This is a genomic window from Enterovibrio calviensis DSM 14347 (assembly GCF_000621165.1).
GTDB lineage: Bacteria > Pseudomonadota > Gammaproteobacteria > Enterobacterales > Vibrionaceae > Enterovibrio > Enterovibrio calviensis.
Genome location: NZ_KK211219.1, coordinates 63,727 through 179,069, shown reverse-complemented (window position 1 = coordinate 179,069; position 115,343 = coordinate 63,727). Strand labels below are relative to the sequence as shown.

Here is a 115,343-nt window from a genome sequence, read left to right as displayed (position 1 = left end):
TCTGTTCTGGATCTTCCATCACAGCCAGCTTGATTTCGTTGAGCGCTAGCTCTAAACGCTGTTGCTCCTGCTCTGTCAGAACACCGACAGAGCGCAACGCTTTAGACCAAGCGATAGAACCCACGATGTCCTGCTCTGCGAGGCGATAGTCAAAACGCAACGAATCATTAAACTGCTTAAAACGTGTGTCGGCTGCCTGACTAAACCTTCCGCCCCATAACGCCATAGTTACTTCTCCTTAAACTCTTTATTGCTTCCAGCTATCTATTTTTGTTTTTTTTCGTTTAGCGCACGGATACGGCTTGATAGAGAGTAGAGACGGATGAAGCCACCAGCATGGCTGTGATCGTAAACATCATCTTCACCAAACGTCGCAAATTCTTCTGAATACAAGCTATTGATCGAGCGCTTTTGCACTACTGTAGCCTGTCCTTTGTACAGTTTCACCACAACTTCGCCTGTTACAGGTTCTGCCAGCTTATCTGATGCTGCCAAAATCGACTCACAAAGTGGTGTAAACCAACGACCATCATAAATCAGGTGAGACGCTTTCAAGCCCAACTCTTCACGGAACTCGAAGCAATCTTTGTCCAGTACCAGTTGCTCAACACCACGCAGTGCTTCCATCATGATGGTGCCACCCGGCGTTTCATAACAACCGCGAGACTTCATGCCCACCAAACGGTTTTCAACGATATCGATACGGCCTACACCGTGGCGAGCGCCTTTTTCGTTCAAGGTTGTCAGCACTTGGTATGGCGACATGGCTTGGCCATCAACCGCAACCACTTCACCTTTCTCGACGAGCAGAGAAACGGTTTCGGCTTGGTCTGGTGCTTGCTCTGGATCAACTGTCCATACCCAACAAAGATCATTTGGCTGGTTCCACGTATCTTCTAGTACGCCACCTTCTGTCGAGATGTGCCATGCGTTTGCATCACGGCTATAGATTTTTTCAAGACTCGCGGTACAAGGGATATTGCGCTCTGCAAGGTAATCCAGCAGCGCTTCACGGCTACGCAGATCCCATTCACGCCAAGGCGCAATCACTTTCAGGTGCGGTGCTAGTGCTGCAAAAGCACTTTCAAAACGAACCTGATCGTTACCTTTACCCGTACAACCATGACACAGTGCATCCGCACCCACTTCCAATGCGCACTCAACTTGCGCTTTTGCAATGATTGGACGCGCCATTGACGTACCTAGCAGGTATTTACCTTCGTACACTGCACCCGTTTTCAAACTTGGGTAGATGTAGTCAGCAACCATTTCTTCTTTCAGGTCAGCGATGTAACACGCTGATGCACCTGACGCGATTGCTTTCTCTTCGATGCCAACCAGCTCTTCTTCACCCTGGCCTACATCCGCAACAAACGCGATAACTTCACAGTCATAGTTTTCTTTCAACCATGGAATGATCGCCGACGTGTCGAGACCGCCAGAATACGCAAGTACAACCTTCTTAATAGTGCTCATAGTAACTTCTCCTTGTTACCGCTCTGACGGTCAGTACAGGCGGTGAATGACATTAGTAAATTATAAATTCAGTTAAACAGTGAAACGGGTACCGATATTGCCGCCGCTGAACAAGTCAGCCAACTTTTCGGGATAACGCCAGCTCGCCACTTCAATTGGACGACCCAACGCCGTTGCCGCTTCAAACGCCGCTTTCACTTTGACTATCATGCCGTCAGTGATCACGCCGCTTTCAATCAATTCATCCGCCAATTTTGCATCCAGTGCAGGCATTAGCTTGCCTTTACCATTTAGCACACCGCTCACGTCCGAAAGCAGTACCAATTCAGCATCGAGTGCCGCAGCCACGGCAACTGCCGCTTGATCGGCATTCACATTCATCAACTCACCCTCGGCATCAATACCGATTGAGCTAATGATAGGCACACAACCTGTCGCCAAAATGGCTTGTAACAGCGCAGAGTCACCGGGCGCAGCTTTTCCAACATGGCCCAACTCTGGGTCCATTTGCGTCATTTGGCACAAGCCACCATCGGCCAAACTCAAGCCGACAGAATTAATGCCGCTTCTTACCGCTTGTCCTTGCAGCAACTTGTTCGCTGTACCCGCAAGCGCACCTGCGACCACATTGATTTGGTCGCTCGGCGTCACACGTAAGCCTTGTTTCTTCTCGACCTTTAGGTTCAATGCCTTCATCAGGTCATCGACTAGATAACCACCACCGTGAACAATCACGATGTCACGATGGGCCGATGCTTTATAAGCTGCAATCGCGTCGAACAGTTTCTCTAATGTTTCAGCACAAGACAGTGCTGCACCACCTAATTTCACGACAAGAGGACGTAAACTCATTGTGAATCTCCTACACAATCGCCGTTAAAGGCGCAAAACCAAAACGAATGTTTATGCACTGCATGGCTTGGCTTGCCGCGCCTTTTAGCAAGTTATCAATGGCAGAAGTCAGGATCACATGCTGACCATTCACCGACCAGCCAATGTCACAAAAGCCCGTATTTTGGACCGATTGCAGCTTGGCACTTTGGTTGGCTCCCAATGGGCGCACCAATGGCATATCTTGATAAGCTGACTCGAGTGCTGAAGACACTGCGGATTCTGTCACACCATCGGCAAGCTTTGCTGTCATGGTTGCGAGAATTCCGCGTTTGAAATTGCCAAGATGCGGCGTGAAGATAACATCACAACCAAGATGGGTTGAGATTTCAGGCTGGTGACGGTGACTGAATATACCGTAAGCATGAAGGCTGACTTCGCAAAAGCTGTTCGCCATGGATGCTTTACGTCCTGCGCCCGATGCACCGCTCACGGCGTTGATAACTGGCCACTGTTCTAAGTTCAACAGCCCATTATCAATCAAAGGTTTAAGTGCAAGTTGCGCGGCGGTAGGGTAACACCCAGGCACCGCAACTAAATCTGCGTTCGCAATCGCTTCGTGGTTCCACTCGGCTAAACCATAAACCGCTTTATCTAGCCAATCAGAGTGTTGATGTTCGAACCCATAAAAGGTTGTGTAAAAGCTGTCTGATTGAACACGAAACGCCCCAGATAAATCGAAAACCCTACATCCTTGCGCAAGAAAGGCAGGTGCAATGTCATGGCTCACTTCATGCGCGGTTGCCAACAACACCACATCCGCGGTTTTCGCCACACTGTCGACATCGCTTAGCGGCGACAAAGGCATATCAATCAAGCCTTTTAATGTACCGTGAAGGTCGCTGATTGGCTTGCCGGCATCTGCACTGTTTTCAGACACATAGAGGCCGTTCAATTCAAGTTGAGGGTGTAGGTGAACCATTTTGGTTAGCTCGGCACCGGTATAACCGCTGGCACCGACGATCACTGTCTTTAACATAAAAATCCGTTTAACTGTCTAGTCATGACTGATGAAACAATCAGCTCGCTCAGCTGTGGGAGGGGCACACGCGCCCAACGTCTTTAATTAACGTCGGCGTCGTCGCTGGAGAAGGGGGGTTGAGAACTTATCCATTTCGTATCGTACCTTTCGCTACATCCAATGAGCTTTATAATTGTTTATTCATTTAAAATGAATTTATATGTGCTTTTTAGCGTGATAAGTGACTAATGTCAACAGTATACATAAAATAAAAGCACCAAGTTTATTAGTCGCTCGCACATACGCGATGAGCCCTTCATTCAATGTAATTTTGTTACACATGCCCGCACACCCCATGAGCAAAGGGGTGTGAAGGAAAAAGTATCAATTTCGATACGTATAAGATTGACCTTAGGGGCACTCATTGGCTAGATTGAGCCATTAAGATTGCAATTTGGATGTAACAAAGTTACGAAATGGATGACTTATGAATGACAAGTATGACGCGTTAAAAAGCAACGTCAGCATGCTAGGACACTTGTTGGGTAACACCATCAAGGGTGCGCATGGTGATGAATTGTTGGCCAAGGTAGAAGAGATTCGCAAGCTCTCAAAATCTGCATCCGCAGGCAATAAAGATGACCACGCCAAGCTCATTGACGTACTTCAAAGTCTGCCTAACGACCAATTGCTGCCAGTCGCGCGAGCGTTTAGCCAGTTCCTTAACCTCACCAATATCGCTGAACAATATCACTCTATCTCTCGCAATTGCGAAGAGCTGATCTGCAGCCCAGATGCATTAGACGACCTCTTTCAACGCCTTAAAGGCAATGATGTCTCCAGCAACGATGCCGAAAAAGCCGTTGATGATCTGAAGATAGAGCTGGTCTTGACCGCGCACCCGACTGAAATCGCACGTCGCACCACAATTCATAAGCTCGTTCAAATCAACAAATGCTTATCGCAGCTAGAGCTGAACGATCTGTCCAGCACTGAGCGTGGTAAAGCCGAGTTACGTTTAGAACAATTGATTGCACAAGCATGGCATTCAGACGTTATCCGCCAGCAACGCCCTACACCGCTAGACGAAGCGAAATGGGGCTATGCGGTCATCGAGAACAGCTTGTGGCAAGCAGTTCCTGAATTCTTACGCCAGTTTGATCAGAAACTCAAAGGTCATCTCGGCAAGCGCCTACCTGTTGATGCTGCGCCAATTCAAATCTCAAGCTGGATGGGTGGAGACCGTGACGGCAACCCATTCGTAACAGCAGAAGTGACACACGAAGTCCTGTTGCTTTCACGCTGGAAAGCCGCCGACCTTTATCTTGGTGATATTCAAGAACTGGTCAGCGAGCTGTCGATGACGCGTTGTAACGATGTTGTTCGCGCCATGGCGGGCGATGAGCACGAACCGTACCGTGCGATTTTGAAATCTCTTCGTAAAACACTCACCAATACGCTCGATTACCTTGATGCAAAGATCAAAGGTCAGCACATTGATGAGAAAGATATCCTGACTCATGTCGATCAGCTGTGGACCCCACTACATGCGTGCTACCAATCGCTGCACGATTGCGGCATGGGCATCATTGCTGACGGCTTGCTGCTCGACACCTTGCGTCGTATTCGCTGCTTCGGCGTCAACCTCATCAAGCTCGACATTCGCCAAGAAAGCACCCGTCATGCCGATGCTTTGTCTGAAATCACTCGTTGCCTTGGCATGGGTGACTACAGCCAATGGAGTGAGCAAGACAAACAAGCGTTCTTGATCCGTGAATTGAGCTCCAAGCGCCCTCTCCTGCCTCGTGATTGGGAGCCGTCTGATGATGTTCAAGAAGTACTGGATACTTGCCGAATCGTCGCACAGCAGCCACGAGAAGCATTAGGTGCTTACGTTATCTCCATGGCGCGTACGGCTTCTGATGTACTCGCCGTTCACCTACTTCTTAAAGAAGCAGGTTGTCCGTTTAGAATGGACGTGTGCCCGCTGTTCGAAACCCTCGAAGATTTGAACAACGCTGAATTGGTGATCAGCCAGCTGCTGAATATCGATTGGTATCGCGGCTTCATCCAAAACTTCCAGATGGTCATGATTGGCTATTCCGACTCAGCCAAAGATGCAGGTGTCATGGCGGCGGGTTGGGCACAATACAAGGCGATGGAATCACTCGTCACCCTGTGTGAAAAATCCGGCGTAGACTTGGTCTTGTTCCACGGTCGTGGCGGCTCGATTGGTCGTGGCGGTGCACCTGCACACGCAGCCCTACTTTCTCAGCCACCACGCAGCCTAAAAGGCGGCTTACGTGTGACAGAGCAAGGTGAGATGATCCGCTTCAAGCTCGGTCTACCAGACGTCGCAACCAACAGCCTTAACCTTTACGCCAGCGCTATCCTAGAAGCGAATTTGCTACCACCACCAGAGCCGAAACAAGAGTGGCGTGATCTGATGGAGGCATTGAGTGATGTGTCTTGCGAAGCGTACCGCGATGTGGTGCGTGGCAGTAAAGATTTCGTCCCATACTTCCGCTCGACCACACCTGAATTAGAGCTTGGCAAATTGCCACTGGGTTCACGACCTGCCAAACGTAACCCGAATGGCGGCGTAGAAAGCCTACGAGCGATTCCATGGATCTTTGCATGGAGCCAGAACCGTTTGCTACTTCCAGCTTGGTTGGGTGCGGGACAAGCAATTCAATACTCCATCGACAATGGTCACTTGAAGCAGTTGGAAGAGATGTGTCGTGAATGGCCGTTTTTCTCTACCCGCCTCGGCATGCTAGAAATGGTGTTCACCAAGACCAGTCCGTCGATTTCTCAATACTATGATGAGAAGTTGGTTGATGAAGCGCTTTGGCCTCTGGGTGAACAACTTCGTGCCCGTCTGGCACAAGACATCAAAGCCGTACTAATGGTCGAGAACAGTGATCACCTCATGGAGCAAAACCCATGGGGTGCAGAAGCCATCCGCTTGCGTAATATCTACGTTGAGCCGCTTAACATGCTTCAAGCGGAACTGCTCAGTCGAACACGCGCCTGTGACGATGAAAGCGTCGAGCTTGATGAAGCTTTGATGGTGACCATCGCGGGTATCGCTGCAGGTATGCGCAACACCGGATAAGTGAGAAAGCGAATCAAAAATAAGAAAGGCTGCCAAGTTGCAGCCTTTTTCTTTTTCTAAAAGTCATTTTCGATTGTCGTCGGATTGATAATGTTATTAATATGTTTCGGTGAATGTGACGAGGATAACTAGCACTCTGAGCACGACACAACACCGACGTAAAATTAACCGTTTTAATGCCTTGATCTATTGCCTTTTTTACCTCGTAACTTTAGGGGCACTTATGTTGGCTTGGTGATAGACGAGACCATTACTAACGAATCGATCCACCCGTGTTGCGGAAATAAAAATTCGCCATAGAGCGACATCCCAGGGCTAAGGATCGCCTTTTATGATTTTGGATAGAAGAGATGTCATTACCGCATGTAATTCTCACGGTGTTAAACCATCGTGACGCAACTGGTTACGATATAACCAAAGAGTTTTCTCACGCCATCGGCCACTTCTGGAAAGCCAGCCATCAGCAGGTTTACCGTGAACTCAACAAACTCGCCGATATGGGTGCAGTAAGTTGTCGGCTAGAACCACAAGATGGAAAACCAGATAGAAAAGTCTACACCATCACCGAGATTGGCAGACAAAGTCTCTATGAGTGGTTTTTGCTTCCTGCAAAACACCCGACTGATCGCGACGAAGTCTCCGCTAAGCTCCTCACCTGTAGCATCTTCGAACCGACACCCATGATTGAACACATGCATGCCTTGATTGATGAATCTCGTATGCAGCTCAGCCAATACCGTGATCTAGAACGTAGCAAGTATTCAGATTCATCCTTGCTGACGACAGAAAGCCGTTTGGAACGTTTAACATTGCGTCGCAATATTTTACGTAAAGAAGCATGGTTAACATGGGCAGATGAAGTGCTTCTTGAGCTATCAGCAATGGAAGTGGCAACATCGCATCAAAGAGCTGTTGCCTCTCGCTAAGTGAAGGGCTTTACGCTGCTGAAAGATAAAAGCCGTCGCAGTTGCGACGGCTTTTGTTTGTTCTTCTTAGCGACACTAGGCTCGCCGCACCACTAAACGCCTGGGCGCACACCTAGCGTGTGGCACATTGCGTAAGTCAGTTCTGCACGATTAAGTGTGTAGAAGTGAAAATCTTTCACGCCTTCGCGGCTGAGTACACGAACCATGTCAATGGCTTGACTTGCTCCCACCATTTGACGTGTCACCGGATCATCATCCAACCCTGCGAATTGATTGTGCATCCAGTTAGGAATACGCACATTGGTCATTTTGGCGAATTTTGAAGCCTGCTTAAAGTTCGACACGGGCAAAATGCCAGGGATAATTTCGACATCAATGCCTGCCGCCACACAGCGGTCGCGAAAACGCAAATAGCTTTCCACATCAAAGAAGAACTGAGTAATGGCACGATTTGCCCCAGCATCCACTTTGCGTTTCAGGTTAATCAAATCCGCTTGCGCACTTTTGGCTTCAGGGTGAACTTCAGGGTAAGCCGCGACAGAAATATCAAAGTCCGCTTCTGCTTTTAGTAGCTCAACCAAATCCGATGCATACATCTCCGGCTTTTTGCCTTTCTCTGGCAAATCACCACGCAATGCAACGATATGGCGAATACCACTGTTCCAATAGTCACGAGCAATGGTTTTGAGTTCTTCACGGGAGGCATCAATGCACGTTAAATGCGGAGCGGCTTCAATGCCGGTTTCTTGCTTGATACTTTTCACGATGGAGTGGGTACGATCACGCTCACCCGAGTTTGCGCCATACGTGACAGACATAAATTTAGGTTGAAGAGCTTTCAGACGCTGAACCGATGCCCAGAGCGTTTGCTCCATTGCTTCTGAACTGGGTGGAAAAAATTCGAACGATACATTGATATCGCCATTTAAATCAGAAAGGTTCTGATTCAGTGAGTCCAGATGGCTGGCATGTGAATAACCCATAACGTCTCCCTACTTCGGTGTAAGTTCACCGATAAATCCTTAATGACGACATCCGTTTAGCCGTCTATATGTCTAGATATTGAATTGCGAGCAACTCAATGTCAACTTGCTTATCGTGAAATTTATTCATGATCAATATGCATCATACTCACATAAAAAAAGCAGAGGTTAACCCTCCGCTTTTTTGTCTCGCTTTTCTTGTTATTTGAGCAAGGATGCGATGCGATTCAAATCCGACAATAACGCACCCGCAGTAACATCCCTTCCCGCACCGGGCCCGCGTATCACTAGGGGGTTTTCACGATACCATTGGCTTTCAACAGCGAAGATATTGTCACAAGGAAGCAAGTTCGCCAGTGGATGCTCATCAGACACCACTTCTAAGCCGACGCGCGCTTTTCCATTCCGTGTTAAACGAGCAACGTAACGCAGCACACCATTTTCCGCTTTAGCTTGCTCTAACCAGTCTTCCAGCGCTTCATCAAGTAAGGCACTTTGATCAAGGAAGCCATCGAGAGACAATGACGCTATGGCCTCTGGCACCAAGGATTGCACTTGCACCTGTTCTGGCTCTACATCCAGACCAGACTCGCGCGCCAGTATCACCAGCTTACGCATGACATCCGCACCGCTGAGATCTTCACGCGGATCGGGTTCCGTTAACCCTTGTTGCCACGCTTGCTCAAGCAGCTCACTAAATTTGACATCGCCATTAAATTGCTGGAAAAGCCAAGATAGGGTGCCAGAGAAGATGCCTGACAAGGCGAGAATCTGATCGCCACTTTCGCGCAAATCTCGCACCGTATGGTTAACCGGCAAGCCAGCACCTACCGTGGCATTGTAAAGCCAGTAGCGACCTGTCTTAGCAAACGCATCTTGTACTTGGTGATAATGCTCGCCGCTAGCAGAACCCGCCACTTTGTTGGCTGAAATCAGGTGATAACCATGTTCTGCCAGATCGGGATACTGACCCGCCAGTGGTGCGCTCGCCGTCACATCCAGCACGACAATGTCGTCGTAAGGATGGTTAAGCAAGTTCTGTATCCAGTCCGCCGCTTCGTAAGGCGTTGCCCGCTCACTAAAGTGTTCCATCACCGCATCAGCATCAATACCCGAAAAATCGACCCATTGATGGTGGCTGTCTTGAACTGAAATCAGCTCAAAGTTCATGCCATGGCGTTTTTCTAGTGCACTTTTTTGTTCACTGAATAGGGACAACCAGCGACTACCAATGTTGCCTTTACCGAGCAACACCAGACCAATGCGACGCTGTGCTTGGAACAAGGCACAATGAATGTCTGCAACTAATGAGGACGTGTTGGTTTTGCGCAGCAGTGCGGCAATGCTCAGGCCACTGCTTGATTCGCTGATAAACTCAATCGGCTGACCACGCAGTTGCTGATAGAAACCGTGGCAATGAACTGGGTTCGCCGTGACGCCAGCACCTACTGCCGCCACAAGGCTAAAGCCTTCACGCAATCGAATATCCGCAGGGATGCCTGCATCTTGCAGTTGCTCAAGCACACTGTTAACGACTTCAGCAGTGTAAGCCAATTGAATACGATATTGATCGGCACTGGCAGACAATGCCAGTGGTTGAATTTGATTGCGTGTGAGCAATCGCTCGATGTCACGTCGCGCCACCTGAAAATCATGCCCACGCGGCACATCAAGTTGCAGTAAACACACGTCATTAAGCGAGGTGATAATTTTGGCGCCGCGTCCCGATGCTAATACACGTTCAATACGGGTCGAGCCGGATTCAGGGTCGTAGCTACAACGTAAATTCAGGTCGATGCAGCTTTGCGCTACCGGTTGTAAGGTACGCGTATGCAATACGGGCGCAGCCAGACGAGCAAGCTCTGCCGCTTCATCAAGGCGTAATAGCGGCAAAAGGCAAGCGTCATCAACAAGACGAGGGTCGGCACTGTAAACCCCTGCTACATCACTCCAAATCGTCACACGGCTGACATCGGCAAGTGCACCAATAATGGTGGCGGAATAGTCAGAGCCATTGCGTCCTAGCAGCACAGTTTCGCCCGATGTGTTTTGCGCCATAAACCCAGTGATCACGATGCGACGCTGGGTGTGTTGTACCAGCTGTTCTTTGAGCAATGGCCAAGAGCTGGCGCGATCCACTTCCGGTTGAACCGAGCGCTCTGCACGCAAGAAGCTGCGTGAATCAAGCTTCACAGCAGGCATCTCTTGTTGCGTTAATAACGCAGACAACAAACGCGCTGACCACACTTCACCAAACCCTTGCGCCCATGAACGCTGAGCGATGTTCAGTGGGTTTTCGGCGGCCTGCGCCATCCTGCTGAAATCCTCATACAAGGCATCAACCAAGGACTGCTTGATCTCGCCTTCAATCAGGTTTTCGATCAAATCTTGCTGATACTTACGCAAGCTTTGCAGGGTTTCGTGTGCCAAGCGTCCATCTTTATCCAACAATCCTAGCCATTCGATAAGGCGATTGGTGGTTTTACCGGCGGCTGAAACGACAATAATGTCTGTCGCACCACTATATTGCGCCAGAATTCTCGCCACTCGGCGAAAACAGTCTGGGTCGGCAAGGCTGCTTCCACCAAATTTATGCAATTGGCGGGACGGCGACTGCTGAGGGGATACGACTTCAACCGCGCTCATTACTGATTCTCTCTCACTTTATCGAATGCTTGTTTCAGGTCAGCGACCAAATCCGTATGATCCTCCAGACCGATAGATAAACGCAAGAGGGTTGCAGCAATACCTGCTTCTGCTTGCGCCTCATCAGACATGGCACGATGTGTCATTGAGCCTGGATGTGTGACTAAGCTTTCCACCCCACCAAGGGATTCGGCCAGTGAAAACAGTTCTAGTGCTTTAAGGAACTGCTTCAACGCGTTTTCATCCCCTTCAAGCTCAAAACTCAGCATGCCACCGAAGCCTTTTTGCTGCTTCTTGGCAATGTCATGGCCTGGATGGTCTGGCAGCGCCGGATGGTAAATAACACGCACCAACGGCTCTGTCTGCAAGAACGCTAAGACTTCTGCGCTGTTCTCTTCGTGCTGGCGCATTCTCGCACTCAAGGTGCGTAGGCCTCGTAACGTCATGTAACTATCAAACGCGTTACCCGTCGCGCCGATACAGTTACCCCACCATTTAAGCTCATCAGCTAAGGCTTGCTCTTTAGCAACCACCACACCACCGACGGTATCAGAATGGCCGTTGATGAATTTCGTCGTCGAGTGAACAACGAAATCTGCACCGAGATTCAACGGCTTCTGCAATACAGGAGATAAGAATGTGTTATCCACCCCAACCCACGCACCCACAGCATGGGCTTGTTGGCTAATCGCTTCGATGTCGACAACGCGCAATAGCGGGTTTGATGGCGTTTCAATCCAAACCAGTTTAGGATTTTTTGCCAACGCTGATGCCAATGCGGCTTCATCAGATTGATCAACAAACTCAATCTTAAACGCACCTTTGCGTGCACGGGAATCAAACAAACGGTAAGTACCGCCATAGCAATCATGCGGGGCAACAATCAGGTCATCCGGCCCAACCAAAGAAAGCAGCAGATTGATGGCAGACATGCCACAGTTTGTCACCACGGCACCAGCGCCGTTTTCAAGCTCGGTAAGCGCCGTCTCTAAAAGGTTACGAGTTGGGTTACCACCACGCGCATAGTCATAAGTTGGCACTTCGCCAAACTCAGGGAATTCATAGTTGGTAGAAAGGTAAATAGGAGGAACCACAGCATTGTGCTGAGAATCTGTGGTAATGCCAGTGCGTACGGCAATCGTGGCTGACTTCTTGTCGCTCATGGTGTCTTTCCCTGTCAAAATGCGATCATAATACGAGCAGATAGCGTCAACCTTAACCACTCAGAATCAAGACGTCAATACTTCTGGACGTCTATATGTCTTTACATGTAGCGGTTAATATCGCTAAAATTCGAAATTCATCCAACCTGGGCATCATGCTTCCGGTGTTGACAGCGATTTATCAATGAAACTGCTTAGAAGGTGCACGATGGCAGAGTGGAATGGCGAATATATTAACCCTTACGCCGAGCACGGTAAAAAGAAAGAACAAGTAAAGAAGATCACCGTCTCTATCCCACTGAAAGTGCTTAAAATCCTGACAGATGAGCGTACGCGTCGACAGGTCAATAATTTACGTCATGCCACCAACAGTGAATTGCTGTGTGAAGCGTTTTTGCATGCCTACACAGGCCAACCGCTTCCAACGGATGACGACATTCGCAAAGATAAAGCGGATAGCGTGCCTGCCGAAGTGAAACGCATCATGAAAGAGTTAGGTATCGAGTTTAACGACGAAGAGTATTGATTTCGTCGTCGTAATGACAGAGTAATGAAAAAAACCAGCCAATTAGCTGGTTTTTTTTCGTCAGAAGAAAAACAGTACTATTTTCCTTTCAAGGTACGACAGAAGAATGAAGCGCCTCCGAAACCGCGACATATCTTCCGTGTTTCGTGCTGTTACCTATCTGTCAGCTGTAATTTATCTTCCAGCCGTTATTTGTCTTCCATATAGTTTTCTGGCATTTCAATTCGTGCAACCCCTGACTCTACCGCAGCAACGGCAACAGCTTTTGCTACGCGAGGCAATAGACGTGGGTCCATCGGTTTAGGAATGATGTAATCAATACCAAAGCTGAGCGCATCAACACGGGCCGCTTTTAACACTTCCGCTGGAACTGGCTCTTTCGCCAGTGAACGAATGGCTTCAACCGCCGCTAACTTCATTTCATCATTGATGCGGCTTGCACGTACGTCGAGTGCGCCACGGAAGATGAACGGGAAGCAAAGCACATTGTTTACTTGGTTCGGGTAATCAGAACGACCCGTTCCCATGATCAAATCATCACGCACTTGGTGTGCTAGTTCAGGTTTGATTTCTGGATCTGGGTTTGAGCAAGCAAACACGATAGGTTTATCTGCCATCAACTTAAGCGCATCTGCTGGCAACAAATCTGGGCCAGAAACACCCAAGAAAATGTCTGCACCTTCGATCACATCTTCCAATGTGCGTTTGTCCGTGTTGTTGGCAAACAGCTGCTTGTATTCATTGATGTCATCACGGCGCGTGTGGATCACGCCTTTGCGGTCAAGCATGTAGATCTTTTCACGCTGTGCGCCACATTTGATCAGCAGTTCCATACACGCAACGGCCGCAGCACCCGCACCTAAACAGACAACGACGGCGTCTTCGATGTTTTTGCCTTGCAGTTCCAACGCGTTCAGCATACCTGCCGCCGTGACAATCGCAGTGCCGTGTTGATCGTCGTGGAAAACAGGGACATTACAGCGCTCAATCAATTGCTTTTCGATCTCAAAACAATCCGGTGCTTTGATATCTTCAAGGTTGATGCCACCGAATGTGTCAGAGATATTCGCTACTGTGTCGACAAATTCTTCGATTGTGCGGTGTTTGACTTCGATATCAATCGAATCTAGACCAGCAAAACGTTTGAACAGAAGGGCTTTACCTTCCATAACAGGTTTAGAGGCTAGCGGGCCTAAGTTACCCAAACCAAGAATAGCGGTGCCGTTAGAGATAACCGCAACCATATTGCCTTTTGCGGTATATTTATAAACGTTATCAGCATCTTGTGCGATTTCACGAACGGGTTCGGCCACACCTGGGCTGTACGCCAACGCTAAATCTTCCACGGTATCAGCAGGCTTGGTCACTTCTACCGAGATTTTGCCTGGCACTGGATAGGCGTGATAATCCAGTGCCTGTTGGCGTTTGTCTTCAGACATGTTGTTATTTCCTGATTTTATTCATCGTTATTGGTTAGTTTAAAACCTTGCCACGTTAACGATCTCGCAAGCGAGCAGATCAATGCGTAACAAGTTAAGGGTGAGAACATCCTTACCCTAAATATAATCATAAAATGTTAACGCAGTGAGAATGTGAGAACCACCCCAAACCACGGTTATTCTTCATTAGTATCTTTACTGATTTATGTGACAGGTCGTATATGCAAATTCAAGCATAAAAAAAGGGAGGTGCTTTCGCACCTCCCTTTTTTTTCGAAATCTGCAATATTACTTGCTAGACAACGCACCGAAACGCTTGTTGAAGCGATCAACACGGCCGCCAGTGTCAACAACACGTTGCTTACCAGTGTAGAATGGGTGGCATTTGTCACACACGTCTAGGTTAATGTCTTTACCCATAGTTGTGTTGAATTCAAAAGTGTTGCCGCAAGAACATTTTGCTGTTACTGCTTTGTACTCTGGATGGATACCAGCTTTCATAGGGATAACCTCTAATATAAGGCCGTGTCGCTCTCCCGAGCCTATCGGGCACCACACGTCGTTGACAAAAATTTGTAAGGCGCGAAATTCTAATCAAGGAGACCTGTGATAGCAACTTTTTTGTTCAATTCATTTATTGACTCCCGCCAAGCCCTTTGGTTGCGCCGCGCAAAAGAAAACGCATTGCAGGCTTTGCGCACTTCTTTACCATAGGTACACTGTCGCGATGACTTGTCTCAACCACCTAGACGCTAGGACCTCATGATCCCAACCATCGCTCAAGTGGCATTGCCCGTCCCTCTTCATAAGACCTTTGATTATCTGATTGGCAATGACATGCCAGTGGTCGGTGGACGAGTTCGCGTGCCATTTGGTAAGCAATTCAAAATCGGTATCGTGACGGCACTGACCGACCAATCAGACTTCCCGCTCACACAACTCAAGCCCGTTAATGCTGTTCTCGACGACGCGCCGCTTTGGCCTTCTTCTTTATATAAGGTATTAAACTGGGCGAGTCGCTACTACCAATACCCTTTAGGCGATGCACTGGCGACGGTGATGCCGGGCAGCTTAAGAAAAGGTAAACCTGCGCAGCGAGAACGCGAGCGTGTGTGGCAACTCACTGAGTCGGGACAGAACCATCCGCTCACCGCATTAAGCCGCGCGCCAAAACAAGCGCGAGTGATTACTATGCTTCGCCAAGGCTCCATGGCGCATAGTGATTTATTGGAAAGCGACCTTAGTGCCACTGTCATTAAAGGTGTGGAAGAGAAAGGATGGATTGAAGCCGTTCAGAACGTGCGCCCCAAGCCTTGGACCACGGACTATCGCATCGTTGAAGACAAACCCACCTTGAATCATGAGCAAGCCATGACGGTTGCGACGATTAACGCGAGCCAAGAATTCGGTTGTTATTTGATTGAAGGGGTCACGGGTTCCGGCAAAACCGAAGTGTATCTTAATGCACTGGAACCGGTACTGGCGCGTGGTCAGCAAGCCCTGATTTTGGTGCCTGAAATCGGCTTAACCCCCCAAACCATTAATCGGTTTAAGCGCCGTTTTAACGTGCCCGTTGAAGTCATGCACTCCGCGCTAAACGACACCGAGCGCTTGAATGCATGGCTAGCCGCCAGAGACAATGAAGCGGCCATTATCATTGGTACACGCTCAGCGTTGTTCGCTCCGTTTAAATCGCTCGGCATTATTATTGTCGATGAAGAACATGATGCCTCCTATAAACAGCAGGACTCTTTCCGATACCACGCCCGCGATCTTGCAGTAATGCGTGCACATGAAGAGAACGTGCCTGTTTTACTGGGTTCCGCCACACCATGTTTAGAAAGCCTTCATAACGCCAAGACTGGAAAATATCACCATCTGACGTTATCCAAACGCGCGGGTAACGCCATCAAAGCGAAACATGGCGTGCTCGATATTCGTGGGCTGTATTTAGAAGCGGGGCTATCTGCACCTTTAATTGCCGAGATGCGAAAGCACTTGTCTGAAGGCAATCAGGTGATGTTGTTTTTAAATCGTCGCGGCTACGCACCAGCACTGATGTGCCATGAGTGTGGCTGGCTGGCGGAATGCAAACGCTGCGACGCCTATTACACCTTACACCAACAAAGCCACGAACTGCGTTGTCACCATTGCGGCACGCAACGCCCTATCCCACATCAATGCGGCGGCTGTGGCTCAACACAATTAATCAGCGTCGGTGTCGGCACTGAGCAATTGGAAGCGCAACTCGAAACACTGTTTCCTGAGTTCAAAACCATCCGGATTGACCGTGATAACACGCGCCGCAAAGGCTCGTTAGAAGCCTACCTTGAGGCTATTCATAACAAAGAATATCAAATCCTGATTGGCACACAGATGCTTGCCAAAGGGCACCATTTCCCTGATGTCACCCTCGTGGCACTGGTGGATGTTGACAGCGCCTTGTTCAGCAATGACTTTCGCGCGCCAGAACGCCTAGCCCAACTTTTTGTGCAAGTGGCTGGACGTGCAGGACGTGCTAGCAAGCCTGGTTTTGTCCTACTGCAAACACACCACCCAGAACATGCTTTACTGCAATCCCTTATTAACAAAGGGTATGACAGCTTTGCCACCGAAGCACTGACTGAGCGACAACAGGCCAACTTGCCCCCTTACAGCTTCTTCGCATTGTTTCGTGCAGAAGCCAACCAAAATGAACATGTAGAGCAATTTCTACAGCAAGTCAGAACCATACTTGACGCCTCGCCAATACCAAACGACGAATGCGCAGCCATGGGGCCAGCTCCCGCACCACTTCCTCGTCGTGCTGGTCGCTATCGCTGGCAATTGATTTTTCAAGCACCTAATCGTCGGATTTTGCAACAAAGATTGTCAGTTGCATTGTCTGCCATTCGTCAGCTTCCCCTGTCAAAAAAGGTACGTTGGTCTTTAGATATCGAGCCTCAAGATATGAGCTGAACAAGTTTCATTCCCTTAAACCGACTAAGATCACAGTATTCTTGTAATAACTGTTAACATGACCATGTTTAATACATCGCCATCAGATTAAGATATGAGCTGTTAACAAAAAGTCTTATTGCTGAAGGTCCCTAATCGGGAAGCATTGCCATACATTACGAGCAAGAGGAAAAGCACTATGGCGACAATGAAGGATGTTGCCCATCTGGCTGGCGTCTCTACGGCGACAGTATCGCGTGCGTTGATGAACCCGGAGAAGGTATCAGCGTCGACCCGCAAAAAAGTCGAGCAGGCGGTGATGGAATCAGGGTACAGCCCTAACTCGCTCGCAAGAAATCTTCGTCGCAATGAGTCAAAAACCATTGTGGTGATCGTTCCCGATATTTGTGATCCCTACTTTACAGAGATCATTCGTGGTATCGAAGAAGCAGCCATGGAGCACGGCTATTTAGTACTTCTTGGTGATAGTGGACAACAAGCGAGCCGTGAAAGCTCATTTGTAAACTTAGTCTTCACGAAACAAGCTGACGGCATGCTCCTTTTAGGTACTGATCTCCCATTCGATGTCAGCAAGCCCGAGCAAAAGAACCTGCCTCCTCTTGTGATGGCTTGTGAATATGCTCCAGAACTCGAACTGCCAACGGTGCACATCGATAACCTAACCGCTGCGTTTGAAGCGGTGAACTACCTTACTCAGGTAGGACACAAGCAGATCGCGCAGATCACAGGGGATCCGAATGCAGCATTAACGCAATTTCGCGTTCAAGGCTACCAACAGGCACTTCGTCGTGGTGGCGTGACAGTCAATCCGGCCTATACCGTTGCAGGGGATTTCACCTTTGCCGCAGGCGCTCGTGCTATGACAACCTTGTTGTCGCTGCCGACTCCGCCAACCGCCGTATTCTGTCACTCTGATGTCATGGCAATTGGCGCGCTTCAGCAAGCGAAACGTTTGGGCTTTCGTGTTCCGCACGACATCTCCATCGTCGGCTTCGATGACATCCAGTTCGCCGAGTATTGCGACCCAGCACTGACCACGGTTTCTCAGCCTCGCTATGATATTGGTCGTCAGGCCATGCTTATGCTACTGAAGATACTGAAAGGTAATGATGTTCAAGCGGGTTCACGCTTGCTCGACGCACAATTGGTGATCAGAGAGAGTGTGGCACCACCATCTCGCTAAACTGATAAGCTAGGTACTGGCGCGCTTTCGAGCAAGCCAGTACCATATAGCTTCAACTCGCAGAAAAAGATATCCGAATCAGTGGCAACCCGAGATTATGTCAAACGCGGAAAAGCACCGCGTAAACCCACCAGAAACAGCAAAAAACCGCCTCCAAAATCTGGCTTCCCGCTTAAATGGGCGCTGATTGCGTTAGTCTTGGTGGCGAGCTTTGGCTATGGTCTCTATTTTCTTACCACTAGCGAACCGCCTGCCCAACCTGACACTGAGAAATCAGTGACCAAACCTGTCAGTAAACCTTCCAAACCGCAGAAGAAAGAGGAAAAATTCATTCCTCCTAAACCTGAGGAACAGTGGAGCTATATTGAAGAGCTGGAAAATAAAGAAGTGCAGGTTGAAGCCAACGAGCAAGAGCTCTCCAGCCGCCCGTACCTAATGCAATGTGGTGCTTATCGCAGTGCCAGCCAAGCTGACGAACGTAAAGCTATGATTGCTTTTCAAGGCTTGGAAAGTCACATCAAAACCAGCCAAGGTGAAAAAGGGATTTGGTATCGCGTTGTCATGGGACCGTATCCTTTGAAGCGAGAAGCCGAGCGCGACCGCAACCTTTTACGCCGTGCAGGCATAGAGCCTTGCGCCATCTGGTACTGGAACTAATCCGCCACAATATAAAATCAGGGCAAAGACCGAGTTCTCGTTCTCTTTGCCCTTGAATTTATCTTTTCTCATCCCCACCTCCTGCTTAACAACCCATACTGGCTATAAGCCAGAGAGCAAAGAAGAGGTTCTTCCGTGACGACTATCGTTTCTGTTCGCCGCAACGGCAAAGTAGTAATCGCCGGTGATGGCCAGGTGTCACTGGGTAATACCGTAATGAAAGGCAATGCCCGCAAAGTTCGCCGCCTGTACAACAATAAAGTGTTGGCTGGTTTCGCTGGCGGCACCGCTGATGCCTTCACCCTATTCGAGCGTTTCGAGCGTAAGCTGGAAATGCACCAAGGTCATTTGACCAAAGCCGCGGTAGAGCTCGCTAAAGATTGGCGTTCTGACCGTGCACTGCGCAAGCTAGAAGCACTGCTGTGTGTTGCTGATGAAACCGCGTCTCTGATCATTACCGGTAACGGTGATGTGGTTCAGCCAGAGCACGACATGATCGCCATCGGCTCAGGCGGTAACTTTGCACAGGCAGCAGCCATTGCATTGCTTGAAAACACTGAGTTAGATGCACGCGAAATCGCCGTGAAATCTCTGACCATCGCTGGCGACATCTGTGTCTTCACCAACCAGCACCACACCATCGAAGAACTTGATTACTAAGCAGGATCCCAGCATGTCTGAAATGACCCCACGCGAAATCGTGTCTGAACTAGACCGTCACATTATCGGTCAAACCAAAGCTAAACGTGCCGTTGCGATTGCGCTTCGTAACCGCTGGCGTCGCATGCAGTTGGATGAAGATCTACGTGCAGAAGTGACACCAAAGAACATCCTGATGATCGGTCCTACCGGTGTTGGTAAAACCGAGATCGCACGTCGTCTCGCCAAATTGGCGAATGCACCGTTCATCAAAGTCGAAGCCACCAAGTTCACCGAAGTGGGCTACGTGGGTAAAGAAGTGGAAACCATTATCCGTGACCTGACTGACGTCGCGGTGAAAATGACCCACCAGCAAGCCGTGGAAAAAGTAAAATTCCGCGCTGAAGAATTGGCTGAAGAGCGCATTCTGGATGTCCTACTGCCGCCACCACGCGATGCATGGGGACAGTCTGAAGAACCAAAACCCGATTCGAACACACGTCAAAGCTTCCGTAAGAAGATCCGTGAAGGCAAGCTAGACGACAAAGAAATAGAAATCGATGTTGCCGCTCCGCAAATGAGCATGGAAATCATGGCCCCTCCGGGCATGGAAGAAATGACCAATCAATTGCAGGGCATGTTCCAAAACCTCGGTGGTGGTAACACGTCTAAAAAGCGCAAAATGAAGCTTAAAGACGCGTTGAAAGCCGTGACGGAAGAAGAAGCTGCAAAGCTGGTCAATCAAGAAGAATTGAAAGACCAAGCCATCCACATGGTTGAGAACAACGGCATCGTCTTCATCGATGAAATCGACAAAATCTGTAAGCGTGGCGAAAGCTCAGGCCCAGACGTATCTCGTGAAGGTGTTCAGCGCGACTTACTTCCATTGGTTGAAGGCAGTACCGTTTCTACCAAACATGGCATGGTACGTACTGACCATATCTTGTTCATCGCATCAGGTGCTTTCCAAGTGGCAAGCCCGTCTGATTTGATCCCAGAACTGCAAGGTCGTCTACCGATCCGTGTTGAACTGGAAGCGCTATCAGCGTCTGATTTCCAACGTATCCTCGTTGAGCCTAACGCATCGTTGACTGAGCAATACTCAGCGCTGATGGGTACCGAGCAGTTGAACCTGACCTTCACGCCAGATGGCATTGAAGAAATCGCTAACGCCGCATGGCGTGTGAACGAGCGTACCGAAAACATCGGTGCACGTCGTCTACACACTGTGATGGAGCGTTTGGTGGATGAAGTGTCATTTGACGCGAGTGAGCGTGGCGGCGAATCCGTTGAGATCAACTCAGAATACGTGCGTAACTGCCTAGAAGAGTTGGTTGACGACGAAGATCTCAGCCGCTTCATTCTGTAATTTTACAGAATCAGTCAAAATGGGGTGGCCTTGGCTACCCCTTTTTTATTGCCTTTTCACCGGCCTTGTATTGCACTGTTTATGATTTATTGGTGTGATTGAGCCATCAAATTCAGTAAATCCTGCGCTTTCATTGCCCCACGAAGTAAAAAAACCAATAATGAGGCCAGTTATCACACACGCTTTTTTTGGTTATGTCCTCATCCACACTCAAAACTTGGCTTGATGCCGCTCGCCCCAAAACCTTGCCGTTGGCTATCGCATGCATATTGTGCGGAAGCGCCGTCGCCGCAAAGACCGGACATTTTTCCGCATTACTCACGGTACTCGCGCTCATCACTGCCCTGCTTTTGCAGATCTTATCTAACCTCGCTAACGATTATGGCGACGCAGTAAAAGGCACAGATAACGATGATCGTCTTGGCCCTAAACGCGCTATGCAACAAGGTCTAGTGACGCCGAAGACCATGAAAAATGCCATGGCATTGAATGTGTGCCTGATCATGGCTGTGGGCGCGTCTTTAGTACTCAGCGCATTTGACAATGCCACCGATATTGTCAGTTTTATCGGACTCGGTGCGCTCGCGATTCTCGCCGCCATTTGCTACACCGTGGGCAACAAGCCCTATGGCTATCAAGGGTTAGGCGATCTTTCCGTGTTGATATTCTTCGGTTGGCTAGGCGTGGCTGGCACCTACTACCTGCAAGCGGGCATCTTGGATTCCGCTGTGCTGTTACCCGCCACCGCCTGTGGTCTGCTCGCAGTCGGCGTTCTTAACATCAACAACCTTCGAGACATTGATAACGACCAAGCCTGTGGAAAGTACACCTTGGTGGTCCGCATGGGCGCGGATTGGGGACGAAACTATCACCTCGTTATCTTGGTCACGGCTTACTGTTGTTTTGCCTTATTTGCGCTGCTAGAACACACCGGCTTCACTGGATGGCTATTCATGATGTCGCTACCGCTCGCCATCGAACATGGCAAAGCAGTATCAGCCTCGCAAGACGGTGAAGCGTTACGTCCAATGATGGGAGACATGGTCAAAGTCGCGCTCTTAACCAACGTGCTGTTTGCGGCTGGCATCCTACTTCATTGATACACATTTTAAGAGGCTGACTGATTTATGTCCTCAGTCATTGCAATGCCCTACCGTGTCGTTATACTTTTTTGCATAGGGTGGCGTCTGACATCCGTCGGATTGCCACAAATTTGCCTTTTCGGCACCGTTAAGCCCAAAGAAGAAGTCTGATTATGGAATACAATACCTCAGAGTTATGCGACGCATATTTGGAGCAGGTTGATGTACTGGAACCTATGATGAGCTCTTACGGTGGTCGTAGTTCATTTGGTGGTCAAATCACCATCATAAAATGCTATGAAAACAACAGCCTGATCCGTGAAGTTGCCGAACAAAACGGTGTCGGCCGTGTGATGCTAATCGATGGTGGCGGTTCATTGCGTCGTGCACTTATTGATGCTGAAATTGCTAAAACGGCAGCAGAAAATGGCTGGGAAGGTTTAGTGGTTTACGGCTGTGTTCGCGATGTCGACTCGCTAGATGAAATTGATATTGGCATTCAAGCTTTGGCGTCATTCCCAGTTGGAGCAGAAAGCTCAGACACTGGAATGGGAGTTGGCGAATCTGATGTACCCGTGAACTTTGGCGGCGTCACCTTCATTCCTGAAGATCATCTCTACGCGGATAATACAGGCGTTATCTTATCTCAAGAGTCCATTGATATTGAGTAAGCTGCCAGAGGGTAATACGATCTATTGACGCTATTTGCAGCGCCAATAAATCACTTACTCGCTATGTCTAGCCTGATCTGACGCAGACCTGGTATAAGCACATAGAAAAACAGAGCCCATCGGCTCTGTTTTATTATTCTACTTCTTCAATCTTGCCAAGCAGACTACGAATGCGTTGCTGCCATGCGTCCTGATCGGCGCGAAGGCGAGCATTTTCCTGCTCTAATGAATCACGGTTTTCACGCACAGCCTCTGACTCACGACCAAGCGTTTCGTTTTGTTCTTTCAGTTCTTCAAGTTCCATCTGAAGCAGAGAAATGGTATCTACTGCCATTTGAACTTTGGCTTCAAGCTGCTCTAAAATTTCCAATGACATCAAGGCCACCTATGTTTTCCAACGTCTAAGCGCAAATGCGCAATCTTCGTCAAGGCTTGCCCTATAAGGCTTTTCTACCTTGCACGTCCCAGAAAACCTATTCTAACGGGGCATTGCGCCAGTCGCACCTTTCTAATTCACTTTTGGATCACAAGCGAACAAAAAACCATCAATTCTTGCCATTTTCCGCCCCTACGCCTTGCCTTCGACTTACCCCAAAACGTTGTGATGACTAAAAATGCGACTTAATTCAATTTCTATTCACTCGTTGCGTGATAGGTTAATAAGGATCGTATCTCTCTTGGAATACTCCAAGACTTGCCGACATCGGCTGGGCTGACACTTCTGTTGTCAGCCTTTTTCTTTCCTGCCAACCTTTCGCCATTCATATTCGAATACTCATACACTCTGCAATATGAGACGGACAATGTTCGAATTCGACCATATAATTCGCAATCAATGAGCGAACGCACATTTTGCCACCCATAGACTTCACGAAAACTGTTTCGCCACTAAAGTAAGCAAAGTGATGAGGGTCAAGACACCAGAGGCCAGTCAGAAACCAAAGGTTAAGTAAAAACCAAGCCGCACTATGCTTTTAAAAAGGACTACAGAGGACGCACCATGAGCACCGAACAAAAATACGTTGTCGCGTTAGATCAAGGAACGACCAGTTCCCGAGCCGTGATCCTTGACCACGACGCAAATATTGTCACGGTCGTCCAGCGAGAATTCCCGCAAATCTATCCTCAGTCAGGCTGGGTTGAACACGATCCGCTAGAGATTTACGCCACACAAATGTCTACCTTGGTTGAAGCCATCGGCAAAATGGGTATCCGTTCAGATGAAATCGCGGCTCTCGGTATCACTAACCAGCGTGAAACCACCATTGTTTGGAACCGCCATACAGGCAAACCCATCTACAACGCCATTGTGTGGCAGTGCCGCCGCACCGCACCTATCTGCGAACAGTTAAAGTCTGATGGTCTTGAAGACTACATTCGCGAGAACACAGGCTTAGTGGTCGACCCTTATTTTTCAGGCACAAAAATCAAATGGATCCTCGATCATGTTGAGGGGTCGTATGAGTTGGCTGAAAAAGGCGACCTGCTATTCGGCACCGTCGATACCTGGCTCATTTGGAAAATGACCCAAGGAAAGGTTCACGTCACGGACTACACCAATGCCAGTCGCACCATGCTGTTTAACATCAATTCGCTCGAATGGGACGAGACGCTTCTCAACGCTCTCGGGATCCCTCGCGCCATGATGCCGGAAGTCAAATCGTCCTCTGAGGTTTATGGCAAAGCCAACCTCGGCGGCAAAGGCGGCACGCGCGTTCCTATTGCAGGCATTGCAGGCGACCAACAAGCCGCACTGTTTGGTCAAATGTGCGTGGAAGCAGGACAAGCAAAGAACACCTACGGCACGGGTTGCTTCTTGCTCATGAATACCGGAAAAGAAAAAGTTACCTCTCACAATGGTCTATTGACCACCCTCGCCTGCGGCCCGAAAGGTGAAGTTGCCTATGCACTTGAAGGGGCGGTATTTATGGGCGGCGCGTCGATTCAATGGCTTCGTGACGAAATGCACTTGATTAAAGATGCCAAAGACTCCGAATACTTCGCCACCAAAGTCGATACCAGCAATGGTGTGTACGTCGTTCCTGCATTTACTGGACTTGGTGCGCCGCATTGGGACCCTTACGCACGTGGCACCATCGTTGGGATCACACGAGGCGTCAATGCCAACCACATTATTCGCGCCACCCTCGAAGGCATTGCTTACCAATCTCTCGACGTGTTAAACGCCATGGAAGCGGATTCCGGCATCAAACTCGATTTTCTCAAAGTCGATGGGGGCGCTGTTGCCAACAACTTCCTGATGCAATTCCAATCTGACGTGCTGAACACCGAAGTACATCGCCCTAAAGTCACTGAAGTCACCGCATTAGGATCGGCCTACTTAGCAGGTCTCGCTGTCGGGTTCTGGGGCAGCATTGATGAACTAAAAAACAAAGCCGAGATTGACCGACGCTTTAGCCCAAGTAATGACGATGGAAAACGAGAGCGTCGCCATCGCGGTTGGAAGCGAGCCGTCGAGTGCTCAAAAGGGTGGGCAGTCGAGTAACCTCACGCTAATGGTCTGACTGTGCATCGAAAAAGGGGCTTGCCCCTTTTTTCTTGCCACAAAAACGCAAACGTTTCCTTTTTGCATATGGTAGAATCCGCGCCGAGTTTTTTCGCTATCAGACAACGATGCTGATGGCTTTTGATTCCACAAAATAATGACACTGGAGATCGGATGAAACGCGATTTAGCGATGGCTTTTTCACGCGTCACAGAGGGCGCGGCACTGGCGGGTCACAAGTGGCTTGGCCGCGGTGACAAGAACGCAGCAGACGGTGCAGCAGTAGAAGTAATGCGTATTCTTCTGAACAAAACCGAAATCGAAGGTGAAATTGTTATTGGTGAAGGCGAAATCGATGATGCGCCGATGCTATTCATTGGTGAGAAAGTCGGTTTAGGCGGCGATGCCGTTGATATTGCTGTCGATCCAATCGAAGGCACTCGCATGACCGCGATGGGCCAATCCAATGCGCTGGCAGTGCTCGCTGCCGCAGAGAAAGGCAGCTTCTTGAAAGCACCTGACATGTACATGGAAAAGTTGTGTGTCGGCCCTGAAGCCAAAGGCGTGATCAATCTTGACCTGCCACTGCGTGACAACCTGATCAACGTCGCCAAAGCCTTGGGTAAATCGTTGGATGAATTGGTGGTAACGACGCTGGCCAAACCTCGTCATGACGACACCATCCGCGAAATGCAGGAAATGGGCGTGAAAGTGTTCGCCATTCCTGATGGTGATGTTGCGGCCTCGATCCTGACCTGTATGCCAGACAACGAAGTTGACCTGATGTACGGCATTGGCGGCGCACCAGAAGGTGTGGTTTCTGCTGCAGTTATCCGCGCACTGGGCGGTGACATGAATGGCCGTTTGATCCCTCGCCACGAAGTTAAAGAAGACAACGAAGAAAACCGTCGCTTGGGCGAGATCGAAATCGCACGATGCAAAGAAATGGGCATCGAAACCAACATCTGTTTGAGCATGGCTGACATGGCAAGCAGCGACAACGTGATTTTCTCGGCAACCGGTATCACCAAAGGCGACCTGCTGGAAGGCATTACCCGTAAGGGCAACATTGCGACCACGGAAACCCTGCTTATTCGTGGTAAGTGCCGTACTATTCGTCGCGTTAAATCGATCCACTATTTGGATCGTAAAGACGATGCAGTGAAAGCTATCATCCTGTAATTGTCATCGTCCACAATGGAAGAGTCATGATTTGAAAAAGCACGCCTAGGCGTGCTTTTTTATTGCCTGCGTTATGTCTCTTGCTTAGGGTTTACCTTCGCTGGGGGTCGCTTAAAGAGCGCCAGCAACGGGATCAAGACAATGTAAGACACCATGATAAAACCGAACGAGTAAACAAACGCCAGCAACGTCGATTGCTCATGCAATAGCTGCGTCACGGAGGCGATGAAACTCGGATCTGTCACCGCCACGCCCTTAGAGGCAGCAAGTTGTTGAACGGCAGGATTGTCCGGCGTGATTCCTCCGCCGAGTGCATGCCATTCTTTTTGCTGAATTTGGCTAAAGTAAGTGTTCACGATAGAAATCCCAAACGAGCTACCTAAGGTTCGACAAAGGTTGAAGACCACCGCCCCACCCACAGTGTTGTTGGGTGATAGCGTGGCATACGCCAGCTGGCTAAGTGGCGCAAACACCAGCCCCATACCCGCACCTTGAATGATGCTCGGCAACAGCACCCAATAAACATCAATGTCGAGCGAGTAGCTCATCATCATGAAGCTACCAATGCCATTGAGCACCAAGCCCACCACAATCAACATTCGTGGATCGAGCCGGTCGATGATACGAGAAATCGATATCAGCACAATTGCAGAAGCAATGCCACGCGGTGCCATCACGAAACCGGTGGTATCAACGGGGTAATTCAGCAGTTGTTCTAGCATCATGGGTTGCAGCTGGGTAATGCCAAACATCCCCATCGAAAAACCTGTCATGACAATGCACGAGAGCAACAGGTTTCTGTCTTTTAGCAGCCACATGGGCGCAATATCGCCTTTGGTTTTGAACGATCGCAGCAAGAAAAACGCCCACGCCATCATGCTAATGATAAAGGCGAACAAGATCGTGTTAGAGCTAAACCAGCCATCTTGGTTGCCACGTTCAAGCACTAACTGCAGCAAGCCAATACCAATTGCCATGCCAAACACCAGCGGCCAATCCACGGATGTCTTGTCGCGTCCGTCCAAACGCACGAAGACTGCCAGCAAGCTCAAACACAACAGGCCAACGGGCACATTCACATAGAATATCCAACGCCAATCCATGTGTTCGGTGATCACGCCGCCGACGGTAGGGCCAAGAATCGGACCGAGCAATATGCCAACCGAGAACAATGCCATGGCCTTGCCGCGTTCTTCTGGCGGATAGATTTGGATCATGATGGATTGAGACAGCGGGATCACCGATGCCCCAAATGCGCCTTGCAGAATACGAAATACGATCATTTCCGTCAGCGAGTCCGCCTGCCCACACGCAGCCGACATCACCATAAACCCAGCTACCGAAACCAAAAGCAAACGCCGAGAACCAAAGCGCAGGCTGAAATAACTCGCCAGTGGGATGAAAATCGCTTCTGCCATTGAGTAAGACGTGAGCACCCACGTCACTTGCTCAGAGGTCACACCTAACGACCCCATCATGTGCGGTAGTGACACATTGGCGATCGTCATGTCGAGTAACACCATGATGGCAGAGAGCATCACTGCCAGCGTGATCATTAAACGTCCTGGCCCTGCTGGCAGCGGGCCATGTGCGTTAGGCGAAGAGGCGCTGCTACTGGCTGTCATCGCTATTGCCTTTAGCAGGGTTTTGCGTGTCTGAACTTAACGTATCGTTGCTAAAAGTGTCTATGGTCACAGTTGCGCTCGCACCAACGCGTAAGGGTCGTGTATTCCCGTCTGTTTTAATGCTTAAGCGCACAGGAAAGCGTTGCGGTACTTTGACCCAGTTACCCGTGGCATTTTCAGGAGGAAGCAAGGAGAACGAGGAACCACTGGCCGGAGATATCGCCTCAACCACGCCGCTGAAAGAGGTATCCGAATACATGTCCAGCACGATGGTGGCCATCATGTCCGCACCGATATGGCCAATGTCATCTTCTTTGTAATTGGCCTCCACCCAAAATGAATTATCTTCAATCAAAGGCATGAGCGCCTGTCCAGGCGCTACCACACTGCCGGGGCGAACTTTTACATCGCCTAACGTCCCTGAAGTGGGTGCAATAATCGAGGTATACGAAAGATTAAGTGATGCTTCAGACAATGCCGCTGCCGCTTGACGCACGAGAGGCGCCGCGGAGCCCGATGCCCCTTGCTCACTGATCAACTGCGACATATCAGCCCGCGCCGCATCCAAATTATTTTTGGCGGCAGCCAATTCTGCTTTTAGATCACTACCGGTTTGTTTAGGCAATAATCCCTTTTCCACCAGCGCCATATTGCGTCGATATTTCGCTTCGACATCCAGCAGTTGTGCTGATGCGGCTCGAATTCTGGCACTTGCCCCAACAATCGCATCACTGGTTGCCTTGTTGGCGGCGGTGGCATTTTCATAGGCGGCTTGCGCTTGTTCAACACGCGCTTGATAGGCAGACGGGTCTATTCGGGCAATCACTGCCCCTTTATCAATATGCTGAAAATCATCCACGTTCACTTCAATCAATTGACCACTCACCTGCGGTGCAATGTATAAGATATTACCGTGGACATAAGCATCATCCGTGCTGGGATATTTTTCCTGATGGCGAACATAGAAATACGCAGCAGCAACTAACACCGCCACAACACCAACGAGAATGAAAACGTTACGAAAAGGAAAACCACGTTTTTCAGCCATGAAACCTCCCAGTAAACCCATAATGTGACCTATACGCGCAGGTCAAGTTGGGAGAGTCTAGTAACAGGGGTGAAGCTTTGCGGCCTAATACGGCGTCACTCATCAAGTTTCTTATGCGGGTTTTAAAGTTGTGACAGTACTTCTCACTTTAATGACATCCCTCGCCAAGCGGCTTCTGCATTGACGCTGGCCTGCATGGGCCACCAACCTCATCTTCACAACGCCTGTAATTGTTAAGTAAAGACATTGCTTTATTTAGCAAGCTCGCTTCATAATGGAACGTAAAGAAGACAAATGAGATCACGATGAAAACAGTCGACAAAATCCTGCACAAGATAAAACGCGAAGGGGCCATCAGTGCACGCGTATTGGCCGATGAAATGGGCATGACGACCATGGGTATCCGCCAGCATCTGCAAATCATGGAAGATGATGGTCTGTTGGATTTTAGTGATATTCGCGTCAAAGTGGGCCGCCCCACTCGCCATTGGTCATTAACTGCCGAAGGCCATCGTCGATTTGCCGACAGCCATGGCGACCTTGCTATATCAGTGATTGAGTCAGTGGAAAGTTTGTTTGGTGAATCAGGGCTCACCAAGGTGATTCAGCAACGAGAAGAAAAGACGTTGCAACAATATCGCGACGCGCTCAAAGATTGCCATAATTTAAAGGCTAAACTTGAAACCTTGGCTTATCTTAGAGAGAAAGAAGGTTATATGGCAGAGCTTCAGGAAACCGAAACAGGCTTCCTGCTAGTCGAAAATCATTGTCCTATCTGTCAGGCAGCGAAGCGATGCCCAGCCTTGTGCAAATCCGAAAAGCATATCTTTCAAACTGTGCTTGGTGATGAGTATGAGGTCACGCGAGACGAACACATCATAAAGGGACAACGCCGCTGCACTTATAACGTTCAACACAAAAGCTAGCACGCGTCATCCCGATAACTATTTTGCTAAAGGAGTGTGTATGTCGACTTGGATCAAAGCGGAAGTCATTGAAAACAGACGCTGGAATAAAGATCTTTTCAGCCTAACGCTGGACGCCGACGTCGCGCCATTTGCCGCAGGCCAATTTGCCAAGTTGGGCCTTGAGATCGATGGAAAGCTCATCCAGCGCGCATACTCCTATGTTAATCCACCAAGCAGCAAGTACTTAGAAATCTATGCCACCCGCGTAGCCGATGGGCTGCTCTCTCCTCGCCTCCATGAGCTTGAAACGGGTGACACCGTTATGATCACCAAAGAGGCAACGGGTTTTTTCACCTTGGATGATATTCCAGAGAGTGAGCATTTGTGGATGATTTCGACTGGCACCGCGTTAGGTCCATTCCTATCTATCTTGCATGAGCCGGAAGTCTGGCAGCGGTTTCGGAAAGTTGTGCTGATCCATGCTGTACGATTCTCCGCAGACCTGAGCTACCAAGCTGAAATTAATGCGCTGAAGAAAAAGCACAGTGATCAAATCTTGGTCCAGCCGTTTGTCAGCAGAGAGCCAACGGTAGATGCCTTATCAGGGCGAATAACCCATGCGTTGGAAGATGGTATGCTAGAGCGAGTCGTCGGTTTACCGCTCTCGCCGGAGAAAAGCCATGTTATGTTGTGTGGCAATCCTCAAATGGTGAAGGATGTTCGTGCACTGCTGCAACTCAAAGGGCTAGAAAAACACCTTCGCCGTAAGCCTGGGCACATCACCACTGAGCAATACTGGTAAGCGAGAGAACTTTCTCACGTAATTCATCACTCTGGTATTCTCGCTTGAGAGTCTCATTGAAACGTGGCTGTCATTGACGGTCACGAGTTATCGAGACTAAGGCAAATGCCCACATTCTTCTCTCCGCAATCCAAATCAACAACTTTTACATTAACGTCTCTTTATTGAGACAAGGAAATACCGCATATCGTGTTTTCTCTCCCTATCAAGCAATTACCTGTATCAAACTAAAAACACACCAAACCCTGTGAACAACTTCGTCTCATTTATGAGTCATTGATGTGATTGATCGCTCACTTTTTAACCGTATAGTCAAAGGCAAGTCATGCGCTGTCAAAGGAGTAATGCCATGAAAACTCTGCCTTCATTTGATGAATTAAAAGCATTAGCGGAATCCGACCCGCAAGCGCTGGAAGCGTTAAGAATTGAGATGAGCGAAGAGATCATCGAAAGTGCAAACGAAAGCTTGCAACCACAATTGCGAGCCCAAATGAGCCACATTAATCGTGTGATCAGTTCAGGGAAAAACCCTAACCATGTTAATGCGTTATTGATGAAAGAACTGATGCGTCAGTTTGACCGTTTTGCTACGGCCGTCAATGACCCTGCAGCTTTAACTGAGCGAAGCGCAACCGTCACTACATTGCAACCAAAGCGCGACAGAGAAACTGTTGCCGTGGAGGGATAACTCAGTCTTTACGCGGTGGCTAATTGCCACCGCCCTTTTTTTACTCGTACCTGTTATTTCGTAACCTTCGCGTACCAACGTCTGTCCATATCTCGCACATCAACGGTCAAACTGGCGACGTCCGTACCGTGCTGTTTGAGCACATCAAGAAACGCATGACTCAGGTTATGCTTCTGTTTTTCATCGCGCCCATCAAGCAACCACAAGGTCACATGAATAAAGTTTTCTTGGTTGTCGTTTTCCCCGACTAACCATTCATGACTCGCGTAGGCGCGAGATTTAACATCTGCCGCCCCAAACTCCCCGCTGCCTATTGCCGTTTGATGTAAGTCTTCTAGCAATTGACCGATATTGACCCGCTCTGACACCGGATCACTGTACTCCATGACAATATGGGGCATAACTTGCTCCTTGTTACGATATTGAGCCACTTTACCCCAGCATTTCCGACGATTGTTACTGTGATGAGGAATTCTGACCTCAGATCACACCTTGTCATCGACCGAATTTCACGCCAATCCGAAAATTTATAACGAAAATTTGTTACTCAAAGGTTCACATTTCGGCGTAAAACGCGTAAAAACGATGGCATTTATGATTTTGAGCAGGAAATGCTAGCGGGTCTGCTGCTATCGTTCCCAGCAATTGATTTTGATAATTGGATTACGGAGAAATTCCTATGCGCCGTCCACTAGTAATGGGTAACTGGAAACTTAACGGTAACAAGACAATGGTAGCTGAGCTTATCAAAGGTCTTGAAGCTGAACTTAATGGTGTAGAAGGTGTTGATGTTGCTATCGCGCCACCTGTTATGTACTTGGATCTGGCAGAGCAACTGCTAGGTAAAGCGGAAAGCAAAATCATTTTGGGTGCACAGAACGTTGACGTTAACCTAAGCGGCGCGTTCACTGGCGACATCTCTCCAGAGATGCTGAAAGACTTCGGTGCAACTCACATCATCATCGGTCACTCAGAGCGTCGTGAATACCACGAAGAGTCTGACGAGTTCGTTGCTAAGAAATTTGCATTCCTAAAAGAAAATGGCCTGGTTCCAGTTCTTTGTATTGGTGAGTCTGAAGCACAAAACGAAGCAGGCGAAACTGTTGCAGTATGTGCACGTCAACTTGACGCAGTGATCAACACCCAAGGTGTTGAAGCTCTGAACGGCGCAGTGATCGCGTACGAACCAATCTGGGCTATCGGCACAGGTAAAGCAGCAACTGCAGACGACGCACAGCGCATCCACGCAGCAATTCGCGCACACATTGCAGCGAAGAGCGAAGAAGTGGCGAAGAACGTTGTTATCCAATACGGCGGTTCTGTTAAGCCTGAAAACGCGGAAGCATACTTCGCACAACCAGACATCGATGGTGCATTGGTTGGCGGTGCAGCATTGATCGCTGACAGCTTCGCAGCTATCGCTAAAGCGGCAGCAAAAGCGAAAAACTAATTTCGATTAGTCACGCTTATGCGAGAAAAGGAGAAGCCACGGCTTCTCCTTTTTTGTTTGTGGCTTTATCCCTACTAACCCGCCAAGGTATACTGCGTTTTTCCCCAACGCACGGTCTCTGAACATCATGTTCCACATTGTCCTTCACGAACCTCAAATCGCTCCAAATACGGGTAATATCATCCGCTTGGCCGCTAATACAGGCTGTAAACTTCATTTGATTGAGCCACTTGGATTTGATTTTGAAGAGAAGAAACTGCGCCGTGCGGGGCTCGATTACCACGATCTCACCAACGTCACTCGTTACCCTAACTACCAAGCGTTTCTCGATGTGATGTTTGCTGAAGAAATGCCATCAGATACCCCTCAAGAGCGTCGAATCTTCGCCTGCACCACCAAAGGCAGTCGCCCACACTCTGACGTTGAGTATCAAGCAGGAGATATATTTCTGTTTGGTTCGGAAACCTGCGGATTGCCAGATGACATTCGTAATGCTTTCTCGCCTGAACATCGCATTCGGGTGCCAATGATGCCCGATAGCCGAAGCCTCAACTTATCAAACTCGGTGTCGATCATTTGCTATGAAGCATGGCGCCAACTTGGGTTTGATGGCGGATTGTAGACGTAAAAAAAGCAGGCTAGCCTGCTTTTTTCGTGTTTAACGGCGCCTATCTTGCTCACCGTATATCGAAAACATTGGTCATCATGCGGTTTTACCCGTAGAAGCCTGAAGATCATTCGATATTTGGTTGAGTCGAGATGTGGCCTCAACAAGCAGTTCAACTTCCGAGGCACTCTGCGCTGCCATTTCACTGATCTTGTTAACGTTCATGTTTATTTCTTCCACTACACCACTTTGTTCTTCCGCCGCACTGGCCACCAGCAAATTCATGTCGGTCACTTCTGACGTCGCATTGCCAGCCTGAGATAACAATGTGGAAGACTCTTGCGACAGTTTGAGCGTCTGATCACCCATTTCACAGCTCTTTTGCATGGTATCAACGGCTTCTTTCGTCACGCTACTCAGCTGAGCAATCATGGTTTCAATTTCTGACGTCGAATCATGTGTACGCTGGGCCAAACTGCGCACTTCATCTGCAACAACAGCAAAACCACGGCCTTGTTCACCCGCTCGCGCTGCTTCTATCGCTGCGTTGAGGGCCAACAAGTTAGTTTGCTCTGCAATACCTTTGATCACATCAAGCACTGAAGTGATATTACCGCTGTTTTTCTCTAGCTCAGTCAGCGCGACACTACTGAGGTTCAAACTTTCAATTAAAGAGTTGGTTTGCTTCATCGACTCTTGGTTAATACGCATGCTTTCGGATGACTGCTTCGAAGCACTCTCTGTCGCCGCTTGCGTTTGTGTCGCATTATTCGCGATTTCTTGTGCGGTTGCCGACATCTCATTGACCGCCGTCGCCACTTGAAGAATTTCTCCACTCTGAGCGTCTGAATTGCTTTTCACAGCCTGCGCGGCAGTATTCAGCATTTTCACCGCCTCTCCGACCTCATTGGCGACTTTAGCCAGCATGGCATTGGTACTCTTGCGCGTCCCTTCCATGTTTTTCTGCAGCTCACCAATAATGCCCGGCTCATCGACAATCCCCACACGACTGAAATCCCCTGCGGCTTGGACAGCTAACGCATCAGACACCTTCGTGAGCCCCGCATAAATACGATTAAGGATGATCTTCGACATGATGATCGCCACGAGCAATGCCACTATTACGGAAGAAATCACGACAATCTCTAGTGTCACTGCCCTTTCTTCGATATCTAGGACGGCTTTTTCCGTGAATTTACCGACGTCAGTCAACAAGCTATCAACCATTTTGGTGGTGGTTTCAGCCTCTTCTCCCACCACTGCGTCAAGTAATTCCGCTTCGTGATAATGCTTGCCTTCGAGTTCTTTAAAGACGTCTGCAACATGACCCATCCATTTTAAGTGCAATGCGACGGCATCATTGAGCTTATTGTCTGCGGCCTTAAACGCCGTTTTCTCTTCGTCTGTGCCAGTGGTTATCCCATCAGCCAGTAACGATTTAATCTCTTTTTTGTCCTTTTCGACTTTCTCACCCAGCTCATAGAAATAGGCTTTTTCTTTGGCATAATTAGCTTCAGCGTTAGGCTCTTGTCCTACTTCAAGGGCATATCGAAAGGCTTTGTTGTAATGAACACGTTGTTCCACTTGGTGCTCAGTGGCTCGACTGATCGCGGCTAACACGGGGATATCACGGTGTGCTACCCCCTGCACATGGCTTTCGATATAAGCCAATTTATAGAAAACAAAGGCACTCACTATGATTTGAATACCGCACACCAAAGCAACAAACATGTTCAATCGCTGCTTTATGGTAATTGGTGAAGTCATGGCTCATCTCTCCTTTTAGACCCAAAAGTGTCGGGCGCGACACAAGGTTTAATCTGCAAATATTGAATTGCTTAAGGATAAGATTAGCTCTTCGCTTCAAAAGTGAGACATTAATCAGTAATGTTTATCGTTGTTAAGGGTTTATCGATATTCTGGCTCATGACAATGCAAGCGCAAACGTCAGCCTAATTGACAGTCCGCCTTTAGAATTAATTGATGCTCGCGCCGAGCCATTATGCTGCCTGACGGCACTGTCCGTGATCGCCAGCCCTAAGCCAGTGCCGCCACTCGCTCGATCTCGTGCTGTTGATACACGATAGAAAGGCCGGAATATATCATCGAGCATTTCTTCAGGTACGCCCTCTCCATCATCACCCACAATCACTTCCAATGAAGCTCCTGTGACTGACATCGTTACATCGATTTGTTGATTGGCATATTTGATGGCGTTTCGAACCACGTTTTCTAACGCGCTGCAAAGCAATGGCCCGTTCCCTTCGATATTGGCTTCGGGTATGTCGCCATATGTTAAGTGCTTGCCGCACTGCTCTGCTTCAAATTCAGCGTCTTCCAGCAAGGTTTGCCAAAGTTCTGATAAGGAGTAAACATCTCGCTCGGCGTGGCTATTGATTTGCATACGTGACAACGACAGCAAGTCCGCGATCATTTTCTCCATACGCTCAGCTTCGGTATCTATGCGCGCGAGGTTATCACTTTGACCTTGTTTGCGAATCGCAAGCGCATTGGCCATACGAAGTCGCGTTAGCGGCGAGCGTAGCTCGTGAGAAATATCAGACAACAACCGCTGCTGCCCGCTGATCATTTGATTCAGCGCCGTCACCATCTGGTTGAAGCTTGCACCTGCTTGGTGAAATTCTCGTGGTCCTTTTTCCAAATCAGGGTCCGTTTCAAAGCGCCCTTGTGCAACACGTTCAGCCGCAGCTTGCAAGCGACGAGCAGGCCGCGTTACGGCCCAAGCAAGCCATAACAATAATGGGGTGCTCACCAACATGGTGACCAACAACAATTGAAAAGGTCTATCCAGAATCCGAACATAAAACGGTGGCGCTTCACGCCACATTTTGCCCACGTACATCAATGCTTGCTGGTTGCTATCTTCGATAGTAAATGGGCCAGCTAGCATCCAACGACCATAAAGACGCTGCATGGGTTCATCGGGATCATCCGCAAGCGTGACAAAGTTCTTTAACGCACGGCTGCTGCCGTGATGGCCGCGCCCAAACATTTCTCCATCGACATTCGTGAAGTAAAGTTTGATTGGCCCTCTTTCAGGCTGTTTTTTCTGGAACCTTTCCAGTTTCTGTTTAAACGAACCGTGCCCGCTCGCTATTTTCGCAGACACGGCTTCGGCAATCTTTGCGTATTCCGCTTTTGCGCTGACAGGCAAGTTATGCTGCTGTCGAGGATCGCTGTGCTGTGCCATTAATACAGCAATGAGCACCAACATGAGGGTGAGCCAAAAAATAGCAAAAATACGGCCATAAAGGCTTTTTATGGTCGGAAGCTTCATTATGCCTCCACCAGCAAATAGCCACGGCCACGCAACGTTTTAATGCGAGGTTTCCCGTCTTCACGCTCAGGCAGTTTTTTACGAATGTTAGAAATGTGCATATCAATGGCGCGATCAAATGGTGCCAGTCGTTTGCCTAGCACATTTAAACTGATGTCCGCTTTGGCCACGATTGAGCCGGGCTGTCTCACTAAATAGGTCAGCAACGCGGTTTCTGTGCCCGTCAGATCGATCAACTGTTGTTGGCAATAAACTTCCATTTTGCCGGGGAAAATCTCGATGTCTTGATACTCGAGTTTCTCCTGAGCATCGTCGCTGCGTTTATCATCGTGGTTTTTACCTGTACGACGCAAAATCGCCCGCATTCGCGCCAGCAACTCTCTGTCACTGAAAGGCTTAGGGAGGTAATCATCCGCGCCTAGCTCCAAGCCCATAACACGATCAATCTCCTCGCCTTTCGCGGTCAGCATGAGCACAGGTGTCTCCCAACTTTCACGCAAACGACGAAGTGTCTCCATCCCGTTCAATACAGGCATCATGACGTCCAAAAGCACCAAATCAATGCTGTCATTAATTTGATCTAACCCTTGCTGACCGTTATTGGCGATATCCACCTCATAACCTTCAAGCTCCAAAAGGTCGCTAAGTAAGCCAGTTAGTTCAGTGTCATCGTCAATCAGAAGGATTTTGCTCATGGTACGCGCTCGCATAGATGTTATTGGCTCTAGTATCTGCCAATCGTGTCAGTGACGCCATGAGTAAACATCAGGTTTACCTCCCTTTACATTGCTTTACGCTCCATGAACACCGGTTTACGTCTGGGTCAGTAAAGTGAACACATCAACACGAAACACCCAAACCAAATAACAAATCCCAAGCAGCTAGCTTGGAAATAAACCGGAGAGAACATCATGAAATTATCTAAACGCATTGTTGCTACTGTTATCGCACTTCCACTAATGATGGGTTCAATGTCAGCCATGGCATATGGCGGTGGCAAACATCACGATGGCAAAGGCATGATGGGTAAACACCTGCTGCGCGGCATCGACTTAACCGACGAACAAAAAGCAGAGATGAAAACGCTGCGCGAGCAAAGCCGCGACGCGATGAAAGCAGGCAAAGGTGAGATGAAAGCTGGCATGATGGCTGACCGTCAAGAGATGCAAGCCCTGCTGCTCGCTGATAATTTCGACGAATCCCAAATTCGCGTATTGGCAGAAAAAATGGCGGAACAGCAAGTTGAACGTCGTGTGGCGATGATGAAGCGCCAACATGAGATGCTGAATATCCTCACGCCAGAGCAAAAAGTCGAAGTGAAAGCGAACATGGACAAAATGGCTGAGCGCCATCAAGAGCGCATGAAAAAGCACCACTAATCGCAGACATCCATCGCGATACAGTGAGACCTCCCTTCATGCCGGCCCTTGCCGGCATGTTGCATTTCACCGCCACAGTCAGCCGCACACTCTGAGAATAAAAACGTTATACTCTCTCCACTTACTCTTAGTTGTACGTGCACATGACTGAAAAATACGCCCGTTTAGTTCAGATGGCCGCATGGGCGGCAACCATCACTGCATCCTTCCTTTTGCTGATGAAACTGGGAACCTGGTGGTATACCGGCTCAGTCAGCTTGCTGGCGTCGCTCGTCGACTCGCTGATTGACTTACTTGCCTCTGTCACCAACCTTGTCGTGGTGCGTTATGCGCTGCAACCTGCCGACGAGGAACACCGATTTGGTCATGGCAAAGCGGAATCTCTCGCTGCATTGGCTCAAGCGGCCTTCATTGTAGGCTCTGCGTGTTTCTTGTTGCTCAATGGTGTTGAGCGGTTATTCAAACCGACAGAACTCTTTCACCCAGAGGCCGGCGTTGTCATGAGTGGTATTGCCACGGTGATCACCGGAGGGCTCGTGTTGTTCCAAAAGTGGGTGGTGCGACAAACGGGCAGTCAGGCTATCTCGGCAGACTCTCTGCACTACCAATCAGACTTGTACATGAACATTGCCATCATCGTGGCGCTTGGCTTGGCGTGGTATGGCTTCCCAATGGCCGATGCGATCTTCGCGATTGGTATTGGTATTTTCATACTTATCAGCGCATTCAAAATGGCCAACGAAGCGGTTCAGTCGCTGCTTGATCATCAACTTCCCGTGGAAGACCAAGAGAAAATCATGCTGCTAGCTTCAACCGTTTCTGGCGTGGAAGGGGTTCACGACCTGCGTACACGACAGGCTGGCGCAACCCGCTTTATTCAGCTTCACCTCGAGCTAGACGATGATCTGAGGCTGGTCGATGCTCACGTGATTGCCGATGAAGTGGAAGACCGATTAGAGATCGCTTTCCCCGGCGCAGATATCTTAATTCACCAAGATCCGATATCTGTAGTAGGAAAAATCCCTCGTGAGCAAAATTAATACACGACAAACCTCGAAGATTTGCAACGCTTAGTGATATTAATCAACGAAAAAACGTAGTGAAATTGTAATAGTCTTTCATAAGTAGGAAAGTTACAGTTTCAAAGACGTGGTCAGCGAGATAAACTGGCACGTCAATGCATGCTGAGACATACCCGCGTTACCTGATAAGACTTTTCATTGAAAAGCTGGGTGCAAGATTCGCGGTCTTAACATGTGAAAATGGATTTGAAGTTTCAATTCCCAAAGTCAGAGGGTAACCATGGTTAGTAAAATTGGTGTTTTGACCAGTGGCGGTGACGCCCCGGGTATGAATGCAGCCATCCGCGGTGTTGTGCGTGCGGCATTGAGCGAAGGCATTGAAGTGTGCGGTATTTATGACGGCTACCAAGGCCTTCACCAGAACCGTATTGAAAAACTGAACCGCACTAGCGTTTCAGACATGATCAACCGAGGCGGAACGTTCCTTGGTTCTGCGCGCTTCCCTGAATTTAAAGAAGAGAAAGTGCGTGAGCAAGCCATCCAGAACATGAAGATGCATGGCATCGAAGCGCTGGTTGTGATCGGCGGCGACGGTTCATACATGGGTGCGAAAAAGCTAACTGAAATGGGTTTCCCATGCATCGGTCTGCCAGGCACCATTGACAACGATATCCCAGGTACTGACTACACCATCGGTTACCTAACGGCACTAAATACCGTTGTTGAGGCAATCGACCGTCTACGTGATACCTCTTCTTCTCACCAACGTATTTCTATCGTTGAAGTGATGGGTCGCCATTGTGGTGATTTGACCCTGATGGCTTCTATTGCTGGCGGTTGTGAGTACTTCATTACGCCAGAAATCGGCCTAGATAAAGAGAACCTGATCGCTAAGATCAAAGAAGGTATCTACAAAGGCAAGAAGCACGCAATCATCGCGATCACCGAGCTAATGACTGACACCAACGAGTTGGCGAAGTACATCGAAGCAGAAACCGGTCGTGAAACGCGCGCTACCATTTTGGGTCACATTCAGCGTGGCGGTCAGCCTCGTGCATTTGACCGTATCCTTGCTTCTCGCATGGGTGCATTCGCGGTTGATCTATTGATCAAAGGCGAAGGCGGTCGTTGTGTAGGTATCCAGCATGAGCAGCTGGTTCACCACGACATCATCGATGCCATCGAAAACATGCGTCGCCCGTTCCGTCAGGACCTGTACGACGTTGCGAACAAATTGTTCTGATTATTAGTCAGCACAAACAAAAACGGAGCCCTAGGGCTCCGTTTTTTTATTCTGTTTCCGTGGTGTCTTCTTTGTGCCTGGCACCATTTGGTAGTAAAGGCCAGAAACTAAACGGCTAGATACCGTCACCTTCGATAAACTCTGAACTGGTAATGTTTTGGTCCATGTCGAATGAAGGTGTTTCGCTGCTTGGTGTACCAATGATCTTGGCAGGTACGCCCGCTGCAGTCGTGTGCGGAGGCACAGGGATAAGAACGACAGAACACGCCGCTATTTTCGCGCCTTCACCGACTTCAATATTGCCCAGCACTTTTGCGCCCGCACCAATCATGACACCAGTACGAATTTTCGGGTGACGATCGCCACCTTCTTTACCCGTACCACCTAACGTGACGTCCTGAAGAATGGAAACATCATCTTCAACTACGGCGGTTTCACCAATCACGATACCCGTTGCATGGTCAAACATGATGCCTCGGCCAATGCAGGCTGCAGGGTGAACATCCACTTGGCAAGCCACAGAAATTTGGTTTTGCAGGTAGACCGCTAACTCACGACGACCTTGATACCAAAGCCAATTCGCCACACGAAAGCCTTGCAAGGCGTGGAAGCCTTTTAGATACAAAAGTGGGGTTGAGTAAAGCTCAATCGCGGGGTCGCGCTCCACGGTCGCGCAAATATCACACGCTGCAGAGGCCACAATGCTGCTGTCGCCAGCATAGGCTTCTTCCACCACTTCACGAACCGCCATGGCAGGCATGCTTGGGGTCGCAAGCTTGTTGGCGAGAATATAACTGAGTGCGGCCGCTAACGTGTCATGCTTAATGATGGTGGCATGGAAAAAGCTCGCCAGCATAGGCTCACGCTCTGTTTGCTCTTTCGCTTCACGCTTAATGGCCTTCCAGACTTTTTCTTGCTGGCAGCTCTTATCACGGCCTTCACCACACATCCTTTGCATCTTTGTACCTTTTACCCTGCTACTTGTCTTGTTGACGTTCCCATGATGTCACGAGATAGTCAGTGTGACATAGATATACAAACAACCCAATATTGAAACCTTCAGCGATAAGCCTCTTTGGCACCACGATTCTCACAATGCATGCCACTCGTCGCAAAAACAAAAAACGCGAGAAGAGTTCCCGCGTTTTTTCAGACTCAATAATAGTAATACGTTAAATATCGCTATTCAGATGTTCTCTGGCGCGCTAACAAATCTTGCGCAGCCAAGCGCGCATCTTTGTTTTCGTACAGCACCTGATAGATTTGCTCTACGATCGGCATCTCCACGCCAACACGTTTTGCCAATACACGTACTTCTTTGGTGTTACGGTAGCCTTCGACGACCTGACCAATTTCGGTTTGTGCTTCATCTACGCCTTGGCCTTTACCTAACGCCAAACCAAAACGGCGATTACGAGATTGGTTATCGGTACAAGTCAGTACCAAGTCGCCCAAACCCGCCATGCCCATAAAGGTTTCACGCTCTGCGCCAAGTGCCACGCCTAAACGCGTCAACTCAGCAAGACCACGTGTGATCAATGCGGTACGCGCATTCGCCCCAAAGCCGATGCCGTCAGACATGCCCGCGCCAATCGCGATCACGTTTTTGACTGCACCACCAAGCTGCATGCCGACAAAATCACTGTTGCCGTAAACACGGAAGGTACGGCTACAGTGAATCTTCTCTTGCAGATCAGCAACAAACTCGGCGTTAGGTGACGCGACCGAAATCGCGGTTGGCATACCTGCCGCCAGCTCTTTCGCAAACGTTGGGCCTGATAATACCGCCAGCGGCACATCATCACCGAGTTGTTCTTTGGCAACATCTTGAAGTAAACGACCCGTCTCAGGCTCCAATCCTTTCGTTGCCCAACAAATTCGTTGGTCATCGCGAAGAAAAGGTTTTACCTGCGCCAATACCATGCCAAATACATGGCTCGGTACCACGACCAAAATATCGCGTGAAGCTTGAACCGCTTCTTGCAGGTCAGCACTTAAAATCAATGAGTCTGGAAAGGCGACACCCGGCAGAAATGCTTCATTAGAACGATCAATTTCCAACTGCGCCATATGCGCCGCTTCATGCCCCCACAGGACGACATTCGCGCCGTTTCTCGCCAAAGAAATGGCCAGAGAGGTGCCGTATGAACCTGCGCCCAATACGGTCATGGCAACATCTGCCATCGTATGAGTGGCTTGGGTATTTTCTGTCATTGGTGTCGACCCTTTTCGCGACGCTTATGCGTCAGCGTTTTCAGTGTTTTGCGTTTGGTTTTGCAGGTAGTTCATGAACAATGCGTCAAAGTTAACTGGCGCAAGGTTTAGTTGTGGGAACGTACCTTTCACTACCAAGCTTGAAATAGTTTCACGAGCGTATGGGAACAGGATGTTCGGGCAGAATGCGCCTAGGCAATGTGCCAGTTGTGGTGCTTCCATACCGTCAACGCTGAAGATACCGCCTTGTTGAACTTCACACAGGAAGCCAGTCTCTTCGTTGTTTTTCACGGTTACTGTCAAACGAAGTACCACTTCGTAAACGCCTTCACCCAGCTCACGGCTTTGCGTGTCTAGATCTAGGTTTACATCAGGGTTCCACTCTTGCTGAAACACGTCTGGAGAGTTTGGCGCTTCAAAAGACACGTCTTTCAGGAAGATACGTTGAATCGCAAAGTTTTGTGCTTGTTGGTTGGTCGCTGCTTCAGCCATGTTGATAAATCCTTGTTAAATAAACCAATGCGTTCTCGCATTCTAAAATAATTCAGGCAGCCTTTGAGAGCTGCCTGTCGTATAGCTCAACGGTTAGCGTTACTTTTTCTTTTTGTTACGAACCAATGGTAGATTCGCTTCGTTCCACGAAATCAGACCATCTTTTAGTACGCTAACATTCTCAAACCCAGCTTTTGTCAGCAGATTAGCGCTTTCAATTGCCGTCTGGCCGGTCTTACATACCAGAATGATTGGGTCAGATTTATGTTTTTCAATATCACCGTAAGTTTCGGCTTTAATGTCTTTCGCCAAAACGTGAAGTGCGCCAGCAATATGGCCTGCGCGGTACTCGTCACGGCTACGGATATCAACAAACACACCATTTTCACGGTTAACCATTACAGTGGCATCATTTGGCGTGACGATGCGGTACGACGCGGTTTTCTGTTTGACAACAGAAACCACCAGTGCAACGACCAGACCTACCCACACCAGTGACAAAATCAAGTTACTTTGGACAAATTCAATTAACTGCTGCATAGCTCGCTTCTACATTCATGTCGGCAAAAAAATCGACCCCGAGTATAACCTCCCGCGCTCGCAAGTACAGCATGGGCTTGGATTTCCATGCCCTTGTTCACTGTTAACAAAGCGCAAAAACTTGAAATAAATCACACTCGCCCACATTTATTGATTATTGCATTAACAATTAACCGCACAGCATGTCGCTCACGCTTCAACCGACCAAAAGCTGTTGACTTACTACAACTATTTTCCCGCCCTTGATGATCAAGCTGTATCGCTTGAGTGAGAACATCGAGATACAGAGCAAGAGATACGGGAGCTAACCACTTGGCATTACAAATTTTGTTGATATTTTAGCGAAAAAGTTTGCCTACTGCTTAACCAGTAAAATGTAGTAAAGTTACGCTAATTGTTTTTCTATTTTAAACATTGAAATCGACATAAAGAGGACACCGTATGTCAGCTAAGAAGCCTTTGGCACTCGTTATTCTGGATGGATGGGGTTATCGCGAAGATAACAGCGACAACGCCATTGCTAACGCTAACACTCCCGTTCTTGATGGTTTGATGGCGGGCACCAGCACGCTGATCTCTGCATCAGGTATGGATGTAGGTTTGCCAGACGGTCAAATGGGTAACTCTGAAGTTGGTCACACCAACATCGGCGCGGGTCGTATCGTTTACCAAGACCTGACTCGTATCACTAAAGCGATTTCTGATGGCGAGTTTTTCGATAACGCCGTTCTGACTGGCGCTGTAGACAAAGCAGTTAAAGCTGACAAAGCCGTTCATATCATGGGCCTGATGTCTCCAGGTGGCGTTCACAGCCACGAAGATCATATCGCTGCAGCCGTAGAATTGGCGGTTCAGCGTGGCGCTGAGAACGTGTACCTGCACTGCTTCCTTGATGGCCGTGACACACCACCACGCAGTGCGAAAAACTCTCTGGCTCGTTTTGACGAACTGTTCGCGAAACTGGGTAAAGGCCGCACCGCGTCTATCGTGGGTCGTTACTACGCCATGGACCGCGATAACAACTGGGATCGCGTTGAAAAAGCTTACGACCTGCTGACTGAAGCAAAAGGTGACTTCACTTACGCTTCTTCTGTTGAAGCGCTTGAAGCGGCTTACGCGCGTGAAGAGAACGATGAGTTCGTTAAAGCCTCTGAAATCCGCGCTGAAGGTCAACCTGTTGCGTCTATCAATGACGGCGACAGCCTGATTTTCATGAACTTCCGTGCTGACCGTGCGCGTCAAATCGCTCGCACCTTCCTGCCTACTTTTGACGGTTTCAACCGTTCAAAAGTCGCAGAGCTGTCAGATTTCGTGATGCTGACTGAATACGCGTCAGACATCGACGCATCTTGCGCTTACCCGTCAGACAACCTTGTGAATACACTGGGTGAGTGGCTATCAAAAGAAGGTAAAACGCAGCTACGTATTTCTGAAACAGAGAAATATGCACACGTGACTTTCTTCTTCAATGGCGGCGCTGAAGACGCATTTGAAGGCGAAGAGCGCTCGCTAGTTGCTTCTCCTAAGGTAGCCACCTACGACCTTCAACCAGAAATGAGCTCAGAAGAACTGACCGACAAGCTGGTTGCTGCAATTAAGAGCGGTAAGTTCGACCAAATCATCTGTAACTACCCGAATGGCGACATGGTTGGCCACACCGGTGTATACGATGCGGCAGTGAAAGCATGTGAAGCGGTTGATAGCTGTATCGCTCGCGTGGTTGAAGCGATTAAAGAAGTTGACGGCCAACTACTGATCACCGCTGACCACGGTAACGCAGAAATGATGATCGACCCTGAAACGGGCGGCATCCACACGGCTCACACCAATTTGCCAGTACCGCTAATCTACGTAGGTAGCAAAAACATCGAGTTGGTTGAAGGTGGCAAACTGTCTGACCTAGCGCCAACCATGCTGTCTCTGACTGATGTGTCTATCCCATCAGACATGACCGGCAAGCCACTTTACGTTCAAAAGTAATGGTATCTCGCTAAATACCCATTAGGGAGTTAGCAAGTAAAAGCGCCGAGGCCAAAAGTAGAAATGCTTTTCCTCGGCGCTTTTTTATGGCGCATCATCAGCTTCTCGTTCACGCCGTCAGTTTCACAAACTGATTGAATTAAAAGCACTAATAATCACGGTATTTCTTCACGTTCTTGCGACGCTGAGACACTCTCAATAGTGCAGACCCCAAACCAGATTGATATACTGAAACACATGTTAGGAATAAAATTGCGCCTACTGAATTCATTGCGCGCCAGTGCTTTATGCACTGGCGCTTTGCTATGCCTGCTTATTTCGCCATTATCGACCGCCAGCGATGAACAACTCTCAGGCGTGAAAAATGAAATCTCTCGTCAAGAGCAGCAACTTAGCAGCAGCAATAAAAAGCTAAACTCCCTTCAATCCTCGCTCAAGAAACAAGAGCAATCTATCAGCGGCTTGGCTAAGCAAATCCGTACTTCCAACGCGACACTGTCGAGCCTGCAACAAGATATCGCGGTATTGAATAAAGAGAGCCAACGTCTAGAGCAGCTCAAATTGGGGCAAATGGAATTGTTGAAGGAATTACTCAACAGCCAGTATCGCCAAGGCGAACATAATCAACTCAACGCGATGTTGAGTGGACAAGACACCAACCAATTAGACCGCATGACGGTTTACGCCGAACGCCTATCTAAAGCACGCACCGATGCCATCAATGAATTGGCCGCAACAGACACTGAATTGCAGCTAAAACGCCACACACTGACAGAGCAAACCGAAAAGCAAAAAACGGTGCTGGCGTCCTTGCAGGCAGATAAGTCCGCATTGGAAAAAGAGCAACGCGCCCAGAAAAAAACTGCCAATGCCATTCAACGTCAAATTAGCAGCGATAAGTCCTATCTGACCGAGTTGAAAGACAACGAAAAACGCCTGAAAGTCGAATTGGAAAAATCTGCCGAATTGGCGCGTGTTGCCGCTGAACAAGCCAAAGTCAAAATGGATGGACTGGGTAAGTACAAAGGCAAACTGCAATGGCCTGTGAAAGGCAAAGTGCTTCATAGCTACGGCAGCGCGCAAAGCGGTCAACTTCGCTGGAATGGCATGGTCATTTCCGCCAAAGAAGGAACGGAAGTCAAGGCAGCCCATGATGGCACCGTTGTGCTCTCAAACTGGCTACGCGGATACGGTTTGATGGTGGTCATCGACCACGGCAAAGGTGACATGAGCTTCTATGGCTACAATCAAGCCTTGCTTCGAAACGTCGGTGAAACCGTCAAAGCGGGTGACCCTGTTGCCCTCGTCGGAAACAGTGGCGGTCAAGCCTCGTCAGGTCTTTACTTTGAAGTTCGGCGTAAAGGTAATGCCACCAATCCTAGCCCCTGGTTAGGCCGGTAAACACGGAAGGTTACAGATGCAAAGGATTGTTACTGTCACCGCTCTACTCTTACTGCTTCTGGCACCCAGTGTCGTTGCCAAGCCCAAGCTCGCACTGATTATTGATGATCTCGGCTATGATTTGATGCCGAGAGACATCGCAAAACTGCCCAGCGAAATCAGCATATCCGTGATCCCTTTTACGGAGTTCGATACCGCCGTGGCGCTGGCGGCACTCAGTCAACAACGTGAGATTTTGCTGCATTTACCGATGCAAAGCGTTCCCAGCGCCCCATCAGAGCCGAACCAACTCACGCTTGATATGGGAAAAGCAGAAATACAAAACGCCGTACAAGAAGCGCTATATCGCGTCCCTCATGCCGTTGCCGTGAATAATCACATGGGGAGTCTGCTCACGCAGCACCAAGAGCCTATGCATTGGATCATGGAGACACTTCATACCAAGCAGCTGGGCTTTATTGATAGCCGCACGACACCGGGTACCGTCGCGCAGAAAGTGGCAAAACAGCATGGTCTCGCCAACAACCGCCGTCATGTTTTTCTCGATCATCTGCAAACTGAAGATTTCATCCTGCAGCAGCTTGAACTCGCGATTCAGCAGGCCAATCATCGTGGAATTGCGGTGGTGATTGCTCATCCGCTTCCTATCACACTCGAAACGCTTCAAAACGCCCTTCCTGCGCTTCAAGAGCAGGTGGATTTAATCCCTATATCTCAAGCATTGCTGAAAAAGTAGTGATAAAAAAACCCGCCGAAGCGGGTTTAATCAAACGTTCAAGCTGGCGTTATTTCTGCCAATCAAGGATGACTTTACCTGACATGCCAGAGCACATCTTGTCGAAGCCTTCTTGGAAGTCATCAACGCTGTAGTGGTGCGTGATGATTGGGCTTAGATCCAAACCAGATTGGATCAAGCTTGCCATTTTGTACCATGTCTCGAACATTTCACGGCCATAGATACCTTTGATCACCAAGCCTTTGAAGATCACTTGGTTCCAATCGATACCCATGTCTGATGGCGGAATACCCAGAAGAGCAATACGACCACCGTGGTTCATGGTTTTCAGCATAGAGTTAAACGCTGACGGGTTACCTGACATTTCAAGGCCCACATCGAAGCCTTCTTTCATGCCTAGCTCAGCCATGACATCTTCCAGCTTCTCTTCTGCCACGTTGACCGCGCGGGTAACACCCATCTTACGCGCAAGGTCGAGGCGGTATTCGTTCACATCGGTGATCACGACATAACGCGCACCCACGTGTTTCGCTACAGCTGCAGCCATGATGCCAATCGGGCCAGCACCGGTGATCAGCACATCTTCGCCAACAAGATCAAACGACAGTGCAGTGTGTACCGCATTACCGAATGGGTCAAAGATGGATGCAAGATCGTCAGAGATATCTGCAGGGATTTTGAATGCGTTGAACGCTGGGATCACTAGGTATTCTGCAAATGCGCCTTCACGGTTCACACCTACACCCGTGGTGTTGCGGCACAGGTGCGTGCGGCCTGCACGACAGTTGCGGCAGTGACCACAAGTAATATGACCTTCGCCAGAAACACGGTCGCCCACGGTGAAACCGCGAACTTCCTGACCCATAGCAACCACTTCACCCACGTATTCGTGACCAACAACCATTGGCACAGGAATGGTCTTTTGTGACCATTCGTCCCAGTTGTAGATGTGTACATCGGTGCCACAAATCGCGGTTTTACGAATTTTGATCAGAAGATCGTTATGGCCTACTTCTGGAAGCTCAACCTCGGTCATCCAAATGCCAGGTTCCGCTTTCAGTTTTGCCAGCGCTTTCATTTTGTTCGTCATTGACTGCTTATCCAATCAAGCCCATGTCTTTACCGACTTTGATAAAGGCATCGATAGCTTTGTCTAATTGCTCGCGGCTATGTGCAGCCGACATTTGTGTACGAATACGTGCTTGGCCTTTTGGTACCACTGGGAACGAGAACCCAACCACGTAAATACCTTCTTTCATCATGCGCTCTGCAAACTCAGCACCCACTTTCGCGTCGCCCAGCATCACAGGAATGATCGCATGATCAGCACCAGAAAGCGTAAAGCCTGCTTCGCTCATGCGTGCACGGAAGTGGCTTGCATTGTCCCAAAGTTGGGTACGCAGATGGCCGCTTTCTTCTAGCAGGTCAATCACGCGGATAGACGCAGACACAATGGCTGGTGCCAGTGAATTCGAGAACAAGTACGGGCGTGAACGCTGGCGCAGCCAATCAATCACTTCTTTTTTGCCCGAGGTGTAACCGCCTGATGCGCCGCCCATGGCTTTGCCTAGCGTACCGGTAATGATGTCGATACGGTCAATCACCTCATGGTGCTCGTGTGTACCACGACCATTCACGCCCATGAAGCCCACTGCGTGAGAGTCATCAACCATCACCAATGCGCCGTATTTGTCTGCCAAATCACAAATCGCAGGTAGATTCGCAACCACACCGTCCATTGAGAATACGCCATCAGTCACGATAAGCGTGTTGCGTGCACCCGCTTCTTTTGCCGCAATCAGTTGCTGCTCAAGCTCTTCCATGTTGTTGTTCGAATAGCGGAAACGCATCGCTTTACAAAGGCGCACACCATCGATGATTGATGCGTGGTTTAGTGCATCAGAAATGATGGCATCTTCCGCGCCCAAGATGGTTTCAAACAAACCCGTGTTCGCATCAAAGCAAGAGGTATAAAGAATGGTGTCTTCCATACCTAGGAATGTAGAGAGTTTTTCCTCAAGCTCTTTGTGCGCATCTTGCGTACCGCAGATAAAGCGAACTGATGCCATACCAAAGCCATGCTCGTCCATGCCCTTTTGCGCCGCTTCAATCAGTGCAGGGTGATTAGCCAGACCTAAGTAGTTATTGGCACAGAAGTTCAGCACTTCATCACCTGATGCCACGGCGATTTTGGCTTGCTGCGCCGTAGTGATGACACGTTCATCTTTATAAAGACCTTCAGCTTTCACTTCTTCAAGCTGTTGGCGGATTTGCTGGTAAAAAGCGGTAGTCATCGCTCACTCCATCATGGAAAACAGGAACAGATTTAAGGCATGTCATCAGTAGCTCACTGATAACACAGTATTTATCGCGCACAGATAAAGCTGATACGTCCACTGCATGAAACTCATGCAGTATTACATATCACAATAATGGCTGATAATAGAGTTATGAGGAAGGTTTCGTCTATCGAATTAGCACATCTTATTGCCAGAGATCACGCAGAAGCATCGGTCATTTGCTGTTGGTAGTGGTCAATCAACTCACCCACAACTGCTCGCCCTTTATCTGTTGTCATCGGCGAGACCATATTGAGTATTTGCAACACACCTTGATAGATCACGGCTGGCGTTATCTTGGCTTGCGGCGCTTGGGCGCTTTGATAGAAAATCCAGCTTGAAGCAACAAGCTTGAGTGTGCTGCATAACGACGCTAGCGCCTCGTCTTTCATATCTAACCAACCAGTGTCACGAAATTGCCCCAACATGGTAAACAAGTTCGCTTTCAAGCTTTGTTGTGCAGTGAGATATTTATTCTGCAACACTGCATCACGTCGCAATATATCTGGCAGATTGGCGTAGAAAAAGCGATAGCGCCACATCAACTGAAACGTGGCATCTAAATACGCAAGCAGGCGTTGCTGGTCGGATTCGGCAGGGACTTCTGGCTGAAATCCCACCGTGAGATCGAGCGCGTATTGATCGAAAATACTGTGTATAATCTCTTCCTTATTACGGAAGTGGTAATACAAGTTTCCTGGGCTTATCCCAAGATCGGCAGCAATGTGATTGGTAGTGACATTTGGTTCACCCTGCTCGTTAAACAGTGCCAATGCAGAATGAATAATGCGATCACGGGTTTTCATGGTTAAACTGCTATCCTCAGGCCCAGAAGGGAAAAGTAAATATTACCATAGCCTCCGCAAGAGTGATGGCGGGGTCTTCTCATTGTCAGATATTAGGTAAAAGTATGATTATAGTGACTGGCGGCGCTGGCATGATTGGCAGCAACATTGTTAAAGCCCTGAACGACCAAGGCATCAACGACATTCTGGTGGTTGATAACCTAAAAGACGGGACCAAGTTCGTCAATCTGGTTGATCTAGATATCGCTGACTACATGGACAAAGAAGACTTTATCACCCAAATCATGGCGGGTGATGATTTCGGCCCAATCGAAGCTATTTTCCATGAAGGCGCATGTTCAGCCACCACTGAGTGGGACGGCAAATACATGATGCTCAACAACTACGAGTATTCAAAAGAGCTGCTGCACTTCTGTCTAGAGCGTGAAATTCCGTTCCTATATGCCTCTTCTGCAGCGACCTACGGTGGCCGTGACCACGACTTTATTGAAGAGAAGCCGTACGAAGGCGCGCTGAATGTTTATGGTTACTCGAAGCAACAATTCGACAACTATGTACGACGCATTTGGGCTGACGCAGAAGCGCACGGCGAAACGCTGTCGCAAATCACGGGTTTCCGTTACTTCAACGTTTACGGCCCGCGTGAAAACCACAAAGGCAGCATGGCGTCAGTGGCATTCCACCTGAACAACCAAATCAAAGAAGGCCAAAACCCGAAACTGTTCGAAGGCAGCAATACCTTCAAACGTGACTTCGTGTACGTTGGCGACGTGTGCAAGATGAACCTTTGGTTCCTTGAAAACGGCGTATCTGGCATCTTCAACTGTGGTACTGGCCGCGCAGAACCTTTCCGCGCCGTGGCTGAAGCAGTGATTGCTTACCACAACCAAGGTGAAGTGGAAGAGATCCCATTCCCTGACCACCTGAAAGGCCGCTACCAAGCCTTCACCCAAGCCGACCTCACTAAGGTTCGCGCTACGGGTTACAGCGAAGAGTTTAAAACTGTCGCTGAGGGTGTTGCCGAGTACATGGCAATCCTGAACAAGTAATTGGCAGGAAAACGGGCCTCGGCCCGTTTTTCGTCTTACCTCTGATTTATCTGTAGTTTCGACTCTATGAGCCAAGAATCAAGCAACACCTCTTATTTACCCAAATTTGAATGGGCATTCCTACATCCTCGTTACTGGGGTACTTGGTTAGGCATGTTCCTGGTCGCGATCCTCGCATTTGTTCCTTTTCGTCTACGTGACAAGTTCGCTGAGTTTCTCGCCAAACGACTGGTTAAAATGAACAATCGCGCGAAAAAGCGTGCCGTCGTCAACCTTCAAGAATGTTTTCCTGAGAAAACGGAAGAAGAGCGTTTCGCCATTCTTGAACAAAGCTATATTAATGCAGGATGCGTGATGCTTGGCTTTGCCACCATCATGATGCGCAGCAAACGCTACCTCGAGAAACGTACGCTTTTTCGCAACGAAGAGATCCTCACGGAGCTCGTTGAGAATGGTGAAAAGGTCATTTTGCTCGTGCCTCATAGCTGGGCGATTGACTACCCAGCCGTGCAACTCGCATCACGTGGCTTACCTGTTGCCGCTATGGTGAAAAAGCAAAAGAACCGCGTGGTCGACTGGCTGATGAACGTTCAACGTTTAAAATATGGCGGTCGCACGCACGAGCGTGCTGATGGCGTAAAGCCATTCATCAAATCCGTACGTGAAGGTTTTCTAGGATACTACTTACCAGACGAAGACCATGGTCCTGAACACAGTGTGTTCGTGCCACTTTTTGGCACACAGAAAGCGACACTCTCAGGTCTTGGTAAACTAGCAAAACTAAGTAGAGCGAAAATCGTCCCTCTGATGCCTGTGTACAACCGCAAAAGCGGTAACTTTGAAGTGATCGTTCAACCGCCGTTAGCACCGTTTCCAACAGGCAGCGAAGAAGCAGACGCACGCATGATGAACGAACGCATTGAGCAGTTTTTGGAATCTGACCCCGGCCAGTATATGTGGATCATGAATCTGCTGAGATCTAGACCGGATGGTAGTCAGTTATATTAATCATACAATGCCGGACATTCAAAGAGCCAGTTAATCAACAATGGACGTCGTGAAAAAATGACTAAAGTTCTTCTACTTGCTGACAATAGAACAAATCTGATCACCCCCCTCTTACAAGGAATGAAAGATGAAAAGATCGATGTTACCTATGTTGACGCAAGTGATCTAATTGTCTTAAAAAAATATCCTACGACCTACCATAGAATTAAAGCAAAAATAATCGACGGGCTTATACTTCGCAGAAAAAGAAATTGGGGGGTAGAAAAGCACATAGCTGAACTTTGCGAAGAAAATTTCGATCAAATCATCGTTATGATACCTGCAATGCTCAGTGAACCCGCCTTCTTAAGCTTAAATTCAGCATTTAAAGAAAAGTTTACATGCATTTTTTTGGACTCTATAAACAAGGCGCCTTCAGGAAAAATTGCACTGAAATTTTGTAGTGATTTTTTCAGCTTTGACAAAGAAGATACCAAATACGAAGGGGTTGAATACCTACCGACCTACATAGAAGATAATGTAGAGAATAAGAATAATAAAACCCCACACAATCACTACTTTGGTGTTTTCGCAATTGATAGTGAAGAGGATAGACGCTATCAAAAAATAGAGGCGCTGGCCATTTGCAATCCTGAAATCAAGGGATGTGTTTATATTTTTTCTGAAAGCTCAGAGGAAAGAAGAGAAACGATAAACCAAACACAAATAATTCATACCAATAGGAGGTTAGTCGGGGAGCAACTTGTACAATGCATACTGGATGCGCATTGTATCCTTGACATTGTAGATGAAAGGCAAACAGGGCTGTCCCCAAGAATAGGAAATGCATATAGTTATAGTCGAAAGCTTATTACCAACAACACTTCCGCAAATGCTGAAACCTGGTTTAAGGATAACATGCTAGTCATTAATGAAAGTAGTTTAACCATCCCACTGTCATTTATTGAAAAGGAATATGTGTTTTCGGAGAACCCAAATAGTGTTTCAAACTGGATAAATAAGGTATTAGCACATTAGAATGTGGGAGAAAATTGAAAATGTATTTTCTCCCCTGAAAATATTAAATAACATTCAGAATTCCAACTTATCATTTGGCCACTTTTACCATTATCATTCATTTAAGAAACTCTTGTACAACTATTTTCACTTCATACAATCATCGCACCATAACCGCCTATATATACATGATAAACATAGGAAATTCAAAGGTAAGAAGTAAGTAGAATGCGCATGTACGATCTAACGTCACAAGCGCACTTAGCATTTTATTCGAAGGACAGCTAAAGCTGTGCGAGTCCTTTTTTAGATGTGTATTCCCCAGCTTCCCTGCGACAATGCATGACGGTAAGCAACGCGTCTAAGTTCTCAAATGTTCTATTTCTTTTCTCATGATACAAATGAAAAACATTTGCAATATTCTTTACGGATTTCAATCTTAGACCGTAACTAATAAAGCGCCATTCGATATCAGTGTCATCACCAATAGCTGTTTCCCCATAGGACTCATCAAAGCCATTAATAGAAACAATATCCTTCTTAAAACATGAAAAATTACAGCCGAGGATGCTCGTGGTGCGCTTCATTTTTCTAAGAACGTACCGTTCAACAATACCACCAGCAGGAAAGGAAAATCCGCTTTCTGCATGGCCTTCCTTTCCATCGATAAGTATAGGGAGAAAATGCTTTATATAGTTACGCGATACGCTTTCTGGTGAAATCAGGCTGTCTCTAAACTTTCTAGAATAATCAGGCCCAAGATTAACCCTTCGCCCTGATGCAACCTCTCCTTTGACTGAAGAATAGACATGAGCTTCGATAAAGTTATGGTAAGGAATACAATCCCCATCAATAAATATAAGGTACTCACCAGATGATGCCATTATCGCTCGATTTTGAGCGCGCATTTTCCTTATGCCATCGTCTTCTTGCGATAAATGCACAATGTCGAGAGAGCTATGCTTTTTTATTACGTTTATCACCTCATCACTTACTGCATCTTCCGTAATAACAACCTCGAAATTCTTATACGTTTGAACACTCAACTGCTTCAAAATAAGGTTTAACGCACAATAATCCTTATACACCGCAATAATTAAACTAACTTTCATCTTTAAAATCCAGCCTCATATACTGAGAAAAAAACAGGGCGACAGAAAATGCAATAGTAAACGATGAATAATCCTGATACAGGCTATAAAATGGAGACATAAATAATACACCAACGAGATACGTCGCAACTATCGCGGATATATTTGACTCTCTCATCGCCCCTTTTAAGGAAAAATAGAGAACTGAAACTATTGATAATATAAGTGATACACCATAAACAAATCCGGACTTAATTACCAAATCTAGTACTGCAGAGTGAAAATCGGTACCACCTAGGTAATCGCCACCAAACTTGTATTGTTCGCTAATTGCAGCGGGTAGAGAATCCAAGTATGAGTAATATTCATACGAGGAACTATACATCCCAGAGCCTAGAAAAAATTTAACAGGACTAAATTCAATGCAATATTTTAAATAGTTTAATCCGCCAGCCCACATGCTTAGCCTTTGCATGTTAGATATATCAGTATCAAGATTAAAAATGGACACTGCCCTATCTAGGGCATATAAGAGTGAGTCAGTCTTGAAAATAGCCAAAAGCAAGACCACAACAGACAAAAATAACATAGAACGCATGACCATTCGTTTTTCATACTTTAGAATAAAGAATAAAAAAGATGCCGTAAAAGCGATCCAAGCCCCCCTAGTCCCTGAAATAAAAACACTAATTAAAATTAAAAAAATAGCCGAAGCGAAAAATGCCCTGTTTTTTTTGATTTTAAAGTAGCAAACTATCGAAATACAAAAACCCAACAAAAGTGCATTTAAATGCCTAGAGTAATCCAAAAAACCGGTCACTCTTACCGCCGAACCACTTTCAAGAAGTAACGCATCAAATATGCTTTTTATAGAAGCAACTAAGCAAAAAAACACAAAGACATAAAGCGCTCTATCTAAAAATTCATCATTTTTACAACACACACTTAGCGCCGGAATCACTAGGAGAAATGAATTTTTCTGCAAAAAAATGAAAAAGTCATCGATATCCCCATGAAAAGCTAGTGCAAAAATTGAAAATGTCGCATACACGATCAGAAATAATATGGCTACATGTTTATCTTTCTGACATTTGAGCACAAAAGGGAATGACATCACCGCTATCAATGAAAATACTGATAACACGTTCATACCTGCTTTTGATGTTGGTATTGATGCAATAAGAAAAAGAGCAAATAAAAAGCATACGTTTCTCGCTCCACCTTTTTCGCCAGTAATGCTTAACAAATATCACCTCTTATCAAACAACAGCTCATTCCAAGCTTTAAGATTAGATTCCGGAGAAAAGAACTTAGGGAATATTAATGAATTTTTTTCGAAAAATTCGTTGTCATCATCAAAAAATGCATTTTCGATAGCTTTAGAGAGCATCGTAATATTTCGATTCTCTGCAAAATAAAAACCCTCGAATCCCAACGAAACATATTCAGGGAAAACAGTATTATCATATGTAATACAGCGAAGACCATTAGATATAGCTTCAAGCACAACATTACCCAAGCCTTCTCCGTGACTTGGAAAAAGTAAAAAACTGTTTTTCTGATAAAATGGGGTTACGTTATTACAGAACCCCTCAAATATAACCTTAACCTGATTGGCAGTAGCAAGTCGGCTAAGTTTTTCCTTGACAGTTGTACTTTCAACGTTCCCTAGAAAGGTAAGCACCTTATTCTCTGGCGGTATACTTGCTTGACCAAGAGCCAATACAGCATCAAACACCCCTTTCCCTTCTTCCACTCTCCCTACATGTAAAAAAGTCAAAGGTGAGTTTTCATTTTTCCTAATATCGCCAGAATCTAAAGAATTGTAAATCGTATGCACACTGCTAGGCTTTGCAGGAAGGACTTGGAGAATATTTCTTGTCAAATGCTGACTAATACCTACAAAATCGGATACACAGCTATAAAAAAGTCGATGGATAGGGTCTTTTTTCGATGAAGATTTTGTTGTTCCATGCCTTACAATTACGCGGCACCCGGTTCCCTGAACAGCAAAATATATAGATTTTATTTCCGATGCACCGAAGAAAATCAATGTACTAAGTCTTTCATCTTTGATTGCATCTCTTAAGCCTTTTATAAGGGGAAGACTCAGCTTAGCTTTAAACTTTATACTTTTGAATTTTATCCGCTGCTCTTTCGCTAATTGCTCGAGAAAAGTCCCCTCTCGGCAGATGAGAATCGCATCCAAGCCATTGTCAACGAACAGTTTCGTTTGCTTGATAGCGTCAAGTTCCATCCCCCCTCGAAAATGAGACAAGCATAACACCGCGATTCTGGGTAGTGAGTTCATAAAGAGCCTATAGTATACGAGGGTTACATTTACAAGAATGTAAATGCGTTGTGTTATTGCGATTATAAGCATCTAATCATAACACCTCAAATGGTTGCTTTTTATTTTGCTCCTAGGAAGTGGAGTTTAACATTAGTACAATGCTTACTGCTCTCATCTTATGTCTACAGGTTAAATTCATAGCTATGCATCCATCAAATAAAAAGCCTAAATATTTAGTCATCGGCCCTTCTTGGGTTGGAGACATGGTGATGTCTCAAAGCCTGTATAAGCAACTAATGGTTCAGGCGCCAAATTCATGCATCGATGTTCTTGCTCCCGCATGGTGTAAACCTATTCTCGAGCGCATGCCTGAAGTCAACCAAGCCATCGAAATGCCTGTTGGGCACGGTCAATTTAACCTATCTGAACGTTGGAGTCTTGGTAAAACACTTCTTCAGAATCGTTACGATCAAGCCTACGTACTTCCAAATTCAGCAAAATCTGCTTTAATTCCTCTTTTTGCAAAGATCCCCAAGCGGACGGGCTGGAAAGGCGAAATGCGTTACGGGTTACTCAATGATCTGCGACCTAATCGGAAAGTATTTCAGTTTATGGTCGAGCGCTACGTTGCACTGGCTCACGACAAATGCACCATGTTGTCAGACGTCAAACTGGACGATATCCCTTACCCATCACTCAATGTAGACAAGTCAAACCAGCGTAATTGCCTAGAGCGATTCAGTATTTCTGCTGACACTCCCATTGTGGGCTTGTGTCCTGGCGCGGAATTCGGTCCAGCAAAACGCTGGCCTGAGCAACATTACGCATACATCGCCAAACAATTGATTACTGAAGGCAATCAAGTTTGTCTTTTCGGAGGGGCAAAAGACAGGACTGTGACAGAAAGTATAATTAACGCTCTTTCTGAGCATCAAAAATCAATGTGTTTTGATCTAGCTGGCGAAACGTCTTTGGTCGATGCCGTTGATCTTCTGGCAGCATGCCACACTGTCATTTCTAATGACTCAGGGTTGATGCATGTCGCTGCAGCAGTAGGAACAAATATCGTAGCCATTTATGGTTCAAGCTCCCCTGAGTACACTCCGCCACTAACAGACTCCGTAAAGGTAGTAAGCTCAAATATTAGTTGCCGCCCCTGCTTTAAACGAGAATGCCCATTGATCCATAAAAACTGCCTTAATGAGCTATCTCCATCGCAAGTTATGAAAGCATATAGAGAACTAATCGTTGCAAAATGCGAAAGTCAAATTTAACTAGCCGTCTCAGATCTATTACTCACTGGTAAACGAAATGATTTCAACGCTTCTTACTTTTGGCGACCGATTAGAAAACCACTATCAAGCCTCTTTTGCGATTCTCACATACTTGAAAAGTGACCTCATTTCTAAGGTTTGTGTTGTTACTGACCGCCCAAAATTCTATGAGTATTTTGGAGACCATGTTGATGTTATCGAAATTGACCAAAACATCATGAACGAATGGCGTGGGAGCGATGATTTTTTTTGGCGCATCAAAATGAAAGCCATTGAAACCGTAGCACTGCGTAACCCCGAGCAAGACATTCTTTATGTAGACTCTGATACCTTCTATGTTCGGGACATAGATGTCATTGCAGACGGCCTAAGCCAAGGGCAGTCTTTCATGCATGAAAATGAAGGAAAACTCTGCGGCATGAAAAGTAAAACACCTCGAAATATGTGGAAGTCGCTACAAGGTAAATCCTTCGCTGGCGTCATCATCAACGAAGATACTGAAATGTGGAATGCAGGTGTCATTGCGCTCCACCGGAGTCATGCCAAACAGACAATTTCGCTCGCCATCGACATATGTGATGAAATCTGCAAAACAGACTGCCCTAGACGCTTAGTAGAACAGTTCGCTTTTTCTGTCGCCCTCAAGCACTCCTCGATCTTAACTGCTGCAGAAAACCAAATTGGTCATTACTGGGGCAATAAGCCTGATTGGAATGCAAAAATCGTCGACTTTTTTATGTTTTCAACACTGTCAGGGTCATCGTTTGAAGAAGATTTAGTTCGAATTCAAACGTTGGAGCTAAGTAATCTGCCGACTGTCTACAAAGAAAAAAGTATTAAAGGCAAAATAAATAAATTACTCGACCGAGTATTCCCGCCAAAAGAGGTGCAATACTATAAAGGACGAGCTTAATAGCAGTCTTATCAACTTTCCGTAGATAGAATGCGTTAACGGATGGGTTCACTGACACATGGATGAGGAATTCAATGACCAAGCCAGTTATCTCCATCGTATGCCCCTGCTTTAACGAGCAGGAGGTTATCCATACCTTCACTGATAAAATCACGGAGATATTGGGAGAAACAAATTTCAGCTACGAGCTGTTATTTGTTAACGATGGAAGTAAAGACAACACGTTAACAGTGCTCCATGATCTTGCTGAAACGGATAAGCACATTCGCGTGCTTAACCTTTCACGTAACTTTGGCAAGGAAGCTGCGCTGACAGCAGGCCTTGAGCATGCCGAAGGTGACGTCATCATTCCTATTGATGCCGATATGCAAGACCCGCCAGAACTCATCCATGACTTTCTTAGAGAGTGGCAAAAAGGCTACGACGTTGTTGTCGCCAAGCGCATCGACAGAAGCAGCGATACGCTCGCCAAGAAAATCACCGCTAATTTATTTTACAAGTTTCACAACAGCATTGCGGATGTCGAAATCCCTGACAATGTGGGAGATTTTAGGCTCATCACTCGCCGAGTCGTTCAGGCTATTCAATTGCTACCTGAAAATCAGCGCTTCATGAAAGGGATCTTTTCTTGGGTGGGCTTCAAAACCTCAGTGGTTGAGTATGCACGTCAACCTCGCGCAGCCGGAGAGAGTAGCTTTAACGGTTGGCGACTGTGGAACTTTGCCTTAGAAGGGATCACCAGCTTTAGTACCGCCCCTCTCAGAGTTTGGCTGTATATCGGCGTCGCTATTTCTACTGTTGCCTTTGTCTTTGGTAGCGCCATTATTTTAAAGACCATCATGTTTGGTGTTGATCTTCCTGGCTATGCATCGCTACTCACCGTTGTGCTTTTCTTTGGCGGAATGCAATTAATTGGGCTTGGCGTCATGGGAGAATACATTGGGCGGCTGTACATGGAATCCAAGCGAAGGCCTGTTTATATCCTCGAGCAAGATTCAAAAAAAACCGAGAGTGACGGTAAATAGTGCATCCTATCGCGGAAAAGTTACTTCAACACAGAATCATACGTTTCGGCCTAACCGGCGGCTTAGCGACTCTCATACATGTCTCTATTGCCTTTTGCCTACTGCATTTTTTTGCGGCTAGTGTGCTCACTGCAAATCTGCTTGGATTCAGTGTCGCCTTTGGTTTTTCGTATTTCGTTCAATCACTGTTTGTGTTTAAACAATCTTTATCACGTAAAAATGCAAAACGTTTCTTTGCCGTTCAATTCTCTGCGTTAGTGATCTCACAACTGATCAGTGAACTCTTCAGCGATACCAACAGCTATCTACGAGTCTTGCTAGTTGTATTTATGATCCCTCTCGTAACTTACGTTATTCACCGATTCTGGACATATAAAGAAACAGATTCCTCGACAAACTAGGTTGTACGGACACTTCATGACTCCTTATTTTGTGACCCGATTTGCGCCTTCACTTCAACGTGCTGGGTTCTACTTAGGCTTAATGCTCGCCATTTTGTACGCGAGCAATCAAATCCTCACTGGCGATCAAACTCAAATGCTCTACAAAGGGTATTTGGGCGCCTATCAGGATGTATGGTTGACGTTTGGCAATGCCGCCAGCGCAGTTGGCCATGTACCGGGTTCATTATCCGCTTGGATTGTCGGCGCGCCACTCATGTTATGGGATAACCCTTGGGCGCCGATGCTCACCATCATCGCGCTGCGGGTCATTTCATTCTTTTGGCTCGATGCCGTTATTAAGTCTGTCTTCAGCCAACCCGTTCGCTTTCTTTTCATGGTTGCCTATTGGCTGAACCCATGGCTTTTGTACGACAGCCTGCTCTACAACCCAGCCTATTTGTGTTTTTTCACAGCCTTACACTTTTGGTCGGCATTTAAGCTTCGAGATAAACCTTCTTTCGCCTATAGCTTTCTACATGTACTGGCGATTGGCGGTGCGATGCAGTTCCATTACTCTTGGCCAGTGTTGGCGGTCATTTCCTGCTATCTGCTGTATCGGAAGATGTCACATCCCAACTGGGCGGGTGTCGTCACTGCCGCCTTGGTCATACTCGCATCACTCATCCCATATTTTCTAGAATATGCTGTGAACGATGATATTAGCCGAGAGAGTGATCGCTACATTGGCTATGGTGCTGTTCATGTTTATCCCGTGATCAAAGCGGTGTTCTATTGGGTTCGATACGGTTCGACTCTCTTTTCAAACCGGCTGATCACTGACGTCAACTTTGACTGGATAACCACCATCAGTTGGTTGCAAATGGTATTTCAGTACGCGTGGCAAGCCCTGCTCTTTGTGGTTGGCGCGGCGACTGTTGTAGTGTCAGCCCGCGTGAACTGGCGCGCATGGAAAACCATCAAGCCGATCATCCAACGCAATAAGCCGATACCAAACGACTCGCAATGGTTGTTGTTGTTTGCGGGTGCAGCCGTGGTTGCGATAGTGGTAAACGCCATGCTGTCGCCCATTACTTTTTCATATTGGCATTTGATCCTCACCTTCCCACTGGCACTCATTCCTATCATGGTTGCAGCAGAAGCATGGCGTTTATCCATGCCCGCGCGTTTCAACAAAGGGCTCATCGCTTTGTCTGCATTCTTCCTTCTCGTCAATCTTGTTGCCGCACATGACAGCGATAAGTACTCGTATAAAGTCGACTACGTCGAGCAAGTAGAGCAATACTTGATAGATGAAGGGCTATCGAAATAGGCCGATATTTCCTCTAAAGGGCTCGATTTCGAGCCCTTTGTTGTAAACTAGCTCGAGGTTTTCCAAACAAGGTTTTCGTGTGCGCCTTCTTTATACCCTTTTACTTTTCATCGCTGCCCCTTTTCTTCTTCTTGGTCTCTATCGCGCCAAAGATGGAAAACCCCGTGTTGGTAAGCGCTGGGTTGAGCATTTTGGAAGAACGCCAGCACTGGTAGGCCAACGTCCGATTTGGATTCATGCCGTTTCCGTCGGTGAAGTGATTGCCGCCAAACCGATAATTCTGGCACTTCGCAAGGCATACCCCAACGCATCCATACTCGTCACCACCACAACGGCGACAGGCGCTGCGATTGCAAGCAAGCTTGGCGATGGCGTAGAACACAGATACATGCCCATCGACTTTTCCTTTGCCGTGAATGGCTTTTTGAAGCGCGTCAATCCACAAGTCATGCTGATCATGGAAACCGAGCTATGGCCAAATACCTTAACTGCGGTAAAAAAAGCAGGCATCCCGATCATCGTGATGAATGCGCGCTTATCGGAAAAGTCGATGCACGGATATCAGCGCGTGCAACCGCTATTCGATCTGCTTTCAAAGAATATCGACCACATTCTTTGCCAATTCCAAGACGATGCCGACCGTTTCATTCAACTTGGCGTGAACTCGCAGAACGTTTCAGTATCTGGCTCTGTGAAGTTTGATTTACCCGAATTTGATGAAACGAGCGATCCCGTTATCTCGCTTAAGCAAGCGATCAAACAACGCCCAGTGTGGGTAGCTGCCAGTACCCACCCTGGCGAAGACGAGATTTTACTCGACGCTCATCAAGCCCTATTGGCTGAACAGCCCGATGCATTAATAGTGCTGGTGCCACGCCACCCTGAACGTTTCGGTGATGTCGCTGCGCTCATTGAGCAAAAAGGGTTCTCACTGTCACGTCGTGGCCAATCACAACCGATTGATGACAATACGCAGGTGTATTTGGGTGACACCATGGGTGAAATGATGACCTTACTTGCCACATCGACCGTGACGTTTATGGCGGGAAGTCTGATGGGAGAGAAGATTGGTGGCCACAACTTGCTGGAACCTGCTTCTCTTGGGAAACCTCAAATTACAGGCCCTAGCTATTTTAACTTTCAGGTAATTGGCGATCAGTTGATAGAAGCAGGCGCTTGTGAAGTGCAAGAAGTACCATCAGACATTGCCAATGCGCTGTTAGATTTCATGAACAACCCTGAAAAATGCCGACAAGCTGGAGAAGCCGCACTCAACGTGGTGAGGAAAAACCGAGGCGCGGTCGCTAACACACTTGAAGCCATTGCCCCTTGGATTGATGCCAAGGCTCAATAGCCAAGAATGTGCGGGATAAGGGGTCACCTTGCACCTGGTTGCTTTACCGCTTGGTTGCCTTGCGTTTAGGTGCCTTGCTCTTTATAACTTTACCCTTGATAACCCAGCAACAAAGCATCCCAATCTGATTCCTGCCACTGGATGTGTCGCTTGTTCAGCTCTTTTCGAAATGAGCGAAGCAAGCGACTGAGATTAGAGGCCTTCCAGCCTTCCCCTGCCTTTTTACCGCACTTATCAAAATCGATTAACCAGCACGTTCCTTGGGTATCGAGCAAAATATTGTGGATATTGAGATCAGTGTGACACACCCCCGCATCATGCAGTTTTCTAACCATGGCACCAATCTGGTGGTAACGCACAGCATCAAGAGGAGACTCCACCAAGATGTCGACCAAATCTTTGGCATCATCGATTTTTTCCACCAGCAAGTCTGCTTGGTAGGTCAAGCCATCTCGTATCGCTCGGGCAGCTATCGGGCGCGGTACTGATATGCCCTTTTCACGAAGATAAGTCAGTAGCTGGAACTCCTGCGCCGAGCGCGTGTTTCCCCATCCGGTGAACGCATAGCTGTCACGAACCAATTTCCCGAACAAACCACCTCGGCGATAATGACGAAGCGCTGCTGGCAATATCTTAGTTTGCACAAACCATGTCGTGCCACGCCCCGTTGCAGAGCCGATGATCGCGTTTTTCTGCTGCCAGAATTCAACGTCAAAGCATTGCGCAGGATCTTCACGTAACAATGACGCGTCAAACCAAATACGGGTGTTGTTGTCGACTAACTGATCCACGCAAGCTCCTTCAAATATGTCTTATCTTCTCAGTATCTCAAGCATTACTGACAGATACGATGCAGTTGCATTTTACATTGCTGATCGGCAACTGCATAATTTCAACCATCAAAACCCTATAAGCATTCTCATGGCCTTATTTTCTGCCCCACCACAGTCTCTCTGTATTTTGCGCCTCTCTGCGATTGGCGATGTTTGCAATGCCATTGCTGCCGTTCAAGCTATTCGCGAACAATGGCCACAAACACAGCTGACATGGGTAGCAGGCAAAGCCGAAGCCGCCCTTCTCACACCATTGTTACCCGATGTTATCGTGATAGTGTTTGATAAGAAGCAAGGCTTCAAAGGGATGCAAGCGGTCTGGAAAGCTCTGAAAGGCCAACGCTTCGATGCGCTACTTCACATGCAAAGCGCAATCAGAGCAAGCATGTTATCTGTCGGGATCAAAGCCAAATACAAATTGGGGTTTGATAAAACCCGAGCCAGTGATTTGCAGCAATGGTTTACCAATGTGAAAGTACCATCGCCAGCTTCGCCCCATGTATTAGACGGTTTCATGGCATTCACCGAAACATTAGGTTTGAAGCCTCAAACTCCGACATGGACATTGCCACTGTCTGAAAGCGACGTCGTCTGGGCGAAAGATCAGTTATCCTCCAAGCCGACCCTAGTGGTTGCGCCAGCCGCGAGTAAAGCCTTTAAGAACTGGACGGCTGAAGGTTACGCGGGCGTGATTGAGCATGCACTCGACAAAGGGTTCAATGTCATCTTAGCGGGCGGCCCTGGCAAAATTGAAGTGGAACTCGGCCAAGCCATAGAAAGCCGCCTTTCCCGACCTGTCACCAATTTGATTGGTAAAACAACGCTTCTACAATTGCTAGCACTTGAGCAGCAAGCAGATTTGGTTTTAGCACCCGATAGCGGCCCTGCACACCTTGCCAATGCAGTGAACACACCCGTTATTGGTTTATACGCACACCACAATCCGGCGAGAACCGGCCCTTACAACTGGCGACACTATGTCGTGAGCGCGTATGCGGAAGCAATTGAAGCAGAAACAGGCAAGACTGCTGATGAGGTATCTTGGCGAACGCGAGTGAAAGACGATACGGCCATGCAAAGAATAACCATTGATGAGGTGATCTCGCGTTTTGATGAAGTCATCCAAAAAGAGGAAATCGGCTCATGAGCCAGAATCAAACTCGCGCCTCGATCAGCGCAATCATCATTACCAAAAACGAAGAACAGATCCTGCCAGAGTGCTTAGCATCACTAGATTGGGTCGATGAAATCATCGTGGTGGATTCTGGCAGCACAGACAATACCGTCGCCATCGCCGAGCAAGCGGGCGCGAAAGTCTTCGTGAATGCTGAATGGCCAGGCTTTGGTAAACAAAAGCAATTGGCGCAAAGCCATGCAACCAAAGATTGGGTGCTTGCGATTGATGCAGATGAAGTCATTACTGATGCGTTGAAAAACAGTCTGTTGGCGGTATTAGAAAATCCGCCAGAGAAAACCCTGTTCGTGCTTCGTCGCACCACATGGGTGTTTGGGCGTTTTCTTAAACACTCAGGTTGGTACGATAAAATCGTTCGCTTCTACCCTCGCGAATTTACTGGCTACAACGATGCCTTGGTTCACGAGAAAATCATCGAGCCAGAAGGTAGCCAGAAGCAAACCTTGAGCGGAGACATGCTGCACTACTCATACCGCGACTTACACCAGTACCTTGTGAAGTCCGCGTTCTATGCCAAATCATGGGCTGATGGTCGTCAGGCTAGAGGGAAGAAAAGCAGCATTGGGCAAGGTATTACCCATGCCATTGGCTGCTTCTTGAAGATGTATTTACTCAAGCGCGGCTTTCTCGATGGTAAGCAAGGCTTCCTGATTGCCGTGCTCTCGGCGCACTCAACGTTCGTGAAATATGCCGATCTATGGATCAGAGAAAACGACAGCCGCGCGCAATAAACCTCAAAGTACGAGCTGAAGAAACCTCAAAGTACGCGCTGAAGAAACGCTAGCGAGTCTGGCAAAATAGTATCAATGTCGATTTTCGACATGTCTGCCGCCACGTCTTTGTCTTTGTCTGTCGGCGGTGCAAAGGCAAGGTGGCGCCCTTCACTGTTGATGGGTTGCCATCTCAATGGCGTCGCACTGCGCTTTGCGGGGAAAAATCCGATCGTCGGCACATCCACCGTTGCCGCTATATGCAACGGCCCCGTAGAACCCGCGATGAAAGCACTCGCGCAGGCGATTGAACGTGTAAAATCTTGCAAGCCGTCGTTCTTATCGTAAATCACCGACAGTACACCAACCTCCGCCAGTAGCGCTTTCAATTCCGCCGCTTTTTCTTCTTCACCCGGCCCAGCCGTTAACACCACGTCCATAGCAACATCTTGAACCATGCCAGAGACCAGCGCCGTGTATTGCTCAAGCGACAAGTTATTCGCTGAGCCACCACTGCCGGCATGAACAAATAGCCAAGGTTTTTCTGCGTCGAGCGAAAGTAAGGTCGTCAGTTTTTGACGTTGAGCTTGAAGCGTATCCGCGTCAAACGTCAGATAAGGCGCGGCAGGTTCAACTGCCTTGGTACCTTGTTTCTTCAAGAAAGCGCGTACCAAGTCGAGGTTATATTCAAACTCAGGTTTGGCAGATTGAGAGCGGCGCTGCTTAATGCGGTGGTTATAAAGAAGTTGAGAGATTTTCGTTGCGGGTGCCAAGCGAAATGGGATACCTGCTTTCCACACCAGTCCCGCATTGTAGCTGTCTGAAAACAAACAAATCGACGCATCAAATTGCAGCGCCTTAATATCGGCAATCAGAGCTTTTTTGGTCAACTTATCCGCATTTCTCCCACAATCTATTAACACCTTATCAATCGATGGGCACAACTCCGCAAGCGCTTTGGTGTACGACGGTACCAATGCGGTGATTTCAGCATCAGGCTGCGACTGCTTCAACATGGCAAAAGCAGGCCATGCCAACATGAAGTCACCGATTTTATCGTTGCGAATGACAAGGATTTTTTTCATTTTGTGCCCTAGTTTACGGTTCTTAGTCCCGATCATACCGAATAGTTCTGATTAAGCCATAGCGAGGTAGTACGCTATGAGACTGAACCTTATTTTCGATATGCTTGCGTATTATGTTCACCAAAAACACATGATATTTTGGTAGCATGTCGCCAGTTTAAAAGATGGCAGGAAAAGTCTGTGAGCAAGAAAACCCCGACTCGGGTCATTTATCCCGGCACCTTTGATCCAATCACCAACGGTCACACCGAAATCGTTAGTCGTGCCGCATCCATGTTTGATGAAGTCATCGTGGGAATTGCCGCTAGCCCAAGTAAAAAACCTTTATTTGAGCTTGAAGCACGAGTCGCCTTTGCCCAAGAAGTGACAAAACACCTCGATAACGTATCCGTTGTGGGTTTCTCTGGCCTGCTTGTCGACTTCGCGAAACAGTATCAAGCGAACATTCTGGTTCGTGGTCTGCGTGCGGTTTCAGATTTTGAATACGAATTCCAACTCGCCAACATGAACCGCCGTTTAATGCCGGAACTTGAAAGTGTTTTCCTCACGCCTTCTGAAGAGAATTCTTTCATCTCATCCACACTGGTGAAAGAAGTCGCCCTGCATGGTGGAGACACCAGCGGCTTTGTTCACCCATCGGTGCTGAAAGCCATGCAAGCGGCGCTCAAAAAACCGGAATGAGCGAACACACACAAAAAAGCCCGCTTTCGTAGCGGGCTTTTTCATGCATATTGATAAGCGCTGCCTATCTAGATCTGACAGTCAGGGCAAAAAACGGTGTTTCTCTGTCCAAGCTTCACGCTTTCAAGCTCAGTGCCACAGGCGGGACAAGGTTTACCTTGGTTGCCATACACTTGAAGTTCTTGTGCAAAGTAACCAGGCTTTCCATCCGCCTGCTTAAAATCTTTTAGCGTTGTGCCGCCTTGCTCAATCGCCGTTGCCAGCACCGATTTAATGTCTGCCACAAAGCGATTCGCTTCTTCTAGGTTTAGCTGACCGGCTTGGCGTTGTGGGTGAATGCGAGACATGAACAGTGATTCATTGGCGTAAATGTTGCCCACACCCACTACCACTGCGTTATCCATGATGAATTGTTTAATAGGCGTGCGCTTGTTTCGGCTTCGCTCAAACAAATATTCACCCGTGAAATCATCGGTTAACGGCTCAGGCCCTAACTTGCCCAACACGGGATGGTCGGAACCATCATTTGGCTGCCAGAGCCAAGCACCAAATCGACGCGGATCGTTATAGCGAATCATCTCGCCTGACCCTAAATGCAAATCGACATGATCATGTTTTGCTGGCGGCAACCCTTCAGGAATCACACGCAAGCTGCCCGACATACCCAAATGCACCAAGGCATAGCCCACATCCGTTTCCAAAATAAGGTATTTAGCGCGACGCGAAACGCTACGAATCACCTGACCTTCCATGTCATGCAACTCTTCCGGCACTAGCCAGCGTAACTTAGGCTGTCGCACTTCAATCTTGGTGACCGTTTGACCTTCCGCATGCGGCCTTATCCCCATGCGGCTAACTTCAACTTCCGGTAATTCTGGCATGTTATTGATTCTGGCTGTCGAATGGGAACAGGTAGTGTTGATCAACCGACACAGCAAGCCAACGGTTTTCCCAGTTTTGGATGAGCCAAAATTGAGGAAGTTGGTAATAGGTTAAGCGCAAAGGCTCAACGCCCTGACCGCGTTCCACCACCAAGGTGGCGAGCGAGCGTAAGCTTGGCTTGAGTTTGTTATAGGTCTCGGTATCGATTTCCGTACCAGATAGGTTCAACCAACGATTGGCCAACTCAGTGGCTGAGACATCCAATCGCTTATCAGTTTGCCAAGGAGTGCCATTGGTTAGCGTAAACGTCGGGAATTTGAGTGCTAGCGCTGACACATCATCCGGCATCAAAGCAATCACACCTTCGGGCAGCACCTGTTCAACGTGCTGGCTTTGCTCACCTTCCGCAAGTTTTGCGCGGATATATTCAGGCAAGTGCATCATCACAAAAAACAGAAGGATGCCGATGATAAGGAAATTGTTAAAGGTACGACGGGATGGTCTTGCCATAGTGCGCTCTCAGCCATTGGACATGACTAAAGTGTATATCTGGAAGTGACTGATTTACAGAACTATACCCAAGCAACCTGACGGTGCTCGACTTCAAATACCACCAGAGCAAGGGTTATTTGAATGTGTACGAATGCATATCTCAAATTACAGGCATAAAAAAACCCAGCCTAAGCTGAGTTTTTTTTAGCAAAGCAAAAAACCAATTACTTGATTTTAGCTTCTTTGTACATAACGTGTTGACGAACAACTGGATCAAATTTCTTGATCTCAAATTTGCCCGGCATGTTACGTTTGTTTTTATCAGTTGTGTAGAAGTGGCCTGTACCAGCAGATGATACTAGACGGATCTTCTCACGAATGCCTTTAGCCATTCTTTAAATCCTCTTAAACGTTCTCACCACGGGCGCGGATGTCTGTAAGAACAGCATCAATGCCTTTCTTGTCGATGATGCGCATACCTTTAGGGGTTAGACGCAGTTTAACGAAGCGGTTTTCGCTTTCTACCCAGAAACGATGAGTTTGCAGGTTCGGCAGAAAACGACGCTTGGTGGCGTTACGTGCGTGCGAACGGTTGTTACCCGTTACAGGACGCTTGCCAGTTACTTGGCATACTCGTGACATGAATGTCTCTCCAAATCGTTTCAGCTCGATATCAACCTTGTCCACCAGTCCTGCAAACAAGGTCAGGCTCTAGGTCAAGGCTATCAAAGGTGGCGCATTATACTAACTGTATTTGCATTGCTCAAGTCCCGAGCAGATCCTTTTGTCATTTATTTGATCGTTTTTTAGCAGCTTTTACCTGAAAAGCTTATATCCAGCCACGTTCAGCGAAGGAGACAACCTCTCCATCGCCAATCACCATGTGATCGAGCAGCCTGATATCTACTAACGACAATGCATCCGCAATGCGTGATGTTATATGACGGTCGGCAGGACTTGGTTCGGCAATACCAGATGGGTGATTATGAGCCAAAATCACCGCATTTGCATGCACTTCCAACGCACGACGCACAACTTCTCTTGGATAGACCCCTGCAGCGTTGATAGTTCCTTCGAAAAGGATCTCATCTAAAATAGGTCGGTTTTGGTTATCTAAATACAGGACGAGAAAGGCTTCTCGGGGTCTATCGCGCAGTTGAGCGGACAGATATCTCGCCGTGTGGGAGGGGCTGGTTAGCGCATCTTCATAAAACATAATTTCTTTAAAATGTCGCTTGCTCAGCTCCAAAACCGCCTGCATTTGTGCGTATTTTGCCGATCCCAACCCTTTTCTTTGGCTAAATTGCGCTAAATCTGACTGCATCAACTTCCGCAGAGACCCAAAATCCTCCAGAAGATAACCTGCCAGTTCTATCGCATTCATGCCTGACACGCCCGTACGAAGAAAAATAGCCAACAATTCCGCGTTCGTTAATGATTCAGGCCCGTGGGCCAATAATTTTTCTCTCGGACGGCAATCTGGCGGCAAATCCTTCAGTGACATGACGAAGCCTCATAATAAAAAAGGCAGCCTTATCGTAGACGCATGTTTAAGCAACCGTTCACATCTCAGCATGCGATTTAGGCGAGTAAGACGTTTTATGAGTAGCTTCTTTATTACATTTCAATTTGTGGTACCTCTGCTTTCACAATCCTCTGAGTCCAACGCGTGATTAGGCGGTCTTTTATGTTATCTTTCTCTTAATTACTTCGTAGGCTTACTTGGTTATGGTTCAGAAAATTACCCAATCCCTAACAGGAAAACGCATCGTGTTGGGCATAGGCGGTGGTATTGCCGCTTATAAATGTGCAGATCTCACTCGCCGTCTTATCGAACGAGGTGCAGATGTCCGTGTTGTCATGACGCACGCAGCAAAAGAATTTATCACCCCTCTCACCATGCAAGCCGTCTCTGGTCATCCAGTGGCAGATAGCCTGCTCGACCCCGCTGCAGAAGCGTCAATGGGACACATCGAAATCGCCAAGTGGGCTGACCTCGTCATCCTTGCCCCCGCGACTGCCGATTTAATCGCGCGTGTTACCGCAGGAATGGGTAACGATCTGCTCACCACACTTTGCCTTGCTACTGATGCGACCGTTGCCATTGCGCCGGCAATGAACCAGCAGATGTATCGCGCTGTCGCCACCCAAGAAAACCTCGCGACGCTTCAACGCCGCGGCTATCCGATTTGGGGCCCTGCAAGCGGCGAGCAAGCGTGTGGCGATGTTGGCCCAGGCAGAATGCTAGAACCGCTTCAATTGGTGGCATTGGCTGAAGAGCATTTCTCAGAAGGTGACCTTGCGGGTACGTCTTTTTTGATTACCGCAGGGCCAACACGTGAAGCCATTGACCCAGTTCGTTACCTGAGCAATCACAGCTCCGGAAAAATGGGTTATGCCATCGCACAAGCCGCTGCTAAGCGCGGCGCAAACGTGACACTGATTAGTGGCCCAGTGAATCTGCCAACGCCTGCTAACGTCTCTCGTGTCGATGTACTTAGTGCAGACGATATGTATGACGCCGTTCAGCAACATGCCAGCTCGCATCAAATATTCATTGCGTGTGCCGCTGTAGCGGATTTCAGACCCGCTCAAGCCGCAGAGCAAAAAATGAAGAAGCAAGATGGTCATGATGAAATGAACATCTCCTTGGTGAAAAACCCTGACATCGTTGCCTCAGTGGCAGCCATGACTCAGCAGCGACCTTTCACCGTGGGCTTTGCGGCAGAAACCCAAGATGTGGAACAATATGCTCGCGGTAAATTGGCCAAGAAGAATCTTGATCTGATTTGCGCCAACGATGTGTCTCGCGAAGGCCAAGGGTTCAATAGCGATCAAAACGCATTACACCTTTATTGGCCAAACGGTGATAAGCCTTTGCCGCTCGCCAGCAAGGCTGACATTGGCAACCAATTGGTCAGCGAAATCACTACCCTATTTAAAGCCAGCAAATAACATTCAGTGGATAACAACCGGTGGAAAACCAGATGAAAAAAATTGACCTAAAAATTCTCGACCCACGTGTCGGCAGTGAATTCCCACTTCCCGCTTATGCCACTGAAGGTTCTGCTGGGTTGGACTTACGTGCAATTCTTGATGCACCAGTAACACTAGAGCCGGGTCAAACCGAACTGCTGCCAACCGGTCTAGCGATTCATATCGCCGATCCATCACTGGCTGCTACCATTTTGCCGCGTTCAGGTTTAGGCCATAAACACGGCATCGTATTGGGCAACTTGGTCGGTCTTATCGACTCGGATTACCAAGGTCAGCTGATGGTTTCTTGTTGGAACCGTGGCAACACCACGTTCACCATCGAACCAGGCGAGCGTATTGCGCAACTGGTATTTGTACCTGTTGTTCAAGCGGAATTTAATATTGTTGAAGATTTTGATGCCACAGAGCGTGGTGCCGGTGGTTTTGGACACTCTGGTACAAAATAGCAGCAATTTCAGTGTGTAATGTGTAGATACGCCGCCAATCTGCGGCGTTTTTAACGTCTTATTCACGCTTTCTAACATTCTTATGTGCGTCGATAACCCCAAAGGTGCATTATCCTTTTAATACAGATGGCGCGCCGTTAAAATAGAGACCCTTCAGCCGAGATTTTGGGTCCGAGACCCCGATAACAACAAAGGAAACATCTATTCATGGCTGTCCAAAAAAAGCAAAACCGCCGCGAAGAAATTCTTCAGGCTCTCGCTCATATGCTGGAGTCTAATCAGGGCAGTCAACGGATCACTACCGCCAAACTTGCGGCTCAAGTTGGTGTGTCGGAAGCCGCGCTATATCGCCACTTCCCAAGTAAAGCGCGCATGTTCGAAGGGTTGATCGAATTCATTGAAGAATCTCTCATCACCCGTATCAACCGAATTCAAAGCGAAGAGAAAGACACGCTGACGCGTCTTCGCCTGACACTGCAACTGTTATTGGTATTTGGTGAGCGTAACCCAGGCTTAACCCGAATCATGACCGGCCATGCACTCATGTTCGAACAAGATCGTCTGCAAGGCCGCATCAATCAGCTGTTTGAGAAAATAGAAAGCCAATTGCGCCAGATACTTCGCGAGCGTCGCCTTCGTGAAGGGAAAGGTTTTCCGGTTGAAGAGTCGGTTCTTGCCGCTCAGTTATTGGGGCAAGTTGAAGGTAGCTTAAACCGCTTTGTTCGCTCCAGCTTCAAGTACCCGCCAACGGCTGACTTTGATCAGTACTGGCTGCTATTGAGCGCACAACTAGACTAAACATGTCACGAAAAGTATTAAAAAAGGCTGCATCATGCAGCCTTTTTCGATTTTACGTGTTTGTGTTTTTACAACATCGATAAATCAGATGCCGTATTCAGCACGGTAAGCTTTTACTGCTGCTAGATGTTCTGGGTTACCGCCTTGCTCTTCAAGGTAAGTCACCAAGTCGCCCAAGCTAACGATAGACACCACTTTACAGCCAAAGTCGCGTTCAACTTCTTGAATCGCTGATAGCTCGCCTTTGCCGCGCTCTTGGCGATCAATCGCCACCAATACGCCCGCTAAATCTGCGCCGTTCGCTTGAATGATTTCCATCGATTCACGAATCGCCGTACCTGCGGTGATCACATCATCAACCAGCATTACACGACCTTCAAGCGCGCTACCGACTAGGTTGCCGCCTTCGCCATGCGTTTTCGCTTCTTTACGGTTGAAGCAATATGGCGTGTCGATATCATGGTGCTCAGCCAACGCAACCGCCGTCGTGGTCGCAATAGGAATACCTTTGTAAGCTGGGCCAAACAGCAAATCGTAATCAATGTTCGCATCCACGAGCGCTTCTGCATAGAAACGACCAAGACGCGCCAAATCACGACCCGTGTTAAATAGGCCTGCATTAAAGAAGTATGGGCTCTTACGACCTGACTTCAGGGTGAACTCACCGAATTTCAAAACTTGTTTTTCCAATGCAAACTCGATGAACTGACGCTGATAGGCTTTCATTTTCTCTCCTGACTCACTCTTCGGCTTTCTGGCCGTTACTTGTGTATTTTGGTTAAAAAAAAGCGGCTCCAATAGAAGCCGCTCTTTCATCAATCAATTAACGATGCTTTCTGAATAACGATGATGTCTTCAATGCCCTTATTGGCCAGAGCCAACATCGCATTCAATTCGTCAGCGGTGAACGGTTCACCTTCTGCCGTGCCCTGCACTTCAATCATGCGGCCATCTTCCAGCATAACCACGTTCATGTCGGTTTCAGCGGCAGAATCTTCAACATACTCAAGGTCGCAAATTGGCGAACCTTCGAAGATACCCACAGACACAGCAGCAACGTGACCTTTCATTGGGTTTGCTTTCAGTTTGCCTTCAGCAACCAGCTTATTCAGCGCATCAGCCATTGCCACGCTTGCACCTGAAATAGACGCAGTACGTGTGCCGCCGTCCGCTTGGATAACGTCACAGTCAACGGTAATCGTGAAATCACCCAGTTGATCGAGGTTCACTGCAGCGCGAAGGCTACGTGCGATCAGACGCTGGATTTCCATAGTACGACCGCCTTGCTTACCGTTCGCCGCTTCACGACGGTTACGGGTGTGGGTCGCACGTGGCAACATGCCGTACTCAGCAGTGATCCAACCTTGGCCTTTACCTTTAAGAAAACGTGGCACGCCTTCTTCAACGGTCGCGGTACAGATAACTTTCGTGTCGCCAAACTCCACCAGAACAGAGCCTTCCGCATGTGCGGTAAAATGACGTGTCATGGTAACTGGACGAATTTGACCAACTTCTCTTCCGCTAGGACGCATATTGTTCCACCTTTAATTGTGCTGTAGCTGTGCTGTCGTCGTGTAAGCGCGACTGAATTTCGTTAACCAGCGATTATAGCGACTTCACCTAAGTCGCGCTAACACAAACCTAGCTCCGGCGCTTTTTTCTTCAACATCCGTTCTCATGGTTGATAAGAACAGACTAACAAGAAGGCGCACAACTGCGTATAATCAGAGCAACATCGATAAATGAGTGAATATCAATGATCCACAGTATGACTGCCTACGCCCGCCGCGAAGTAAAAGGCACATGGGGCACAGCCGTTTGGGAAATCCGTTCGGTAAACCAACGTTACCTAGAAACTTACATCCGCATGCCAGAGCAGTTCCGTGGCCTTGAACCAATCATTCGTGAACGTTTCCGCCAGCGCCTTGCTCGCGGCAAAGTCGAATGTAACCTGCGCTTTGAAGCCAATGCTTCTGCAAACACCGAGTTGAAAATCAACGAAGAGTTGGCGAAACAGGTTATTCACGCCGCCAAGTGGGTCAAAGAGACCTCAGGCGAAGGCAATATCGGTCCTTTCCAAGTCCTGCAATGGCCGGGCGTAATGGAAACACCTGAACAAGATATGGACGTGATCAACAAAGCCCTAATGAGTGGCTTTGATGAAGCCGTTGATGATTTCATTGCCGCTCGCGCAAGCGAAGGCGCAAACATGAAGGCACTGATCGAACAGCGTCTTGATGGGATTGCAGCAGAAGTTGTGAAAGTGCGCGCGAAGATGCCTGAAATTCTTAATTGGCAGCGCGAGCGTCTTATCACCAAATTAGAAGAAGCCAAGATTGAGCTAGACGCGAATCGCGTTGAGCAAGAAATCATTCTGCTGGCACAAAAATCTGACGTTGCTGAAGAACTTGATCGCCTTGACTCTCATGTATCAGAAGCCAATAAAATCCTGAAAAAAGGCGGTGCATGTGGCCGACGTTTGGATTTCATGATGCAAGAATTTAACCGCGAGTCGAACACACTAGCGTCAAAATCTATCAGCACTGAAACCACCGCATCTGGCGTTGAGTTGAAAGTTCTTATCGAACAAATGCGCGAGCAGATCCAAAATATTGAGTGATCACGACTCAATATTGCATTGCCCAGCCCACTTGCTGGGCTTTTTTTTATTCTGATGGGTTATCCTAAACAGAGAATTCAATTTTTGCGCAGTCCGTGGTACTCTGCGCGCCCTTTAACCTCACAGTGATCAAAACCATGAGCCAAGGTACGCTTTACATCGTTTCAGCGCCAAGTGGTGCCGGAAAATCAAGCCTGATTTCGGCGCTGTTGAAAGACAACCCTCGTTACGACATCAAAGTGTCCGTTTCCCACACCACCCGTGCAACTCGTCCGGGTGAAGAAGACGGCGTTCACTATCATTTCGTGCCGGTTGACGAGTTCAAAGCACTGATCGAACAAGACGCGTTTTTGGAACATGCGGAAGTATTCGGTAACTATTACGGTACATCACGTATTTGGATCGAAGACATGCTGGCAAAAGGCATCGACATTTTTCTTGATATTGACTGGCAGGGTGCTCAGCAAATTCGTGAAAAAATGCCGCTGGCGCAAAGCATCTTTATTCTTCCACCAAGTCGTGAAGAACTAGAACGCCGTTTGAATGCCCGTGGTCAGGATTCTGATGAGGTCATCGCGAAGCGCATGGAAGAGGCCTGTTCGGAAATCTCCCACTTTAACGAATACGATTACGTTATAGTGAATGACGATTTTGATCTGGCTTTGATGGATCTTAAAGCCATTCTACGTGCCGAGCGTATGAAGCAAGACAAGCAAGCCAGCAAATATCACGACATGCTCGACAGATTGCTGGCACAATAGTCAACGCTTTTGTATAATTTTCGGTCATTTTGATTTTATTACTTACTGGAGTTCTTCATGGCACGCGTAACCGTTCAAGACGCTGTTGAAAAAATTGGCAACCGTTTCGATCTAGTATTGGTAGCAGCTCGTCGCGCACGCCAAATGCAAACTGGTGGCAAAGATGCACTAGTTCAAGAAGAGAACGATAAGTACACCGTTATCGCTCTTCGTGAAATCGAAGAAGGCCTGATCACGAAAGAAGTGCTAGACACTCGTGAGCGCCAAGAGCAGCAAGAGCAAGAAGCGGCTGAGATGGCTGCTGTAAGCACCATCACAGGCTCACTCCGCTAATCTAACTTCAGGGAAACAGGCAGATTGTATCTCTTCGATAGCCTGAAAGAAGTCGCCGCACAATACTTGCCGGAGCCGCACTTAGAGGCACTCCGGCAAGCGTATTTGGTGGCGCGTGACGCCCACGAAGGGCAAAGCCGTTCAAGCGGCGAACCATACATTATTCACCCAATTGCCGTTGCTCGTATTCTTGCGGAGATGCGTCTCGACCACGAAACCTTAATGGCAGCCTTGCTGCATGACGTGATCGAAGACACTGAAGTCACCAAAGAAGACCTGCAGCAACGATTTGGTGATACCGTCGCCGACTTGGTTGATGGTGTGTCGAAACTCGACAAGCTCAAGTTTCGCGACCGTAAAGAAGCGCAAGCGGAAAACTTCCGCAAAATGATCATGGCGATGGCCCATGATATACGCGTTATTCTGATCAAACTGGCCGACCGCACTCACAATATGCGCACACTCGGTGCACTTCGCCCCGATAAACGTCGCCGCATTGCTCGCGAAACCCTCGAAATATTCTCGCCACTTGCCCACCGCCTCGGTATCCACAACATTAAAGTGGAACTGGAAGAGCTTGGCTTTGAAGCGCTCTACCCCAACCGCTATCGCGTGTTGAAGGAAGTGGTCGTTCAAGCCCGCGGTAATCGCAAAGAGATGATCCAGAAAATCCACGCAGAGATTGAAGGTCGTCTTAGCGATGCCGGCATGAACGCGAAGGTATTAGGGCGCGAGAAGAACCTGTACTCCATCTACAACAAGATGAAGAACAAAGAGCAGCGCTTTCACACCATCATGGATTTGTACGCATTCCGTGTGATCGTTGATGACCTCGATACCTGTTATCGCGTGCTCGGCCAAATGCACAATTTGTACAAACCTCGTCCTGGCCGCATGAAAGACTACATTGCCGTACCAAAAGCAAATGGCTATCAGTCTTTGCATACGTCAATGATTGGTCCACACGGTGTGCCGATTGAAGTGCAAATCCGCACCGAAGACATGGATCAGATGGCAGACAAAGGTGTTGCTGCGCACTGGGCTTACAAAGATGGCGCTGAGCGTATTCAAGGCGGAACTACCGCTCAAGTTCGCGCACAACGTTGGATGCAAAGCCTGCTTGAGCTTCAACAAAGCGCAGGTAGCTCGTTCGAATTTATCGAAAGCGTGAAATCTGACTTGTTCCCTGACGAGCTATTCGTGTTTACGCCAAAAGGCCGTATCGTCGAATTGCCTGTTGGCGCAACAGCGGTCGATTTCGCCTACGCCGTACATACCGATGTGGGTAACTCCTGTGTAGGTGCGCGTGTTAATCGCAACTCCTACCCGCTGAGCCAACCATTGAAAAATGGCCAAACCATCGAGATCATTACTGCACCGGGCGCACGTCCAAATGCAGCATGGCTTAACTATGTCGTGACATCGCGTGCTCGTACCAAGATCCGTCAGGTACTCAAAACCAAGCGCCGCGAAGAATCTCTGATCCTTGGTCGCCGTTTGCTCAACCATGCCCTAGGAGATTTCAATCTTCAGGATATGGACCCAGAGAACATCAACAAAGTCTTGCTCGACCTCAAACTCGAGACCGTAGAAGATTTGTTGGCCGATATCGGTTCTGGCGAGCTAATGAGCGTGGTGATAGCAAAACGCCTACTGGGTGATGCTGACAGCTTAGAAGAGCAAGGCGGTTGCCTGCCGATCCGCGGTGCAGAAGGAATCCTTCTAACTTACGCGAACTGCTGTCGCCCTATCCCAGGCGACCACATTGTCGGTCACGTCAGCCCGGGTAAAGGGTTGGTTATCCACCGTGAAGAATGTGCCAATATCCGCGGCTACAGCCAAGAACCAGACAAGTACATGTCTGTCGAATGGGGTGCCGATATTGACCAAGACTTCGTGACGGGTTTGCGTATTGATATGCACAATCACCAAGGCGCATTGGCCGATTTGACCAACGCCATTGCTGCGACAGGCTCAAACATTCAAGGCTTGTCGACTGAAGAACGTGATGGACGCTTGTATACGATTTACGTGAAGCTCACGACCAAAAACCGTGTGCATCTGGCCAATATCATGCGTCGCTTACGCGTGATGCCAAAAGTGGTTAAGGTTAGCCGTCAGAAAAACTGATTGGGCACACTGCGTGGCCAGCAATATCAGCAATGCTCAGGCAACAAACAACAACGCCCGCCATTCGCGGGCGTTTTTATAGACGAGAACAAAATGACTCCAGAACGTTTTGCACGTATTCATGACGTGCTGGCCACCCGTCAGCCCGACTTAACGGTCTGCATGGAAGAAGTCCACAAACCCAATAACATTTCCGCCATTATCCGCACCGCTGATGCCGTTGGCGTCCATCAAGTGCATGCGGTTTGGCCGAAGAACAGCAAAATGCGCACCTTAGGCGGCACGTCCGCAGGAGCGCGTAACTGGGTTGATGTTGTCACGCACGACAACACGCCTGACGCCTTTGCCGCAATGAAAGCCAAAGGCATGCAGATCTTAGTGACCAACCTGTCTGATACTGCCGTCGATTTCCGTGAGATTGATTACACCAAGCCGACGGCGATTGTGATGGGTCAGGAAAAAACCGGGATCAGCAAGCAAGCCCTTGAATTGGCAGATCAGGACATCATCATTCCCATGATTGGTATGGTACAGTCACTCAATGTTTCCGTCGCTAGCGCCCTGATTTTGTATGAAGCACAGCGCCAACGACAGAATGCTGGCATGTACCAACGCTCGCACACACTGATCCCGCAAGACGAAGTTGATCGAATTATCTTCGAACGCGGACACCCTGTGCTGGCAAGAGTCGCCAAACGCAAAGGTCTGCCGTATCCTGCGCTAGATGACCAAGGTCAGATTGTTGCTGATACTGCGTGGTGGGCGCATATGCAGGCCGCCAAATAAGACCAAACCAATCACTATTTAGGAGAGATGAAACCGCCATGCGCGCTTCAATGTTAGATGCAGTTCCCGTCACCGCGCTGACAGGTGTCGGTGGAAAGATGGCGGAAAAGCTCGAGAAAATCGGCCTTTTTACCGTTCAAGACCTGCTATTTCATCTCCCTTATCGCTACGAAGACCGTACGCGAGTCTGGCCGATCATGAGCTTAATGCCGGGGCAGCACGCCACGGTAGAAGGCGAAGTGGTGAACAGTAATATCTCCTTTGGTCGCCGCCGCATGCTGACGGTTAAAATCACCGACGGCAACGGCTCACTCACCTTGCGCTTTTTCAACTTCAACGCGGCAATGAAGAACAGCTTGGAAGCCGGTAAACGCGTGAAAGCCTATGGTGAAATCAAACGCGGACAAGGCGGCCTTGAGATTATTCACCCTGACTACAAGGTATTCTCGGAGCCCACTGAGCTATCACTGGAAGAAACCCTCACGCCGGTTTATCCCACCACAGAAGGGCTTCGCCAGTTAACGCTGCGAAACCTCACCGATCAGGCGCTCGCGTTGCTCGAAGGCGCTGCCGTGCAAGAACTGCTGCCTGAAGGGCTGTACGATCGACAAATCACCCTGAAAGATGCGCTGATCACCCTGCACCGCCCCACGCCCGATATTTCTGTCGATTCGCTGGAAAACGGCGAACATCCCGCTCAAAAGCGACTGATCATCGAAGAGTTGTTGGCGCAGAATTTATCCATGCTGGCGGTACGCAGCAAGCTACAACAAGATCCAACGTTTTCACTGCCGCCTTCTGTGGATTTAACCGCCAAACTGCTGGCTTCGTTACCCTTTACTCCTACAGGCGCGCAGTCACGCGTTGTCGCTGACATCGAACGCGACATGGGGCTGACCAAGCCAATGATGCGCTTAGTACAAGGCGATGTGGGTTCAGGCAAAACCTTGGTTGCCGCCCTTGCGGCGTTACAAGCCATTGAACAAGGCTACCAAGTGGCACTCATGGCACCAACTGAGCTATTGGCTGAACAGCACGCCATTAACTTTGCCAATTGGCTTGAACCTTTGGGGATTTCGGTTGGCTGGTTAGCCGGAAAGCTGACAGGAAAAGCCAAAGAAGCAGAGCTGACTAAGATTGCCAGCGGCGAGGCCAAAATGGTGGTCGGTACCCATGCACTATTCCAAAAACACGTTGAGTTTGCTCAGTTGGCCTTGGTTATCATCGACGAACAGCACCGATTTGGCGTACATCAGCGGCTAGAACTGCGCGAAAAAGGCATGAAACAGGGCATTCACCCGCATCAGCTGATCATGACGGCAACGCCTATTCCGCGCACGCTCGCTATGACGGCTTACGCCGATTTAGACACTTCCATTATCGATGAACTGCCACCAGGTCGAACACCAATTCAAACCGTTGCTGTGCCCGATACCCGCCGCATTGATATTGTGAACCGTGTGCATGCGGCCTGTATCGAAGAAGGTCGTCAGGCCTATTGGGTGTGTACTCTAATTGATGAATCTGAAGTGTTGGAAGCCCAAGCGGCGGCCGATACCGCAGACGATTTGTCACGCGCCCTGCCCGATCTCAACATCGGCTTAGTCCACGGACGAATGAAAGCGGCAGAAAAACAAGCCGTGATGAAAGCCTTCAAAGACGGCGAGCTTCACCTGCTTGTAGCCACGACCGTGATTGAAGTCGGCGTCGATGTGCCAAACGCCAGCTTAATGATCATCGAGAACCCTGAGCGTCTGGGCTTGGCGCAATTGCACCAGCTACGTGGACGCGTAGGCCGAGGCGAAGTCGCGAGCCATTGTGTGCTGCTCTACCATGCCCCGCTGTCAAAAACGGCGACCAAACGCTTAGGCGTACTACGAGAAAGCAGCGATGGCTTTGTCATTGCGCAGCGAGACTTGGAAATTCGTGGGCCGGGAGAGCTGCTAGGGACGAAGCAAACGGGCTTAGCGGAGTTTAAGATTGCGGATTTGGTGCGCGACCAGAAGCTGATCCCTGAAGTGCAGAAGCTGTCGCTGTATCTGCATCAAAATTACCCTGACAATGCCAAGGCGATCATTACGCGCTGGCTAGGCAACAAAGATAAATACAGCAATGCGTAGGTCATACCACGCATTGTCGAACAGCGAGTGTTGAGGAAGCTTTTTCAATGCTCGCTGTTTGCGTCACCGCGATACGGCTATTCTTCTTCCCAATACTGCATCACCAGCGCCATCACTTCAGATTTGCTGTACCCGACTTCACGCGCATCCATCAGCAAGCTTTTCAATGACGGTTCAATGAAGCCAAATCTGTCTTCCATGCGCGCATTCAGGCCATCACGAGCCACTAACATACCCACGCCGCGCTTACGCTCAAGCCAACCCAGCTCTTCCATGTTCTGATAACAACGAGAAATGGTCATTGGGTTGATATTTAGCTCAGCGGCTAACTTCCTGACAGACGTCAGTTTTTGTCCCGGCTTTAAGGTTCCCGCCACAATTTGACGCTGGATCTGCGTCATCAATTGACGGAACTTTGGTGATGGATCCTGCGGGTCGATGACAATGTGCATTTTTCATCCCTGCTGTATTGGCACTCTATTACAGTTGTAGCAGATGACTCATAAATGAGACGATAAAAATGCACAAAATTTGTTGTTAGGGCAGTTGTCGCCCACAAAAAAACGCAGAACGGTATCCGCTCTGCGTCTTTGATAAGGCTAAAAATAAACGGGTCAGTTAACGCGTTGCGCTACGAGAACCTTTATTTCTGGCCACAGGCAAAACAATCTGAGCGCGCAATCCACCTTGTGAACGCTGCATCAGTTTCAAGGTGCCATTGTGTTGTTCCACAATGCGTTTCACGATAGCCAGCCCAAGTCCAGTGCCTTCACTACCGCGAGCAGTATCGCCTCGCGTAAAGGGTTGCAGCACCGTTTCCACCTGGTCAGGCGCAATACCGGGCCCATTGTCTTCGACCGTGATCCACTGATGACGACGATCAGCACTGCTGCCCGTCGCGATACGCACCCAGCCGCCGCCATAGCGCACAGCATTTACCACCAAATTGGTCACTGCGCGGCGGATAGCCACTTCGTTCGCCTCTAGCTTACCCACCAGCTCGCCTTTGCTCACTTCGAGATCATGACCCGTTGCGCCATCGGCGACCGAGACATCATCAACCAGGGTATTCAAATCAATCGCCGTCATATCTTGTAGCTGCACTGAGCGGAGATAATCCATGAATTGATTGATGATCTCGTTACACTCTTCCGTGTCTTTGATCATGCTGTCAGCGAGGTATTCATCCGCCGGTGACATCATTTCTGTCGCCAAACGAATTCGAGTTAGTGGTGTGCGTAAATCATGACTCACGCCTGCCATCAGCAGGGCGCGGTCTTCTTCCAGCTTACGAATACCTTCGCTCATCTGGTTGAACGATTTGGTCACGGCACGAATATCGGACGCACCACGCTCTGGCAATGGTGGCGGGAACTTCCCGTTACCCACTTCCAACGCCGCCTTTTCCAACGCAGCCAATGGACGGTTTTGCACCTTAATAAACACCCAACCGCCACCTATCACCAGCAAGGCAATAAACATGGAATAGAAAAACAGTGGCTGGAAATCATCTTGATGTAATTCGGAGAGCGGAATACGCATGACATAGCCAGGGAACGCCGTGCTATCTAGCCAAAGCACATAGTTCTTCGACTCTAAACTGATCCGCGCTTCTGTCGGCGCACTCAGTTTCTCCGACATGTCCGTACTGAGGTAATCCACCGTCGCCGCATTCTCGAACTCGTCCATCATGACGGGTTCAGATTCGTCATGCATGGTCACACCCAGTTTTTCGAGCAACTGACGGCGCAGCTCTTCGTCGAGGTGGTAAACCTTGCCATCAGACAGCGTCATGTCCTCATTCAGCATGACCTGAATTTCATGGGCGAGGATTTTATTGAACTGCTTGATACTCGGCAGGAGGGCGTAATTGAGGATGGTGAGATAAGAGAAGATCTGGCTGGCGATAAGAAGGCCAGCCATTACCACGAGTGTACGAGCAAAGTTACTGCGTGGAGAAAAGCGCATTATTTACGCTTCTCCGTCCGGAACGAACACGTAACCCAATCCCCACACGGTCTGAATGTAGCGCGGTTTGCTTGGGTCTTCTTCCACCATGCGGCGAAGTCGTGAAATTTGCACGTCAATCGAACGTTCCATGGCGGAATACTCACGGCCACGCGCCATGTTCATCAACTTATCGCGAGACATAGGTTCACGAGCGTTAGTCACCAGCGCTTTTAGTACGGCAAACTCACCGGATGTCAGCGTCAATGGCTGATCGTTGCGGAACATTTCACGTGTACCAAGGTTCAAACGGAACTGACCGAACTGAACCACTTTTTCTTCACTAGACGGTGCGCCCGGTGCTTCAACGACTTGGCGACGCAACACAGCACGGATACGTGCTAGCAATTCACGCGGGTTGAATGGTTTTGGCAGATAGTCATCTGCGCCCACTTCCAATCCCACAATGCGGTCAATCTCATCACCTTTTGCGGTTAGCATCAGGATAGGCAATGTGTTGTTCGCCTGACGAAGGCGGCGACAAATGGACAAACCATCTTCACCCGGCAACATCAAATCCAACACCATCAGGTGGAAATTCTCTCGAGAAAGTAAGCGGTCCATCTGCTCGGCATTCGCCACGCTACGAACCTGAAAACCTTGCTCTGACAAATAACGCTCAAGCAGAGAGCGCAAACGCATATCGTCATCTACCACTAGGATTTTATGATTATCTTGCATGACCTACCTTTCTTTCTATTCTTGAAGGTGTTTACGACTTTGATTGTATCGTCTGACCTGTTTATGAAACATCAAGGTGAAGCCCTTCGGGGAGAAAAACTGTTACCAGTTGTAACCGCCTCTACTCGTTTTCCAGCCATCATTTCGCGGGATAGCTTAACGTTGCAAGGCCAGTTGGCTTTAATCATGAAGCCAAAGCGGTTATAACTCTTCCCGAAAACGAATGACATACTCGGACATAGCAATGAAAAAAACCGATTTGGTCACCCGAGAAGGCTACAAAAAGCTCAAAGCAGAGCTCGATTTCTTGTGGAAAGAACGACGCCCAGAAATCACCAAAATCGTATCGTGGGCGGCAAGCCTCGGCGATCGCTCAGAGAATGCGGATTACACGTACAACAAACGAATACTACGTGAAATTGATCGCCGCGTTCGTTACCTGCGCAAGCGCTTAGAAATACTGCGCGTCATCGATTATAACCCACAACAAGACGGCAAGGTGTTCTTCGGTGCATGGGTCGATATTGAAAATGATAACGGCGACACACTCACCTTTCGTATTGTCGGCCCCGATGAAATTTACGGCCGAAATGACTACATCTCCATTGATAGCCCAATGGCACGCGCATTGATCAAAAAAGAAGTCGATGACGAAGCCTCAGTGACAACCCCTGAAGGCCTCAAGGTCTGGTATGTTAATGCCATCCGCTATCAACAAGACGAACTTTAATACTGCCGTTGCGGCGGTGACTCTCAAAGGAACACCATGACCTCGTCAATTTATCAGCAAATTGCCAATGAGCTAAACGTCAATGACGCGCAAGTGATTGCCGCCGTTACCCTACTCGATGATGGCAACACCGTCCCGTTTATTGCCCGTTACCGCAAAGAAGTCACTAACGGCCTTGATGACACCCAATTGCGTAATCTGGAATCTCGCCTTGGCTATTTGCGTGAGCTTGAAGACCGCCGCCAAGTCATCCTGAAGTCGATTGATGAGCAAGGCAAACTCAGTGACACACTGAAAAGAGACATCCTGAGCGCTGACACAAAAAACCGCCTCGAAGATTTGTATCTTCCGTACAAACAAAAGCGTCGCACCAAAGGGCAGATCGCCATTGAAGCGGGCATTGAGCCATTGGCTCAAAAACTATGGCAGCATCCAGAGACGGATCCAGACGCCGAAGCCGCTCGCTATATTGATGCCGACAAAGGCTTCGCGGACACCAAAGCGGTGCTTGATGGTGGACGTGCCATCTTGATGGAGCAATTTGCCGAAGACGCTGCGCTGCTTGATAAGATTCGTCGCCACTTGAACCAGCAAGCCGAGCTTCAAGCACGAGTGATTGCAGGCAAAGAAAACGAAGGCGCGAAATTTAAAGATTACTTTGAGCATGATGAGCGCCTCACCAAAGTGCCGTCTCACCGTGCATTGGCCATGTTCCGTGGTCGCAACGAAGGCATTCTTCAACTCTCGCTCAATGCCGATCCCGGTCAGGATGACAAATCCACAGGGTCGTATTGCGAAAACATCATCTGCGATCACTTTGGCGTGACCATTGGCACTGCTGCGGCCGATCGCTGGCGCAAGCAAGTGGTGAGTTTCGCGTGGCGCATCAAAATTCTGATGCACATGGAAACCGAGCTGATGGGCAACTTACGCGAAATGGCCGAAAACGATGCCATTAAAGTGTTTGCCGATAACCTCAAAGATCTCTTAATGGCCGCACCTGCAGGCCCTCGTAGCACCTTGGGCATCGACCCAGGTTTGCGCACTGGCTGTAAAGTCGCTGTCGTGGACAACACGGGTAAGCTGCTTGATACCGCCACCATTTACCCAACCGCACCACACAACAAAATTGCCGAATCATCCCGTGTCGTCATGGCGCTGGTGAAAAAGCACAACGTGGATTTGATTGCGATTGGTAACGGCACAGCATCACGTGAAACCGATGCGTTTGTGGTTGGCATGCTTAAAGACGCAGGCCAAAAAATTCAAACCGTGATGGTGAGTGAAGCCGGCGCGTCAGTTTACTCTGCCTCTGAACTTGCAGCGACAGAATTCCCGGGGCTAGATGTCTCACTGCGCGGCGCGGTATCCATTGCACGTCGCTTGCAAGACCCTCTGGCAGAACTGGTGAAAATCGACCCGAAATCTATCGGTGTAGGCCAATACCAGCACGATGTTAGCCAAAGCCAACTGGCAAAACGTTTGGACGCTGTCGTGGAAGACTGTGTAAACGCCGTGGGCGTTGATGTGAATAGTGCCTCTGCGGCGCTGTTAACCCGTGTCGCAGGCCTTTCTACCACCATGGCGGCGAATATCGTGGCGTTTCGCGACGAGAACGGCCGCTTTGGCGACCGTAAAACCTTACTGAAAGTCCCGCGCCTAGGCCCTAAAGCGTATGAGCAGTGTGCCGGTTTCTTGCGTGTGATGCATGGCAAAAACCCGCTGGACGGTTCGTCGGTTCACCCTGAAGCCTACCCTGTGGTGAAACGCATTGCCGACAACACAGGTAAAGCGGTGGATGCCATGATCGGCAACCATGACTTCCTGCGCAGCTTGAAGGCATCAGAGTACGCTGACGATACCTTTGGTATTCCAACGGTCACTGACATTCTGTTGGAACTGGCTAAACCGGGACGTGACCCACGACCTGAGTTTAAAACCGCCACGTTCGCGGAAGGCGTGAACGAAGTGAAAGATCTGATCCCAGGCATGGTATTAGAAGGCTCTATCACCAACGTGACCGCATTCGGTGCCTTTGTGGATATCGGCGTTCACCAAGACGGCTTAGTGCATATCTCGGCGCTGTCAGACAAATTCATCTCTGACCCACGTGAAGTGGTTAAAGCCGGTGATGTGGTGAAAGTAAAAGTCATGGACGTTGACCTTCAGCGTAAACGCATCGCCCTAACGATGCGCCTGACCGACGAGCCGGGAGCAGATAACAAAGCGCCTTCTCGCGAAAAAGCTAACCGTGATTCGCGCCCATCAAACCAATCAGATCGTGGCAGCAACGGTAAGCAAGGTGGCAACAGCCGCAATGACCGCGGCGGCAATCAAGGCGCATTTGGTGGCGCGTTTGCCGATGCCTTTGCCAAGGCGAAACGCAACTAGAGATCTCGTTGACTCAGGCTTTGACGCGACGACTCGTCGTATTTCGTCAGTCAGGGACTGAAACCAAAAACAGCGCCATCGGCGCTGTTTTTTTATCTGGAAATTCTCACTCTTTCACATCCAGCTCGAATGCACCTGTCTACTCACCGCTAAATCACAATCAGCACTTCAGAAGGAAGGTTTGCCGCTGACGATTGCTGATAGCGCATGGCAACTACCGCCCCTGTGCGCTGTGAGTCTTTTAACTGATCAATCTTGTCCAGCACTTCTTTGGGCAACTTAAGCTTCATGGCATAACCATTTTCACTTGCGGGAACATAGCTGCCGCTAGATAACATTGAAGAAAGCTGGCTTAACGTTTCATGCGCAGCAAACTGTGCGCCATCAAACTGTCGAGACTGTTGAGTAATATCGGTGTAGTTAGGATGCTCAGACGGATCCCACGATGGCTTGCGAAGTTGCTTCTCTTCTTGGCTTACCGGACGCTCTTGGGCGTTGGCGGTGGGTTGGCGCGGTGGGACAATTTTTTCGCGCACGCGATTGTCCCGCGCAACTTGCTCCGTTGGCGGGTTTACTGACGGGACGACAGCTGGGATGCTGACGTTTGCGGGCGAAATGTTCATGCTAATGTTGTCTCCCAACATCAACCGAAGGCTATCGCCTTAGGCAAACCGCGGGCTGACCCGCGACATGCGCAAACTGTATCTCTACAGCGAAACTATACCAAGATAGCTAAAATGCCACCTATCGTGCCGATGGCAGATAAAACTTGTCCGGCGGTATAAGCCCCATCATCATTGGTTTTCACTTCGTCAGGGTGGTCCATGCCCAATGCCCCGTAAGTGAATGCTTCAACGTCAGATGAAGCGGGAACTTTGCCTTCGGTTTCCGTTGCCTGGTTGACAGTCTTCGCGTCCGTTACACCTTTAGCGACTTGCGCATAAGACTGATTTGCACCCTCTGGCGTTTGCGCCTGATTAGCCTTTGCCTCTGCATTCATTGGCGAAGGTTTGGCGTAAACGTACTGAGATTGCCCAACGTTACCTATATTCATTATGGTCTCTCCTGATGCCATAGCAAGTGACACGTATAAAGTATCGGCAACTAACGTGTAAAATTTAGCCGCATTTCACTTTATTTCGTCACTTTTTTCTGACAGGACGGCAAACATTGTCCGCAAAACGCCAGCAGCGCCTGCGTAAAATGGGCGGGATCCGAGATAAACGGTGCATGCGACGCATTGGCAAAAATTTGCCGTTGCGATTGCGGAGCCAGTACATCCAGCTCTTGCGCCACTTTAACGGGCACAAGGCCATCTAGCCGACCGTACATTCTCAGCCAAGGCATTGAAATATCATGCAAGTGCGGTCTCAAATCAGCGTCAGCAAGAATACCAAGGCCAGCCTCTAGAGCCTCAGGTTGCGGCGCAGGGTGTGACAACACCGATTGCTTCAACCACTTGATATCTTGTCGTGCCGTTGGACTGCCCATTGCTTGCAGCGCCATAAATCGCTCAACGGTTGTTTTAAAATCACCCGCCAATTGTTTGGTAAACGCTTGCAATACCTCGGGTTTAATCCCTCGCCATCCGTGTTCTGCAGCAAATCGAGGTGAACTCGCGATAGTCACTAACCCTTTCACTCGTTCAGGGGCCATCAATGCTGCTTGCGTGGCAACCATGCCACCCAAGGACCATCCAGCCCAGATCGATTCCTGTGGAGAATTATTAAGCAAGCAATGTGCCATCTCTTGCAGAGAAAAAGCATCTGTCGGTTGGCTAAAGCCATAGCCGGGGAGGTCAACACAATGCACGCGATAGTGAGGAGTGAGAGCGGGGAGAATGTTTTGCCATACCGCACTGTTCATTCCCCAACCGTGAATGAGAATCAGATCGGAACCCTGGCCTTCCGTGTGCCAGTAAAGAGATGTCGTCATTTACACTGCCTAAATTCGATTCGTTTCGAGCCATCAAGCTACAAACTACAAACTACAAACTACAAACTACAAACTACAAACTATGATGTTTCGCACTATCTTACGCGCCCTGCCACTTCGCTGTCAGCTTTGTCATCACACGCTGATGCATCGGCATTATCCATGGTGCGAAACCTGTCATGACACTTTCCCTCGACTACCCCGCTGTTTGCATTGTGGCTTACCAACACCCTATGTCACCGAAAGCTGTGGACGCTGTCTGAACTCCCCACCCGCTTGGGACAGGCTCATTTGTGTCGGCGGTTATACGTTTCCTTATGACAAACTGCTGCACCGCTTTAAATACCAAGGTCACTATTGGCTGGCTCCTGCACTCGGAAAATTGCTGGCCAAGGAAATCGACAACCCTGCGCCATTGTTATTGCCTGTTCCTATGCATTGGCGACGCAGACTCATGCGAGGTTTTAATCACAGCACCCTGCTGGCAAGGGCACTAGCCAAGCAGTTAGCGGTTCAATGTGCGCCCGACATCCTAAAACGCAACCGCGCGACTCGCCAACAGCAAGGATTAAGCCGACAATCTCGCCTGTCTAATCTTCGCGGGGCATTTTCTAGCAAAGGAAGACTGCCCGAGCACGTTGCGCTGGTTGATGATGTGGTCACCACTGGCGCAACCATTGCCGAGCTGTGTCGGTTATTGCGTCAACAAGGCGTCACGCAAATTGATGTCTATTGCCTTTGTCGAACACCACCAAAGTGACAAAAAAGTAACCTCACAGCTTTGGGGGTGATAGTAAAGAAAAACCAGAGTAAACTGTCATTAACATATCGGAATAGTCAGGTAAGAAGCCGTGTCACACATTATTATTTCAGAAAGTGCACAAAGCCATTTCGTTAAGCTGCTGGAGCAGCAACCAGAAGGCACAAACATCCGCGTATTCGTGGTTAACCCAGGCACGCAAAGCGCAGAGTGTGGCGTGTCTTACTGCCCTCAAGATGCGATTGAAGCATCTGACACCAAATACGAATTCAATGGCTTTTTGGCCTACGTCGATGAACTTAGTCTGCCGTTTCTTGATGATGCGGAAATCGACTTTGTCACTGACAAAATGGGTTCTCAGCTGACCCTAAAAGCACCAAACGCGAAAATGCGTAAAGTGTCGGATGATGCCACGCTGCTAGAGCGTGTTGAATACGTTATCCAAACCCAAGTGAACCCACAGCTTGCTGGTCACGGCGGTCACATCAACCTGATTGAAATTACAGAAGAAGGCGCAGCTGTTATCCAGTTTGGCGGCGGCTGTAACGGTTGTTCTATGGTCGACGTTACCCTGAAAGATGGTATCGAAAAGCAGCTACTTGAAGAATTCAGCGGCGAATTGACTGCCGTGCGCGATGTGACTGAGCACGCGGCTGGTGAGCACTCTTACTACTAAGTGCCCAGCGAGTTTCAAATGGACACATCAAAAAGGCTCCCAAGGAGCCTTTTTAGTTTCTGTTATTGCCGTCTTGTCATCGCTGACAACGCGCTATCACGAATGTGATGACAGCAAGAACTTCCCACGTCGCCACTGATACACAAACAACACGCCTAAGGTCACGCCTCGCAAAGCCATAAAGCCGAGCATTGCCGCCCATAACGCATGGTTGCCGATGTCTTGATTAGCACTACTCAAAAGCCACCAAATCGCAAAGAAACCCGCCATCGAGACGAACATGGTGTTACGCATTTCTCGTCCACGGGTTGCCCCAATGAATACGCCGTCCAACAAGAAACACCACATGGACACCAATGGCATGGCGATCAGCCAAGGCAGGTATAAATACGCTTGCTCACGCACGGCGGGAATGTCGGAAATCACCCCGACAATGCTCTGCCCACCCAGTAAAAACGCCAAGGTGATCAGCAAGGAAATGATTAAGCTCCAGAAGGATGTTGCGGTAAGAGACTCCAACAATTCCTGCCGATTTTTGGCCCCGATCGCCTTTCCGACCATGGCTTCCATCGCGTAAGCAAACCCGTCCATGGCGAAAGACACCAGCATCAAGAAATTCATCAATACCGCATTGGCGGCCACCACATCATCCCCCAAGGTCGCGCCTTGAAAGGTCATGAAGGTAAACGCCAGTTGCAGGCAAAGGCTACGCAGGAAAATATCTCGATTGAGCTTGGCCAATCGACTCATGCCCGCAGAGGCTTTCTTCCATTGAGCAAGCGGCGAAGGCAGCGACGATTCCGCCCAAACCTTGGCAACGAAGTACAGCCCTAGCGCCATCCCTGAATAGTCGGCAATCACGCTCGCTGCCGCAGCACCCTGAACTTTCCAGCCAAAACCCACCACAAACAGTAAATCGAGGACGATATTTACCAGATTGACCAAGATGATCAGCATCATCGGCTTCTTGGCATTTTGCGCACCAAGCAACCACCCCATGATCACCAGATTGGTGAGCGCAGCAGGCGCACTCCAAATTCGAATCGAGAAATACTCATCCGCATAGCGCTTTACTTCGGCGCTGGCATCACTAAACGAGAACACGGCATCGGCGATAAATGGATGTACGACGAGAATCACAGCCGCCAACAGCCAAGCCAAGGTCAAGCCTTGCAAGAAGACATTGGCAAGCCCTGTTTTGTCGTTAGCGCCCCACGCTTGCGCCGTCAGGCCTGTAGTCGCCATGCGCAAAAAGCCGAGCAACCAGAAGGTCACGGCAATCATTGTGCTGCCGATGGCGACACCGCCGAGATACCAAGCGTGGTCGAGATGGCCAATGACAGCCGCATCCACCAGACCCAATAGCGGCACAGTGATGTTGGATAACACCATGGGAAAAGCGAGTGAAAACACGCGAACGTGAAGTGATTTTTGTCGAAGAGCTGAAAGCATAATTCGCACGCTGGGAAACTTTGGTGGGTCAGTTTATATCGTTAGCGTTAAGAACACCGTATCACCCTGATGATTTTCATCATTTTCTTCTCGGACAAAGCCGTTTTTCTCCAACACCTTAATCGATGGGGCATTCTCGGCGCTGGCGCCACCAGACAGAGCAGTGACAACGCCTGAAGCGCGACACCATGCCACCAGCCCAGCAATCATTTCACTGGCAAGTCCCTGTCCTTGATAGCGTTCAGCCACCACATAACCCAATCGCAGCAAATAGCCGTCGCCCTGACTTTCTTGCTCAATAGCCTCGGGGTAGAGCAAAAAGAAGCCTGCTAACGCATCGTGGTCGACCAAGCTCACCGCAACAAACTGGCATTCATTTAGGATGCTCGATAGCCAATTAGCGGCGCTTTCTTTGTCTCGCACCGTTTGTATATCTGGAGGAAGATGACGCGTGACATCCGGCGTCAGTATGGCGGCAAGTTGCGTTGAGACAGCATTTAACGTTTGAGACGATGATGAATATGACAACGCCGCGGCAGTTAACCGCGGCGTTCGAAACGTGACAGAAGGAAACGTCATGATGGCACTCTGCGATAAGGAAACTCTGTCCTTATGCTAACGCATACCAAGCATGGTCCGCCAACAAGGCCACAAACAAACCGAAGATGTGCCAAATGGAATATTTGAAGGTTTGCCATGCCAAACCTTTTTGATCGGCAAACTTCAATCGCCATGCATACCAAGCAAAACCAAGGTTCAGTGCAAAGCTGCCGACCAAGTAAATCTCACCACTCATGCCCGCTAGCCACGGTAAGAAACCGACGACGATGAGCAGCATGGTATAAAGCAAAATCATGGTCTTGGTGTATTCCACACCATGAGTCACCGGCAACATAGGTACGCCAGCTTTGGCATAATCTTTCTGACGGTGAATCGCCAGTGCCCAGAAATGAGGTGGCGTCCATGTGAACACCAACATCACAAGCAGTAATGCGTGAGGGTCTAATGTACCAGTGACAGCAACCCAACCAAGCAGCGGCGGCATCGCGCCAGCAAGGCCACCAATAACAATGTTTTGAGGCGTGGCATGTTTCAGCCAAACGGTATACACCAAGGCATAGCCAATCAAACTCGCGAACGTGAGCCACGCCACCAGCGAGTTCAACGCCCAAAGTAACGCAAAGCCCACCACCATCAAGGTGGCACCAAACGCCAATGCCTGCATGGTACTGACTCGCCCTTTGGCCACAGGGCGATGAATGGTGCGTTGCATTTGGCGGTCTATGCGACGGTCAATCACATGATTGAATACCGCAGCAGCGGCAGATTGCATCCCAATACCCAGCAGACCTAAAATCACCACTTTTGCCGTTGGTAGCGCAGGTACCGCAAGGCACATACCCACCATGGCGGTGAGCAGCAACATGGCCACCACTTTGGGTTTGGTTAATTCTAAATAATCACGCCAAACGGCCTGTTCCACATTGTTGGATGCTTTGTTGGGCGTACTTGTAGATGCACTCGTGGGTGCGTTGCTTGCTAGCGATTGCGCTGAAACTTTAGCCATGACTCAACCTCCCCGATTCTTCCAATGACGTCCGCGACACCTTGGAAGGTTGGGCGGAAAAAACCAACACGGTTGTCCGCACCATAATTAATAACAACAACAAGCCACATACGTTGTGAGCCACCGCCACTGACAATGGCAATAAGGCGACAACATTGGTTACACCCAATGAAATTTGTAGCAGTAACGCGCCGACGAGCAACATCGACGTGGTGTTTCCTAACGGTCGACGGACACGCCATGCCAATAGCAGAACCAATGCAGTCACTACCATCGCGCCGATTCGGTGCGTAGCATGAATGGTCACGCGCTGTTCAAAACCGAGCACACCGTATTGATAGGTCTCGCTGGTTGGGCTGATCGGGTGAAAGGCTGACGCGTCGTAGCTGCTCACCCAATCCACTTCACAGATAGGTAGCTGTGTACACACCACCGCGGCATAGTTCGCTGACGTCCATCCCCCCAAGGCAATTTGCAGTATCACCGCCATCAGAGCACCGACCGTGAGCGCTTTCAGTCGACCGGACAGAGACGAATCCGCCTGATGTGAGGCCATCGTGTCTCTATTGCGGATGGATGGATTGCGCGTTAATGGTTCTGGCGGCGAAGATTCGTCATGAGTGTCACGCAGTTGCCGAACGCGTTTTCGCTCCAACACCGCCAACAAGAACAGCAAGGTCACCGTGGTGAAACCGCCCAACAGATGCCCCATCACCACAATGGGCATCAGGTTCATGGTGACCGTCCACATACCGAGCGCGGCCTGAAACGTCACCACACCCAGCAAGATAGTAGGTAATGTTTTGCGTCTTCCCTGACCTCGCCAAGCCAGCCAAGCGATGCCAGCTATGACTAACCCTAACGTGCCAGCCACGTAACGGTGGATCATCTCATTCCATGCTTTTTGTACTTCCACAGGTGCATTCGGGAATGCTTGCGTGGCTTGTTCCACTTTTTCGGGTGTGAGCGGCACAGTCAAAAAGCCATAACATCCCGGCCAGTCAGGGCAACCTAAGCCAGCTTCCGTTAAACGTGTGAATGCACCAAGCCCCACCACCACGAACGCCAAGAGCAGTGCGCCATAGATTAATCCAAGATAGCGTTTTTCAGTTTCCATACTCACCCCACCTTTGACAGCTTCATGAGTTTGCGAAGATCAGAGAGCAGCCCTTTGCTTTGGGTAATCTGCTCAGATTTTCCTTCAGGGATCGGATACGCCAAGATGAGGTTATTGAGTGGGTCGACCAAATAAATCGCTTCACCCGCATGAGGCAACGCCGCCATGGTTTGGTGTTGTTGAGAATCGATTTTCTGCTCAATGATATTGTCATTACCGTTCGCCGATGGCGTATCAGAGACGAGTAAAATACTGGTCACGCGATCACGGCTAGGGCCAACAGCAACCGGAATTTGTTTTAACTGGAACAGCGCACTTTCACATTGCTCCGCACAGGTTTGCGGCAAGGAATACACCAAGCGCCACTGCCCATTGTGTTCGAGCCAATCGGTACGAACCTCTTGTGTCAGCAATTCCCCTTTGTTGGTCACTCCTTTGTTAAACCAACCCATTTCCAAGACCAATTTGGCAGCCACCACGGGCACAGCAAAGGCTATTACCACCATGATTAAGGCTTTCTTTCCATTCATCAGCGTCCCTTCCTCCACCAAATCACAAATCCCAAAGCCACCACCAGAGCCAATCCGAACCACTGCATCGCATAGCCATAATGTTTTTCCGGCTGCATCACGACAGGTTCCCACACAGGTATAGCATTCCAATTAACCGTCTCGCCCGAATCTCGGGTGATGGTTTCAACACGTATCACCCAAGGCTGTAGGGTGTAACCACTGGCCTTAGATATCGCCTCAACATCAACAGATTGCACTCGCCAAGGCCATGAGGGTGTTGCGCTTTCCTCTCCAAGCACAACGCGTTGTGAGGGAAAGTCCGCAATGCCCTCAACGCGATAATTTCCTTGAATCTCGGGCAAGTCCGGTAATATTTCTCGTCGCGGTGGTGCTGCAATCCATCCCAAATCAATCAACAACCAGCGGTTGTCAGTGAATAGCGGCATCATCCAGCGATAGCCCACTCTTCCTTGATGAATTTGGTTGTCCAACAACACACTGCGATTCACGTCGAAGGTGCCACTTAGGTCAACAGCAAACCCTTTGGCATCTTGAGGAAGAGAGGAAACTTGAGTGAACACTTGCTGCTGACGTTCCGATAGTTGATCCAGAAGCGTCTCTTTTTCCGCAGCGCGTGACATTTGCCACATCCCTAACTTGACCAAGAGCACAACCATGGTCAAAGTAAAAGCAAGGAAACCCCAGCGTCGTATGCGACGTACTTTCGATGTCGACACCCATTCACCCTGTTGGTCACCTTTTTGGCCAGATGGAGGCAAAATGTTGCTCAAAGCTATCCTCGTCTGCCTACTTATCTTTATCGTATTTAACCTGTTTCGAGCGCTTCCCATCATGCTCAAAGGGAAGTCCGATATCCCTATGTCACGTTACCTTGGTCGGCGTGTATTCTTTTCAGTGATTGCGTTCGTCCTGTTACTGATTGCGATTGCCACTGGGGTGATTGAACCCAACGCTCGTCCTTACTAACCGCTGAGATACGCAAAAGGGGTGAATAATCACCCCAACATTAATTGCGCTATAAGACATACACGAACACAAACAGTGTCAGCCAAACCACGTCCACGAAGTGCCAATACCAAGCCCCCGCCTGAAACGCAAAGTGCTGATCAGGCGACATGTGCCCTTTTAGCACCCTGAGCCAAACAATGAACAAGATGACCGAGCCAAGGAAGACGTGCATGCCGTGGAAACCGGTCAACAAAAAGAAGGTATTCCCGTACACGCCCGAATCAAGACGCAGGTTTAGTTCTTGGTAGGCGTGGATATATTCTTCACCTTGGAAGAACAAGAAGATCCAACCGAGCAACACCGTCAAACCCAACATCTGCACGATGCGCTTGCGATTGCCCTCTTCCATCGCCACATGAGCGATATGAAGCGTGATTGAAGACGCCAATAGAATAACGGTATTGAGCAGCGGTAAGCCCCACGCCCCCATGGCAGTCGTTTCTGTGCCGTCTGGTGTTTTCACCAACGGCCACCCCGGGATGAAATCAGGCCACAGCACTTCTGCCGTCATGGCATTGTTACTTGCCCCTCCTAGCCATGGCACTGCGATAAAACGAGCGTAGAACAGTGCGCCAAAGAAGGCGGCAAAGAACATGACCTCAGAGAAAATAAACCAGCTCATGCCCTGTCGGAACGAGCGATCCATTTGATGGGAATAAAGCCCACTCATGGACTCATGAATCACATCGCGAAACCAACCTGTCAGCATGAAAATCAATACGGCAGAACCCGCCAGTAGCATCCAAGGTCCATTTCCACCGAATAACCCTCCGACCGTCGAGCCTGCGCCCATGGCAATCAGAAACAGGGCAACCGCACCGACAATCGGCCATTTGCTCTGTGCAGGTACGTAATAATTTTCGTAGTCCTGCTGTGCTTCGGAATTTGAGTGCGTTGTTGTCATGATGACCTCACTGCGGTTACTGAGTTACAGGCTCAGGTTTAGCGCTAAACAGGGTATAAGCCAACGTCAGGGTATTGATGTCGTCAGGAATTGCCGGATCTACATAGAAAACCAATGGCAATTCTGCATCCTTCCCCGCCTCTAATGGCTGGCGGTTAAAGCAGAAGCATTCAATTTTGTTCAAGTATTGGGCCGCTAACCCCGGTGAAACCGACGGTACAGCTTGCCCAATGGAATTCATGGTGGTGTTGTTCGTTGCTCGGTAGGCAATGGTGTGCGTTTCGCCCGGATGAACGGTGATTTTTTTCATTTCAGGCGTGAAATCCCAGCCAAGGCCAGGATTGATATACGCGACAAATTCAACGGTAACCTCACGCGAAAAGTCCACTTGCTGGCTTTCCTGTGCGGCAACATCCGAGGTTTTCCCATTGATGCCCGTAATGTCGCAAAACACGTCATACAAAGGAACAAGGGCAAACGCAAAGCCGAACATCAGCAACGCCATGCCCGCCAGCTTTAACGCTGAGCGACCTGTCTGTTGTTGCATGTTGTCGTCTTTTAGTTCGCCCATTCAAAACCTACCTTTAATCAATTTTCGGTGGTGTAGAGAAGGTGTGATAAGGCGCTGGCGATGGGATTTCCCACTCCAGACCTTCTGCGCCTTCCCAAGGTTTTGACGGTGCAGGCTCGCCGCCGCGGGCACATTTCACGACCAAGACCAAGAAAATCAGTTGCGAGAAACCGAACAAGAACGCACCCACACTCACAATCGCATTGATGTCTGCGAATTGGAGCGCGTAATCAGGGATACGACGCGGCATACCCGCTAAGCCAAGGAAGTGCATTGGGAAGAACAAGATGTTGACGGAAATCAGCGAGCACCAGAAGTGCCATGATGCCAACTTGTTGTCATACATGTGTCCCGTCCACTTCGGCAGCCAATAGTAGGCAGCCGCCATGATGGAGAATATCGCACCCGTCACGAGGACATAGTGGAAATGCGCCACCACGAAATAGGTGTCGTGATATTGGAAATCAGCAGGCGTGATCGCCAGCATCAACCCAGAGAAACCGCCAATGGTGAACAGCACGATGAAAGCGAGCGCAAACAGCATGGGGGTTTCAAACGTTAGCGAGCCTCGCCACATGGTGGCGACCCAGTTAAACACTTTCACGCCCGTCGGCACGGAGATCAGCATGGTACAGTACATGAAGAACAGTTCTGCAAACACCGGCATCCCTGTGGTAAACATGTGGTGCGCCCACACAACGAAACTCAAACCCGCAATGGATGCGGTGGCGTAAACCATGGAGGCATAACCAAAGAGCTTCTTGCGAGAAAATGCGGGAACAATGGCAGAGATGATACCGAAGCTCGGCAAAATCATGATGTAAACTTCAGGGTGACCAAAGAACCAGAAGATATGTTGGAACATCACAGGGTCACCGCCACCTGCGGCATCAAAGAAGGAGGTCGCAAAGTATTTGTCGGTGAGTACCATGGTCACCGCCCCGGCCAACACGGGCATCACTGCAATCAGCAAGAACGCTGTGATAAACCATGTCCACACGAACAACGGCATTTTCATGTACGTCATGCCCGGCGCGCGCAAGTTCATGATGGTGACGATAACGTTAATCGCCCCCATGATGGAGCTGATACCCATGATGTGAATAGCAAACACAAACAGTGCGGTGCTGTCAGGGGAATACGTGGTCGAAAGCGGCGCGTAGAACGTCCAACCGAAGTTAGGGCCGCCGCCTTCCATAAACAGTGACATGATCAGCATGAAGAACGCGAACGGTAGGATCCAGAAGCTCCAGTTGTTCATGCGTGGCAACGCCATATCTGGCGCACCAATCATCATTGGCACCATCCAGTTTGCTAGCCCTGTGAAAGCAGGCATGACGGCACCAAATACCATGATAAGACCATGAACCGTGGTCATCTGGTTGAAGAAGTTCGGCTCTACCAGCTGCAAACCAGGCTGGAACAACTCTGCGCGAATCACCAGCGCCATGGCTCCGCCAAGCAAGAACATGCTAAAGCTGAAGATCAAATACATGGAGCCGATATCTTTATGGTTGGTTGTCAACAGCCAACGCATCACCCCGCGAGGTTTATGATCATGGTCATCATGATCGACCTGATCGGGCGTCATATCCGTCATTACCGTTCTCCTTAAAGATCGTCACCGTTAAGCACTGCGTTAATTTGAGACGCTTGAATGACATCCCCCGTGTCGTTGCCCCAAGCGTTTCGCTCGTAGGTAACCACTGCAGCCAATTCTTTCAACCCCAGCTGTGCACCGAAGGCTTGCATCGCCGTACCCTCTTTGCCGTGAATCACTACGTTCAAGTGCTCAACCAGCCTTTCCGGCTTAATCGCCATATCAGACTGCGCTAGCGCTGGGAACACACCCGGCAAGCCAAGTCCGTTAACTTGGTGACAAGCTGCACAGCGAGAGTTGTAAACGTCCTCGCCCAATGTCATCAATTCGTCCATATCCATGTTCATCGACAGCAGTTTCTGTTCTTCTTCACGCACTTTCGCTTGTGCCAGTGCAGTCTCTTGAACCCACGCATTAAACTCGTCAACTGGCTTGGCGATGACCACGATTGGCATAAAGCCATGGTCTTTGCCACACAGTTCGGCACATTGGCCACGGTAGATGCCGGGCTTGTCGATTTTCGTCCATGCTTCGTTAATAAAGCCGGGGTTCGCATCTTTCTTCACCGCAAACGCGGGTACCCACCAAGAGTGGATAACGTCTTCTGAAGTGATCAAGAAACGCACCTTCTTACCAACAGGCACAACCAAAGGGCGGTCAACTTCGAGTAAGTAGTTGTCACGCTTTTTCAGTTCGCCATTAATTTGCGCGGGGGAAGAGGCTAACAACGAGAAGAAAGACACATCGTGGTCAAAATAGCGGTAGTGCCACTTCCACTGTGAGCCAGTCACCTGAATGGTGATGTCTGAATCAGACGGGTCTTCCATCGCGAGCAACACGCGCGTAGCGGGCACGGCCATACCAATGAGGATCAAAAACGGAACCAAGGTCCATAAGATTTCCACTTTGGTGCTTTCATGGAAATTTGCCGCGACTGCGCCTTTGGATTTGCGATGGTGCACGATCGACCAAAACATAACCCCAAAAACCACAATCCCTATCACCACACAGATATAGAGAATGGTCATGTGCAGGTCATAGACCTGCTCACTAATATTCGTCACCCCTTTTGTCAGGTTGAACGAAGACTGTTCATCTGCGGCAACGGCAGCAAACGATGGGAGGAGCGAGAGCGTAAGTAGAATTTGGCGAGTCGTCACCGGATCCCTCCTAGAAGTCACTACGCAAAACAGATATTCATTGGGCGTAGCAAACAGAAACATCGATTAACACTTCATTTACAATTAAAACTAGGCAAGGAATGAGGAAAGAACAAAAAATGGGCTGCAAAATGCGCTGAAACTTGATGCCAGCCACGAAATTACGAGATAAAGACAAGTGTTTCATCCTTAACTTTTTTCGGCAAATTCGCTAGCGAGAACGAAAAATCGAGAATGGTAACTTACTAAATTAGTGAAGGTTTAATCGCGAACTAATGGGTGGATACAGTCGGAAAAGGCTGAAAATAGAAAGGCAATGACACCCCAAGGACAGGGCGTGTGGCACGAGAAAAAGGTAAAAGAAAGGCGGTTAGCATGCTTTCGCCGCTAACCGCCTATTATTCTCAGTCATCTCGATGTTTCGAGTGGTATTACATCCAGTCGCTGTTGCGAATAACACCAACAGCAATACCCTCAATGGATAAGTTCTGCTGCGTTAAGTCCACGACAATAGGTGAAAACTCTTCATTTTCAGCATGTAACCACACTTGCGTGCCTTTGCGTTCGAGGCGCTTAACGGTTACATCATCTTCAACTCGAGCAACCACAACTTGACCATTACGCACATCTTGAGTTTTGTGCACGGCGAGTAAGTCACCGTCCATAATACCGATGTCTTTCATACTCATGCCGTTGACTCGCAGTAGGAAATCAGCGCTCGGCTTGAACAAACTTGGGTCAACCTTGTAGTGCATTTCTACATGTTCTTGCGCCAAAATTGGCTCACCGGCTGCCACTCGGCCGATCAGAGGTAGCCCATCATCATTGGCAGATTCCGCTGCAATCAGCAAACGGATACCACGTGATGCACCAGGTACGATTTCAAGCACGCCTTTTCGCGCCAGCGCCTTCAAATGTTCTTCCGCGGCATTCGCTGAGCGGAAGCCCAGCTCTCTCGCGATCTCGGCACGGGTTGGTGGCATTCCCGTCTCGTCGATTTTTGCTTTGATAAGATCAAAGACTTGCTGCTGTCTAGCGGTTAACGGCTTCATAATCAGACCTGTCTTTTTATACAGTTAACTGTGAGTATATCCAGTGTTTAACCAGTTGAAAAGGCGCATTTTGCACCAACTCGGTTAACGAGCCTCTTTGAGATCACACTTTGCTGTTTAATCTTGCGTTAACCATACTGACTCACGGCTGACATAAGCAGGCGCATTGGTGTCATTTCGCTGCAAGTTCGCGGACGTTTTCTGCTAGACTTGCCACGCACAGAATATAAGAGGCCGCGATCAGATGTCTGCTTGCCAATCGTTTTATCACAAGTTATTGAATTTACCTTTATCGGTACTGGTCAAAACGATCAGTATCCCGTCAGATCCAATTAACCAGCTGGGCTTCGATCTCACGCGTCCTATGGTTTACGTTCTGCCGTTTCGCTCTCATACCGATCTGCTCACGTTGCGCAATATTTGCCTGCAACTCGGGTTACCTGACCCACTTGAGCCGCTAGAACTTGGTGGGAAAACCCTGCCACGCTATGTTTTCGTCTCGGAAGGCAAGCGCATGTTCAAACAAGGCGATCCGGTTCCTGAAGAGTCCATCGAACTGTTTACTGAACTGCTCGAACTGCACAAGCGCGACTCTGAACTCGATATTCAGTTGATCCCTGCGTCTGTGGTTTGGGATAGAAGCCCTGGCAATGAGTCGCGCCCTGTTGCTGCGTCATTGCAAGCCATGAATGGGCTGCAAAAGTGCTACACCATTTTGACCTTGGGTCGCGACAGTATGGTGCGCCTGAGCAACCCTGTTTCGCTGCGATTCATGGCAGACAAGCACGGCACAGACACGACCATTGCGAACAAGCTCGCTCGTGTGGCGAAAATCCATTTCTCACGCCAAAAAATGGCGGCATCTGGCCCAGGGTTGCCTGACCGTCAGTTGTTGTTCAAGCGCTTGCTTGCATCTAAAGCCATCGACAAAGTCGTACAAGACGAAGCTGCTAGCCGAGATGTGCCTGTCGAGAAAGTGCGGAAAGAAGCCATCGATATGATGGAAGAAATCGCTGCGGACTTTTCGCCAAGCATGATTCGCTATGCCGATCGCTTGCTGACGTGGCTTTGGAACAAGCTGTATCAAGGCATTAATATCAATAATGCTGAACGTGTGCGTAAGCTTGCCCAAGATGGCCATGAGATTGTTTACGTACCATGTCACCGTTCGCACATGGACTACGTGCTTCTCTCGTACACCCTGTACAAAGAAGGCTTGGTACCACCACACATTGCTGCGGGGGTGAACCTAAACTTCTTCCCTGCTGGGCCGATTTTCCGTCGTGGGGGTGCATTCTTCTTGCGTCGTACCTTCAAAGGTAACCGTCTGTACTCCACTGTGTTCCGTGAATACTTGGCCGAGCTATTTGCCAAAGGCTATTCCGTTGAGTATTTCTCTGAAGGTGGTCGTTCACGCACAGGTCGCTTGCTTCCAGCCAAAACCGGCATGCTAGCAATGACCATTCAAGCCATGCTGCGCGGCCTGAAACGTCCTGTCACGCTTGTGCCGGTGTACATCGGCTACGAACACGTGATGGAAGTCAGTACCTACGCGAAAGAGTTGCAAGGTAAGCGCAAAGAAAAAGAAAGCTTCGGCCAAGTGGTCGGCATTCTGCGCAAGCTGCGTAACTACGGCAAAGGCTATGTGAACTTTGGCGAGCCGATTCAGGTGAACCATTTCCTGAACGAGAAAGCGCCGAATTGGCACAAAGACATCGACCCGATTGAGCCTCAACGTCCGAGCTGGCTAAACCCAGTGGTGAACGAATTGGCTGACCGCATGATGACGCAAATCAACGATGCCGCGGCAGCGAATGCGTTAACGCTTTGCGCCACGGCTTTGCTTGCATCTCGCCAACGCGCACTAAGCCGTGAAGCGCTCGAAGAGCAGCTGAACATTTACCTTGAGCTACTGCGCCAAGTGCCGTATTCATCGACCAGTACAGTGCCAGAAGACACGGCACAGGAACTCGTTGAGCACGCGTTGAGTCTGAATAAGTTCGTGGTAGAGAAAGACTCATTGGGTGAAGTGATTTCGCTAGATCGCCATCAATCTATTTTGATGACCTACTACCGCAATAACATTATTCATCTGTTTGCGATTCCGTCACTGATCGCGCAAATGCTGGTGTTCAAGACCAGTGTGAAACGTGAAGCCTTGCTGGAAACAGTACGTCAGCTTTACCCACTACTTAAATCTGAGCTCTTCATGAGCTTTGATGATGAAGCACTGGAAAGCTACGTGGATGCGGTGATCATTGAGCTAGAGCGTCAGTCATTGCTGACCATTGATGGCGACACCTTGCAAAGAGCGTCAGGTAAACTGAATCAGCTTCAGCTGCTAGGTCGCACCATCGCGGAAACCTTGCAACGCTACGCCATTACCATCACCTTGTTCTGTCACGAGCCAGATGTGTCCAAGTCCGACTTGGAACAACAAAGTCAGATGATGGCACAGCGCTTGAGCCGCCTTCACGGTATCAATGCGCCAGAGTTCTTCGACAAAGGCGTATTTAGCACCTTGGTGGATTCGTTGCGTGAAGAAGGCTACCTCAATGATGAAGGCCACGCTAAAGCAGAGCACATCGAAGCCCTGCAAGAATGCGTGTTGGGCTTAATTTCGCCAGAAGTGCAGCTCACGATTCAAGCCATTTTGAATCAGCCATCTGACGCGTAACAACGCCGAATCGAGCAAACAAAAAACCCTCGCCATGGCGAGGGTTTTCTTTTTTATGCTTATCGGTTTTTCTCTGGCACGACGCAGTGCTGTCTCGCAAACCCGTCGAAGTGACTGTATCGCTAGAACATGACAGTTAAAGCATTACCGCCAAACCCACGCCGATAAACACCAGCATACCGACGTAGTTATTGTTCAGGAAAGCTTTAAAGCAAGCATCTCTGTCGCGACCTTTTACCAACCATTGTTGGTAAACAAACAGCGCCGAGGCCGCCAATAAGAACCAGTAGTAGACCGTAGATAGCTGACACAAATACCCCACCAGCACCAGCAGCAATAAGGTGAGGAGCTGAAGTACGCCAACCGCTGCCTTGTCATACTTACCGAATAAAATCGCCGACGACTTGATGCCAATCTTCACGTCGTCATCCCTATCGACCATGGCATAAAGGGTGTCGTAAGCCACCGTCCAAAGGACATTGGCAAGAAACAGCATCCACGCAACCGGCGGTAGTTCACCCGCCTGCGCCGCATAAGCCATTGGGATCGCCCAACTAAACGCCATGCCCAATACCAGTTGCGGCATATGGGTGAAACGCTTCATAAACGGGTAAATTGAAGCAAGTGCTAGCGCCACCACAGAGAGTTTTATCGTCAGTGGGTCAAGCGTCAGAACCAGCAAGAAAGCGCCAAGGACAAGAAAAGCAAAGAGTGCCAACGCTTCTTTGGCAGAAACAAGTCCCGAAGGCAGAGGACGCGCTTTGGTGCGTTTCACATGACCGTCTAAGTTGCGGTCCGCGAAATCGTTAATCACACAACCTGCCGCTCTCATCATGACAACGCCAAGGATAAACACCACGAGGACTTTCGGATCAGGTACGCCGTCGGCAGCAAGAAACAACGCCCACAAGGTTGGCCATAACAGCAACAAGCTGCCAATTGGCCTGTCCATGCGCGTTAATTGCCAAAACGCTTTAGCTTTGGCTGCATCCATTTAGCCTTCCTCCTGATAAATCGGTGCGTGCGGCAGAAACAATTCAGACACCAGCATCGGCTTGTCATTCACCCACAAGCGAGAACGTCGCGCCAGTAAGGCTTGTCCTTCACAGACGACGTGCGCCACTTCTATCGCATCGCGACGTGCGTTGGCCTGATTGAAAACGCGCTGCCCCAAAGGCACTGCGCCCAAATCTGCGATATCTTGTTCGCGTTCAGTTAAGGTCGACATCGGTACCAAGGTTCGAGCACAAAGCCATGGTACATCGTCCCCCGACAGGACCACTTCGCGCACCAAACAAGCTTGGTCACCTAGCAGATCACGTTCATTGTCAGACAAGACTTCTTTGCCGACTTCATGAAGGCCCAGCACTTCCACCGTCAAGGTGCTGCAGCAGGCTTTCAAGCGCTCTGTCATTGAATGACGCTCAAGCAGCCACTCACCTTCCTTTGTTTTTTCCAGCTGTTGCCAGTCTGGGGCCTCCCAATTCGCCGCCAAAAGGGCTTCTACATATAATCGCTTGAAATCTGACATTTTATCCTGAGCCAAAGAGCAAAAAAACAACAAAACTTTCGCCGAATCTGCCATTAATGTTTAGTATTAATAGTGCGCTATTGTACACAGCTGTGCGAACGCATGCGCAGCTAAACTACCATAAGAGATTCATTAAATCTGGGGTTTGGCAAAAACCATGAAAAAAAATATGACCGCCATTTTCGCCTTGTTATTGACGCTGCTGCTCTCAGTTCCATCCATTGCAAATGCGGAAGAGGAAGCCGCGAAATTTAGCTATTTTACGCTTGAGCCTGAAATCACCACCAACTTTATTACCGATGGTCGAAAACTCGGTTTTATCAATGTGCGTATCGACTTAATGGTTGATGACCCGTCGCTCATCCAAATGCTGGAATACCATCAGCCGCTGATCCGCGACACCATCATTGAAGTGTTGGCTCAAGAAAATGAAGTACGCGTCAAATCCTTATCAGGACGAGAGGCGATTCGTAAAGCTTGCTTAGAGAAGGTGAATGAACTGCTGCTGGCTGAAACCAATCAAAAGGTGCTGGTAGACCTGTTATTTACCAAATATCTCTACCAGTAAGAACGACCAATAAAAAAAGCGCACCTTAAGCGGTGCGCCTTGTCGTGTGCTCATTTCATTTGTGCGGCTAGGCGCTGATCACTTGATCGGCTCTCACTTGGTGATATTGCGCCACGTAATCACAGACCTGTTGCTGCTCTTGTTCAGACAAGTACAAACCCATCTTAGTGCGACGCCACAACAAATCTGCTCCCGTCTGCACGTACTCAATGGCCATCAAATAGTCGACTTCTTTTTGCGTAAGACCACTGCCAAATTGCTCGCCCAAATCAGACGCCGACGTCGCATCCTCTAGCCACACCCAAACACGCGCACCATAGGTGGTTGCCAAACGGTTGACCGTCATTGCATCCATCCAAGTAAAACGACGAGACAACTCGTCTTCAATATCACCGAAAGACGCAATTCCCTCGCCTCCCGGCAACACACTATCCGCCGTCCAAGGTTTACCCATTTCCGCAAAGAAAGGTTCAAGTTTGTTCACGGCGGCTTGCGCCAGTTTTCGATACGTCGTTAGCTTGCCACCAAACACCGATAAGATTGGCGCATCACCGCCATTTTCATCTAGCTCTAACGTGTAGTCACGGGTCACGGCTTGCGGGGAGTCTGACTCATCATCACACAGTGGACGAACGCCGCTGTATGTCCATACCACGTCGTTGATGTCTAACTGCTTTGTGAAGTGTTGGTTGTAAACCTTCAGCATGTATGTGATTTCATTGTCATCAATCGACGCCTTGCGCGGGTCATCATGATGTTCAACGTCTGTCGTACCGACTATCGAAAAACGGTCCAAATACGGCAACACAAATACAATCCGGCTATCTTCATTTTGTAAAATATACGCCGCAGACCCTTCGTGCACTCTTGGCACCACGAGATGACTGCCTTTAATAAGACGAATACCGCGAGGAGATTTAAGCGTGGTGCTGTCATCGTAAAATTGCTTCACCCAAGGCCCTGCCGCATTCACCAGCACTTTGCAGTGGCGAATGAGTGTTTCTTGCGTCAGCTGGTCGACAATCTCTACCTCCCAGTGGTCGCCTAATCGTGTGGCTGTGGTGACTTTGCAGCGATTGCGCACTTCAGCGCCACGTTCTTGCGCGTCCATGATATTCAATACCACTAAGCGCGCATCATCGACCCAACAATCTGAGTATTCGAAACCCTTGGTGATTTCCGGTTTGAGTACCGAATCTTCGCCAAACTGAATGCTCTTACTGGCAGGAAGGCTGGTACGTTTACCGAGGTTGTCATAGAGAAATAGACCGGCACGAATCATCCAAGCAGGCCGAAGATGAGGGCGATGGGGTAAACGAAAGCGCATGGGCCACGCAAGGAAAGGCGCTTTTTTTAACAAGACCTCACGTTCAGCGAGCGCTTCACTCACCAAACGAAATTCATAGTGTTCAAGATAACGGAGACCGCCATGGATGAGCTTCGAACTTGCTGACGATGTCGCCGATGCAAAATCATCAGCCTCGAACAGCCCGACTTTTAGGCCACGGCCTGTCGCGTCAGCAGCAATGCCTGCGCCATTGATACCGCCACCAACCACCAGTATGTCCAACATTTCTGTGCTCATTTCACCTTCAGCCTTGTCCATGATTTGCTGTTCCATTGCGTCGCACCGTGCAGCGTAACCTATCTGCAGCTTCGTTCATTCGAACATTTAACTTTCGTTTACGAACATTCTAGTGCAAAAAATGAGCGTGTCCAGTGTCGTAATGGTGAAAAAGGCAACAAAACGCGCATACAAAAACGCCGCCAGACGGCGGCGTAATAAAAGTCAGTACGGCTAGGAAATGATTTCGACCTGTGTATCAGTGCCTTGCAGCAGGGAGGCCACGGATTCAGGCAAAGGAGCATTGGTGAAGAGCATATTAATTTGCGAAATCTCTCCGACATTAACCATGGCGTTACGGCCAAATTTCGTATGATCTACCGCGAGCATCACTGAGCGGCTGTTTTCCATGATGGCTTGTTTAACGCGTACTTCGTGGTAATCAAAATCCAGCAAGCCGCCATCAAGGTCGATGCCGCTGATCCCCAAAATACCGAAATCAAGGCGAAACTGGGAAATGAAATCCAAGGTTGCTTCACCCATGATGCCGCCATCACGATTGCGCACTTCTCCGCCAGCCATGATGATTCGAAAGTCTTCTTTCGCCATCAAGATGCTCGCGGCATTGAGGTTATTGGTGACGATACGCAGATCTTGATGATTCAGCAGTGCCCGTGCGACCGCTTCGGGTGTGGTGCCGATATCGAGGAACAAGGTGGCACCATCGGGAATGTGCGAAGCCAACGCCAACGCCAGTTTGTTTTTGGCGTCTTGCTGCATAACCTTACGTGCATCATACGCTGCATTCACCGAACTCGATGGAATGGTCGCGCCGCCGTGTTGGCGTCGGATTTTGTTTTCCGCCGCCAGCTCATTGAGATCGCGACGAATCGTCTGAGGGCTTACGTCAAAAAAAGCCACCAAATCATCGGTGCTGACATACCCTTTGCTTCGAACTAAATCGAGAATTTCCTGATGTCGTAGCGTTTGCTTCACAGTGCCCTCTGCGCTAACACAATGTCTGGGGATAGTTTACGTGGCTGCCTGCAGCTTGCCAATGTGGGCGCACTCAAGGGTCAGCACGCATCACACTACTCACCAAACCCTAGGTACTAAGCCAACTACTCGGACTAGGCGAACTAGGCGAACTAGGCGAACTAGGAAGGATTTCTCGCAGCGCGGGAAAACTTCGCATCAAACACCGCAATGGCACAACCGGACACCAAGCCAAACAAATGCGCCATGTTGGCAATCGCCATACCAAACGGTTCAAAGAATCCGACCACGAGCCACAACAGCATGAAGCCGACATAGCTTGGCTCTATCGACAAGCCACGAGATGGTGCCAGTGTGCCCATCAACCATAAGTAACCCAGCAAGGCATAAACCACGCCGGACATGCCGCCAAACGCAGGGCCTTCGAACATATATTGCCCAAGGCCAGAGAAGAGCGCGGTGAGTAAGAACAACTGCACCAGCTTGGCGCTGCCACATTGTTTCTCTATTTTTCCACCAAGCACCCACCACCAGAGCAGGTTAAACACGATATGCGTGGCTGAAAAGTGCAGCAAGGCGTGAGTGAATAACCGCCAGAGTTGCCACTGCTGATCATCCGTCGCGGGGAAATGCAGCAAGGAGAAGACTTCATTACCAAACCCAAGCGTTAGCCCTGCATAGGCAACAATGCACACCACCATGATAGAGAGGGTAAACGGACCCGCGTTTTGTCTCAGTGAAGCCAATATGCCCTGCTTTGGGTAAGAAAAATGCGCAGTGCGGCTTTCGGCCATCTCCCATGAGGCTGATTGATATTTACGTGCGGTGGGGTTTTGTAAGAAGGCGTGAAGTTCAGACTCTGCTTCAACTTGATGCTGGCTGTCTGCCAACCACAAGCCAAACTGCCCTTCACCTTCTGGCATCATTTGAACATCGATCTCTCGTGAGGCCATGTAGTCAATGAATGCCTGTCCGGCGCGAGGGTTAGAAATTGCAATCAGCCTTATCATTCAAGCCTCTTTATTGTTGTTCTAATCGTTATTGCCTGCCACAGGCAACGACTGTCGATGCCAGGCTTCAAAACCACCATCTACACTGTACACCTGCTCAAAGCCTTGGTTAACCAAATATTGTGCTGCACCTTGGCTACTCACGCCGTGATAGCAAATCACAAGCACGGGTTGTTCATAATCAACCTGTTGGTCGAACTGCACCATGGTGTCGTTGGTAAGATGAAATGCGCCCTGTGGATGAGATAGCGAAAATGACTGAGGATCCCGAATATCCGCGATCACCGCGTTCTGATCGTTGTCCTCAAGTAGCTTCCAAGCATCCAAAACAGAGATATGCGCAAATTGTTCCATGGGTTATTCCACTCCCTACCATTATTCAAAATGCTGAGATTTCACATAAATTAAAGGAAACAACAGCGAAAACACCATTGTACCTGAGTTTTAAACAATCCATGCCACAGAGAAATAGTGGGCTTTGTACGCTTTTTAGCCGCCTGTGGAAAAAACTGTGGATTGCGTTGATAAAGTAGGATCGCGGCAGAAGATCCACAACATATAGTGTTGATCGTAATAAAACTGTGGACAAGTGATCTGAGCCCTAGTGAGATAAGGCTTTATTAGGCACAAAAAAACCGGCGAAAGGCCGGTTTTTAACGATCAAAGAGGGAGGCAAGATCACAATGCGTCTTCGCCAACTGCCTCTTTCAATTTTCTCATCGCATTCTTCTCTAGCTGTCGAATGCGCTCAGCAGATACTTGGTAATGATCTGCCAATTCTTGCAAGGTCGCTTTGTTATCATCATCTAACCAGCGCGAACGAATAATATGTTGGCTTCGCTCGTCCAGACCCGACATCGCATTAGCCAGTCGGCGGTTAGCATGGTCTTCCCAGTTTTGATCTTCGATGTTGATAGCAACGTCTGAGCTTTTATCTTCTAAGAAGAAAACCGGCGCTACAGGGCCAGAGCCTTCACGCTCATCATCATCAACACCGCCATCGAAACCAGCATCTTGCGCCGCGAGACGAGATTCCATCTCACGCACTTCGGATGCATCAACACCCAGCTGCTCGGCAACCAAGTTCACTTCTTCAGCGTTAAACCAACCTAGACGTTTTTTCGACTTACGCAGGTTGAAAAACAATTTACGCTGAGCCTTGGTCGTAGCGACTTTCACAATACGCCAGTTTCGCAAAACGTATTCGTGAATTTCCGCTTTAATCCAATGCACGGCAAACGATACCAGTCTCACGCCCACTTCTGGGTTAAAGCGCTTCACCGCTTTCATCAGACCGATGTTGCCTTCTTGCACGAGATCAGACACAGGCAGTCCGTAACCGGAATAACCACGGGCAATATGAACAACAAATCTCAGATGAGACAGGATCAGGCTCTTAGCCGCATCCAAGTCTTCGTCGTAGTGCAGACGTTCTGCCAGCTCACGTTCATCATCGGCAGACAGCATTGGATGGCTGTTTACCTGACGTAGATAGCTATCCAAGCTATCTCGGGAGATCGGGGCTAGTGCATACATCTCTGCTGTCATTTTCACCTCTTTTCGAATCTATCGAATACATTTGGCCTAAAAAGGCCAAAGGCATACTCTACTCATGTACAAAAAAACTGCAAGCATGAGTGCATATTCACTACATTGTGTGACCATTCCCTGTTAGACAGGTTCAATGTCTCGCAAATGTTTTCCAGCGGCCAGTCGGGCAGCTAATAGGCCAATCAGCCCTGCCACCATAAACAGAATCAAGGTTTCATCGAGACCTAAGCCACTGAGACGAAAGCCACTGCTATACAATGTAGCCAATTTCGCGACGGCTGCATCAAGTAATAGTCCATTCACTGTTGCAACAATCCACGCGACCACAGCACCAGATAAGGCTAACCACACACCCGTGTACAAATAGGGGCGCAGAATATAGCTATCGGTCGCGCCAACAAGCTTCATCACTTGGATTTCTTGTTTTTGGTTGAGTACCTGCAATCGCAGGGTATTTCCGACAATAAGGAACACTGCCATTAACATCAGACCGGAGAACACCCAAGTTAATGTCAGCACCAGTGATTCAATCGCGGCAAGACGCTGCAACCAATCACTATCCAGTCGCACCTCTTCAATGCCCGACTCTGCGCGCAGCTTAGACGCCAACGCGGTGACTCCCGCAGCATCATCGCTATTAGGCGTTACCACAATCACCCCAGGGAGGGGATTATCGTCAAGTAAACTTACCGCCTCATCAAATCCTTGGATTTGACGAAGCTCCGACAATCCTTGATCCGGAGAAATATACGCTGCCGTGCCAATTTCAGACCACTGCAACAACTCATTACTGAGTGATGCGGCACGATCTTCTGGCATTTCATCGAGGTACACGGTTAATTGGTTCGGGGCTTGCCATTGTGAACTGACCTCCACCACGTTCTTCGCCAACATATATAAGGTGACGGGTAACGCGAGCGAGAACGCCAGTGCTAGCACGGTTAACAGGTTACCCGTTGGACGTGCCAATAAATCTTTGAGGGCTTGTCCGCATTGCTGTTTATGAAGCGTCAGGAAGTTAGCCACGCGCCACCTCCGACAAATGCCCCTGATTCAGATCGAAGCGACGCATGTCGTATCGGCTCAACAATGAGGTGTCGTGCGTTGCCATAAGTACCGTGACACCCACTTGGTTGAATTGACGAAACAACTCCATGATTTGCTGCGACAGCGCCGCATCCAAATTCCCTGTTGGTTCATCGGCAATCAACACTTGCGGACGGTTAACCACAGCGCGGGCAATGCCCACACGCTGCTGCTCACCGCCGGATAGCTGAATTGGCAAACACGCGGCTTTGTCCAACAAGCCCACTTTGTCTAAGGCAGCAGATACGCGCTTTTTCACGTCAGATTCATTGGCCTGCTCAATACGCAATGGCAGCGCGACGTTGTCAAACACCGTTCTGTCCATCAAGAGCTTATGATCTTGAAAAATCACACCAATGTGGCGACGTAAGAAAGGAATATCTTTACGGTCAATGCGTGAAATATCGTGGTTATTGAACAGTATTTTGCCGTCACTTGGCCGTTCAATCGCGCACAAAAGTTTCAGCAGTGTACTTTTGCCTGCCCCAGAGTGACCGGTCAAAAATGCCATGTCCCCTTTGGGTAAGTGAAAGCTTACTTTTTGTAATGCTCGCTGCCCACCGCGGTAGGCCTTACTAACCTGCTGAAACTGGATCACGCCTATCAGTCCTCCTGACTAAACAGTGCTTCTATAAAGTCTTCCGCAACAAACGGTCTTAAATCGTCGATCCCTTCACCCACACCGATATAGCGGATAGGAATGTTGAATTGATCAGCAACCGCAAAGATAACGCCACCTTTCGCCGTACCATCAAGCTTGGTCAGGGTAATACCCGAAAGCGGCGCGATGTCGTTAAACAAACGTGCTTGGCTGATCGCGTTTTGACCGGTACCTGCATCAATGGTCAGCATGATTTCATGCGGTGCATTCTCATCAAGCTTCTTCATCACACGGACGATTTTTTTCAGCTCTTCCATCAGGTTAGCTTTGTTTTGCAATCGACCGGCAGTATCAGCAATGACAACATCAACATTACGTGCTTTTGCAGCTTCAATCGCGTCATAGATCACTGATGCACTGTCTGCACCCGTATGCTGTGCGATAACAGGGACTTTATTTCGCTCGCCCCAAACCTGTAGCTGTTCGACTGCAGCCGCACGGAAAGTGTCACCTGCCGCCAACATCACGGACTTGCCTTCTTGCTGGAATTGCTTCGCAAGCTTACCAATGGTGGTGGTCTTACCCACGCCATTGACGCCAACCATCAAGATGACAAATGGACCGTCTTTCTTGGTCACATCCAGAGGTTTCTCTACCTGACTCAAGATACCTGCCATTTCTTGCTTAAGCAGGCCATACAAGGCTTCACCATCTTTCAATGCCTTGCGTGAAGCATTGTCAGTCAAGTTCTTGATAATTTTGGTTGTGGTGTCCATGCCAACATCGGCAATGAGCAGTTGTTCTTCGAGTTCTTCGAACAGCTCATCATCAATTTTCTTACCACTGAACAGGCCAAAGAAGCCTGCACCAATGTTCGCTTTGGTTTTTTGAAGGCCACGCTTTAAACGCGCAAATAAACCTTCACGTTTCGGTTTCTCTTGCTCAGCGTTTGCTTTGGCATCCGCTTCTGCTTTCGCGTCAGCTTCTGCTTGAAGACGAGCCGCTTCTTCGGCTTGTGCATCCGCTTCCGCTTGAAGGCGAGCAGCTTCTTCGGCTTGTGCTTTCGCGTCCGCTTC

The 115,343-nt window shown here is 48.8% G+C and carries 113 protein-coding genes (1 of these 113 running past the window's edge); 51 read left to right on the top strand and 62 right to left on the bottom strand.

Annotated features, from left to right (window positions below; translation table 11 throughout):
• From argH to argC, 4 genes are all read right to left on the bottom strand, one after another.
• On the bottom strand, window positions 1-226 hold the 5' portion of the coding sequence (gene argH / locus Q365_RS0124770; RefSeq protein ID WP_028025892.1) for an argininosuccinate lyase. Its footprint begins 1,652 nt before the window's first position; only the first 226 of its 1,878 coding nucleotides appear in the window; the start codon lies at window positions 224-226; the stop codon falls past the left edge of the window.
• 38 nt (window positions 227-264) lie between these two features.
• Window positions 265-1,476, bottom strand: coding sequence for an argininosuccinate synthase (locus Q365_RS0124765; RefSeq protein WP_028025891.1), 1,212 nt, complete (start codon window positions 1,474-1,476; stop codon window positions 265-267).
• Between the two features lie 72 nt (window positions 1,477-1,548).
• Entirely contained in the window at window positions 1,549-2,328 is a 780-nt protein-coding gene (gene argB / locus Q365_RS0124760) for an acetylglutamate kinase (RefSeq protein WP_028025890.1), read from the bottom strand.
• A 10-nt stretch (window positions 2,329-2,338) separates the two neighbouring features.
• Complete coding sequence (gene argC / locus Q365_RS0124755; RefSeq protein WP_028025889.1) at window positions 2,339-3,346, bottom strand: N-acetyl-gamma-glutamyl-phosphate reductase; 1,008 nt, start codon at window positions 3,344-3,346, stop codon at window positions 2,339-2,341.
• Window positions 3,347-3,815: 469 nt separating this feature from the next.
• Here argC and ppc point away from each other — a divergent pair, with 469 nt between their 5' ends.
• Both ppc and Q365_RS0124745 read left to right on the top strand, forming a co-directional pair.
• Entirely contained in the window at window positions 3,816-6,446 is a 2,631-nt protein-coding gene (ppc, locus tag Q365_RS0124750; RefSeq protein ID WP_028025888.1) for a phosphoenolpyruvate carboxylase, read from the top strand.
• Window positions 6,447-6,796: 350 nt separating this feature from the next.
• The gene (locus Q365_RS0124745) at window positions 6,797-7,372 is read left to right on the top strand and encodes a PadR family transcriptional regulator (protein ID WP_028025887.1); all 576 of its coding nucleotides are present in this window, start codon (window positions 6,797-6,799) and stop codon (window positions 7,370-7,372) included.
• Window positions 7,373-7,464: 92 nt separating this feature from the next.
• Here Q365_RS0124745 and metF read toward each other — a convergent pair whose 3' ends face one another.
• The 3 genes from metF to Q365_RS0124730 form a co-directional block, all read right to left on the bottom strand.
• Window positions 7,465-8,355: a methylenetetrahydrofolate reductase gene (gene metF / locus Q365_RS0124740; protein WP_028025886.1), complete on the bottom strand. Its 891-nt coding sequence runs from the start codon at window positions 8,353-8,355 to the stop codon at window positions 7,465-7,467.
• Between the two features lie 201 nt (window positions 8,356-8,556).
• Window positions 8,557-11,001 carry a bifunctional aspartate kinase/homoserine dehydrogenase II gene (locus Q365_RS0124735; RefSeq protein ID WP_028025885.1) on the bottom strand — a complete coding sequence of 815 codons (2,445 nt, stop codon included), beginning with the start codon at window positions 10,999-11,001 and terminating at the stop codon, window positions 8,557-8,559.
• On the bottom strand, window positions 11,001-12,164 hold the full coding sequence (locus Q365_RS0124730) for an O-succinylhomoserine (thiol)-lyase (RefSeq protein ID WP_028025884.1): 1,164 nt from the start codon (window positions 12,162-12,164) through the stop codon (window positions 11,001-11,003). Before Q365_RS0124730 ends, Q365_RS0124735 begins: the two co-directional genes overlap by 1 nt.
• A gap of 208 nt (window positions 12,165-12,372) precedes the next feature.
• Here Q365_RS0124730 and metJ point away from each other — a divergent pair, with 208 nt between their 5' ends.
• Window positions 12,373-12,690 carry a met regulon transcriptional regulator MetJ gene (gene metJ, locus Q365_RS0124725; protein ID WP_028025883.1) on the top strand — a complete coding sequence of 106 codons (318 nt, stop codon included), beginning with the start codon at window positions 12,373-12,375 and terminating at the stop codon, window positions 12,688-12,690.
• A 188-nt stretch (window positions 12,691-12,878) separates the two neighbouring features.
• Here metJ and Q365_RS0124720 read toward each other — a convergent pair whose 3' ends face one another.
• Window positions 12,879-14,129, bottom strand: a complete 1,251-nt coding sequence (locus Q365_RS0124720) for a malic enzyme-like NAD(P)-binding protein (protein ID WP_028025882.1) — start codon at window positions 14,127-14,129, stop codon at window positions 12,879-12,881.
• Window positions 14,130-14,417: 288 nt separating this feature from the next.
• Window positions 14,418-14,630 carry a 50S ribosomal protein L31 gene (gene rpmE / locus Q365_RS0124715; RefSeq protein ID WP_028025881.1) on the bottom strand — a complete coding sequence of 71 codons (213 nt, stop codon included), beginning with the start codon at window positions 14,628-14,630 and terminating at the stop codon, window positions 14,418-14,420.
• Window positions 14,631-14,891: 261 nt separating this feature from the next.
• Between rpmE and priA the strand changes: the two genes are divergently transcribed.
• From priA to rraA, 7 genes are all read left to right on the top strand, one after another.
• On the top strand, window positions 14,892-17,087 hold the full coding sequence (gene priA / locus Q365_RS0124710) for a primosomal protein N' (RefSeq protein WP_028025880.1): 2,196 nt from the start codon (window positions 14,892-14,894) through the stop codon (window positions 17,085-17,087).
• Between the two features lie 154 nt (window positions 17,088-17,241).
• On the top strand, window positions 17,242-18,270 hold the full coding sequence (cytR, locus tag Q365_RS0124705; protein ID WP_274164498.1) for a DNA-binding transcriptional regulator CytR: 1,029 nt from the start codon (window positions 17,242-17,244) through the stop codon (window positions 18,268-18,270).
• 81 nt (window positions 18,271-18,351) lie between these two features.
• On the top strand, window positions 18,352-18,927 hold the full coding sequence (locus Q365_RS0124700; protein ID WP_028025878.1) for an SPOR domain-containing protein: 576 nt from the start codon (window positions 18,352-18,354) through the stop codon (window positions 18,925-18,927).
• Window positions 18,928-19,062: 135 nt separating this feature from the next.
• Window positions 19,063-19,587 (top strand): ATP-dependent protease subunit HslV, encoded by a 525-nt coding sequence (hslV, locus tag Q365_RS0124695; RefSeq protein WP_017009572.1) that lies wholly within the window; start codon window positions 19,063-19,065, stop codon window positions 19,585-19,587.
• 13 nt (window positions 19,588-19,600) lie between these two features.
• A complete protein-coding gene (gene hslU / locus Q365_RS0124690; protein WP_028025877.1) occupies window positions 19,601-20,935 on the top strand; it encodes an HslU--HslV peptidase ATPase subunit in 1,335 nt (444 codons plus the stop codon).
• Window positions 20,936-21,129: 194 nt separating this feature from the next.
• Window positions 21,130-22,035: a 1,4-dihydroxy-2-naphthoate polyprenyltransferase gene (locus Q365_RS0124685; RefSeq protein WP_028025876.1), complete on the top strand. Its 906-nt coding sequence runs from the start codon at window positions 21,130-21,132 to the stop codon at window positions 22,033-22,035.
• A 155-nt stretch (window positions 22,036-22,190) separates the two neighbouring features.
• The gene (rraA, locus tag Q365_RS0124680) at window positions 22,191-22,688 is read left to right on the top strand and encodes a ribonuclease E activity regulator RraA (protein WP_028025875.1); all 498 of its coding nucleotides are present in this window, start codon (window positions 22,191-22,193) and stop codon (window positions 22,686-22,688) included.
• Window positions 22,689-22,821: 133 nt separating this feature from the next.
• Here the strand turns inward: rraA and zapB are convergent, their stop codons facing one another.
• The gene (gene zapB, locus Q365_RS0124675) at window positions 22,822-23,064 is read right to left on the bottom strand and encodes a cell division protein ZapB (protein ID WP_028025874.1); all 243 of its coding nucleotides are present in this window, start codon (window positions 23,062-23,064) and stop codon (window positions 22,822-22,824) included.
• A 624-nt stretch (window positions 23,065-23,688) separates the two neighbouring features.
• Between zapB and glpK the strand changes: the two genes are divergently transcribed.
• The gene (gene glpK, locus Q365_RS0124670) at window positions 23,689-25,194 is read left to right on the top strand and encodes a glycerol kinase GlpK (protein WP_028025873.1); all 1,506 of its coding nucleotides are present in this window, start codon (window positions 23,689-23,691) and stop codon (window positions 25,192-25,194) included.
• A 174-nt stretch (window positions 25,195-25,368) separates the two neighbouring features.
• The gene (gene glpX, locus Q365_RS0124665; protein ID WP_028025872.1) at window positions 25,369-26,376 is read left to right on the top strand and encodes a class II fructose-bisphosphatase; all 1,008 of its coding nucleotides are present in this window, start codon (window positions 25,369-25,371) and stop codon (window positions 26,374-26,376) included.
• 71 nt (window positions 26,377-26,447) lie between these two features.
• Here the strand turns inward: glpX and Q365_RS0124660 are convergent, their stop codons facing one another.
• Entirely contained in the window at window positions 26,448-27,932 is a 1,485-nt protein-coding gene (locus Q365_RS0124660; RefSeq protein ID WP_245621619.1) for a DHA2 family efflux MFS transporter permease subunit, read from the bottom strand.
• Window positions 27,933-27,987: 55 nt separating this feature from the next.
• Entirely contained in the window at window positions 27,988-29,049 is a 1,062-nt protein-coding gene (locus Q365_RS0124655; RefSeq protein WP_028025870.1) for an HlyD family secretion protein, read from the bottom strand.
• Between the two features lie 305 nt (window positions 29,050-29,354).
• Between Q365_RS0124655 and Q365_RS0124650 the strand changes: the two genes are divergently transcribed.
• The 3 genes from Q365_RS0124650 to Q365_RS0124640 all read left to right on the top strand — a co-directional run bounded on the left by Q365_RS0124650 (window position 29,355) and on the right by Q365_RS0124640 (window position 31,447).
• On the top strand, window positions 29,355-29,975 hold the full coding sequence (locus Q365_RS0124650; RefSeq protein ID WP_028025869.1) for a helix-turn-helix transcriptional regulator: 621 nt from the start codon (window positions 29,355-29,357) through the stop codon (window positions 29,973-29,975).
• A gap of 40 nt (window positions 29,976-30,015) precedes the next feature.
• The gene (locus tag Q365_RS0124645) at window positions 30,016-30,759 is read left to right on the top strand and encodes a ferredoxin--NADP reductase (protein WP_028025868.1); all 744 of its coding nucleotides are present in this window, start codon (window positions 30,016-30,018) and stop codon (window positions 30,757-30,759) included.
• A 349-nt stretch (window positions 30,760-31,108) separates the two neighbouring features.
• Window positions 31,109-31,447, top strand: a complete 339-nt coding sequence (locus tag Q365_RS0124640) for a DUF3135 domain-containing protein (RefSeq protein WP_028025867.1) — start codon at window positions 31,109-31,111, stop codon at window positions 31,445-31,447.
• 53 nt (window positions 31,448-31,500) lie between these two features.
• Here the strand turns inward: Q365_RS0124640 and Q365_RS0124635 are convergent, their stop codons facing one another.
• Window positions 31,501-31,848: a 5-carboxymethyl-2-hydroxymuconate Delta-isomerase gene (locus Q365_RS0124635; RefSeq protein WP_028025866.1), complete on the bottom strand. Its 348-nt coding sequence runs from the start codon at window positions 31,846-31,848 to the stop codon at window positions 31,501-31,503.
• A 278-nt stretch (window positions 31,849-32,126) separates the two neighbouring features.
• Here Q365_RS0124635 and tpiA point away from each other — a divergent pair, with 278 nt between their 5' ends.
• Both tpiA and Q365_RS0124620 read left to right on the top strand, forming a co-directional pair.
• On the top strand, window positions 32,127-32,897 hold the full coding sequence (gene tpiA, locus Q365_RS0124630; RefSeq protein WP_028025865.1) for a triose-phosphate isomerase: 771 nt from the start codon (window positions 32,127-32,129) through the stop codon (window positions 32,895-32,897).
• Window positions 32,898-33,024: 127 nt separating this feature from the next.
• Window positions 33,025-33,519 (top strand): tRNA (cytidine(34)-2'-O)-methyltransferase, encoded by a 495-nt coding sequence (locus tag Q365_RS0124620; protein WP_028025864.1) that lies wholly within the window; start codon window positions 33,025-33,027, stop codon window positions 33,517-33,519.
• An 81-nt stretch (window positions 33,520-33,600) separates the two neighbouring features.
• Here Q365_RS0124620 and Q365_RS0124615 read toward each other — a convergent pair whose 3' ends face one another.
• From Q365_RS0124615 to Q365_RS0124605, 3 genes are all read right to left on the bottom strand, one after another.
• On the bottom strand, window positions 33,601-35,271 hold the full coding sequence (locus Q365_RS0124615) for a methyl-accepting chemotaxis protein (RefSeq protein ID WP_028025863.1): 1,671 nt from the start codon (window positions 35,269-35,271) through the stop codon (window positions 33,601-33,603).
• 157 nt (window positions 35,272-35,428) lie between these two features.
• Window positions 35,429-36,802: an envelope stress sensor histidine kinase CpxA gene (cpxA, locus tag Q365_RS0124610; protein ID WP_028025862.1), complete on the bottom strand. Its 1,374-nt coding sequence runs from the start codon at window positions 36,800-36,802 to the stop codon at window positions 35,429-35,431.
• Window positions 36,802-37,497 carry a response regulator gene (locus Q365_RS0124605; protein WP_028025861.1) on the bottom strand — a complete coding sequence of 232 codons (696 nt, stop codon included), beginning with the start codon at window positions 37,495-37,497 and terminating at the stop codon, window positions 36,802-36,804. Before Q365_RS0124605 ends, cpxA begins: the two co-directional genes overlap by 1 nt.
• Before the next feature lie 216 nt (window positions 37,498-37,713).
• On the opposite strand from Q365_RS0124605, the gene Q365_RS0124600 reads away from it, so the two are divergent.
• The 3 genes from Q365_RS0124600 to pfkA all read left to right on the top strand — a co-directional run bounded on the left by Q365_RS0124600 (window position 37,714) and on the right by pfkA (window position 40,446).
• Entirely contained in the window at window positions 37,714-38,181 is a 468-nt protein-coding gene (locus tag Q365_RS0124600; RefSeq protein ID WP_028025860.1) for a CpxP family protein, read from the top strand.
• A 143-nt stretch (window positions 38,182-38,324) separates the two neighbouring features.
• The gene (fieF, locus tag Q365_RS0124595; RefSeq protein WP_028025859.1) at window positions 38,325-39,221 is read left to right on the top strand and encodes a CDF family cation-efflux transporter FieF; all 897 of its coding nucleotides are present in this window, start codon (window positions 38,325-38,327) and stop codon (window positions 39,219-39,221) included.
• Window positions 39,222-39,483: 262 nt separating this feature from the next.
• A complete protein-coding gene (gene pfkA, locus Q365_RS0124590; protein ID WP_028025858.1) occupies window positions 39,484-40,446 on the top strand; it encodes a 6-phosphofructokinase in 963 nt (320 codons plus the stop codon).
• Window positions 40,447-40,561: 115 nt separating this feature from the next.
• Here the strand turns inward: pfkA and cysE are convergent, their stop codons facing one another.
• From cysE to Q365_RS0124570, 4 genes are all read right to left on the bottom strand, one after another.
• Window positions 40,562-41,404, bottom strand: a complete 843-nt coding sequence (cysE, locus tag Q365_RS0124585) for a serine O-acetyltransferase (RefSeq protein WP_028025857.1) — start codon at window positions 41,402-41,404, stop codon at window positions 40,562-40,564.
• Window positions 41,405-41,628: 224 nt separating this feature from the next.
• Window positions 41,629-42,660: an NAD(P)H-dependent glycerol-3-phosphate dehydrogenase gene (gene gpsA, locus Q365_RS0124580; protein ID WP_035025778.1), complete on the bottom strand. Its 1,032-nt coding sequence runs from the start codon at window positions 42,658-42,660 to the stop codon at window positions 41,629-41,631.
• A gap of 24 nt (window positions 42,661-42,684) precedes the next feature.
• On the bottom strand, window positions 42,685-43,152 hold the full coding sequence (gene secB, locus Q365_RS0124575; RefSeq protein WP_028025855.1) for a protein-export chaperone SecB: 468 nt from the start codon (window positions 43,150-43,152) through the stop codon (window positions 42,685-42,687).
• A 99-nt stretch (window positions 43,153-43,251) separates the two neighbouring features.
• On the bottom strand, window positions 43,252-43,692 hold the full coding sequence (locus tag Q365_RS0124570) for a rhodanese-like domain-containing protein (RefSeq protein WP_028025854.1): 441 nt from the start codon (window positions 43,690-43,692) through the stop codon (window positions 43,252-43,254).
• A gap of 441 nt (window positions 43,693-44,133) precedes the next feature.
• Here Q365_RS0124570 and gpmM point away from each other — a divergent pair, with 441 nt between their 5' ends.
• The 3 genes from gpmM (at window position 44,134) to Q365_RS0124555 (ending at window position 47,809) form a co-directional block, all read left to right on the top strand.
• Window positions 44,134-45,672 carry a 2,3-bisphosphoglycerate-independent phosphoglycerate mutase gene (gpmM, locus tag Q365_RS0124565; RefSeq protein WP_028025853.1) on the top strand — a complete coding sequence of 513 codons (1,539 nt, stop codon included), beginning with the start codon at window positions 44,134-44,136 and terminating at the stop codon, window positions 45,670-45,672.
• A gap of 237 nt (window positions 45,673-45,909) precedes the next feature.
• Window positions 45,910-47,073: a peptidoglycan DD-metalloendopeptidase family protein gene (locus Q365_RS0124560; protein ID WP_051563869.1), complete on the top strand. Its 1,164-nt coding sequence runs from the start codon at window positions 45,910-45,912 to the stop codon at window positions 47,071-47,073.
• A gap of 16 nt (window positions 47,074-47,089) precedes the next feature.
• Window positions 47,090-47,809 carry a divergent polysaccharide deacetylase family protein gene (locus Q365_RS0124555; RefSeq protein WP_028025851.1) on the top strand — a complete coding sequence of 240 codons (720 nt, stop codon included), beginning with the start codon at window positions 47,090-47,092 and terminating at the stop codon, window positions 47,807-47,809.
• A 49-nt stretch (window positions 47,810-47,858) separates the two neighbouring features.
• Here the strand turns inward: Q365_RS0124555 and tdh are convergent, their stop codons facing one another.
• The 3 genes from tdh to Q365_RS0124540 form a co-directional block, all read right to left on the bottom strand.
• Complete coding sequence (gene tdh / locus Q365_RS0124550; protein ID WP_028025850.1) at window positions 47,859-48,899, bottom strand: L-threonine 3-dehydrogenase; 1,041 nt, start codon at window positions 48,897-48,899, stop codon at window positions 47,859-47,861.
• Between the two features lie 7 nt (window positions 48,900-48,906).
• Window positions 48,907-50,103, bottom strand: coding sequence for a glycine C-acetyltransferase (locus Q365_RS0124545; RefSeq protein ID WP_028025849.1), 1,197 nt, complete (start codon window positions 50,101-50,103; stop codon window positions 48,907-48,909).
• 203 nt (window positions 50,104-50,306) lie between these two features.
• The gene (locus Q365_RS0124540; protein ID WP_028025848.1) at window positions 50,307-50,954 is read right to left on the bottom strand and encodes a TetR/AcrR family transcriptional regulator; all 648 of its coding nucleotides are present in this window, start codon (window positions 50,952-50,954) and stop codon (window positions 50,307-50,309) included.
• 104 nt (window positions 50,955-51,058) lie between these two features.
• Here Q365_RS0124540 and rfaD point away from each other — a divergent pair, with 104 nt between their 5' ends.
• The 3 genes from rfaD (at window position 51,059) to Q365_RS0124525 (ending at window position 54,028) form a co-directional block, all read left to right on the top strand.
• Window positions 51,059-52,003: an ADP-glyceromanno-heptose 6-epimerase gene (rfaD, locus tag Q365_RS0124535; RefSeq protein WP_028025847.1), complete on the top strand. Its 945-nt coding sequence runs from the start codon at window positions 51,059-51,061 to the stop codon at window positions 52,001-52,003.
• 66 nt (window positions 52,004-52,069) lie between these two features.
• A complete protein-coding gene (gene lpxM / locus Q365_RS0124530) occupies window positions 52,070-53,011 on the top strand; it encodes a lauroyl-Kdo(2)-lipid IV(A) myristoyltransferase (protein ID WP_028025846.1) in 942 nt (313 codons plus the stop codon).
• A gap of 57 nt (window positions 53,012-53,068) precedes the next feature.
• Complete coding sequence (locus Q365_RS0124525) at window positions 53,069-54,028, top strand: hypothetical protein (protein ID WP_028025845.1); 960 nt, start codon at window positions 53,069-53,071, stop codon at window positions 54,026-54,028.
• A gap of 263 nt (window positions 54,029-54,291) precedes the next feature.
• Here the strand turns inward: Q365_RS0124525 and Q365_RS26035 are convergent, their stop codons facing one another.
• The 3 genes from Q365_RS26035 to Q365_RS0124510 are packed head-to-tail and all read right to left on the bottom strand — an operon-like array spanning window position 54,292 to window position 57,355.
• Entirely contained in the window at window positions 54,292-55,119 is an 828-nt protein-coding gene (locus Q365_RS26035) for a glycosyltransferase (protein ID WP_051563868.1), read from the bottom strand.
• Complete coding sequence (locus tag Q365_RS0124515) at window positions 55,109-56,344, bottom strand: O-antigen ligase family protein (RefSeq protein WP_081796389.1); 1,236 nt, start codon at window positions 56,342-56,344, stop codon at window positions 55,109-55,111. The genes Q365_RS26035 and Q365_RS0124515 overlap by 11 nt, the downstream gene beginning before the upstream one ends.
• Window positions 56,345-56,347: 3 nt before the next feature.
• The gene (locus Q365_RS0124510; protein WP_028025843.1) at window positions 56,348-57,355 is read right to left on the bottom strand and encodes a glycosyltransferase family 4 protein; all 1,008 of its coding nucleotides are present in this window, start codon (window positions 57,353-57,355) and stop codon (window positions 56,348-56,350) included.
• A 239-nt stretch (window positions 57,356-57,594) separates the two neighbouring features.
• On the opposite strand from Q365_RS0124510, the gene waaF reads away from it, so the two are divergent.
• The 6 genes from waaF to waaA all read left to right on the top strand — a co-directional run bounded on the left by waaF (window position 57,595) and on the right by waaA (window position 63,670).
• The gene (waaF, locus tag Q365_RS0124505; protein ID WP_028025842.1) at window positions 57,595-58,665 is read left to right on the top strand and encodes a lipopolysaccharide heptosyltransferase II; all 1,071 of its coding nucleotides are present in this window, start codon (window positions 57,595-57,597) and stop codon (window positions 58,663-58,665) included.
• Window positions 58,666-58,882: 217 nt separating this feature from the next.
• Complete coding sequence (locus Q365_RS0124500; RefSeq protein WP_245621616.1) at window positions 58,883-59,578, top strand: hypothetical protein; 696 nt, start codon at window positions 58,883-58,885, stop codon at window positions 59,576-59,578.
• A 74-nt stretch (window positions 59,579-59,652) separates the two neighbouring features.
• Entirely contained in the window at window positions 59,653-60,603 is a 951-nt protein-coding gene (locus Q365_RS0124495) for a glycosyltransferase family 2 protein (RefSeq protein WP_028025840.1), read from the top strand.
• Complete coding sequence (locus Q365_RS0124490; protein WP_028025839.1) at window positions 60,603-61,004, top strand: GtrA family protein; 402 nt, start codon at window positions 60,603-60,605, stop codon at window positions 61,002-61,004. The genes Q365_RS0124495 and Q365_RS0124490 overlap by 1 nt, the downstream gene beginning before the upstream one ends.
• Window positions 61,005-61,020: 16 nt before the next feature.
• Window positions 61,021-62,316: a hypothetical protein gene (locus Q365_RS0124485; RefSeq protein ID WP_028025838.1), complete on the top strand. Its 1,296-nt coding sequence runs from the start codon at window positions 61,021-61,023 to the stop codon at window positions 62,314-62,316.
• A 79-nt stretch (window positions 62,317-62,395) separates the two neighbouring features.
• Window positions 62,396-63,670, top strand: a complete 1,275-nt coding sequence (gene waaA, locus Q365_RS0124480) for a lipid IV(A) 3-deoxy-D-manno-octulosonic acid transferase (protein ID WP_028025837.1) — start codon at window positions 62,396-62,398, stop codon at window positions 63,668-63,670.
• Between the two features lie 89 nt (window positions 63,671-63,759).
• Here waaA and Q365_RS0124475 read toward each other — a convergent pair whose 3' ends face one another.
• Entirely contained in the window at window positions 63,760-64,461 is a 702-nt protein-coding gene (locus tag Q365_RS0124475) for a 3-deoxy-D-manno-octulosonic acid kinase (protein WP_028025836.1), read from the bottom strand.
• A gap of 130 nt (window positions 64,462-64,591) precedes the next feature.
• Between Q365_RS0124475 and Q365_RS0124470 the strand changes: the two genes are divergently transcribed.
• Window positions 64,592-65,650 carry a glycosyltransferase family 9 protein gene (locus Q365_RS0124470; protein WP_028025835.1) on the top strand — a complete coding sequence of 353 codons (1,059 nt, stop codon included), beginning with the start codon at window positions 64,592-64,594 and terminating at the stop codon, window positions 65,648-65,650.
• The gene (locus Q365_RS0124465) at window positions 65,647-66,429 is read left to right on the top strand and encodes a glycosyltransferase family 2 protein (protein WP_028025834.1); all 783 of its coding nucleotides are present in this window, start codon (window positions 65,647-65,649) and stop codon (window positions 66,427-66,429) included. The genes Q365_RS0124470 and Q365_RS0124465 overlap by 4 nt, the downstream gene beginning before the upstream one ends.
• A 26-nt stretch (window positions 66,430-66,455) precedes the next feature.
• Here the strand turns inward: Q365_RS0124465 and Q365_RS0124460 are convergent, their stop codons facing one another.
• On the bottom strand, window positions 66,456-67,493 hold the full coding sequence (locus tag Q365_RS0124460; RefSeq protein ID WP_028025833.1) for a glycosyltransferase family 9 protein: 1,038 nt from the start codon (window positions 67,491-67,493) through the stop codon (window positions 66,456-66,458).
• A gap of 180 nt (window positions 67,494-67,673) precedes the next feature.
• Between Q365_RS0124460 and coaD the strand changes: the two genes are divergently transcribed.
• Complete coding sequence (coaD, locus tag Q365_RS0124455; RefSeq protein ID WP_028025832.1) at window positions 67,674-68,174, top strand: pantetheine-phosphate adenylyltransferase; 501 nt, start codon at window positions 67,674-67,676, stop codon at window positions 68,172-68,174.
• Window positions 68,175-68,242: 68 nt separating this feature from the next.
• On the opposite strand, the gene mutM is transcribed toward coaD, so the two are convergent.
• The 5 genes from mutM to radC all read right to left on the bottom strand — a co-directional run bounded on the left by mutM (window position 68,243) and on the right by radC (window position 71,052).
• Window positions 68,243-69,055 (bottom strand): bifunctional DNA-formamidopyrimidine glycosylase/DNA-(apurinic or apyrimidinic site) lyase, encoded by an 813-nt coding sequence (mutM, locus tag Q365_RS0124450; protein ID WP_028025831.1) that lies wholly within the window; start codon window positions 69,053-69,055, stop codon window positions 68,243-68,245.
• A 1-nt stretch (window position 69,056) separates the two neighbouring features.
• Window positions 69,057-69,566, bottom strand: coding sequence for a hypothetical protein (locus tag Q365_RS0124445; protein ID WP_028025830.1), 510 nt, complete (start codon window positions 69,564-69,566; stop codon window positions 69,057-69,059).
• A 206-nt stretch (window positions 69,567-69,772) separates the two neighbouring features.
• The gene (rpmG, locus tag Q365_RS0124440; protein WP_002535344.1) at window positions 69,773-69,940 is read right to left on the bottom strand and encodes a 50S ribosomal protein L33; all 168 of its coding nucleotides are present in this window, start codon (window positions 69,938-69,940) and stop codon (window positions 69,773-69,775) included.
• Window positions 69,941-69,953: 13 nt separating this feature from the next.
• The gene (rpmB, locus tag Q365_RS0124435) at window positions 69,954-70,190 is read right to left on the bottom strand and encodes a 50S ribosomal protein L28 (RefSeq protein WP_016961892.1); all 237 of its coding nucleotides are present in this window, start codon (window positions 70,188-70,190) and stop codon (window positions 69,954-69,956) included.
• A gap of 187 nt (window positions 70,191-70,377) precedes the next feature.
• Window positions 70,378-71,052 (bottom strand): RadC family protein, encoded by a 675-nt coding sequence (gene radC / locus Q365_RS0124430; protein WP_028025829.1) that lies wholly within the window; start codon window positions 71,050-71,052, stop codon window positions 70,378-70,380.
• A gap of 224 nt (window positions 71,053-71,276) precedes the next feature.
• Here radC and coaBC point away from each other — a divergent pair, with 224 nt between their 5' ends.
• From coaBC to slmA, 3 genes are all read left to right on the top strand, one after another.
• Window positions 71,277-72,503: a bifunctional phosphopantothenoylcysteine decarboxylase/phosphopantothenate--cysteine ligase CoaBC gene (coaBC, locus tag Q365_RS0124425; RefSeq protein WP_028025828.1), complete on the top strand. Its 1,227-nt coding sequence runs from the start codon at window positions 71,277-71,279 to the stop codon at window positions 72,501-72,503.
• Between the two features lie 32 nt (window positions 72,504-72,535).
• Window positions 72,536-72,991 carry a dUTP diphosphatase gene (gene dut / locus Q365_RS0124420; protein WP_028025827.1) on the top strand — a complete coding sequence of 152 codons (456 nt, stop codon included), beginning with the start codon at window positions 72,536-72,538 and terminating at the stop codon, window positions 72,989-72,991.
• Window positions 72,992-73,198: 207 nt separating this feature from the next.
• Window positions 73,199-73,789 carry a nucleoid occlusion factor SlmA gene (gene slmA, locus Q365_RS0124415; RefSeq protein WP_028025826.1) on the top strand — a complete coding sequence of 197 codons (591 nt, stop codon included), beginning with the start codon at window positions 73,199-73,201 and terminating at the stop codon, window positions 73,787-73,789.
• Between the two features lie 84 nt (window positions 73,790-73,873).
• Here the strand turns inward: slmA and pyrE are convergent, their stop codons facing one another.
• Window positions 73,874-74,515: an orotate phosphoribosyltransferase gene (gene pyrE, locus Q365_RS0124410; RefSeq protein WP_028025825.1), complete on the bottom strand. Its 642-nt coding sequence runs from the start codon at window positions 74,513-74,515 to the stop codon at window positions 73,874-73,876.
• 89 nt (window positions 74,516-74,604) lie between these two features.
• Window positions 74,605-75,321 carry a ribonuclease PH gene (gene rph, locus Q365_RS0124405; protein WP_028025824.1) on the bottom strand — a complete coding sequence of 239 codons (717 nt, stop codon included), beginning with the start codon at window positions 75,319-75,321 and terminating at the stop codon, window positions 74,605-74,607.
• 224 nt (window positions 75,322-75,545) lie between these two features.
• On the opposite strand from rph, the gene Q365_RS0124400 reads away from it, so the two are divergent.
• The 6 genes from Q365_RS0124400 to recG all read left to right on the top strand — a co-directional run bounded on the left by Q365_RS0124400 (window position 75,546) and on the right by recG (window position 82,539).
• Window positions 75,546-76,409: a YicC/YloC family endoribonuclease gene (locus Q365_RS0124400; protein WP_028025823.1), complete on the top strand. Its 864-nt coding sequence runs from the start codon at window positions 75,546-75,548 to the stop codon at window positions 76,407-76,409.
• A gap of 137 nt (window positions 76,410-76,546) precedes the next feature.
• On the top strand, window positions 76,547-77,170 hold the full coding sequence (gene gmk, locus Q365_RS0124395; RefSeq protein ID WP_028025822.1) for a guanylate kinase: 624 nt from the start codon (window positions 76,547-76,549) through the stop codon (window positions 77,168-77,170).
• 57 nt (window positions 77,171-77,227) lie between these two features.
• Window positions 77,228-77,503, top strand: coding sequence for a DNA-directed RNA polymerase subunit omega (gene rpoZ / locus Q365_RS0124390; RefSeq protein ID WP_028025821.1), 276 nt, complete (start codon window positions 77,228-77,230; stop codon window positions 77,501-77,503).
• Window positions 77,504-77,527: 24 nt separating this feature from the next.
• Window positions 77,528-79,633, top strand: a complete 2,106-nt coding sequence (spoT, locus tag Q365_RS0124385) for a bifunctional GTP diphosphokinase/guanosine-3',5'-bis pyrophosphate 3'-pyrophosphohydrolase (RefSeq protein ID WP_028025820.1) — start codon at window positions 77,528-77,530, stop codon at window positions 79,631-79,633.
• A gap of 93 nt (window positions 79,634-79,726) precedes the next feature.
• Window positions 79,727-80,419 carry a tRNA (guanosine(18)-2'-O)-methyltransferase TrmH gene (trmH, locus tag Q365_RS0124380; RefSeq protein ID WP_028025819.1) on the top strand — a complete coding sequence of 231 codons (693 nt, stop codon included), beginning with the start codon at window positions 79,727-79,729 and terminating at the stop codon, window positions 80,417-80,419.
• A 38-nt stretch (window positions 80,420-80,457) separates the two neighbouring features.
• A complete protein-coding gene (gene recG, locus Q365_RS0124375; protein ID WP_028025818.1) occupies window positions 80,458-82,539 on the top strand; it encodes an ATP-dependent DNA helicase RecG in 2,082 nt (693 codons plus the stop codon).
• 77 nt (window positions 82,540-82,616) lie between these two features.
• Here the strand turns inward: recG and Q365_RS0124370 are convergent, their stop codons facing one another.
• The 3 genes from Q365_RS0124370 to ompR form a co-directional block, all read right to left on the bottom strand.
• The gene (locus Q365_RS0124370) at window positions 82,617-82,991 is read right to left on the bottom strand and encodes a GntR family transcriptional regulator (RefSeq protein WP_028025817.1); all 375 of its coding nucleotides are present in this window, start codon (window positions 82,989-82,991) and stop codon (window positions 82,617-82,619) included.
• Between the two features lie 166 nt (window positions 82,992-83,157).
• The gene (gene envZ, locus Q365_RS0124365; RefSeq protein WP_028025816.1) at window positions 83,158-84,507 is read right to left on the bottom strand and encodes a two-component system sensor histidine kinase EnvZ; all 1,350 of its coding nucleotides are present in this window, start codon (window positions 84,505-84,507) and stop codon (window positions 83,158-83,160) included.
• 3 nt (window positions 84,508-84,510) lie between these two features.
• Window positions 84,511-85,227, bottom strand: a complete 717-nt coding sequence (gene ompR / locus Q365_RS0124360) for an osmolarity response regulator transcription factor OmpR (RefSeq protein ID WP_028025815.1) — start codon at window positions 85,225-85,227, stop codon at window positions 84,511-84,513.
• A 244-nt stretch (window positions 85,228-85,471) separates the two neighbouring features.
• Between ompR and greB the strand changes: the two genes are divergently transcribed.
• On the top strand, window positions 85,472-85,957 hold the full coding sequence (greB, locus tag Q365_RS0124350) for a transcription elongation factor GreB (RefSeq protein WP_028025813.1): 486 nt from the start codon (window positions 85,472-85,474) through the stop codon (window positions 85,955-85,957).
• A gap of 36 nt (window positions 85,958-85,993) precedes the next feature.
• Window positions 85,994-88,348 (top strand): Tex family protein, encoded by a 2,355-nt coding sequence (locus Q365_RS0124345; protein ID WP_028025812.1) that lies wholly within the window; start codon window positions 85,994-85,996, stop codon window positions 88,346-88,348.
• A gap of 149 nt (window positions 88,349-88,497) precedes the next feature.
• Here Q365_RS0124345 and Q365_RS0124340 read toward each other — a convergent pair whose 3' ends face one another.
• The 3 genes from Q365_RS0124340 to bioH all read right to left on the bottom strand — a co-directional run bounded on the left by Q365_RS0124340 (window position 88,498) and on the right by bioH (window position 90,283).
• Entirely contained in the window at window positions 88,498-88,992 is a 495-nt protein-coding gene (locus Q365_RS0124340; protein ID WP_035025771.1) for a hypothetical protein, read from the bottom strand.
• A gap of 74 nt (window positions 88,993-89,066) precedes the next feature.
• Entirely contained in the window at window positions 89,067-89,402 is a 336-nt protein-coding gene (locus Q365_RS0124335; RefSeq protein WP_028025810.1) for a hypothetical protein, read from the bottom strand.
• 80 nt (window positions 89,403-89,482) lie between these two features.
• Window positions 89,483-90,283, bottom strand: a complete 801-nt coding sequence (gene bioH / locus Q365_RS26030; RefSeq protein ID WP_051563867.1) for a pimeloyl-ACP methyl ester esterase BioH — start codon at window positions 90,281-90,283, stop codon at window positions 89,483-89,485.
• 82 nt (window positions 90,284-90,365) lie between these two features.
• On the opposite strand from bioH, the gene Q365_RS0124325 reads away from it, so the two are divergent.
• Both Q365_RS0124325 and nfuA read left to right on the top strand, forming a co-directional pair.
• Window positions 90,366-91,043 carry a ComF family protein gene (locus Q365_RS0124325; RefSeq protein WP_245621615.1) on the top strand — a complete coding sequence of 226 codons (678 nt, stop codon included), beginning with the start codon at window positions 90,366-90,368 and terminating at the stop codon, window positions 91,041-91,043.
• 91 nt (window positions 91,044-91,134) lie between these two features.
• A complete protein-coding gene (gene nfuA / locus Q365_RS0124320; protein WP_028025808.1) occupies window positions 91,135-91,719 on the top strand; it encodes a Fe-S biogenesis protein NfuA in 585 nt (194 codons plus the stop codon).
• Window positions 91,720-91,815: 96 nt separating this feature from the next.
• Here the strand turns inward: nfuA and dinF are convergent, their stop codons facing one another.
• Genes dinF through Q365_RS0124290 form a run of 6 tightly spaced genes read right to left on the bottom strand, consistent with a single transcriptional unit; the run spans window position 91,816 to window position 97,158 of the window.
• On the bottom strand, window positions 91,816-93,171 hold the full coding sequence (gene dinF / locus Q365_RS0124315; protein ID WP_028025807.1) for an MATE family efflux transporter DinF: 1,356 nt from the start codon (window positions 93,169-93,171) through the stop codon (window positions 91,816-91,818).
• A gap of 33 nt (window positions 93,172-93,204) precedes the next feature.
• Complete coding sequence (locus Q365_RS0124310; protein ID WP_028025806.1) at window positions 93,205-93,750, bottom strand: GNAT family N-acetyltransferase; 546 nt, start codon at window positions 93,748-93,750, stop codon at window positions 93,205-93,207.
• A 31-nt stretch (window positions 93,751-93,781) separates the two neighbouring features.
• On the bottom strand, window positions 93,782-94,738 hold the full coding sequence (gene cyoE / locus Q365_RS0124305; protein WP_028025805.1) for a heme o synthase: 957 nt from the start codon (window positions 94,736-94,738) through the stop codon (window positions 93,782-93,784).
• Complete coding sequence (locus Q365_RS0124300; RefSeq protein WP_028025804.1) at window positions 94,731-95,855, bottom strand: COX15/CtaA family protein; 1,125 nt, start codon at window positions 95,853-95,855, stop codon at window positions 94,731-94,733. Before Q365_RS0124300 ends, cyoE begins: the two co-directional genes overlap by 8 nt.
• A 2-nt stretch (window positions 95,856-95,857) precedes the next feature.
• Window positions 95,858-96,385, bottom strand: a complete 528-nt coding sequence (locus Q365_RS0124295; RefSeq protein ID WP_028025803.1) for a hypothetical protein — start codon at window positions 96,383-96,385, stop codon at window positions 95,858-95,860.
• Window positions 96,385-97,158: an SURF1 family protein gene (locus Q365_RS0124290; RefSeq protein WP_281173707.1), complete on the bottom strand. Its 774-nt coding sequence runs from the start codon at window positions 97,156-97,158 to the stop codon at window positions 96,385-96,387. Before Q365_RS0124290 ends, Q365_RS0124295 begins: the two co-directional genes overlap by 1 nt.
• On the opposite strand from Q365_RS0124290, the gene Q365_RS0124285 reads away from it, so the two are divergent.
• Window positions 97,148-97,354: a DUF2909 domain-containing protein gene (locus Q365_RS0124285; protein ID WP_028025801.1), complete on the top strand. Its 207-nt coding sequence runs from the start codon at window positions 97,148-97,150 to the stop codon at window positions 97,352-97,354. The two genes, Q365_RS0124290 and Q365_RS0124285, sit on opposite strands and share 11 nt — an antisense overlap.
• A gap of 49 nt (window positions 97,355-97,403) precedes the next feature.
• On the opposite strand, the gene Q365_RS0124280 is transcribed toward Q365_RS0124285, so the two are convergent.
• The 5 genes from Q365_RS0124280 to lexA form a co-directional block, all read right to left on the bottom strand.
• Window positions 97,404-98,300 (bottom strand): cytochrome c oxidase subunit 3, encoded by an 897-nt coding sequence (locus Q365_RS0124280; RefSeq protein ID WP_028025800.1) that lies wholly within the window; start codon window positions 98,298-98,300, stop codon window positions 97,404-97,406.
• 16 nt (window positions 98,301-98,316) lie between these two features.
• Window positions 98,317-98,871 carry a cytochrome c oxidase assembly protein gene (locus Q365_RS0124275; protein WP_028025799.1) on the bottom strand — a complete coding sequence of 185 codons (555 nt, stop codon included), beginning with the start codon at window positions 98,869-98,871 and terminating at the stop codon, window positions 98,317-98,319.
• Window positions 98,872-98,884: 13 nt separating this feature from the next.
• Window positions 98,885-100,471 (bottom strand): cytochrome c oxidase subunit I, encoded by a 1,587-nt coding sequence (gene ctaD / locus Q365_RS0124270; RefSeq protein ID WP_028025798.1) that lies wholly within the window; start codon window positions 100,469-100,471, stop codon window positions 98,885-98,887.
• Window positions 100,472-100,482: 11 nt separating this feature from the next.
• Window positions 100,483-101,631: a cytochrome c oxidase subunit II gene (gene coxB / locus Q365_RS0124265; protein ID WP_028025797.1), complete on the bottom strand. Its 1,149-nt coding sequence runs from the start codon at window positions 101,629-101,631 to the stop codon at window positions 100,483-100,485.
• 431 nt (window positions 101,632-102,062) lie between these two features.
• Window positions 102,063-102,683: a transcriptional repressor LexA gene (gene lexA, locus Q365_RS0124260; RefSeq protein WP_028025796.1), complete on the bottom strand. Its 621-nt coding sequence runs from the start codon at window positions 102,681-102,683 to the stop codon at window positions 102,063-102,065.
• A 244-nt stretch (window positions 102,684-102,927) separates the two neighbouring features.
• Between lexA and plsB the strand changes: the two genes are divergently transcribed.
• Window positions 102,928-105,360: a glycerol-3-phosphate 1-O-acyltransferase PlsB gene (plsB, locus tag Q365_RS0124255; protein ID WP_028025795.1), complete on the top strand. Its 2,433-nt coding sequence runs from the start codon at window positions 102,928-102,930 to the stop codon at window positions 105,358-105,360.
• A gap of 136 nt (window positions 105,361-105,496) precedes the next feature.
• Here the strand turns inward: plsB and ubiA are convergent, their stop codons facing one another.
• Both ubiA and Q365_RS0124245 read right to left on the bottom strand, forming a co-directional pair.
• A complete protein-coding gene (ubiA, locus tag Q365_RS0124250; RefSeq protein ID WP_028025794.1) occupies window positions 105,497-106,354 on the bottom strand; it encodes a 4-hydroxybenzoate octaprenyltransferase in 858 nt (285 codons plus the stop codon).
• Window positions 106,355-106,891 carry a chorismate--pyruvate lyase family protein gene (locus Q365_RS0124245; RefSeq protein ID WP_028025793.1) on the bottom strand — a complete coding sequence of 179 codons (537 nt, stop codon included), beginning with the start codon at window positions 106,889-106,891 and terminating at the stop codon, window positions 106,355-106,357.
• Window positions 106,892-107,048: 157 nt separating this feature from the next.
• Here Q365_RS0124245 and Q365_RS0124240 point away from each other — a divergent pair, with 157 nt between their 5' ends.
• Window positions 107,049-107,459, top strand: a complete 411-nt coding sequence (locus tag Q365_RS0124240; protein ID WP_035025767.1) for a flagellar basal body-associated protein FliL — start codon at window positions 107,049-107,051, stop codon at window positions 107,457-107,459.
• A 67-nt stretch (window positions 107,460-107,526) separates the two neighbouring features.
• On the opposite strand, the gene glpD is transcribed toward Q365_RS0124240, so the two are convergent.
• The 8 genes from glpD to ftsY all read right to left on the bottom strand — a co-directional run.
• Window positions 107,527-109,032, bottom strand: a complete 1,506-nt coding sequence (glpD, locus tag Q365_RS0124235) for a glycerol-3-phosphate dehydrogenase (RefSeq protein ID WP_081796401.1) — start codon at window positions 109,030-109,032, stop codon at window positions 107,527-107,529.
• Window positions 109,033-109,257: 225 nt separating this feature from the next.
• Window positions 109,258-110,019 (bottom strand): DeoR/GlpR family transcriptional regulator, encoded by a 762-nt coding sequence (locus tag Q365_RS0124230; RefSeq protein WP_028025790.1) that lies wholly within the window; start codon window positions 110,017-110,019, stop codon window positions 109,258-109,260.
• Window positions 110,020-110,180: 161 nt separating this feature from the next.
• Window positions 110,181-111,029: a rhomboid family intramembrane serine protease GlpG gene (gene glpG, locus Q365_RS0124225; protein WP_028025789.1), complete on the bottom strand. Its 849-nt coding sequence runs from the start codon at window positions 111,027-111,029 to the stop codon at window positions 110,181-110,183.
• A 21-nt stretch (window positions 111,030-111,050) separates the two neighbouring features.
• Window positions 111,051-111,383 carry a thiosulfate sulfurtransferase GlpE gene (gene glpE, locus Q365_RS0124220; RefSeq protein WP_028025788.1) on the bottom strand — a complete coding sequence of 111 codons (333 nt, stop codon included), beginning with the start codon at window positions 111,381-111,383 and terminating at the stop codon, window positions 111,051-111,053.
• 324 nt (window positions 111,384-111,707) lie between these two features.
• Window positions 111,708-112,577 carry an RNA polymerase sigma factor RpoH gene (gene rpoH / locus Q365_RS0124215; RefSeq protein WP_028025787.1) on the bottom strand — a complete coding sequence of 290 codons (870 nt, stop codon included), beginning with the start codon at window positions 112,575-112,577 and terminating at the stop codon, window positions 111,708-111,710.
• Window positions 112,578-112,700: 123 nt separating this feature from the next.
• Window positions 112,701-113,606 carry a permease-like cell division protein FtsX gene (gene ftsX, locus Q365_RS0124210; protein WP_028025786.1) on the bottom strand — a complete coding sequence of 302 codons (906 nt, stop codon included), beginning with the start codon at window positions 113,604-113,606 and terminating at the stop codon, window positions 112,701-112,703.
• Complete coding sequence (gene ftsE, locus Q365_RS0124205; RefSeq protein ID WP_028025785.1) at window positions 113,599-114,264, bottom strand: cell division ATP-binding protein FtsE; 666 nt, start codon at window positions 114,262-114,264, stop codon at window positions 113,599-113,601. Before ftsE ends, ftsX begins: the two co-directional genes overlap by 8 nt.
• Before the next feature lie 5 nt (window positions 114,265-114,269).
• Window positions 114,270-115,343 (bottom strand): signal recognition particle-docking protein FtsY (gene ftsY / locus Q365_RS0124200; protein ID WP_028025784.1); only part of this gene is annotated, 1,074 nt, incomplete at its 5' end.

Excerpts from the sequence above, each read along its gene's own strand:
- glpE (WP_028025788.1), bottom strand. The coding sequence starts at position 111,383 with ATGGAACAATTTGCGCATATCTCTGTTTTGGATGCTTGGAAGCTACTT.
- argC (WP_028025889.1), bottom strand. The coding sequence starts at position 3,346 with ATGTTAAAGACAGTGATCGTCGGTGCCAGCGGTTATACCGGTGCCGAG.
- Q365_RS0124645 (WP_028025868.1), top strand. The coding sequence starts at position 30,016 with ATGTCGACTTGGATCAAAGCGGAAGTCATTGAAAACAGACGCTGGAAT.
- dut (WP_028025827.1), top strand. The coding sequence starts at position 72,536 with ATGAAAAAAATTGACCTAAAAATTCTCGACCCACGTGTCGGCAGTGAA.
- ppc (WP_028025888.1), top strand. The coding sequence starts at position 3,816 with ATGAATGACAAGTATGACGCGTTAAAAAGCAACGTCAGCATGCTAGGA.
- Q365_RS0124745 (WP_028025887.1), top strand. The coding sequence starts at position 6,797 with ATGTCATTACCGCATGTAATTCTCACGGTGTTAAACCATCGTGACGCA.
- Q365_RS0124495 (WP_028025840.1), top strand. The coding sequence starts at position 59,653 with ATGACCAAGCCAGTTATCTCCATCGTATGCCCCTGCTTTAACGAGCAG.
- Q365_RS0124465 (WP_028025834.1), top strand. The coding sequence starts at position 65,647 with ATGAGCCAGAATCAAACTCGCGCCTCGATCAGCGCAATCATCATTACC.
- Q365_RS0124445 (WP_028025830.1), bottom strand. The coding sequence starts at position 69,566 with ATGGCAAGACCATCCCGTCGTACCTTTAACAATTTCCTTATCATCGGC.
- secB (WP_028025855.1), bottom strand. The coding sequence starts at position 43,152 with ATGGCTGAAGCAGCGACCAACCAACAAGCACAAAACTTTGCGATTCAA.
- Q365_RS0124720 (WP_028025882.1), bottom strand. The coding sequence starts at position 14,129 with ATGTCTGAAGACAAACGCCAACAGGCACTGGATTATCACGCCTATCCA.
- glpD (WP_081796401.1), bottom strand. The coding sequence starts at position 109,032 with ATGTTGGACATACTGGTGGTTGGTGGCGGTATCAATGGCGCAGGCATT.
- Q365_RS0124730 (WP_028025884.1), bottom strand. The coding sequence starts at position 12,164 with ATGAGCGACAAGAAGTCAGCCACGATTGCCGTACGCACTGGCATTACC.
- Q365_RS0124620 (WP_028025864.1), top strand. The coding sequence starts at position 33,025 with ATGTTCCACATTGTCCTTCACGAACCTCAAATCGCTCCAAATACGGGT.
- dinF (WP_028025807.1), bottom strand. The coding sequence starts at position 93,171 with ATGCTTTCAGCTCTTCGACAAAAATCACTTCACGTTCGCGTGTTTTCA.
- Q365_RS0124500 (WP_245621616.1), top strand. The coding sequence starts at position 58,883 with ATGAACGAATGGCGTGGGAGCGATGATTTTTTTTGGCGCATCAAAATG.
- Q365_RS0124310 (WP_028025806.1), bottom strand. The coding sequence starts at position 93,750 with ATGACGTTTCCTTCTGTCACGTTTCGAACGCCGCGGTTAACTGCCGCG.
- Q365_RS0124370 (WP_028025817.1), bottom strand. The coding sequence starts at position 82,991 with ATGCACATTGTCATCGACCCGCAGGATCCATCACCAAAGTTCCGTCAA.
- priA (WP_028025880.1), top strand. The coding sequence starts at position 14,892 with ATGATCCCAACCATCGCTCAAGTGGCATTGCCCGTCCCTCTTCATAAG.
- greB (WP_028025813.1), top strand. The coding sequence starts at position 85,472 with ATGAAAAAAACCGATTTGGTCACCCGAGAAGGCTACAAAAAGCTCAAA.
- rfaD (WP_028025847.1), top strand. The coding sequence starts at position 51,059 with ATGATTATAGTGACTGGCGGCGCTGGCATGATTGGCAGCAACATTGTT.
- rpoH (WP_028025787.1), bottom strand. The coding sequence starts at position 112,577 with ATGACAGCAGAGATGTATGCACTAGCCCCGATCTCCCGAGATAGCTTG.
- ctaD (WP_028025798.1), bottom strand. The coding sequence starts at position 100,471 with ATGACGGATATGACGCCCGATCAGGTCGATCATGATGACCATGATCAT.
- ubiA (WP_028025794.1), bottom strand. The coding sequence starts at position 106,354 with ATGGATGCAGCCAAAGCTAAAGCGTTTTGGCAATTAACGCGCATGGAC.
- Q365_RS0124400 (WP_028025823.1), top strand. The coding sequence starts at position 75,546 with ATGATCCACAGTATGACTGCCTACGCCCGCCGCGAAGTAAAAGGCACA.
- glpK (WP_028025873.1), top strand. The coding sequence starts at position 23,689 with ATGAGCACCGAACAAAAATACGTTGTCGCGTTAGATCAAGGAACGACC.
- cpxA (WP_028025862.1), bottom strand. The coding sequence starts at position 36,802 with ATGAAGCTTCCGACCATAAAAAGCCTTTATGGCCGTATTTTTGCTATT.
- Q365_RS0124765 (WP_028025891.1), bottom strand. The coding sequence starts at position 1,476 with ATGAGCACTATTAAGAAGGTTGTACTTGCGTATTCTGGCGGTCTCGAC.
- Q365_RS26035 (WP_051563868.1), bottom strand. The coding sequence starts at position 55,119 with ATGAAAGTTAGTTTAATTATTGCGGTGTATAAGGATTATTGTGCGTTA.
- Q365_RS0124245 (WP_028025793.1), bottom strand. The coding sequence starts at position 106,891 with ATGTCAGATTTCAAGCGATTATATGTAGAAGCCCTTTTGGCGGCGAAT.
- recG (WP_028025818.1), top strand. The coding sequence starts at position 80,458 with ATGCGCGCTTCAATGTTAGATGCAGTTCCCGTCACCGCGCTGACAGGT.
- Q365_RS0124605 (WP_028025861.1), bottom strand. The coding sequence starts at position 37,497 with ATGAGCAAAATCCTTCTGATTGACGATGACACTGAACTAACTGGCTTA.
- Q365_RS0124325 (WP_245621615.1), top strand. The coding sequence starts at position 90,366 with ATGATGTTTCGCACTATCTTACGCGCCCTGCCACTTCGCTGTCAGCTT.
- Q365_RS0124280 (WP_028025800.1), bottom strand. The coding sequence starts at position 98,300 with ATGACAACAACGCACTCAAATTCCGAAGCACAGCAGGACTACGAAAAT.
- Q365_RS0124600 (WP_028025860.1), top strand. The coding sequence starts at position 37,714 with ATGAAATTATCTAAACGCATTGTTGCTACTGTTATCGCACTTCCACTA.
- Q365_RS0124240 (WP_035025767.1), top strand. The coding sequence starts at position 107,049 with ATGAAAAAAAATATGACCGCCATTTTCGCCTTGTTATTGACGCTGCTG.
- Q365_RS0124540 (WP_028025848.1), bottom strand. The coding sequence starts at position 50,954 with ATGAAAACCCGTGATCGCATTATTCATTCTGCATTGGCACTGTTTAAC.
- Q365_RS0124570 (WP_028025854.1), bottom strand. The coding sequence starts at position 43,692 with ATGCAGCAGTTAATTGAATTTGTCCAAAGTAACTTGATTTTGTCACTG.
- rph (WP_028025824.1), bottom strand. The coding sequence starts at position 75,321 with ATGCGTCCTAGCGGAAGAGAAGTTGGTCAAATTCGTCCAGTTACCATG.
- gpsA (WP_035025778.1), bottom strand. The coding sequence starts at position 42,660 with ATGACAGAAAATACCCAAGCCACTCATACGATGGCAGATGTTGCCATG.
- cyoE (WP_028025805.1), bottom strand. The coding sequence starts at position 94,738 with ATGGCTAAAGTTTCAGCGCAATCGCTAGCAAGCAACGCACCCACGAGT.
- plsB (WP_028025795.1), top strand. The coding sequence starts at position 102,928 with ATGTCTGCTTGCCAATCGTTTTATCACAAGTTATTGAATTTACCTTTA.
- fieF (WP_028025859.1), top strand. The coding sequence starts at position 38,325 with ATGACTGAAAAATACGCCCGTTTAGTTCAGATGGCCGCATGGGCGGCA.
- rpmB (WP_016961892.1), bottom strand. The coding sequence starts at position 70,190 with ATGTCACGAGTATGCCAAGTAACTGGCAAGCGTCCTGTAACGGGTAAC.
- tdh (WP_028025850.1), bottom strand. The coding sequence starts at position 48,899 with ATGACGAACAAAATGAAAGCGCTGGCAAAACTGAAAGCGGAACCTGGC.
- Q365_RS0124470 (WP_028025835.1), top strand. The coding sequence starts at position 64,592 with ATGGCCTTATTTTCTGCCCCACCACAGTCTCTCTGTATTTTGCGCCTC.
- Q365_RS0124340 (WP_035025771.1), bottom strand. The coding sequence starts at position 88,992 with ATGTTGGGAGACAACATTAGCATGAACATTTCGCCCGCAAACGTCAGC.
- Q365_RS0124685 (WP_028025876.1), top strand. The coding sequence starts at position 21,130 with ATGTCCTCATCCACACTCAAAACTTGGCTTGATGCCGCTCGCCCCAAA.
- envZ (WP_028025816.1), bottom strand. The coding sequence starts at position 84,507 with ATGCGCTTTTCTCCACGCAGTAACTTTGCTCGTACACTCGTGGTAATG.
- argB (WP_028025890.1), bottom strand. The coding sequence starts at position 2,328 with ATGAGTTTACGTCCTCTTGTCGTGAAATTAGGTGGTGCAGCACTGTCT.
- ompR (WP_028025815.1), bottom strand. The coding sequence starts at position 85,227 with ATGCAAGATAATCATAAAATCCTAGTGGTAGATGACGATATGCGTTTG.
- trmH (WP_028025819.1), top strand. The coding sequence starts at position 79,727 with ATGACTCCAGAACGTTTTGCACGTATTCATGACGTGCTGGCCACCCGT.
- Q365_RS0124640 (WP_028025867.1), top strand. The coding sequence starts at position 31,109 with ATGAAAACTCTGCCTTCATTTGATGAATTAAAAGCATTAGCGGAATCC.
- coaBC (WP_028025828.1), top strand. The coding sequence starts at position 71,277 with ATGGTTCAGAAAATTACCCAATCCCTAACAGGAAAACGCATCGTGTTG.
- slmA (WP_028025826.1), top strand. The coding sequence starts at position 73,199 with ATGGCTGTCCAAAAAAAGCAAAACCGCCGCGAAGAAATTCTTCAGGCT.
- metF (WP_028025886.1), bottom strand. The coding sequence starts at position 8,355 with ATGGGTTATTCACATGCCAGCCATCTGGACTCACTGAATCAGAACCTT.
- lexA (WP_028025796.1), bottom strand. The coding sequence starts at position 102,683 with ATGAAGCCGTTAACCGCTAGACAGCAGCAAGTCTTTGATCTTATCAAA.
- Q365_RS0124510 (WP_028025843.1), bottom strand. The coding sequence starts at position 57,355 with ATGGAACTTGACGCTATCAAGCAAACGAAACTGTTCGTTGACAATGGC.
- tpiA (WP_028025865.1), top strand. The coding sequence starts at position 32,127 with ATGCGCCGTCCACTAGTAATGGGTAACTGGAAACTTAACGGTAACAAG.
- Q365_RS0124460 (WP_028025833.1), bottom strand. The coding sequence starts at position 67,493 with ATGAAAAAAATCCTTGTCATTCGCAACGATAAAATCGGTGACTTCATG.
- Q365_RS0124660 (WP_245621619.1), bottom strand. The coding sequence starts at position 27,932 with ATGATCACGCTGGCAGTGATGCTCTCTGCCATCATGGTGTTACTCGAC.
- glpG (WP_028025789.1), bottom strand. The coding sequence starts at position 111,029 with ATGATAAGGCTGATTGCAATTTCTAACCCTCGCGCCGGACAGGCATTC.
- Q365_RS0124635 (WP_028025866.1), bottom strand. The coding sequence starts at position 31,848 with ATGCCCCATATTGTCATGGAGTACAGTGATCCGGTGTCAGAGCGGGTC.
- Q365_RS0124335 (WP_028025810.1), bottom strand. The coding sequence starts at position 89,402 with ATGAATATAGGTAACGTTGGGCAATCTCAGTACGTTTACGCCAAACCT.
- glpX (WP_028025872.1), top strand. The coding sequence starts at position 25,369 with ATGAAACGCGATTTAGCGATGGCTTTTTCACGCGTCACAGAGGGCGCG.
- pyrE (WP_028025825.1), bottom strand. The coding sequence starts at position 74,515 with ATGAAAGCCTATCAGCGTCAGTTCATCGAGTTTGCATTGGAAAAACAA.
- Q365_RS0124285 (WP_028025801.1), top strand. The coding sequence starts at position 97,148 with ATGTTGCTCAAAGCTATCCTCGTCTGCCTACTTATCTTTATCGTATTT.
- Q365_RS0124525 (WP_028025845.1), top strand. The coding sequence starts at position 53,069 with ATGACTAAAGTTCTTCTACTTGCTGACAATAGAACAAATCTGATCACC.
- Q365_RS0124300 (WP_028025804.1), bottom strand. The coding sequence starts at position 95,855 with ATGGAAACTGAAAAACGCTATCTTGGATTAATCTATGGCGCACTGCTC.
- Q365_RS0124655 (WP_028025870.1), bottom strand. The coding sequence starts at position 29,049 with ATGGCTGAAAAACGTGGTTTTCCTTTTCGTAACGTTTTCATTCTCGTT.
- gmk (WP_028025822.1), top strand. The coding sequence starts at position 76,547 with ATGAGCCAAGGTACGCTTTACATCGTTTCAGCGCCAAGTGGTGCCGGA.
- Q365_RS0124650 (WP_028025869.1), top strand. The coding sequence starts at position 29,355 with ATGAAAACAGTCGACAAAATCCTGCACAAGATAAAACGCGAAGGGGCC.
- Q365_RS0124345 (WP_028025812.1), top strand. The coding sequence starts at position 85,994 with ATGACCTCGTCAATTTATCAGCAAATTGCCAATGAGCTAAACGTCAAT.
- Q365_RS0124735 (WP_028025885.1), bottom strand. The coding sequence starts at position 11,001 with ATGAGCGCGGTTGAAGTCGTATCCCCTCAGCAGTCGCCGTCCCGCCAA.
- Q365_RS0124560 (WP_051563869.1), top strand. The coding sequence starts at position 45,910 with ATGTTAGGAATAAAATTGCGCCTACTGAATTCATTGCGCGCCAGTGCT.
- hslU (WP_028025877.1), top strand. The coding sequence starts at position 19,601 with ATGTCTGAAATGACCCCACGCGAAATCGTGTCTGAACTAGACCGTCAC.
- Q365_RS0124295 (WP_028025803.1), bottom strand. The coding sequence starts at position 96,385 with ATGAATGGAAAGAAAGCCTTAATCATGGTGGTAATAGCCTTTGCTGTG.
- Q365_RS0124485 (WP_028025838.1), top strand. The coding sequence starts at position 61,021 with ATGACTCCTTATTTTGTGACCCGATTTGCGCCTTCACTTCAACGTGCT.
- zapB (WP_028025874.1), bottom strand. The coding sequence starts at position 23,064 with ATGTCATTGGAAATTTTAGAGCAGCTTGAAGCCAAAGTTCAAATGGCA.
- bioH (WP_051563867.1), bottom strand. The coding sequence starts at position 90,283 with ATGACGACATCTCTTTACTGGCACACGGAAGGCCAGGGTTCCGATCTG.
- cysE (WP_028025857.1), bottom strand. The coding sequence starts at position 41,404 with ATGCAAAGGATGTGTGGTGAAGGCCGTGATAAGAGCTGCCAGCAAGAA.
- Q365_RS0124555 (WP_028025851.1), top strand. The coding sequence starts at position 47,090 with ATGCAAAGGATTGTTACTGTCACCGCTCTACTCTTACTGCTTCTGGCA.
- Q365_RS0124275 (WP_028025799.1), bottom strand. The coding sequence starts at position 98,871 with ATGGGCGAACTAAAAGACGACAACATGCAACAACAGACAGGTCGCTCA.
- Q365_RS0124615 (WP_028025863.1), bottom strand. The coding sequence starts at position 35,271 with ATGACTTCACCAATTACCATAAAGCAGCGATTGAACATGTTTGTTGCT.
- rpmG (WP_002535344.1), bottom strand. The coding sequence starts at position 69,940 with ATGGCTAAAGGCATTCGTGAGAAGATCCGTCTAGTATCATCTGCTGGT.
- rraA (WP_028025875.1), top strand. The coding sequence starts at position 22,191 with ATGGAATACAATACCTCAGAGTTATGCGACGCATATTTGGAGCAGGTT.
- rpmE (WP_028025881.1), bottom strand. The coding sequence starts at position 14,630 with ATGAAAGCTGGTATCCATCCAGAGTACAAAGCAGTAACAGCAAAATGT.
- gpmM (WP_028025853.1), top strand. The coding sequence starts at position 44,134 with ATGTCAGCTAAGAAGCCTTTGGCACTCGTTATTCTGGATGGATGGGGT.
- metJ (WP_028025883.1), top strand. The coding sequence starts at position 12,373 with ATGGCAGAGTGGAATGGCGAATATATTAACCCTTACGCCGAGCACGGT.
- Q365_RS0124545 (WP_028025849.1), bottom strand. The coding sequence starts at position 50,103 with ATGACTACCGCTTTTTACCAGCAAATCCGCCAACAGCTTGAAGAAGTG.
- radC (WP_028025829.1), bottom strand. The coding sequence starts at position 71,052 with ATGTCACTGAAGGATTTGCCGCCAGATTGCCGTCCGAGAGAAAAATTA.
- rpoZ (WP_028025821.1), top strand. The coding sequence starts at position 77,228 with ATGGCACGCGTAACCGTTCAAGACGCTGTTGAAAAAATTGGCAACCGT.
- mutM (WP_028025831.1), bottom strand. The coding sequence starts at position 69,055 with ATGCCAGAATTACCGGAAGTTGAAGTTAGCCGCATGGGGATAAGGCCG.
- lpxM (WP_028025846.1), top strand. The coding sequence starts at position 52,070 with ATGAGCCAAGAATCAAGCAACACCTCTTATTTACCCAAATTTGAATGG.
- pfkA (WP_028025858.1), top strand. The coding sequence starts at position 39,484 with ATGGTTAGTAAAATTGGTGTTTTGACCAGTGGCGGTGACGCCCCGGGT.
- waaF (WP_028025842.1), top strand. The coding sequence starts at position 57,595 with ATGCATCCATCAAATAAAAAGCCTAAATATTTAGTCATCGGCCCTTCT.